A 115,343-nucleotide genomic window follows, 5' to 3' on the forward strand; every position below is an offset into this window, starting at 1 on the left:
AAAAGGTTACTGTTGTTGAGGGGTATTGGTTGGTTAAAAACGGTATGAGTTTGCCAGCGCATCGTGTTCCCTCCCATTAATGGCAATGCCATTAGTATGGACGGTGACAGCGCTTATGCATGGAGAGGGATCACAAAGCGGGGTGCGAAAGCACCCCACAAGAAATTAACTGCGTTGACGCACAGCTTCGAACAGGCAAATACCGGTCGCGACGGAAACATTCAATGAAGAAACGGTTCCAGCCATTGGGATGCTAATCAGCTCATCGCAATGTTCGCGAGTCAGACGACGCATACCTTCCCCTTCAGCGCCCATCACCAGCGCCATTGGGCCGGTCATTTTGCTCTGGAACAAGGTGTGGTCTGCTTCACCCGCGGTACCGACGATCCAAACGTTCGATTCCTGCAATAAACGCATAGTTCGAGCCAGGTTGGTCACACTGATAAGCGGAACATGCTCAGCTGCACCACAGGCCACTTTCTTGGCAGTAGCGTTCAGTTGTGCAGATCGGTCTTTCGGTACGATAACCGCATGTACGCCGGCAGCATCTGCGCTACGCAGGCAAGCACCGAGGTTGTGCGGGTCGGTAACGCCATCCAGAATCAGCAAGAATGGCTGTTCAAGACCTGCAAGCAGGTCCGGAATATCATTTTCCTGATACTGACGACCCGGTTTCACGCGAGCAATAATGCCCTGGTGCACAGCGCCTTCAGATTTTTCATCCAGCCATTGGCGGTTTGCCATTTGAACCGGCACACCCTGGGCTTCCAGCGCATGAATTAAAGGCATCAGACGTTTGTCTTCACGGCCTTTAAGGATAAAGACTTCCCGAAAACGCTGGGGGGCGTTATCAAGTAGCGCCTGGACGGCGTGAATGCCGTAAATCATTTCACTCATTACTGTTACTCATTTCAGGTGCTGATGCACCAGTGTTAATTTGCTCGTAAATGTCGGATGTCGCTTACGCTAATCCGACCTACGAAAAGCAGTTTCAGGGTGGATAAACGAAGAACCATCCACCCTTTCAAGGCTAGCTCGGCTGCTTTTTCGCTGCCCGCTTAGCTTTCGTGGCTGCCGCTATCTTACGAGTTTTGTCCGATGGCGTTTTTGGTTTCTTCACCTTCGGTTCGGCGGTTTTCTCGATTTTTTTGTCGGCTTTCGCTTTCTTCGGCTTCGCAGGGCCTTTCTCTTTACGGAAAGCACTGTCTGACTCGAAGTTTACGCGTTTGCCAGCTTGACGACGTTTCGGTCCGTTGCCGTTAGCGCCTCTTTTCGCTTTGTCTTTCTCAGTTTTACCCGCACCGCGAGGTACGCGAGTACTAGAGAGCAAAGCAAAATCAATCTTGCGCTCGTCCATGTGAACGGCTTCAACACGCACTTCTACACGGTCACCCAGGCGATAAGTCTGACCGCCGGATTCACCAATCAGGCGTTGCCCAACCTGGTCAAAGCGGTAGTAGTCGTTATCAAGAGTAGAAACGTGCACCAGGCCATCGATAAACAGATCCGTCAGACGGACAAAGAAGCCAAAACCGGTGACGCTTGCGATGATGCCAGTAAAGGTATTACCAACCTGATCCTGCATAAAGTCGCATTTCAGCCAGTCGGCAACGTCACGTGTGGCTTCATCGGCACGACGTTCAGCCATAGAACAATGCTGGCCAAGTTGCAGCATCTCTTCCATGTCATAGTGCCAGCCGCCAGACTCGGTGCTGTTACCCTTATGGCCCTGCTCTTTCGCCAGCAGATACTTAATTGCACGGTGTAACAACAAATCCGGATAGCGGCGAATCGGCGAGGTAAAGTGCGCATAAGATTGCAGCGCAAGGCCAAAGTGACCACGGTTTTCTGGATCGTAAACCGCCTGTTTCATGGAGCGCAGCAGCATAGTTTGCAGCATTTCATGATCCGGACGATCGGCAATCGAGTTCAGCAGTTCTGCGTAATCACGCGGTTCAGGCTTCTGCCCGCCCGGTAATTCCAGACCCAGTTCAGCCAGCACAGAACGGAACGAGGTGATCGCTTCGTTGGTTGGACGATCGTGGTCGCGGAACAGTGACGGTTCGTTATGTTTTTCAACAAAGCGAGCGGCTGCAATGTTCGCGAGGATCATGCACTCTTCGATTAGCTTATGCGCATCGTTACGTACAGTTTGCTCAACGCGCTCGATGCGGCGTTCAGCGTTGAAGATAAACTTCGCTTCTTCACTTTCAAACGAGATGCCACCACGCTCGGCGCGAGAAACATCCAGCACTTTATACAGGTTATGCAGCTCTTCGATGTGCTTAACCAGCGGCGCATACTGCTCACGAAGTTCCTGATCGCCCTGCAACATATGCCACACTTTGGTGTAGGTCAGACGCGCATGGGAACTCATTACCGCTTCGTAGAATTTAGAGCCTGTCAGGCGACCCGTTGCAGATATAGTCATTTCGCAGACCATACACAGACGGTCAACCTGTGGATTGAGCGAGCACAGGCCGTTGGACAGCACTTCCGGCAGCATCGGGATAACCTGCGACGGGAAGTAAACTGACGTGCCGCGGTTACGCGCTTCTTTATCCAGTGCGGTTGGCGGGCGAACGTAATAACTTACGTCAGCAATCGCAACCCACAAGCGCCAGCCGCCGCCACGTTTTTTCTCACAGAATACGGCGTCATCGAAGTCACGCGCATCTTCACCATCAATGGTCATGAGTGGCAGATCACGCAAATCTACGCGGCCAACTTTGGCCTCTTCTGGCACTTGCTCCTTCAGGGAAGCAACCTGGGCTTCAACTTCTGGTGGCCAGATATAAGGGATTTCGTGGGTGCGCAGCGCCATATCGACGGCCATGCCGGTACCCATGTTGTCGCCAAGAAGCTCAACAATTTTACCAACCGCTTTGGTGCGGCGAGTTGGACGTTGGGTGAGTTCAACCACTACCACAAAGCCCATACGTGCACCCATTACCCCTTCTGGTGGGATAAGGATATCGAAGCTCAGACGGCTGTCGTCTGGCACCACGAAACTGATACCCGCATCGGTAAAGTAGCGGCCAACAATTTGCCCGGTTCTTGGCTCCAGCACACGCACAATACGCGCTTCGCGACGGCCTTTACGGTCAGCACCCAGCGGTTGCGCCAGTACGATGTCGCCATGCATACACATTTTCATCTGTTCAGATGAAAGGTAGAGATCGTCTTTACGACCTTCTACGCGCAGGAAGCCAAAGCCATCGCGATGACCAATAACTTTGCCTTTGAGCAAATCAAGACGTTCTGGAAGGGCATAGCACTGGCGACGGGTAAAGACCAACTGTCCATCGCGTTCCATGGCTCGCAAACGGCGACGCAGCGCTTCAAGTTGTTCTTCACCAGTAATATTTAGTTCTTCAGCCAGTTCGTCACGATTGGCTGGTTTTTCACGTTTGGAGAGATGAGCGAGAATAAACTCCCGGCTTGGGATCGGGTTTTCGTATTTTTCGGCTTCTCGTTCCTGAAAAGGATCTTTTGACATTGCGGTTCCTCCGTTGTCATTTGCTGAGGAAATCGTGATTTATTCCACCAGCAATAATTTGTAGAGCGGTTGGTTTTGGTCCACCAAATCGGCCAGCGTGTGCTTATCCAGCTCTGTTAGAAAGCTTTGCACCGCCTGAGCCAGTGCCTGTTTGAGGCGACATGCGGGGGTAATATGACAAAACTCACTGCTACAGTTCACCAAAGATAGCGGTTCCAGCTCGCGCACCACATCACCCACACGAATTGTTTGCGCAGGCTTGCCGAGGCGAATACCACCGTTTTTGCCGCGCACTGCCGTCACATAGCCAGCGCGACTGAGTTGATTGATGATTTTCACCATGTGGTTACGTGATACTCCGTACACTTCTGTTACCTCAGAAATGCTCGTCATTTTGCCTTCTGGCAAAGACGCCATATAAATCAAAGCACGTAAACCGTAATCAGTAAAACTCGTTAACTGCACATCAACCTCTAGGGTGGGAGGGGAAACGCTTAATAGCTGTAAATACTATACCCTAAATAATTCGGGTTGCAGCCAGGCGGCCAGCTCAAGAATCCCCGAGAGCTTACTTAAGTAAGTGACTGGGGTGAGTGAGTGCAGCCAACGCCGCTGCAACATGAAGTATGACGGGTATAGATTGATGATAAACCAGCCATAAGGTTGCCAGCTAATTTATTTAATAGGGGAAGGTAGATAAAACGGCAGGATAAAACAGTTGGGGTGCGCTAAGCACACCCCATCACATCATTATGCGTCGAACGGATCACGCAGAATCATGGTTTCAGAACGGTCTGGACCGGTAGAAATAATGTCTACTGGTACTTCAGTCAGTTCTTCAATGCGCTTGATGTAGTCCAGCGCTGCTTGCGGCAAACCACTACGCTCTTTCACGCCGAAGGTCGTTTCGGACCAGCCAGGCATGGTTTCGTAGATTGGCTCGATACCTTCCCAATCGTCAGCAGCCATTGGAGTGGTAGTCACTTCACGGCCATCTGGCAGACGGTAGCCTACGCACAGTTTAACTTCTTTCAAGCCGTCCAGTACGTCCAGCTTGGTCAGGCAGAAACCTGACAGGGAGTTGATCTGCACTGCACGACGCACAGCAACGATATCCAACCAACCTGTACGACGACGACGACCAGTAGTCGCACCGAACTCGTTACCTTGTTTGCACAGGAACTCGCCGATATCATCAAACAGTTCAGTTGGGAACGGACCTGCGCCAACGCGAGTAGAGTACGCTTTGATAATACCCAGAACGTAATCAACATAACGTGGACCAATGCCGGAACCTGTTGCCACGCCACCCGCGGTGGTGTTGGAAGAGGTCACGTACGGATAGGTACCGTGGTCGATGTCCAGCAGTGTGCCTTGAGCACCTTCGAACATGATGAAGTCGCCGCGCTTACGTGCCTGATCCAACAGATCGGAGACATCAACTACCATGCTGGTCAGAATGTCAGCAACAGCCATGACATCGTCCAGAACTTTCTGGTAATCAACCGCTTCAACTTTATAGAAGTTAACCAGTTGGAAGTTGTGGTATTCCAGAACTTCTTTCAGTTTGTCGGCAAAGGTAGCTTTGTCGAACAGGTCGCCAACGCGCAGGCCACGACGGGCCACTTTGTCTTCATACGCAGGACCGATGCCACGACCGGTAGTACCGATAGCTTTAGCACCGCGCGCTTTCTCACGAGCCACATCCAGCGCTACGTGATAATCAAGGATCAGCGGACATGCTTCAGATAACAGCAGGCGCTCACGTACCGGAATCCCACGGTCTTCCAGCTCTTTCATCTCTTTCATCAGTGCAGCAGGAGACAGCACAACGCCATTACCGATGATGCTGGTAACGTTATCACGCAGAATACCTGATGGAATAAGATGAAGAACGGTTTTTTCACCGTTGATTACGAGAGTATGGCCTGCGTTGTGACCGCCCTGGTAGCGCACAACATATTTAGCCCGTTCAGTCAGAAGATCTACGATCTTTCCTTTACCTTCGTCACCCCATTGGGTGCCCAGTACGACGACGTTGTTACCCATTTTTCAAAATCACCGTTTGCTTAAAAAAGGATTCTACCATCGGTTTCCCCGATGATCAGCCCTTTTAGTATACAAAATGGTAATCAGCCACCTCAACGTGGCTTAACCACCGCTTCGACTCAACATGTAGTAGACAACGACACCTGCAACCACTAGTCCGCCGCCAAAACGACGCAGCGTGTTATCGGGTAATTGGATTAAAGCGGCTATCATACGACGCCACATACGCGGATAAAGCATTGGTCCGAGTCCTTCGAGCACTAATACCAGTGCTAATGCCATCCAGATTGTCGAATTCATAATTTCCTCTAACACCCATAAAAAAAGAGCCGGTCAGACCGGCTCTTGATAGATAACTTGCGAATATTAACGTGAACTGTTCGCTGGTGTTTTCATGTAGCGGAAGAAATCGCTATCCGGGCTTAACACCATAACGTCCTGACCAGAATTGAAGCTCGCCTCGTAAGCACGCAGGCTACGAATGAAGGCATAGAAATCTGGATCCTGGCTGAATGCGTCAGCAAACAGTTTGGCAGCTTCTGCATCACCTTCACCACGGCTGATTCGGCCCATACGCTCGGCTTCTGCCAGAGTACGAGTCACTTCGTAGTCGGCGGTAGCGCGCAGCTTCTCAGCTTCTTCCTGACCTTGTGAACGGTGGCGACGAGCAACCGCTTCACGCTCTGCGCGCATACGGTTGTAGATAGCCTCAGACACTTCAGCTGGCAGGTTGATCTGCTTGATACGCACATCGACCACTTCAATACCCAGCGCTGCCATACTGTTCGGGTTAACCACTGGCACTTTACCTTTGGTTTCCGCCGTTACACGCGCAGCTGCTGAGGCAATCGCATCATCCGCAGCAGGTGTTGACACTTCATCGTCAGTACCTGCAGAACCTGAGTTCAGCGCATCACGCACGTCCAGAGTCAAACGACCGCGAGAATCGGTCACGATGTCTTTCACATCAAGACGACCAATTTCAGAACGCAGACGGTCACTGAACTTACGTTTTAACAGCACTTCAGCTTGAGAAACGTCACCACCACCGGTTGCCAGGTAGTAGCGGCTGAAATCACTGATACGCCATTTGATATAGGAATCAACGATCAGGTCTTTCTTCTCTTTGGTTACAAAGCGATCGGCTTGGTTATCCATAGTCTGAATACGTGCATCAAGGGTTTTAACCGACTCGATAAACGGTACTTTGAAATGCAGACCTGGCTCGTAGACCACCGGCTTGTTTTCGTCATCACGCAACACTTTACCGAAGCGTAACGTAATTCCGCGCTCACCTTCCTGTACCACGAAGACCGAGGTAAACAGCACTACCAGCACGATGATAATTAAAGCAATGACTGACTTACGCATCGTTATTCACTCCCTACGCGCTGGTTATCAGTGCGCTGTGCGTCGGCACGGCGCTGATCCATGATATCGCCCCGGCTTGACGAGGACGGTGTGCTGGCGCTGCCGCTGCTTGAGCTGGATGCAGGTGGCAGACGCAACAAGCTGTTCGCACCACTAGTATCGCTCTTCGCCGCAGGCTGTGAACCACCTTTAAGCATCTGATCCAGAGGAAGAACCATCAGGTTACCGCCTTTGTCGTTAACCAGAACTTTACGGGTATGGCTAAGCACTTTTTCCATGGTTTCGATATACAGACGCTCACGGGTAATTTCCGGCGCAGCCTTGTATTCCGGCAACAATCTGGCAAAGCGAGCAACCTCACCCTGAGCTTCTAACACAGTCTGTGTTTTATAAGCGCGAGCTTCTTCGAGAATACGCTGCGCCTGACCGTTAGCACGCGGCTGAACTTCGTTGGTATACGCTTCTGCTTCACGGATGTATTGCTGTTCGTTTTCACGCGCAGAAATCGCATCATCAAATGCAGCCTTCACCTCTTCCGGCGGACGAGCAGCCTGGAAGTTGACGTCCAGCAGGGTAATACCCATGTTGTACGGGCGAATGGTTTCTTCCAGTTCGCGCTGAGTATCGTTACGAATAATGGTACGACCCTCAGTGAGGATCTTATCCATGGTGTATTTACCAATAACACCACGCAATGCACTGTCGGTTGCCTGACGCAGGCTATCGTCTGCGCTGGTTACGCTAAACAGATAACGACGCGGATCGGTAACACGGTACTGGACGTTCATCTCGACGCGAACGACGTTCTCATCGGAAGTCAGCATCACACCTGAAGCAGCCAATTCACGTACTGCCTCAACGTTTACCGCTCTGACACTATCAATGAATGTCGGTTTCCAGTTCAGACCCGGCTCAACCAAATGGCTGAATTGACCAAAACGAGTTACAACACCACGTTCAGCTTCTTTAATGGTGTAGAACCCAGTCGCTGCCCAAATAACAACAGCCACGGCGGCAACGATGCCAACCATGCGGCCACCAATATGAGGACGTGGAAGTTGCGAAGAACCACCACCAGAACCGGAACCGCCGCCTTTACCGCCGCCCAGACCACCAAGTTTCTTACTTAATTTTCGGAAGATATCATCCAGATCAGGTGGCCCCTGATCCCGCCCTCCTTTGTTACCCCCAGAGTCGCCGCCAGGTTTGCTGCTTCCCCACGGGTCGCGGTCCTGTCCGTTATTACCGGGCTGATTCCACGCCATGTTTATGCTCCATATTTGTTGTGCGGTGATATCCCCCGAAGGGGAAAAAGTCTTCAGGACATTCCCTTGACTGGCTAGACAATATAGTCAGCGAGTGCCGGTTCTTGTTTACAGAGGCGACGCCAGTCAACAATAGGCATACGAATTTGTAAGCCAACACTGCCGTCTTCCTCCATCCACTCTTTTTCTATTGCCTGAAGCTGATAAAACCGGCTCCGAAGTCGTCCAGCCTGGGGGGGTAAGCACAACGTATGCTGTGCAATTTCACCAGATAAACGCTCTGTCAAAGCCTGGAAAAGCAGTGGAATACCGTCTCCGGTCTGGGCAGAAAGCCAGACCCGAATCGGCATATTTTCATCATCTCTGTCGATACGTGGAACGAAATTATCCAACATATCTATCTTATTCATCACCAGGAGCGTTGGAATTTCATCAGCCTCAATCTCTTCGAGAACGGTATCTACCGCGGCAATGTTTTCCTCAATCCTCAGGTCGCTTGCATCAATAACATGTAATAACAGTGTCGCCTGACGAGTTTCCTGCAAGGTTGCCTTAAACGCCGCCACTAAATCATGTGGCAGGTGACGAATAAAACCTACTGTATCGGCCAGTATGGTTTCACCAACATCCGTAACGTTAATACGACGTAATGTTGGATCAAGTGTGGCAAACAACTTATCTGCAGCATAAACGCCAGCTGCAGTTATCTGATTAAACAGGGTAGATTTGCCGGCGTTGGTGTAGCCCACCAGAGATACGGTTGGGATATCAGCCTTGGCACGCGATCTTCGCCCTTGCTCACGCTGTTTTTCGACTCGTTCTAAGCGTCCAAGGATCTGCATAATCCGATTGCGTAGTAAACGGCGGTCGGTTTCAAGCTGAGTTTCCCCAGGGCCTCGAGAACCAATCCCCCCTCCCTGACGCTCAAGGTGGGTCCAGCCGCGCACAAGGCGAGTTGCCATGTGACGTAACTGAGCCAGTTCAACCTGCAACTTACCTTCATGGGTACGCGCACGTTGAGCAAAAATATCTAAAATCAGGCCGGTTCTGTCGACGACACGACATTCACACAGCGCTTCGAGGTTACGCTCCTGAGCTGGAGACAACGCATGATCAAATAAAACGACCGATGCCCCAGTGGCTTTCACTGCATCGGCAATTTCAATTGCCTTACCTTCACCAACAAAATACTTCGGGTGAGGAGCTTTACGGCTACCAGTAACCACCTGCAATGCTTCGACACCGGCTGAAGAGACCAGAGATTCAAATTCCTCTAGATCTTCCATGTCTTTGTCTTGCGAAAAATAGATGTGTACTAGTACCGCATGCTCACCGGCATCATAACGGTCAAACAAGCGTATAACCTCTCAAAAAGACCAGCGGGGAACCCATCATCCCTGGTTCCCCGTCTTGGAAAAACAACGTTATGCCTTATTCAGCTTCTTCGTTGTCTTGTTGTGGCGCAGAACCTTGCGCGCTGCCGCCATGGTGGTAGCTGCCAGAACCGCTAGTACCGGTGTTATTGCTGTGATGAGATACCGGACGTGACGGAACAACAGTTGAAATCGCGTGCTTATAGACCATCTGGCTGACCGTGTTTTTCAACAGGATCACAAACTGATCAAAAGACTCAATCTGCCCTTGCAGCTTAATACCATTCACCAAATAAATAGAAACTGGAACACGTTCGCGACGCAGTGCGTTCAAGAACGGATCTTGTAATGATTGCCCCTTAGCCATTCTATCTTTTCCTTATATGCTTGTTGTTTGTAACTCAAGAACCCTGAGGCTCTGAAAAACTGCGTAAGATACTGCGCACCATAACGATTCAATTGTACACATTCATTGGTGCTTCGCACTAACAACCTGTACTACATCGTTATAAGATTGAGACGGATTCTCACTGTCTAGCCAGTGAACACCTTCCCAACCTCTTAACCAGGTCATTTGGCGCTTAGCCAATTGTCTCGTCGCGCAAATACCACGATAAACCATTTCATCATGCGGAATTTCACCTGCCAGATAAGACCACATCTGCCGGTAACCCACACAACGAATGGAAGGCATGTCCGTATGCAAATCACCACGGGCAAAAAGAGCCCGTACTTCAGCTTCAAATCCAGAAGCTAACATCTGATGAAAACGCTGCTCAATTCGTTGATGGAGCAGTTCACGGCTCGCCGGGGCGATGGCGAACTGATGCACCTGGTAAGGCAGAGCTTCTCCTGACGTTTTCGTCAGTTCCGTTAAAGTTTTACCCGAAATGAAAAAAACTTCCAGTGCGCGGGAAAGCCTTTGTGGATCATTTGGATGAATACGTGCAGCGGCGACAGGATCAACCTGTGCTAACTCACGATGCAACGCCTCCCATCCTTGCTCTGCAGCCTGTTTTTCTATCCGATCCCGAACTTCCGGATCGGCAGATGGCAACGGTGACAAACCTTCTAACAATGCCTTGAAGTAGAGCATCGTTCCCCCAACTAACAAGGGGATACGCCCGGCTGCGGTAATGTCTGCCATTTCAGCCAACGCATCGCGCCGGAAATCTGCGGCTGAATAAGCCTGTGCCGGGTCGAGAATGTCGAGTAACCGATGCGGAGCCTGAGCCAGTTCTTCGGCAGTAGGCTTCGCTGTACCAATATCCATTCCTTGATAGATAAGGGCCGAATCGACGCTTATCAACTCTACCGGCAACGTTTTACGCAAATTAATGGCCAACGCTGTCTTACCTGAGGCCGTCGGCCCCATCAAAAAAATTGCCTGTGGCAGGTTTTGCTTAACTTCAGTCATGTTTCAGGGCGTTCATCGCCAATTGTAAATCAACAGGTTGTAACAAACCGCCAGGTGGTGATTTCACCAGCTGCGGACAAAGGCGCTCTACATCAGCCAGCAAGGCAATTGCCTGTGCCAGATTCCATTGTTCATGAAAGCCGTCCATTTGACGAGCAAACCATTGAGCAATCTGTGTTGCGTTAACCTCTGTCTGTTGCGCCAGGTATCCTGGCAGTTCGTGAATCAAGATTTGTAAATTTTGTTTACGTAAAGGTAAAGGTACGGTGCGAATTGTTATCTGACGCGACTCTGCGACAAATTCGATGCCCATTTCCAATAAAAGCGACTGATATTTAACCAGAACGTCTTGTTCTTCTTTCGTCACTTTCAGGCGTACAGGGATCAGCAATGGTTGTGCCCGCGCACCTTCACTACCCGGTACTAACTGCGCCATTTTCAACCAGCGTTCAGCCACGGTTAATGAAAGCAGCATAATTTTGCCGTCGCGTTCCAGTAATGCCATGTCCGGTGCAAGCACCGTCAGTACACGGCCAAAACTTTGTGCGTGGGCGTCTAACGCTTCGTCGGTTTCAGGTTCAGCGGCACGATTTTTTGGCGCTGGGGAAGCTTGCGTATTCAGAAGCTCGCGATACAGCGCCCCTTCTTTCTTCTGGAAACCCGGTGCCGCATGAGGCCATAAAGGTGTGTTTTTGCTGGCACTCCCGCCGCTATATTCACCACCATTTGGCGAAGAACTGCGAGGCGATGATTCGCGAACAACAGAAGAAGTGGGTGCAGGTGTTGAAAACTGGTTACGTCCAGATGCAACGCGGTTTTCCGGCTGCCAACTCTGTTGCGGTTCTTCGGCTGTCTCTTCCAGTGGCAAACGGTTTTCTGTCTGCTGTTGCAGCACGCTCAATACACCCTGGTAGATAAAATCATGCACCAGGCGAGACTGATGGAACCGCACTTCGTGTTTGGCAGGATGCACATTCACATCCACCTGATGCGGATCAATCTCCAGATAGAGTACAAATGCAGGCTGCTGATCGGCTCCGAGCTTATCTTCACACGCCTGGCGAATGGCGTGATTTATCAAGCGGTCACGCATCATGCGGCCATTGACATAACAATATTGAATCTCTGCCAGCGCGGAAGTCGTGCCCGTTGGCTCCGCCACCCAGCCACGTAATGCCAGGTCGCCATGTTGCCATTCAATCGCCAGCGCTTGTTCGAGGAACGGCGTGCCGCAAATCGAACCCAGGCGACGTTCACGCGGTGCACCTTCTGCTACCGCACGATACTGGCGAATCACTTTGCCGTTATGCGTCAGGTTTATCGACACGTCAAAACGCGCCAGCGCAATACGCCTGACAATCTCATCAATATGGTTGAATTCGGTTTTTTCAGTGCGCATGAATTTGCGCCGGGCAGGTGTGTTGTAAAACAGATCCAACACTTCAAGCGTGGTTCCGACTGGATGCGCTGCAGGCTTCACCGTCACATCTTGTTCACGGCCTTCGGCATAGGCCTGCCACGCCTCACTTTGATCGGCAGTACGTGACGTTAACGTCAGACGGGCAACCGAGCTGATACTGGCTAACGCTTCGCCACGAAAACCAAGGCTGATAATCGCCTCAAGGTCATCAAGTGAAGCAATTTTACTGGTGGCATGGCGAGCCAACGCAAGCGCCAGCTCGTCTTTTTTGATACCGCAGCCGTTGTCACGAATACGAATAAGCCTGGCGCCACCGCGTTCGATATCAATATCAATACGAGTAGCGCCAGCATCCAGACTGTTCTCAACCAGCTCCTTCACCACCGATGCGGGGCGCTCTACCACTTCGCCAGCAGCAATCTGGTTGGCAAGTTGCGGCGGCAGAACCTGAATCGGCATGAAATTTCCTTATTGAGTAATCGCGACCTGATCGAGACCCGCACCTTGCGAACGTGCGGTTTGCCCCGGGCCAGGTGCTGATTGTAACGGATGCGTCTGGAAATAGTCCCTCAACCCTTGATAAATGGCCTGGGCAATTTTTTGCTGATAATCATCGCTATCAAGCAGGCGCTCTTCCGAGTTGTTACTGATAAACCCGGTTTCCACTAGCACAGAAGGGATATCTGGTGAGCGCAATACGCCAAGGCTTGCATGCTCAGGGCGACGCTTGTGTAACGCGCCGACACGTTGCATTTGAGCCAGCACTTTTGTCGCCACATCATACCCGACACGCTGGGAATGGCCGAACTGCAAATCCAGTACCGCCTGGCTCAGATACGGGTCAGCCTGGCTATTGGCCAGTACATCGCCCGCACCACCCAGCAACTCGGATTGCTTCTCGTGCTGTTCGAGCCAGCCCGCCATTTCGCTATTTGCACGGCGGTTTGACAGCACCCAGACGGATGCCCCGGTCGCATCGCGGTTAGGCGCAGCATCAGCATGAATGGAAACCAGAATATTGGCGTTCTGTTTACGCGCGACATCCGAGCGGCCCATCACCGAAATGAAATAGTCGCCATCGCGGGTCAGCACGCCTTTAAACATCGGGTCGTCATTGAGCAAGGAACGCAGTTTACGGGCAATAGAAATAGTGACGTTTTTCTCTTTCGTCCCACCCGGACCAATCGCACCCGGGTCTTGTCCACCATGCCCAGCATCAATCGCCACAACCACGGTATCGGATTGAGTTGTGGTGCGTTGAGTTCGCGCAGGATGCATCGCCGTATTCGAACTGATTGCGCCAGTAACGGTTTGCGGGTTAAACGGATTTTTTGCCGGTTCTGACGGTCGGGTAACTACCGGGGCTTCCACGCGTTTGGCAACAACCGGTGGTGGAGGTGGCGGTGGTGGCACATCGGCGTTAATGGTAAACACAACTGTGTAATTCGCACCATTTTGCTGTTTCACAGCGCGAGTTTTGCCAGGCTCAGTGAGATCAACCACCAGGCGTAAGGAATCGCTATCTTTCGGTTGCCCTGAACGAATGCTTTTCACCAGGTTATTTCCACTGAACAACAGAGGTAAACCGCGAATCACACCGGTTTGTTTGATATCCAGAGCAACGCTTTTCTTATCATCCTGAGAAAAGGCATACTCAGGATCACCAATAAAACTAAAGGTGATCCGCGCCTGAGAATCGCCGTTCGATACCTGAATATCCGCTAAACTCGCGGCACCAGACTGTGCCGTAAGCAACAGTAAGCACGCCGCCATCAACCAACTTTTCACGCGAAAGATCATCCCATCATCCTTGTTATTTGGCAAACCGCGCCAGTAACGACTCACCAGATGAGGAAACTGCTTTCAGGCACGCCTCGCGCCCTTCGGCCTGGTAACTTAGGTGGATTTCGACATCCGGTTCTGGAAGCACACCCTGACCTTTTTGCGGCCATTCCACCAGACTGATGGCGTCATTGGTGAAATAGTCACGAATTCCCATAAATTCGAGTTCTTCTGGATCGGCAAGACGATAGAGATCGAAGTGATACACCATCAAATCGCCGAGTTCATACGGTTCAACCAACGTATAAGTTGGGCTTTTAACATTGCCTTTATGGCCCAACGCTTGCACAAAACCACGGCTGAATGTCGTCTTGCCCGCACCCAGGTCACCATACAGATGAATCACTGTGGCACCAATACAGGCTTTTGCCAGACGCGCACCCAATTCTAAGGTCGCAGTTTCATCAGGTAATGCGATAACTCGATTAATCATTTTCTTTGCTATTCAAATCCGGGTTAACAAAAGGGTACATCGTCGAGAATAAGTCGCTTGCTAACATGCCACGTGTACCGAAGCGCTGAGCCAGCACATCAGCAGCAGCGCCATGTACAACACATCCGGCACATGCCGCATCATACGGGGTTAACTTCTGTGCCAGCAATGCTCCGATGATCCCGGATAGCACATCCCCCATACCGCCACTTCCCATCCCGGCATTTCCCACATCAATGAGTGAGCATTCGCCGTTTTGGCTGGCAACAACCGTACCGGCACCTTTTAAGACCACAATTCCGCCATAACGTTTTACAAGACGGTCTGCGGAAAGTAAGCGGTCACTCTCAACTTGTGATACGGCGCAATTTAACAGCCGTGCAGCTTCACCAGGATGCGGCGTAATCACGCGATTCTGACGTTTATCGGGATTGATTGCCAGAAGGTTAAGCGCATCTGCATCCCACAGCATCGGTTTACGGCTGTTCTCTACTTTTTCCAGGGCTTTTTTGCCCCATTCTTGCTGCCCTAATCCTGGGCCGATAACAATCACATCCGCCCATTCCAGACATTCATCAAGTGAATTTGACGTGAGCTCCTGAACCATCAGTTCAGGTCGGGCGGTAATAAGCGGTGCAATGTTTTCTGAACGAGTCAAAACCTTGACCAACCCCGCTCCAGCGCGTAGCGCAGCCTCGCCAGTCATGCGAATGGCACCCGCAGTCCCATGGTTGCCACCTATAATCACCAAACGCCCGTTCGTACCTTTGTGTGAGGTAGGCTTGCGTGGCGGCAACCAGCCAGCTAACTGCGCACTGTCCACGCGAGTTATCGGCGCAGTCTGCCCATTCAGCCAGGCTTCAAGACCTAAAGCATGAAAATGCAGTTTGCCCACGACATCGCGAGCTTTTCCGGTCAGAAGACCGGGTTTAAGGGCGATAAAGGTGATGGTGTGGGAAGCGTTGATCACCGCGCCAGGCGTTGCACCGGTTTCTGCAAGCAAGCCGGAAGGGATATCCAGCGCGACGACAGGTGCCGCATGCTGATTGCACTTTTCTATCAGCTGCGCGGCAACATCTCGGGGAGCACTGTTAAGTCCGGTGCCAAATACGCCGTCAATCACAAGATCGATATCGTCTGCCCAGACATGTTCTGGCGCATGAATCACACCTGCTGCATCCAGCCAGGCATCACGTGCGTAAGCGGCTTCTTCAGGCAAAGGCTTGTCGCTTTCAATCGCCAGTAAAGTGATGCGAATACCGGCAGCCTGCGCAAGCCGCGCGACGACATAACCATCGCCGCCGTTGTTGCCATGCCCACATACAACAAGCCAGTGTTGGGTTAGTGGATAGAGTTCGCGGGCAAGATTAAATGCTGCAGCCCCTGCCCGCTGCATCAATTCGTATAGCGTTAACCCTAAGTAATCCGCAGCCTGTTTCTCTGCGGTGCGCAGCCAGTCTGCGGACCAGACTGAGTGTGGTATACTTTTGGCGGTTATTTTTAGGCTCAGGTCCGTCATGTCACAGCCCCTCGATCTCAATCAATTAGCGCAAAATATCAAGCAGTGGGGTATCGAACTCGGTTTCCAACAAGTTGGCATAACCGATACCGATCTCTCTGCCAGCGAGCCTGCGCTCCAAATGTGGCTGGATAAACAATATCATGGCGAGATGGATTGGATGGCCCGTCATGGAATGATGCGTGCCCGACCACACGAATTGCTGCCGGGCACTTTGCGCGTGATCAGCGTGCGGATGAACTATCTCCCCGCAAATGCGGCTTTTGCTTCCACGCTCAAAAACCCCAAAATTGGTTACATCAGCCGCTACGCCCTTGGCCGTGACTACCACAAACTGCTACGTAATCGGCTCAAAAAGCTGGGCGAAATAATCCAGTCCCATTGTTCCACGCTGAATTTTAGACCTTTTGTGGATTCAGCGCCGATTCTTGAACGCCCATTGGCTGAAAAAGCCGGGCTTGGCTGGACAGGTAAGCACTCACTAATCCTCAACCAGGAAGCAGGTTCGTTCTTTTTCCTGGGCGAACTGTTAGTCGATATTCCGCTGCCAATTGATAAACCCATTGAGGAAAAGTGTGGGCGGTGTGTGGCCTGCATGACCATCTGCCCGACTGGCGCGATTGTAGAACCCTACACTGTTGACGCCCGCCGTTGTATTTCTTATCTCACTATCGAGCTTGAAGGCGCTATTCCGGAAGAGTTCAGGCCGCTTATCGGCAACCGAATCTACGGTTGCGACGACTGCCAGCTGATTTGCCCGTGGAACCGTTTCTCACAATTAACCACAGAAGACGACTTTAGCCCGCGCACCAAGTTGCATGCGCCGGAGCTGGCTGAGTTGTTCACCTGGAGTGAAGAATATTTCCTGCGCGTGACAGAAGGTTCGGCGATTCGTCGAATTGGCCATTTACGTTGGCTGCGAAATATTGCGGTGGCATTGGGAAATGCACCGTGGGATGAGGCGATTCTGGAAACGTTGCAACAACGGAAAGGTGAGCACCCACTTCTTGATGAGCACATTGATTGGGCGATTGCGCAACAATTAATCAAGCGAAGCGAGGACGCTACAGAAGTCCAGCTCCCGCAGAAACAGCGCCTGGTCCGTGTGATTGAAAAGGGGTTAAAACGTGATGCGTGACATGTCCACAGGATGTGAATAAAAATTTGAACGCCTTGTCCTGCAAACGAAAAAAAAACTGCAAGCGATCCGCTCAACATTCTCAAATATTAAAAAAATGATATTAATCAAATGGTTAAAATATTCTTATAAAATTTAAGAAATAATTAGCGATCTAAGTGAATAGACGAAGGCTGTGGATAAGTCTGTTTACAAGAATTTATCGCGAACGTAAAAACCACCACCGACGCTGGTTAGCGTTGTGGATAATTTGTACTGGATATTAGAATTTGGAGCGGGAAACGAGACTCGAACTCGCGACCCCGACCTTGGCAAGGTCGTGCTCTACCAACTGAGCTATTCCCGCTTGGGTGGTGCGTGGCTTATAAAAGCCAATCAAATTTTGGAGCGGGAAACGAGACTCGAACTCGCGACCCCGACCTTGGCAAGGTCGTGCTCTACCAACTGAGCTATTCCCGCATATTCTTCGTCTTTCAAGCTGCTGCTTAAAAGTCATCGAATTTGGTGGTACTGCTGTAATCAAATTTGGAGCGGGAAACGAGACTCGAACTCGCGACCCCGACCTTGGCAAGGTCGTGCTCTACCAACTGAGCTATTCCCGCTCTGTGTAACGCTGCAAATTCTGCATCGGTACGGGAGGCGCATTATACGAGAAATCGTTTTAGTCGCAAGCCTTCAAACGATTTTTTTTGCGTTTTTTGTTTGAATGCTGATTAATTCGACAAAATGATTATTTTCCCAGCGAATATCAGGCGAATCGTTCGATCCTGCCTTTTTTCGGGTTAGTGAAAAAAAACAGGACCGAGGCTAACAACTTCTTATAACTTGATAAAGTTCTCGCGGTAGAACGCAAGTTCCGCCACTGACTCACGGATATCATCCATCGCCTGATGGGTACCCTGCTTTTTGAAATCAGCCAAAATTTCAGGTTTCCAACGGCGTGCCAGCTCTTTCAGTGTGCTGACATCCAGATAACGATAATGGAAGTACTCCTCAAGCTCAGGCATGTACTTAAACAGGAAACGACGATCCTGGCCTATGCTGTTACCACAGATTGGAGAACTATTTGCGGGAACCCACTCCTTCAGGAACTCAAGTGTCGCCAGTTCAGCTGCACGGTCATCCATGGTGCTTGCTTTCACGCGCTCTACCAGCCCGCTGCCAGTATGGGTACGCACATTCCAGTCATCCATCAGCGCCAATTGTTCGTCAGACTGATGAACCGCAATCGTTGGCCCTTCGGCGAGGATATTCAAATTGGCATCGGTAACCAGAGTGGCAATTTCAATTATGCGATCCCGCTCGGGGTCCAGGCCGGTCATTTCTAAATCAATCCAAATCAGATTGTTTTCATTTCCACTCATGCTATTTTCCACCCTTCTTGTGCGTCGCCCACCCTTGTCGATGGGTTAACTCGTATAAAATAGTGTGTATCATAGAGGTTTTGCCCACCACGGGCGACCAGGAGCCAGTAAGATTGAGCAAAAATAAACTCTCCAAAGGACAGCAACGCCGGGTTTCAGCAAACCACCAGCGTCGGCTTAAACAGACTGTGGAGAAAGCCGATCCTGACGACTCTCAGTTTGGCGAACCGCGCGATGGTCGCGTAATCAGCCGTTTCGGCCAACATGCCGATGTTGAATCACCAGGTGGTGACATTCACCGCTGCAATATTCGCCGCACCATCCGTTCGCTGGTAACCGGCGACAATGTGGTCTGGCGCCCAGCCAAAGAAGCTGCGGCTGGCGTAACCATAAAAGGCATTGTTGATGCGGTGCACGAGCGCACAACTGTCCTGACACGCCCTGATTTCTATGACGGCGTAAAACCCATTGCCGCCAACATCGACCAAATCATTGTGGTTTCCGCCATTCTGCCCGAGCTGTCATTGAACATTATTGACCGTTATCTGGTGGCGTGCGAAACCCTCGAAGTAGAACCGTTGCTGGTGTTGAACAAAACCGACCTGCTCGACGAAGCTGGCCTGAAGTTCGTGAATGAGCAAATGGATATCTATCGCAAGATTGGTTATCGCGTGTTGATGGTTTCCAGCCATAAAGTAGAAGGCCTGAAAGAGCTTGAAGAAGCCCTGATTGGCCGCGTCAGTATTTTTGCCGGGCAATCCGGTGTGGGTAAATCGAGTCTGCTCAATAACCTGCTCGGGTTCAAAGAAGTCCAGATTCTGGTGAATGACGTTTCTGACAACTCAGGCTTAGGTCAGCACACCACCACGGCATCGCGCCTATACCATTTCCCGGGCGGCGGTGATGTTATCGACTCCCCAGGCGTGCGTGAGTTTGGTTTGTGGCACTTAGAGCCGGATCAAGTCACTCATGGGTTTACTGAATTCCACGACTATTTAGGTCGTTGCAAATACCGTGACTGTAGCCACACCAACGATCCAGGCTGCGCGCTGCGCGAAGCTGTTGAGCGTGGGGAAATCGCCGAAACGCGTTTCGAAAATTACCATCGCATACTGGAAAGTATGTCCGAGGTAAAATCGCGTAAAACCTTTTCCGATACTGACCGCTGACAATTAAGCTGGGCATCGCTAAAATCGCGCTCCTTTTTGTGTATGCCCGCTAAATATGGGTACTTAGCCAGGAGGCTATCTTGTTAGACAACTTTAAACTTTCGCTCCAGTACATCCTGCCTAAACTATGGCTGACTCGCCTGGCAGGTTGGGGTGCAAGCAAACGAGCTGGCTGGTTGACCAAACTGGTTATCGACCTGTTCGTTAAATACTACAAAGTCGACATGAAGGAAGCTCAGAAGCCGGATACCGCCAGCTATCGCACCTTCAATGAATTCTTCGTGCGCCCATTGCGTGACGATGTTCGTCCAATCAATACCGACCCAAATGTACTGGTGATGCCAGCAGACGGTGTTGTGAGCCAGTTAGGTCCTATCGAAGAAGATAAAATCCTGCAGGCAAAAGGCCACAACTACAGCCTGGAAGCTCTGCTTGCCGGTAACTATTTGATGGCTGATTTGTTCCGTAACGGCAGCTTCGTTACCACTTATCTGTCACCACGTGATTACCACCGTGTTCACATGCCGTGTAACGGTATTTTGCGTGAAATGATTTACGTACCGGGTGACCTGTTCTCCGTAAACCATTTAACCGCGCAAAACGTGCCAAACCTGTTTGCACGTAACGAACGTGTTATCTGTCTGTTCGATACCGAGTTTGGCCCAATGGCGCAAATCCTGGTGGGTGCCACAATTGTAGGCAGCATCGAAACCGTTTGGGCAGGTACTATCACGCCACCGCGTGAAGGTGTAATCAAACGCTGGACATGGCCTGCCGGGGACAACGAAGGCTCTGTGGCGCTGCTGAAAGGCCAGGAAATGGGTCGCTTCAAACTCGGTTCCACAGTCATTAACTTGTTTGCACCAGGTAAAGTGAACCTGGCTGAACAGCTACAAAGCCTGTCTGCGACCAAAATTGGTGAGCCGCTGGCAATCTCTACCGAGCCGGTTATCGAACCGGAAGTGCCAGTGAGTGAGATTTCTGAAATGGAAGTTGCTGCCGATCAGGAAAGCAAACCAGACGTTTAACTCTCCTACCCCAGCCCTCTGCACATCGCTACGAGGGCTGGTTCACTTAAAGGTACTGACGTGCGCCTGATAATCACAATTCTGATGGCCTGGTGCCTTAGTCTACCGACGTATGCCGCCACAGCCCCCGACGCCAAACAAATCTCCCAGGAACTAGAACAAGCTAAGTCTGCAAAAGACAAACCTGGTAGCCCTGAAACCGTGGAAGCACTTCAGGCCGCGCTCAACGCGCTTGATGAACGCAAAGTCTCGCTGGAACGAGCCACGCAATACCAGCAAGTTATCGATAACTTCCCCAAACTCTCTGACACCTTGCGTCGGCAGATCAATAATCTGCGCGATGAACCGCCAAAAGTGCCAGAGACCATGAGCACCGATGCGTTAAATCAGGAAATCCTGCAAGTTAGCAGCCAATTACTGGATAAAAGCCGCCTTGCACAGCAAGAGCAGGAACGCACTAGAGAAATCACCGATTCGCTCAGCCAACTGCCTCAACAGCAAACCGATGCGCGCCGCCAGTTAAACGAGGTGGAACGTCGGATGGGTACCCCGCCTGCCACCAGCACACCGCTAGCGCAGGCACAAAATCTCTCTTTACAGGCTGAATCATCACGCCTGAAAGCCCTGGTCGATGAACTGGAGCTGGCACAGTTGTCAGCCAGTAACCGCCAGGAACTTGCTCGCCTGCGCGCTGAGCTTGCCCAGAAACAGAGCGAACACCTGGATGCCTATCTCCAGGCATTACGTAATCAGTTGAATAACCAGCGCCAGCGAGAAGCTGAAAAGGCCCTGGAAAGCACAGAATTGCTGGCTGAAAGTAGCGCCAACCTGCCATCAGGTATCGTTGACCAGTTTAAAAATAACCGTGAATTATCCCAGGCGTTGAATCAACAGGCTCAGCGTATGGATTTAGTGGCCTCTCAGCAACGCCAGGCCTCAAGCCAGACCTTGCAAGTGCGTCAGGCACTCAACACACTGCGCGAACAGTCACAATGGCTTGGCGTGTCGAATGTGTTGGGTGAAGCCTTACGCGCTCAGGTAGCTCGTTTACCTGAAATGCCAAAGCCTCAGCAACTGGATACCGAACTTGGCCAGCTGCGTGTACAGCGTCTGCATTATGAAGACCTGATGAACAAGCAGCAGCAATTACGCCAGATTCGTCAGAACGATGGCAAGGAGCTTACCAGTGAGCAAAACCGTATTCTGGAAGCGCAATTGCGCACCCAGCGCGAACTGCTCAATTCCTTGCTGCAAGGTGGCGATAACCTGATTCTTGAGCTCACTAAACTGAAAGTGGCGAATAGCCAACTGGAAGATGCGTTAAAAGAGGTCAACGAAGCAACACACCGTTACCTGTTCTGGACCTCAGATGTCAGCCCGATGGGCATCACCTGGCCGGTGGAGATTGTGCAGGATTTGCGTCGTCTGGTATCGATGGACACCTTCAGCCAGCTTGGCAGTGCCACCATCATGATGCTAACCAGCAAGGAAACACTGCTGCCACTGTTCGCTGCATTGATACTGGTGGGCTTTAGTGTCAGCTCCCGCCGCCATTTCTCTGCTTTCCTTGAGCGCTCTAGTGCGAAGGTCGGTAAGGTCACTCAGGATCACTTCAGCCTAACCTTGCGTACCGTGTTCTGGTCGATTCTGGTGGCTCTACCTTTACCCGTTCTTTGGGCAACGCTAGGCTACGGGCTGCAAGCCGCCTGGCCGTACCCGCTCGCAGTCGCTATCGGTGATGGGGTTACCGCCACGGTGCCATTGCTGTGGGCCGTTATGATTTGTGCCACGTTTGCTCGCCCGAATGGTTTGTTCATCGTGCATTTTGGCTGGCCTCAGCCACGCGTCGCCCGCGCCATGCGCTATTACCTGATGAGTATCGGCTTAATCGTGCCGCTGATTATGGCATTGATTATGTTTGATAATCTCAACGATCGAGAGTTCTCCGGCTCACTCGGCAGACTGTGCTTTATGTTGATTTGCGGTGCAATGGCACTGGTCACCCTGAGTCTGAAACGAGCGGGCATTCCGCTGTATCTGGATAAACAAGGTAATAGCGAAAACATCGCTAACACCATTTTGTGGAACCTGCTGCTTGCCGCCCCGTTGCTCGCCATTCTGGCAGCGGCTGTGGGTTACCTGGCAACTGCACAGGCCTTGCTGGCAAGACTTGAAACGTCTGTGGCTATCTGGTTCTTACTGCTCGTGGTGTACCATATCTTCCGCCGTTGGATGCTGATTCAGCGCCGCCGTCTGGCCTTTGACCGCGCTAAACATCGCCGTGCTGAAATCCTGGCCCAACGTGCGCGTGGTGAAGAAGAAGCCGCACATAGCCACAGCAATGAAGGCTCATCAGAAACCATCGAAGAACCTGAAATCGATCTGGATACCATCAGCGTGCAGTCACTGCGTCTGGTGCGTTCGATTTTGATGCTGATTGCGCTTTTGTCGGTCATTGTGTTGTGGTCAGAAATCCACTCTGCATTTGGCTTCCTTGAGAACATCACCTTGTGGGATGTGACCTCAACGGTACAAGGCGTGGAAAGCATCGAGCCGATAACCCTGGGTTCAGTGTTAATTGCCATTCTGGTGCTGATTATCACCATGCAACTGGTACGTAACCTCCCTGCACTACTCGAACTTGCGCTCTTACAGCACCTGGATTTGGCGCCAGGTACGGGTTACGCCATTACCACCGTAACTAAATATCTGCTGCTGCTTGTCGGCACCCTGGTCGGTTTCTCAATGATTGGCATTGAGTGGTCGAAATTGCAGTGGCTGGTTGCGGCCCTCGGTGTTGGTCTGGGTTTTGGTTTGCAGGAAATTTTCGCCAACTTTATCTCTGGCCTGATAATCCTGTTCGAGAAGCCGATTCGTATTGGCGACACCGTGACAATCCGCGATCTCACCGGCAGCGTCACCAAGATCAACACCCGTGCTACCACCATCAGCGACTGGGACCGTAAAGAGATAATCGTGCCAAATAAAGCGTTTATCACCGAGCAGTTTATCAACTGGTCGTTATCGGATTCAGTCACGCGTGTGGTGCTCACAGTTCCGGCCCCGTCTGATGCAAACAGCGAGGAAGTCACGAAGGTGTTGTTGCAGGCAGCCGAGCGCTGCTCGCTGGTGATTGATAACCCGGCACCAGAAGCCTTCCTGGTCGATTTACAGGCGGGTATTCAAATCTTTGAGTTGCGAATTTATGCCGCTGAGATGAACCACCGTATGCCGCTGCGCCACGAAATTCATCAGCTCATTCTGCAAGGTTTCCGTGAACACGGTATCGAGCTGCCATTCCCACCATTCCAGATGCGTCTGGATAGTCTGGGCGGGCAACGTAGTGCTAAGACGGTGACTTCTTCGGGGAAAGCGGGACGTACGCCGGGGAGTTTGTAACGAAGAGTCGGATGTCGCTTACGCTAATCCGACCTACGAAAATCAATCTGCAGTTGTAGGGTGGATAAGCGCAAGCGTTATCCACCGTTTTTTTAAGCCCTATCTACCGGGAACGCCAGCACATCAGCCAGACTTTCAGCCTTTAGCGCTAACATAATCAAACGATCCACACCTAGCGCAACACCTGAACAATCTGGCAATCCTGCCTTGAGTGCTTCCAGCAAATTCACATCAATCGGCTGCTGTGGCAAACCGCGAGCAACACGTTTGCGATTATCCTGCTCGAAACGCTGCTGCTGCTCACGCGCATCGGTCAATTCGTGGAAACCATTCGCCAGCTCAATACCTCGGAAGTAAACCTCGAAACGCTCCGCAACGCGGTGATCCTCGGTGCTGATCTGCGCAAGGGCTGCCTGGCTTGCCGGGAAGTGATAAACAAACGTCGGTTTGTCTTTACCAATATGTGGCTCAACACCCATGCTGAACAGCAGCTGCAGCAAGGTATCGCGGTCTTCTTCTTGATCGGCAATGTTGCTTAAATCGAGTTTTTTCGCCACTTCGCGCAACTGCGTTTTATCCGCAGAAAGTGGGTCAATTTCCAGATGGCGCTGGAAAGCCTGCTGATATGAGAGAGACTCCGCGGCATCAGTTTCCAGAACCTGTTGCAGTAAATCATCAACTTCATTCATCAGACGATACATATCGTAGCAAGGGCGGTACCACTCCAGCATAGTGAACTCTGGATTATGGTGGCGACCCATCTCTTCATTACGGAAGCTACGGCACAGCTGGAATACCGGGCCGATGCCCGCCGCCAGCAGGCGTTTCATGTGATATTCCGGGCTGGTCATCAGGTACAAATTCACGCCCTGAGCGTGGCCTGGGCCCACAAAACGGGTTTCAAACGGGAACAGATTAATGTCCGTTACCGTAGCCTGACTCATGCACGGTGTTTCCACCTCCAGTACACCGCGGTCGGCAAAAAAACGCCGAATGACTGCCATGATCGCAGCGCGTTTTAACAGGTTGGGGATGGATGCGCTCGGCTGCCAGGTGGCCGTTTCGCTCATGGTGGAGTCTCCGTATTCAAACAAGGCCGAGAAGTCTACCCGCATCGCATAAGGGAGACAAATTTTGCGCAGTAAATTTTCACCATCATTTATACCCGAGAAACTTCGAGATGCAGGTAGGCGGTAAACGAGCAAATCCCGATGAGCTTACTGAAGTAAGTGATTCGGGTGAGTGAGTGTAGCCAACACCCCTGCATTTTGAAGGGCGACGGGTATACGCGGCAAGGGCGCTGATAATGTGAATTTCGTGACGTAACTCATCACTACTACTAATTAATTGCTGAACTGAACAGCAAAAAAATCGAACACGTCAAATTTCCTTAAAAAGCCTGCGGCTATAATCCGCTACCTACAAAGGAGCAGGGAAAACCCTTTCGCTATAGCTGCCGCCGTATCGGTGAACTACCTTTGGTTAAATTAGCTATGCGAAATAACTAAAATCTGGAGGAATGTCGTGCAAACCTTTCAAGCCGATCTTGCCATAATAGGCGCTGGCGGAGCGGGCTTACGAGCAGCCATCGCGGCGGCACAAGCCAATCCACAAGCCAAAATCGCTCTGATCTCCAAAGTCTACCCAATGCGTAGCCACACCGTGGCCGCCGAAGGGGGTTCTGCTGCCGTTACGCAGGATCACGACAGTTACGAATACCATTTCAACGACACCGTTTCCGGTGGCGACTGGTTGTGCGAGCAGGACGTAGTCGACTACTTCGTGCATAACTGCCCAACCGAAATGACACAGCTTGAGCAATGGGGTTGCCCATGGAGCCGCCGTCCGGACGGTTCAGTGAACGTTCGCCGTTTTGGTGGCATGAAGATTGAGCGCACCTGGTTTGCCGCGGATAAAACCGGCTTCCATATGCTCCACACCCTGTTCCAGACCTCATTACAGTTCCCGCAAATCCAGCGTTTTGACGAGCACTTCGTGCTCGATATCCTGGTTGATGATGGTGCTGCTCGTGGCCTGGTCGCCATGAATATGATGGAAGGCACGCTGGTACAAATCCGCGCAAACGCCGTTGTTATGGCAACCGGTGGTGCTGGTCGTGTTTATCGCTATAACACTAACGGCGGCATCGTGACCGGCGATGGTATGGGCATGGCATTGAGCCACGGCGTACCGTTGCGTGATATGGAATTTGTGCAATATCACCCAACCGGCCTGCCGGGTTCCGGCATTCTGATGACGGAAGGCTGCCGTGGTGAAGGCGGTATTCTGGTCAACAAAGATGGCTATCGTTATCTGCAAGATTACGGAATGGGGCCTGAAACTCCTCTGGGCGAGCCGCGTAACAAATATATGGAACTCGGTCCGCGCGACAAAGTTTCTCAGGCCTTCTGGCACGAATGGCGCGCAGGCCGTACCGTTCCTACGCCACGTGGCGATGTGGTTTATCTCGACCTGCGTCACCTGGGCGAGAAAAAACTTCTCGAACGTCTGCCGTTTATCTGCGAACTGGCAAAAGCGTATGTTGGCGTCGACCCGGTTAAAGAGCCGATTCCTGTTCGCCCTACCGCGCACTACACCATGGGTGGTATCGAAACCGACAGTCAGTGCGAATCACGCATTAAAGGCCTATTCGCAGTCGGCGAATGTTCGTCTGTTGGTCTGCATGGTGCGAACCGTTTAGGTTCGAACTCTCTGGCAGAATTGGTGGTGTTTGGTCGCCTGGCAGGTGAAGGTGCGATGCGTCGTGCTAACGAAGCACAGCCCGCCAATGATGCTGCATTGAATGCACAAGCGGCTGATGTCGAAACTCGCCTGAAGAAACTGGTGAATCAGGAAGGCACTGAAAACTGGTCGAAGATCCGCGATGAAATGGGTCTGTCCATGGAAGAAGGTTGCGGTATTTATCGCACACCAGAACTGATGCAGAAAACGAAAGACAAGCTGGCTGAGCTGCAGGAGCGCTTCAAACGTGTGCGCATTACTGACACATCCAGCGTGTTCAATACTGATTTGCTCTACACCATCGAGCTGGGCCACGGCCTGAACGTTGCCGAATGTATGGCGCACTCAGCGATGGCTCGTAAAGAGTCTCGCGGCGCGCACCAGCGTCTGGACGAAGGTTGCACCGAGCGTGATGACGTGAACTTCCTGAAGCACACTCTCGCTTTCCGTGACGCGAATGGAACTACGCGTCTGGAATACAGCGATGTGAAAATCACCACCCTGCCACCGGCAAAACGCGTCTACGGTGCGGAATCAGAAGCGGCCGATAAGAAGAAGGAGGCGTCTAATGGCTGATGCGATGAAGACCCTGAAGATTGAAGTGGTGCGCTACAACCCGGAAACGGATAACGAGCCACACAGTGCAATCTATGACGTGCCTTATGATGAGCAAACCTCGCTGCTGGATGCGCTGGGTTATATCAAAGACAACCTGGCACCTGATCTCAGCTATCGCTGGTCATGCCGTATGGCTATCTGCGGCTCTTGCGGCATGATGGTCAACCGCGTGCCTAAACTGGCTTGTAAAACCTTCCTGCGCGAATACACCAAAGGCATGAAGGTTGAAGCGCTGGCAAACTTCCCTATTGAGCGCGATTTGGTGGTCGATATGACCCACTTTATCGAAAGCCTGGAAGCGATTAAGCCGTACATTATCGGCAACTCGCGTACTCCAGACCAGGGGCCAAATACCCAGACTCCAGCCCAAATGGCGAAATACCATCAGTTCTCGGGCTGCATCAACTGTGGCCTGTGTTATTCCGCATGCCCGCAGTTTGGTTTAAACCCAGAGTTTATTGGCCCGGCTGCAATCACGCTTGCTCACCGTTACAACCTGGATAACCGCGACCATGGCAAGAAAGAGCGTATGGCGCAGTTAAACGGCCAGAATGGCGTCTGGAGCTGTACTTTCGTGGGCTACTGCTCCGAAGTGTGCCCGAAACACGTCGATCCCGCAGCTGCCATCCAGCAGGGTAAAGTCGAAAGTTCGAAAGACTTTTTGATTGCTACCCTGAAACCACGCTAAGGAGTGCAAAATGACTACGAAACGTAAGCCATATGTGCGGACGATGACCCCAACCTGGTGGAAAAAACTGGGTTTCTATCGTTTTTATATGATTCGTGAAGGAACCGCTGTGCCTACCGTCTGGTTCAGCATCTTGTTGCTGTGCGGCCTTTTCTCTTTGAAAAGTGGCCCGGAAAGCTGGGCAGGGTTTGTCAGTTTCCTCCAGAACCCTATCGTGGTTATCCTCAACCTGATCACGTTAGCGGCTGCGTTGTTGCATACGAAAACCTGGTTTGAACTGGCACCAAAGGCCGCCAATATCATCATCAAAGATGACAAAATGGGGCCGGAGCCAGTGATTAAAGGGTTGTGGGCGGTGACAGTTGTCGCCACGGTCGTCATTCTGTTTATTGCACTGTTCTGGTAAGGGGGACGTCATGATTAATCCAAATCCAAAACGCTCCGACGAGCCGGTATTCTGGGGTCTGTTTGGCGCAGGCGGCATGTGGGGCGCCATCATCGCGCCAGTTATCGTGCTGCTGATAGGCATCATGCTGCCGCTGGGGCTTTTCCCGGGCGATGCATTAGGCTATGACCGTGTGCTGACATTCTCACAAAGCCTGATTGGTCGCCTGTTCATCTTCCTGATGATTGTGCTGCCGCTGTGGTGTGGTTTGCACCGTATCCACCACGCCATGCATGACCTGAAAATTCATGTGCCATCTGGCAAGTGGGTGTTCTACGGTCTTGCAGCCATTCTGACTGTTGTGACTTTTATTGGTGTCATCACTCTCTAAAGTTAAACATTCCAGTGACAAGGCCTGCCATGTGCAGGCCTTTTTCTTTGTATCTTCCCGCCTGACACATAAACATATTCGCTAAGAAACTCATGAGGACTGATGATAAATTGAGTCGTTCAGGGCATGCTGTCGTGTCACTTTATGGAAGCTATTCAATGATGAAAAAAACACTTTGCTGTGTGCTAATGCTCACGGCCTCCTGCTCAACGCTTGCTGCCACGAAAGCTTTGACCGAACAACAGATTGCTCAGACAGTCAATCAGACCATTGAGCCCCTGCTCAAAGAGCAGAATATACCCGGCATGGCCGTCGCCGTTATTTATCAGGGAAAACCCTATTACTTCACGTACGGTCAGGCTGATATCGCCAAAAATTTACCGGTCACGAAAGAGACATTGTTTGAACTCGGCTCTGTCAGTAAGACCTTTACCGGTGTTCTGGGCGGCGACAGCGTAGCCCGTGGGGAAATAAAACTAAGCGACCCGGCAACGAAGTACTGGCCTGCACTCACCGGTAAGCAATGGAAAGACATTAACCTACTGCAACTTGCCACCTATACCGCAGGGGGCTTACCGCTACAGGTTCCTGATGAAGTCACAAACCAGGCTTCCTTACTCCACTTTTACCAGAACTGGCAGCCACAATGGGCTCCGGGATCCACTCGTCTCTATGCTAATGCCAGCATCGGCCTCTTCGGCGCGTTGGCGGTGAAGCCATCAGGAATGAGCTTTGAAGAGGCAATGTCCAGACGCGTATTCCAGCCGTTAAACCTTGTGCATACATGGATAAAAGTGCCCGCATCTGAGGAGCACAACTACGCATGGGGCTACCGTAACGATAAGGCAGTGCACGTTTCACCGGGCATGCTGGATGCAGAAGCCTATGGCGTGAAAACAACGATTGAAGATATGGCTAGTTGGGTACAGGCAAACATCAAGCCTGAACAGGTAGGCTCTGCAACATTACGTAAGGGAATTGAGCTCGCACAATCACGCTACTGGCGAATTGGCAGCATGTACCAGGGCTTAGGTTGGGAGATGCACAACTGGCCGGTTGATGCCAAAACCGTGGTAAATGGCAGCGATAATAAAGTAGCGCTATCCCCTCAAACGGCGACAGCCATCGAACCGCCTGCGCCTGTTGTTAAGGCATCCTGGGTTCACAAAACAGGCTCAACCGGGGGCTTTGGGACTTATGTAGCGTTTATTCCCGAGCAACAACTTGGCATCGTGATGATGGCAAATAAAAGCTACCCCAATCCTGAGCGGGTTAAAGCCGGGTACAAAATCCTCGCAGCATTACAGTAATGCATACCGGCCTGCTCAGCAGGCCTTTTTATTTCTGCCCGCATACCGCTTTTTTGCTGCTGCCTTCTACACTTAGCTAAAACAGCAGAAGGAATTAGCTATGCGCATCTGGCCGATTATCACCACTCTTGCAGTTGCGTTTCTCGTTGTTGCCTGTAGCTCTCCAACCCCTCCACCAGGAACCACGGTGGTCAATAATTTTGAAGCAAAACGCTATCTCGGCAAGTGGTATGAAATTGCCCGTCTTGACCACAAATTTGAAAGCGGGCTAGAGCAAGTGACTGCTACATATAGCACCATGGATGACGGTGGAATTCGTGTGATAAACAGAGGATTTAATCCCGACAGGCAGATGTGGCAGCAAAGTGTCGGCAAAGCTTACTTCACTGGAAACCCAAGTCGCGCAGCACTAAAAGTCTCATTCTTTGGGCCGTTTTACGGTGGGTATAATGTGATAGCCATTGATAAAGATTACCGGCACGCACTGGTATGCGGGCCGGATAAAGACTATCTGTGGATATTATCACGCACCCCGACAATCAGCAGTGAAGTGAAGCAACAGATGCTTAATATCGCGACACAACAGGGCTTCCCGGTCGAGAAGTTACTGTGGATTAAACAACCCACCAATTAATGAGTGCTAATTTTCAGGCCAATAATCCCGACGACAATCAAAGCCAGGCTCGCAATGCGGGCCAGGTTTGCTGATTCGCCTAACAGCAAGATACCTGTGGTGGCAGCACCTACGGCACCAATTCCTGTCCAGACGGCGTAAGCCGTACCGGTCGGCAACGTTTTCATTGACCAGGACAGCAGCGCGATGCTGACAACCATGGCAACTACGGTGATAACGCTTGGCCACAGGCGGGTGAAACCATGGGTATATTTCAGGCCCACAGCCCACACAACTTCTAATAAACCGGCGATAACAAGAATAAACCAGGCCATATACAGCTCCATTATTGGGGCCGTCCCCGGAAATCAAGAAGCTCGAATGGGTCGTCCCATAAGGCTGGTGAGGGCACTATTTTATCGATCGCCCGCAGACAAAAAAGTCCAACAGGACTTTCTTATCATAAAAACCAGTAAAGTTTTGTTTCCACATCTGGCGGGAGTTTTGACATTAAGCCGAGAAATGAACGCAATTTAACCCGTAAATCCACAATTCATTTCAGGTGCTTTTTTCATAATATAATGTTTTATTTGGCATTCAGAAAAGGCTGTAATAGTGAGTCACGCGAACGGTAATTATGCATAAGATATTGTTAATTGACCGCTGCCATTATACCCGGCAGGGATTCAAATATTGGCTTAGTCAAAACCCTGCTTTTTCTATTTCTGAAACTGATAATTTACTTGTAGCTCGCGAGAAAATAATACAATGGCGACCTAATCTTGTTATTGCCGATTTCACCAGTTTCGCCAGCTCTCTACATAATATCCAACAGCTCTCATCTATTTATTCTGCCTGTGGTACATCAATTCGATTAATGTTACTTAACAGTATCCGTCACGAAAAGATCGAAGAGTACTGTCTGGCTCAGGGCTCACGCTCGCTACATAGTAAATCCGTTCCACTAGCGGAGCTTTACGACACTATTCAGAAGCAACTTAGTGCCCGCCCACCTTTTCATCCGGTACGGCAGTATGCATCTCCTCTTCTTACATTGCGTGAGGAGCGTATATTAAAGTTGTGGACCGATGAGGCCAATAATGATTTTATCGCCAGAATAATGGGGATTAGTACCAAGACGGTTTATACCTATAAGCGGAATATCCGTATGAAGTTAGGGATTAATAATCGCTATTCATTGTTTATAGAGCAACAACATTAACGAAAGGAATTACGGTACGGCAATGATACCGTACCGTCGGTGATACTTTAATTCTGCGCTTTTGTTGCAGCACCTGAAATGGCCTGGCCGCCATCCTGAATATCTTCACCCACGCCTTTGGTGGTATTACACGCGGTAAGTAACGACGAAAGCACTATGAGAGAAAAGAACGCTGCAATAGTTTTCTTAATCATGACCGTTTCCTTTTTTGACCATATTGTTTGTGTATAGCAGTTAAAGCATAGACAAAAATTGGCAAGCTGAAGGAAAAAGCGGATTTTTAGGAGTGTTGGTAATTACTTGTTTGCTGCACGTTCGATGGAGCCGCCAAGGTGCTTGAGATCTTCACCAAAGCCGCGGGTGGTATTACAACCGGCGAGAAACGAGGTTAACAACGTGATGAAAAGTAAATGCTTAATCAAACGGTTCATCTTCCCTGCCTTTTGTAAGTGGCGACGAAGTGCTAAACCCCGTCGCCAATCTTCACGTATTACTTAACGCGAGAAACGTATTCGCCAGAGCGGGTGTCAACTTTGATCACTTCGCCAGTCTGAACGAACAAAGGTACTTTAACCACAGCACCAGTAGACAGTTTTGCAGGCTTACCGCCGGTACCAGCAGTATCACCTTTCAGACCTGGATCGGTTTCAACGATTTCCAGCTCTACAAAGTTTGGTGGTTGTACGGCGATTGGACGGCCGTTCCACAGGGTGACGATACATTCGGCCTGATCCAGCATCCACTTAGCATTTTCGCCAATGGCTTTTTCATCAGCTGCAAGCTGCTCGAAAGTTTCGTTGTTCATGAAGTGGTAGAACTCACCGTCGTTGTACAGGTAAGTCAGGTTCATATCGATAACGTCTGCGCCTTCAGCGGAGTCGGTAGATTTGAAAGTTTTTTCTACGCGGGTGCCAGTCAACAGGCGGCGCATTTTAACGCGAGCAAAGGCTTGGCCTTTACCTGGTTTCACGAACTCACTGGATTCAACCGCGTAAGGTTCGCCTTCAAACATGATTTTAAGACCGGCACGAAAATCGTTGCTAGAATAAGTCGCCATAAGGCCCTCTGAAATTGTTAATTGGTAGCTTAGCCAAAAAATGGCACACATTGTAACCCTAAATCCCCCTCGCAGAGAAGATTGGTTAACGCAACTTGGCGATGTTATAACCGATCCTGACGAACTGCTGCATATTTTAGAGCTGAACGCTGACAAAGAGTTGTTAGCGGGACGTGATGCACGCCGACTTTTTGCCTTGCGCGTGCCGCGAGCTTTTGTCGCTCGCATGGAAAAAGGCAATCCGAACGACCCACTATTACGCCAGGTGTTAACTTCGAAAGAAGAGTTTATTGCCGCTCCCGGCTTTAGCACTGATCCGCTCGAAGAGCAGCACAGCGTGGTTCCGGGGCTGCTGCATAAATACAGTAACCGGGCGCTGTTGTTGGTTAAAGGTGGCTGTGCGGTCAACTGCCGCTACTGTTTCCGCCGCCATTTCCCCTACTCCGACAACCAGGGGAACAAGCGTAACTGGCAGGCCGCCATTTCATATATCAGCGATCACCCTGAACTCGATGAGATCATTTTTTCTGGCGGCGATCCGCTTATGGCAAAAGATCATGAACTGGATTGGTTGATCAGCGAACTGGAAGCAATCCCGCATATTAAACGGCTACGTATCCACAGCCGTTTGCCGATTGTCATCCCGGCACGAATTACCGAAACGCTAGTAGCACGTCTTGCGCGCTCACGGTTGCAGGTGATTCTGGTAAACCATATCAACCATGCCAATGAGATTGATGAAGAGTTCAGAGCGGCTATGGTGGGCTTACGCCAGGCAGGCGTCACATTGCTTAACCAAAGTGTCCTGCTGCGCGATGTGAACGATAACGCACAGACGCTCGCAAACCTGAGTAATGCACTGTTCGATGCGGGCGTAATACCCTATTACCTGCATGTGCTCGATAAAGTGCAAGGTGCGGCGCATTTCATGGTGAGTGATGATGAAGCCAGAATGATTATGCGTGAGTTGCTGACGTTGATTTCCGGCTATATGGTGCCGAAGCTTGCGCGTGAGATTGGCGGTGAGCCGAGTAAAACACCATTGGATTTGCAGTTACGGCAAAGTTAATTCAGAAATGAATTTTGTAGGTCGGGTAAGCGCAACACCACACGACCTACAAAATTAAACTTAGATCAGTTCGGACACTTATAAACCTGACCAGTCATTTTGCTGGCAGTCGGAGCAAAGCTCGACAACAAGTTTTGCGTCGGGCTGCTCACGCCATACAGCACGTTACCACCCATCGCCGCTGCGTTATTACGCAGAGCATTAGCCGCGCCGCGCATAGAACCACCTTCATCACCATGTTGGCCTGACAACCAGTTACTTTGCTCGCCGGTTGCGGTGCCAATCAGCTGGCATTCAGTGCCTGGCTTCTCTTCAACGAAACGAACGCTCTGGCCATTAGTGCTTAAATCATTGCTGGTGCTACATCCTGCCAGCAGCAGCGCTGCCACAGCTATTCCTGCTGAAACTTTAATGCGCATGTTCTTCCCCGTTATCAATGCCGTCTTGAATAGTAGCGGGCAGTCATCGCCCGGTGAGATCTTATACCAGAGTGCGACCAAAAAGAAAAAACCCTCAGACATTTCTGCCTGAGGGTTTTCTTAACACGGTGTTACTTCACACCAGGTGTTGGGGCAATTACATCATGCCGCCCATGCCACCCATACCACCCATACCTGCGCCGCCCATGTCTGGACCGTCAGATTTTGGCATATCGGTAATCATGCACTCAGTGGTGATCATCAGGCCAGCCACAGAAGCTGCGTACTGCAGAGCAGAACGAGTTACTTTGGTTGGATCCAGGATACCCATGTCGATCATGTTGCCGTATTCTTCAGTTGCTGCGTTGTAACCGTAGTTACCGTCGCCCGCTTTCACGTTGTTAGCAACAACAGATGGCTCTTCGCCGCAGTTCAGAACGATCTGACGCAGTGGGGATTCCATTGCGCGCAGCGCAACTTTGATACCCACGTTCTGGTCTTCGTTCTGGCCACGCAGTTCAGACAGTTTAGAAGCTACGCGAATCAGCGCAACACCACCACCGGCAACCACACCTTCTTCAACCGCAGCACGGGTAGCGTGCAGGGCATCTTCAACGCGTGCTTTCTTCTCTTTCATTTCAACTTCGGTAGCAGCACCGACTTTGATTACTGCAACGCCGCCAGCCAGTTTAGCTACGCGCTCTTGCAGTTTTTCACGGTCGTAATCAGAAGTTGCTTCTTCGATTTGCTTACGAATCTGAGTCACACGACCCTGGATTGCGTCTTCTTCACCATTACCATCGATGATAGTCGTGGTGTCTTTGTTGATAACGATACGTTTAGCAGTACCCAGATCTTCCAGAGTCGCTTTTTCCAGCTCCATACCGATCTCTTCAGAGATTACGGTACCGCCAGTCAGAGTTGCGATATCTTGCAGCATTGCTTTACGACGGTCGCCAAAGCCAGGTGCTTTAACAGCAGCAACTTTCACGATGCCACGCATGGTGTTAACCACCAGGGTCGCCAGCGCTTCGCCTTCAACATCTTCAGCAATGATCAGCAGTGGTTTGCCTGCTTTCGCAACGGCTTCCAGTACTGGCAGCATTTCACGGATGTTGGAGATTTTTTTGTCAGCCAGCAGGATGAATGGGCTTTCCAGTTCGATAGAACCCGTTTCAGGCTTGTTGATGAAGTACGGAGACAGGTAGCCACGGTCAAACTGCATACCTTCTACAACGTCCAACTCGTCTTGCAGGCCAGTGCCTTCTTCAACGGTGATAACGCCTTCTTTGCCTACTTTCTCCATTGCTTCAGCAATCAGAGTACCAACAGTTTCGTCGGAGTTAGCAGAGATAGTACCAACCTGAGCGATTGCTTTAGAGTCAGAGCAAGGAACAGACAGTGCTTTCAGCTCTTCAACAGCGGCGATAACAGCTTTATCGATACCGCGTTTCAGGTCCATTGGGTTCATGCCCGCAGCAACAGCTTTCAGGCCTTCAGTGATGATGGACTGAGCCAGCACGGTTGCAGTGGTAGTACCGTCGCCCGCAGCGTCGTTCGCTTTAGAGGCAACTTCTTTAACCATCTGCGCACCCATGTTTTCGAACTTGTCTTCCAGTTCGATTTCACGCGCTACAGAAACACCATCTTTAGTGATAGTCGGTGCACCGAAAGATTTATCCAGAACAACGTTACGGCCTTTAGGACCGAGGGTAACTTTCACTGCATCTGCCAGTACGTTAACGCCACGCAGCATTTTCACACGAGCGTCATTACCGAATTTTACGTCTTTAGCTGCCATTCTTAACTTTCCTTAAATTCGTTTATGTTCGTTCAGTTATTGCGCGTATTACGCTTCAACAATTGCCAGGATGTCGCTTTCTGCCATGATCAACACTTCTTCATTGTCGATCTTCTCAGATTTCACGCCGTAGCCATCGTTGAAAATTACGATATCGCCGACTTTAACGTCCAGCGGTTGTACGTTACCGTTTTCCAGGATGCGGCCTTTACCGACAGCGATGATTTCGCCACGAGTTGATTTGCCTGCTGCGCTGCCAGTCAGAACGATGCCGCCCGCAGATTTAGATTCAACTTCTTTACGCTTGACGATAACGCGGTCATGTAATGGACGAATGCTCATGTGATAGCTCTCCTTTGAGAAAGTCATTATCAATTGTTTAGGTAACGCCGGCCCAAAATGGGTTATCGGCTGGTGACCTGAGAGATGGGGATGAGCCTTCCCCCCTTCAAGGGGGAAAACAAAAAAATTTTCGATTTTTAACGATTATGACGATCGTCGTTATCGCGATCATCTAGCTGTTTGGGAGCATCATCTTTACGTTGATACTCGCCGTCGAACGTTGAACCACCGCCGGTGCCCGCGCTAAAACCACCACCTGGTGTACGTGAGAAACGTAGATGTGGCATCAGTTTCAGCGTCAGATGCTTCTGTACTGGTGGCAGTAACAGCAGCAAGCCCAGGAAGTCGGTGAAGAAGCCTGGCAACAACAACAGCAAGCCTGCGATGATGAGCGAAACGCTTTTAATCATCTCAACCGCCGGGCTTTCACCCGCTGCCATTTTCTGCTGCATCAGCATGAAGTTTTTAAAACCCTGGTTGCGAACCAGCGACATACCAATTACTGAAGTGAATATCACCAGCACGAGCGTCAGGAAGACACCCATGACGTGGGCGACCTGAATAAACAATGAAATCTCTATGTATACATAGAGAAAGACGGCAATTAACGGTATCCAGCGCACCGTACACTCCTGTAGTTGGAAAAGCCCGTAGTAAAACCTGAGCAATTGTAGCAAGCGCCATCAAGCACTTGCGAAAATAGGTTAGCAAATATGCACAGTCAAAGAGATGGCGACGCCATAGTCAAAAATCAATCTAAGCGCCCTATTATTTTTTTGGAAGTTTTCAACAATTGATCAACATCACATATTAATAATTGTTATGTGAGCAGACCTTTTAATAAGTGATCCAGATTACTGCTTTTCGCTATCATCAGCATATCATCACGGCACGCAGACCGAATATGGACATAATCGTCGGTCTATTCATCGCACAACCGTAGATCCTGTGTGTGCAATGATCAATCAATGGCAGCTTTAATTAAGAAGGTTCACATGTTAAATAACATTCGTATCGAAGAAGATTTGTTGGGTACCAGGGAAGTGCCAGCGGATGCCTATTATGGTGTTCATACTCTGAGAGCGATTGAAAACTTCTACATAAGCAACAGCAAAATCAGTGATATACCTGAATTTGTGCGCGGCATGGTCATGGTTAAGAAAGCAGCGGCAATGGCGAACAAGGAGTTGCAAACCATTCCGAAAAGCATCGCAAACACCATTATCCAGGCCTGTGATGAAGTGCTGAATAACGGCAAGTGCATGGACCAATTCCCGGTGGACGTTTACCAGGGCGGTGCCGGTACTTCCGTCAACATGAATACCAACGAAGTGCTCGCCAACATTGGGCTTGAGCTGATGGGCCACCAGAAAGGTGAGTACCAGTTCCTGAACCCGAACGACCACGTAAACAAATGCCAATCCACCAATGATGCCTACCCGACAGGTTTCCGAATCGCGGTGTACGCTTCTATTGTGAAACTGATTGATGCTATCAACCAGTTAGGCGATGGCTTCCAACGCAAAGCGGTTGAGTTCGAGAATGTCCTGAAAATGGGTCGTACTCAGCTACAAGACGCCGTACCAATGACGCTGGGCCAGGAATTCCACGCATTCAACGTGTTGTTGAATGAAGAAACCCGCAACTTGCTGCGTACCGCAGAACTGCTGCTGGAAGTGAACCTCGGTGCGACCGCCATCGGTACTCGCCTGAACACCCCTGATGGTTATCAACAATTGGCGGTCCAGAAACTGGCTGAAGTCAGCAACCTGCCATGCGTACCAGCTGAAGACCTGATTGAAGCGACTTCCGACTGCGGCGCATACGTCATGGTTCACAGCTCGCTCAAACGCCTGGCGGTGAAAATGTCGAAGATCTGTAACGACCTTCGCCTGCTCTCTTCCGGCCCACGTTCTGGCCTGAACGAAATCAACCTGCCAGAATTGCAGGCTGGTTCTTCCATCATGCCTGCCAAAGTAAACCCGGTAATTCCAGAAGTCGTGAACCAGGTCTGCTTCAAAGTGATTGGCAACGACATCACCGTAACCATGGCTTCCGAAGCCGGTCAGCTGCAGCTGAACGTAATGGAACCTGTCATTGGCCAGGCGATGTTCGAGTCCATTCATATCCTGACCAATGCTTGCTACAACCTGCTGGAAAAATGCATCAACGGCATCACTGCTAATAAAGAAGTGTGTGAAAGCTACGTCTACAACTCAATTGGTATCGTGACTTATCTGAACCCATTCATTGGCCACCACAATGGTGACATCGTTGGGAAGATTTGTGCCGAAACCGGTAAGAGCGTGCGTGAAGTCGTTCTGGAGCGCGGCCTGTTAACCGAAGCCGAGTTGGATGATATTTTCTCTATCAACAACCTGATGCACCCGGTTTATAAAGCGAAGCGTTATACCGATGAAAGCGAACAGTAACCTTTCCGGTCCTTAACAAAAGGCACGTCCATTGGACGTGCCTTTTTCATTTGTATCACCAACAAAAACACAACAAATAATTATCAATTAATCAAACACAAGGACGGAAATCATGTTTGGAGCAGAACTCGTTATCGTGCTTTTAGCGATATATCTTGGGGCCAGACTCGGCGGCATAGGCATTGGCTTTGCTGGCGGTTTTGGTGTGCTGGTTTTAACACTTGTTTTTCAGGTAAAACCGGGCTCTATCCCATTTGATGTAATCGAAATCATCATGGCAGTTATTGCCGCGATTGCCGCCATGCAGGTAGCAGGCGGAATGGACTATCTGGTCAGCCTTGCAGAAAAACTGCTGCGTCGCCATCCGAAATACATCACCTTCCTCGCTCCGCTCGTGACATGGTTTATGACTATTCTTGCGGGAACGGGTCATACTGCATTTTCCACGCTTCCGGTCATTACAGAAGTTGCCAAAGAACAAGGCATTCGCCCATCGCGCCCATTGTCTATCGCCGTTGTGGCCTCACAAATTGCGATTACTGCCTCGCCAATTTCTGCGGCTGTAGTGTTCTTCTCCGGCATTCTTGAGCCAATGGGCATCAGCTACCTGACTCTACTGAGCATCTGTATTCCGGTTACGCTGGTAGCCGTTATGCTGACAGCGATTGTGTGTAACTTCCTGGGCAGTGAACTGAAAGATGACCCGGTTTATCAGGAACGTCTGGCTAAAGGCGAAGTAAAACTGCGTGGGGCCAGCGTGTTTGAATTAAAACCTCATGCAAAACGCTCGGTGCTACTGTTCCTTATCGGTATCGTTGCCGTCATGCTGTACGCCACCGCCATCAGCGACACCGTTGGCCTGATTCAAAACCCTATCCTGCCGCGTAACGAAGCGATTGTGGTGTTCATGCTGACCATCGCTACGCTTATCTCCTTCACCTGTAAAATCGATACTGGCGAAATCCTCAATGCCAGCACATTCAAATCGGGCATGAGTGCTTGTATCTGCGTACTGGGTGTAGCCTGGTTGGGTGATACCTTCGTTAAAAACCATATCCAGGATATTCAGGCCGTTGCGGGTGACTTACTGCAAAGCTATCCGTGGTTGCTGGCTGTAGTGCTGTTCTTCGCAGCCACTTTGCTTTACTCCCAGGCGGCAACCACCAAAGCTCTGATGCCAGCGGCATTAATGCTTGGTGTTAGCCCACTGACCGCCATCGCCTCTTTCGCCGCTGTTTCAGCGCTGTTCGTGCTGCCAACTTACCCAACCTTACTGGCTGCGGTAGAGATGGATGACACTGGCTCAACGCGTATTGGTAAATACGTGTTTAACCACGCGTTCTTAATTCCTGGTGTTATCGCTATTACGCTGTGCGTGATCCTCGGCTTCATTGTCGGCGGCATGGTTCTGTAAATCTTTTAAAACACGGGTCGCACTGCGGCCCGTTTAACGCCCCCACTCACTCCCACATGCTATAGTCAACCGCGAATCCACCAGATACGAGGTTAGCTATGCCGACTACCCAGGCTGTTGTCATCCTTTGTACTGCCCCAGATGAAGCCACCGCTCAGGAACTTGCCGCCCTCGTGCTGGCGGAGAAACTGGCGGCCTGCGTCACCTTATTGCCCGGTGCGACATCGCTCTATTACTGGGAAGGGAAAATGGAACAGGAGTATGAGGTGCAGATGCTGCTCAAAAGCGACATTGAGCATCAGGAAGCGCTGCTGGCTTGCCTGAAATCGCATCACCCATATCAAACCCCTGAATTACTGGTTCTGCCAGTTACCCACGGAGATAGTGAATACCTCTCATGGCTCTACGCATCTTTGCGCTAATTTTTGCGCTATTCAGCTCACACGCTTTTGCAGGTCTTTTCGACAACCAAAGCAAATCTCAGTTTGTGCCGGTCGACCAGGCTTTTGCATTCGATTTTCAGCAATCTGACCACCAGCTCAACCTGAACTGGCAGATAAAACCCGGCTACTACCTTTATCGCCAGCAGATAAAACTCAACCCTGCGCAAGCCGAACTTGCGCCGCTGGAGTTGCCAGAAGGCACCTGGCATGAAGACGAGTTTTACGGCAAGACTGAGATCTATACCCAGCAGCTTAATCTACCGATAACGATTGAGAAGGCGACCAAAGGGGCAACTGTTAGCGTGACGTATCAGGGCTGCGCCGAAGCGGGCTTCTGTTACCCACCTGAGACGCGCGTGGTGCCGCTGAGTGAAGTTCTCCCAGCAGCAAATTCATCAGCGCCCGTGGCTGTTGCGCCAAAACCACCAGCTGACGCTACAGATACTAAAACCACGCAACTGCCATTCTCTGCACTTTGGGCATTCTTAATCGGTATCGGTATCGCCTTCACGCCTTGCGTGCTGCCGATGTACCCATTGATTTCCGGCATTGTGCTCGGCGGTAAACAGCGTTTATCCACTGCTCGTGCCCTGCTGCTGACCTTTGTCTATGTGCAAGGAATGGCGCTGACCTATACCGCGCTGGGCCTTGTGGTTGCGGCGGCGGGACTGCAATTCCAGGCAGCCCTCCAGCACCCTTACGTGCTTATCGGCCTGTCAGCGCTTTTTGTACTGCTCGCGGCTTCTATGTTTGGGCTATTCACCCTGCAACTGCCATCATCGTTGCAAACGCGCCTTACATTGATGAGTAATCGCCAGCAAGGCGGTTCCGCGGGTGGTGTGTTTGCGATGGGCGCATTAGCCGGGCTAATTTGCTCGCCTTGTACTACCGCACCGCTGAGCGCCATTCTGCTGTACATCGCCCAGAGCGGGAACATGTGGCTCGGAGGCGGCACGTTGTATCTCTACGCGTTAGGCATGGGCCTCCCGTTGATGCTCATCACCGTATTCGGCAACCGTCTGCTTCCCAAAAGTGGCCCGTGGATGGAAACCGTCAAAATCGCATTTGGTTTTGTGATCCTTGCACTGCCGGTTTTCCTGTTGGAACGCATACTGGGAGATAGTTGGGGTATTCGGTTATGGGGTTTGCTCGGCGTGGCGTTCTTCGGCTGGGCATTTATTACCAGCCTGCAAGCAACTAAATCATGGATGCGCGTGGTGCAGATAATCCTGCTCGGCGCGGCACTGGTTTGTGCTCGCCCTCTGCAAGACTGGGCATTCGGTAATACAGTAACCGCCAGCCAGGCACATCTCAATTTCACCAAAATTGCTAACGTTGAGCAGCTCGATGCCGCACTTGCCAGTGCAAAAGGCAAACCCGTAATGCTCGATTTGTACGCCGACTGGTGTGTGGCTTGCAAAGAGTTTGAGAAATACACCTTTAGCGATACGCAGGTACAGCAACAGTTGGGAAATACCGTTTTACTCCAGGCTGATGTTACCGCCAACAACGCGCAAGATGTGGCGTTGTTAAAGCATCTCCAGGTTTTAGGGCTACCAACGATTTTATTCTTTGATACACAAGGGCACGAGTTGCCAGAAGCACGTGTGACCGGTTTTATGAATGCTGACACCTTCCGTACGCATTTGCAGAAACTGACGCCGTAAACAACACTCATTGTGGGAAGTACACTAAATAATTCAGCTTGCATCGAGGCAGCTTGAAGTATGACGGGTACAACGGAGGAGATAACCGTGCAACGCGAAACAGTACTAGAGCACGCCTTACACGTACTTGAACGTGAAGGAATTGCCAGCACCACCCTGGATATGGTCGCCGCTGAGGCAGACTATCCGGTTACAGAGATCAGCAATTTCTGGCCAAACAGTGAGGCATTACTCTATGACGCCCTGCGTTATTTGAGTCAGCAAATTGATGTCTGGCGCCGTCAGCTCGCGCTTAATGAAGAGATGTCACTCGAGCAAAAACTGTTAAAGCGCTACGAAGCGTTGACCGAATGCGTCAACAACCATCGCTACCCAGGATGCCTGTTTATCGCTGCCTGCACTTTTTACCCGGATGCATCGCACCCGATTCACCAACTGGCCGATCAGCAGAAAAAAGCCGCCTGGGAATTCACTCATGAAATGCTAATGCAGCTGGAAGTGGATGACCCAACGATGGTGGCGCATCAAATGGAACTGGTGCTGGAAGGCTGCCTGAGCCGTTTGTTGGTGAAACGCAGCCAGGCTGATATCGAAACTGCCCGTCGACTGGCCGAAGATATTCTGCGATTTGCCCAGTGCCGACAAGGTGGCGCATTGACCTGATGAATTGTTTTCTCGCCATTTTGCATGAAAAGAAAGCACTTAAACGCATTTAGCCTCTTTTTTATGACAAAGCCGTTGACGCCTGGCGGCCTTTACGGTTTAATGCGCCCCGTTGCCCGGATAGCTCAGTCGGTAGAGCAGGGGATTGAAAATCCCCGTGTCCTTGGTTCGATTCCGAGTCCGGGCACCACATTTAGAAGAACCCGCCTATGGCGGGTTTTTTGCTTTTCGAGATTCGGACTCTTCATCGAACTGCGTTCGATTACTCGTCACCTCCGTGTGACTCGCCCTGCGGGCCAGCGCAAGCGCTGTTCAAAAACGTTCCCGACGTTTTTGTCCGAGTCCGGGCACCACTATTTAAAGAAACCAGCCTATGGCGGTTTTTTTGCTATTGGGGATTCGGACTCTTCATCGAACTGCGTTCAATAATTCTATTGCTCGTCGCTTCCCTGCGACTCGCCCTGATATAACAATTACCAGAAGTACTTCACACCCGCGCTGGCAGAAAAGGCCTGGTCATTCGCCGTGCTACTCTGCGTCCCGGCAAAAAGCTGCACGCTATCCAAAAGAACGTAATCAATATCTAAGCCGTAATCGAAACTGTTTCGGTCAAACTCTGGCGAGTTAAGCGAAATCTCCTGCCCGCTCATATTGGTCGTCAGTCTCATATCGCTGATATCGCGCGCCACAATCTTGCTGGCCTGCGCCCATGCTGACAAATGCAGTTCATTGCTCACCATATAATTAAAGCGAGAGCCCAGCGCCACGCTGCTCTGGCGCCCTTTCATGCCGCTAACACTCACACCCTGTGGGTTTTCTTCATCGATACTATCGGTATGAGAACGATCGTATTCAACGCCGAGATAAGGCGTGATATCGGCTTCATGCGGTAAATGAAATGCGTAGCCTGATTCAAAGTAGAGGCTCGCGCTGCTCATGTCCGTATTCGACTTCTGGCTACTTTGCGTGCCATGGCCGATAACCGGACGCTTAATGTCAGCATCGCCACGCTGGTAACTTGCCAGACCGTTCAGATAGAACGCTCCATCGTTGAACTGCCCATAAGCGCCAATACCATTCTGGCTCCCATCAAGACTCCCACCGTTTCTATCCAGCCTGGCAGTGATATTATTTTTATTAACGAAACCACCCAGCAGCAAGGCATTGCTCACACGACCATCCATCCCCACAGAGGTGTTATTAGTGGTGCTGCTCACCTGATTCCATCCATCAGGCTGATACTGGTTTTTCATATAATCATAAGAAGTCCACACGCCAGGGGTAACTTTACCCATGCCATACATGGCACTTAAGCGATTCACGACAGTTTGCGTAAGGCGATTTTGCTCCGCCAGCAATACGGAAGGCAGCTCGGAATAAATAACGCCAGAATGGCTATCCACAATGCGCTGAACACCATCTCCTGAACGAGTAGATTGTAAGCCCGCGGAATAATCCAATAATTGCTGCTCGTCTACCGTCAGTACTTCACCGTTATGCTGCTTTAATGCAATGTCATTAGCAGCAGCAAAAATGCTGTCTACCGCTTTGGCCCCTGCCATTGACAGAGAATCGCCGTTACTGACGGCATTTTGTGCAGAGACTTGTTCCACATCGAGATTGACGTGGTCAGGCGTGTAATTAACATGATTAATCTTCAGGAACTTGCTGCCCTTGACCTGGCTAAATTGCCCCTGAATATTTTGCGCATGCAGAATGTCGTACGTTCCGTTAACCACGTAATTCTGATTAACCACGTTGACCGTGCCATCCAGCGCCGCGTTACCGCTAATATCAAGCTGATTATCAATGTAGGCATTAAGTATGCCGCTATGGCTCTGTGAATAATTGCCTTTCACTTTCAGTGAGCCGTTAGATAAATCTATCGTCCCACTGTTATAAGTCGAACTCACTGAACCAGAACCGGTTAACGTACCGCCGGGAGAAATATTCACCGATCCACGATCAATACTGCCACTAACCCACAGTGTGCCCTGATTTACCGTCGTATCGCCGCTATAGCTGTCATCACCCGCCAGTTCCAGAATGCCGTTACCGTTTTTAACCAGACCAGCATCTCCTGATATATCGTTACTGAAGATGTAATGCGAATCGGGTACTTGAGCATTAAAATCGCCAAAGAGAGAAGAAAACAGCATTGGGCCATCTTCTGCACGCAGCGCATTTAACTCACCCCAACCATAGGTCGCGTTATAAGGTGCTCCCTGTGGTGAACCATCTGACAGATAGTTTGCGGTCGTTAATATTGTTTGCTTTACCTGCTTTGCGGTCATCCAGGGATATTTGTGCCATACATTTGCCGCCGCTGCCGTAACTTGAGGTGCAGCACCTGAAGTACCGTAGAAATTGACATAACCGTTGTTATTCTCGCTGAGCAGTGGCCCAATAACATAATCGCCAGCAAGACACCAGGCTGCTGCCCTTCCGCATGCATTACTGCCTTTAATTACGCCGTTTTCATCATATCCGCTATAGAGCTGCTTATTACTATCAATACCCACTACCGTGATTAACCCATTTTCTATTGAGCTATCAATCAACGGGGTGAAATTTTCTGAGGATGGATTATTAAGGAGATCATTGCCGGCAGAGAAAACGATTAAGCCATTACTATTTACCAGATATTTTAATACCGCGGTAATAGGTGAATTCGCATCATAAGAATTATAACTCCCCCATGAAGCATTAAATAAATTGACTCCGTAATGCTCATGCAGATCCATAATGGCAGCAAGTTGATCATCAATCATTGAATGGCCAAGAGGGTCATCGGTCGTTTTCGCTTCATAAAGCTGAACGTTCTGGCTACCCACATAGGTCCCACCACTCCCCGTACTGGCAAGGATTTGAGAAACATAGCTCCCATGTCCCGAAGTATCCATATCAGCCAGTGCCAGCGATGCCGTAATATCCTCGGGAGTAAATGCGCCTGAGCCAAGGTTCTTCCCCTGCCCGACATAATGCAAAATAATAGCAACCTTACCGGTAATATTATTGAGATTTTTATTAATGCCTGAGTCCAACACCCCAACTTTGACTTTATTATTATTTGTTCCTGGAGTTTGCACATCGGGTTTTATAGCTGGAGTATTTATTGTTTGAGGAGAGCCCGAGCCGCTACCACCGCCGCCTCCACCACATGCCGTTAACAAAAGAGGTATAAATAGCGCGATTTTTCTTAACTTTAATATATTCATTGTCCCAGCGATGTCTATTTTTGGATATTTATTATGAACTTTATGAGGGTAATAAACATTACTGAATAGTTGTGTGAAAATCAAACATATTATTAAATGACAACTCACTCAATAATTAATATAAATGGATAAATTGAATGCTCATATTTTTAGGGAAAATAAAGCAAAATAAGATGAAGAAGGGATTATGCAAATACATTAAAGGGAACATCGCAAAATTCGATGTTCCACAAAGATGCATGGTTTTAAAATAGTGGCCCAGTCCAAAAGACACAATCTTACTTTTGGGTAGCTTTACGTTAAACCCGCTACAAAACCAACGTCATAAATCGGCTATTTGGGTCGAGTTGATAATCAGCAAACGGCTCACAATCGACAAAGCCATGCTTAAGATAAAGCTGATGGCAAGCAGCAAAGCCCGGCTGACTTCCGGTTTCTAAACTCAGACGCTGGAATCCACGGTCACGCGCAACTTGCAAAATGTGCAGCAAAAACTGGTTTGCCACACCACGGCGTAAAAAGTCCGTCGCGGTACGCATTGATTTCAACTCACCATGCCCATCATCGAGCATTTTCAATGCACCAATTCCGGCTAATTGCTCCCCTTCCCACGCAGACCAAAATGTCACTGCCGGGTCGCGGAGTTTTTGCACATCCAGCGCGTGGCTGCTTTCGGGTGGTGACTGTTCCAGCATGCCGGAAATATGATAGGCCACTAATGTCTGCACCGCCGGATGCGAAAGATCGTCAATTTTGATTGTGAACATGCGAGGTTTCCAAATGTTGGGTAGAGAGCAAGTAACATATTTGCAACATCAAAACGAACAATCGCCTGTTCGTCCAATAACGATTACTTATAGTTCTCACTTCTTCATCTGCTGTAACTGAATCTGATCGGCATATTTGGCTTGTTCTGCCAGCGCTGGAAACTGTGCCGGAAGATAAAAACTCTCCGGTACTCTAAGCCCACGCATGTCGCTGCCGGTGTGGATTTGCAATTCTCCAAGCTGACTTATCGTCACCCCGGCAACTGCCGCAGGCATCACTAAGCGGTAAGGCTTCGCCTTTTCAAATGGGACTGGAGTCGGGTAACGGTTCTCGCTGAGATCATAGTTACGGTTGAGCACCAAAAATTTATCCGGCACCCGGCGCTTGCTGTTCCACCAGTCGCCGTCCACTTCGCGGAATTTTCTTTCTGATTCTGTGTTGCTGACCGCGCCAAGTTGTACCAATGCCTTGTGCAACGCCTTGTCTATCGCATGATCGTAAGACTCAATTGACCTGGCGTGTCCGTGCAAAATCACGTTTATCGCCAGCCGCGCGCCCAATAAATTGGAATAGAGATCTTCGGGTGAAAAAGCAGAGATCTCCTCGGAAAATCCCGGAACCGACTGGAATCCATACCACTGGGCAATCTCATGCCATTGCGCTAACTGAAACGCGAGATGCCCCGCAAGCCAGGCGGCAATCGTATAGCGTTCAACCATGGACGCGGGTGGATTGAACGCATGAAGCTGAATGCGTCGGACCCCCAATTCTTCGCTATAGAACAGCCGCCAGTCCTGGCCAAGCCGCGAGTAGATCTGCGTGAAAAGATAGAAGGTGTTATCAGCAGTATCACGTACATGGGCGATATCAATAAAACCCCCACGGCGAGTGTAAATGAGGCCACTTTTCTCCTCACTCAAACCAACAATATTTTTGACCGCTCCCAACGCGCTATCGTTATAACGATGATGCCCGAGGGAGGTAAGCGTCAGAATATTACCAATCTGGTAGACCGGAATGGGTACACCAACGGCTCTAACTTGCAGGTCATATCCAAAGGCACAGCAAGGCCGTAAAGACTCAGGAGCCGTGAGCTCTTGTGTTATCGGCCATACTCGCCTCGCCTTCTCAATGGGCAAGATATCTGCTGATTTCGCTGATGCGCCAAAACTCAGGGATGCCACACCGAGCAGCAGAGAAAAAATCCAGCGCTGCATTAAAATGCCTCCGCAACTTGAAAGTAAAACCCGGCACTCTCTTTGCCAAACCCCAGGTCGAGGCGAATATTCATATCAGGCTTAACCTCGAAGCGGTACCCCGCGCCGACCGTAGGTAACAGCGGGTTGTCTGAAAGATTATGTGGGCTATCACCCAATGCGCCCGTGCCAACCCACAGCACATAACCGTGTCGCCAGTTAAGTTTTTTACGGTATTCCAGTTGTGTGCTGACCACGTCTTTATCGCGATAACGCCCCTGGTAATAGCCACGCATCCGATTATCGTCCCCGGCCTGCGACAAGCGATCCCATGGCACATCGCCACGTGCAAAACGGCCCCAAAGATCGAACGCCAACACATCCTGATTGTTTAGCGGAAGGTAATAATTATATTGCAGCTGCAAAACGGTGAAGTGGTTATCCGAGCCAAGGGCAGGATCAAAAATACTGTATTCGGCACTAAAGAACTGCCCACGTTGCGGCCGGGTTATCACATCCCGAGAATCGTAGTTGATAGTCGCCGTGATCCCTGAACTTAGCGAATTTCCATTTACGTTGTAGCGGGAGAAGTTATCACCGGGATGTTGATCATCAATATTTTCAGCGTCATACGTTGAAAAATCCCAACCCAAACCGGCATACAGATCATCAACCACCTGGCGCATGATCTGCGGTTGAAGGCTAATCGATTGTTGCGTGTATTTCTGCTCATCACCCTGCGCCGCATCGTACCCGATACCCCAAAAACCGGTCGGGATCTTCGCAAGCGATCCATCAATAAACAGCCGCCATTCATCCCCCGCAAAGAAAGTGTAATTCCTCATGCCAAGCCCTAACGCACCGCTAGTACTCACAAAACCGGTAAACGACACCGACGAGTTTTGCGTGACATGATCGTTGGGATCAACTCGGTACACTCCTGCGATGGCAGTCCCCAGACCAAGTTTCAACTCAGGGGTATAAAACGGCCCCGGCAACACGCTCCAGTCAATGCCTTTACTGGGGTCATACTGATTATCAGCCCCCAGCTTTCCCAGAAAACCGTCAATCTCCTCGCGCGTCATGGCAACCGCGTCCGTCGGTATATTCATCAGGCTTAATAAGCCCAAAAATAGCGCGCCACGTTTCTTCATTAGAATCGATATTCGCCTGCGATGAAGAAGCTATTACGCTCGTTAAAACCAATCTCCGTCAGCACGTTAAAGTTTTGCGTAAGTTCATATTGCGCACCAATCAACGTGTTCCATGGCGAAGTGAGATGCTGTTTAACGTCAAAGCGTCCATCGTCATCTTTATTTACTGAATTGATAAGCGGCTGAAGTTCGGCAGGCATATGCAAGTCAGATAGATTGCCTTTGAACTCCTGCTGGACGTCCTGATACATCGCCCCGACCCACACGCTTAAATGCGATGGCCCGGAAATTTGCGGCATATCGAAACGATACCCAACACGTGGCGATACGGTCAGGGCTGAGATTTTGCCATCCAGAATATCGAAATTGGTACGCGTGTAGTTGGTGTCCACCAGCGTAAACCAGTTTTTATACCCACCCGCAAGCGTAATGCCGGTGCCATAAGTAACGCCTTCAAAATCGAGAGTGAAATCGATGTTCTGTAAATCACCGCTCTGATTGAGGCTGTGCACCGACGAGGCAATAATCCGGTCAATGCCGGTATAACGCGACGGATCGGCATCCACCGATACGTTCGAAACCGACGAGCCTTTGGTGTAACCCATCAGCCCATAAATATTTAAAAACGGGAACACCCACATATCGAGGCGCAGGTTTTCAGTTTTACTGCGCTCGCGCGTATGGCCGACATCAATGGCAAACATATCGCTGGGAATGGGGTGCGCGCCAAGCTTCAACCCTGAGAAAGTAATGCTATCAACGTCGACATTCTGGCGAATATTCATATAGCTGAGATTCACACCAAACGGCAGCGGAATAGAATATCCGCGCGCACGCGCTTCATCTCCCCAGATGGGAAACGTGCTGCTGTCTGTCGCAGTGTCCGTCGTCGCACCAAACGCCGCACCGGATAAAAACAGTAGCGGCAGCGCAATTACTCGGCACTGCTGCACACTCTTTTGGATTTTCTTCATGGCGTTCTCTTTGATATTTGCATGGTCAGTCAGGCGGCAAATTCCCTCTATAGCCCCGCCCCCACATTGAAATAAACGGCTTGTTCGCTGTCGCTAAAGGCGACATCAATCCCGGTGTGCAATCCAAACTTGCGCGCAATCAGGTAGCGAAACCCACCGCCATACGCCACTTCGGTTTTATTAAACAGATCGTCGGCCTCTTTGCTGGCGCTTCCTGCCCCCACAAAACCCTGCAACACCCAGCGCGGCGTCATTTGCCATTCAAGCTGGGTTTGCGCAGTGCTGACATAATCTCCCTGATAGCGATACTGCGAGATGCCTCGCAATTTGATATAGGGCCGTGCCATCGGTGGCAAATGCCGGTCATGGTTTGAAAGTGACTGATAATTCCCGGCCAGCACCAGCGTGAAATCGGTGCCAAGCGGTTGGAAATATTTGCCGTCGAGCGTCAACATGTCGTAGCGGTAATCACCACCGAGGAAGCTGCTATAAAACTGGTATTCCGCCGTGGCTGACAGCCCGTTGTGCGGGTAGAAAAAGTTATCGGTGGTGTCATATTCCATGACCAACCCAAGCGCTGAAGAAGCGCTCTCCTCACCCAAAACACGCTGCAATGCGCGGCTAATAACCGGGTTATCCGCAGAGATTTTGGTATCTGCGTAAAACTGTGAAGCGCCGATAAAGAATGGCGTATCAGCTACTCGGAACTGCAATTTTTGCATACCGCCGTAGCCTTTGGTTTGCGTACTGATGCCCTTTCCTCGAGAGAATCCTGCAACGTCACCTGAATAAATATCAAGATTTACATCGGCATAACCGAGTGCGACCAAATAACGGATGCTGTCATTGTTCCAGGTATGGCGATGACCACCGCCAACAAACCAGGTGCCATTTTGCGTCGCGCCCCCACCGAAAGCCGTGACTGCAGGCGGGATAGTTTTTCCACCGGGATGGTTTTTCCCGGCTTCACTGTCCGGCGTATCATGCAAGAAAAGGCCAAACAATCCGCCGCCGTAACCTACCGCAGGCTCGGTTATCACCACCGGGACCGGCAAAAAGCCGTAACGGTTGTCACTAAGGTATTCGCTCATATCCAGCATACCGTCCACCTCATCAATCAGCCCGCTGGCACTGGCGACCAATGGCTGTGACAAGCCCACGCCAAGAAGCAGTGCTAACGAATAGCCAGACCTTTTCACGAAGGCTTCTCAGGCTGGGTGGCAGGCGCAGCAAACCAGTTATCACGCGCCACCATCACCGCACCTTCCGGCTGGTTAACAAAATTCGGCGACATAATCTGCACGTTGAATTCGTTAAACACATCCTGAATATGGCTGTGCAATTCGCTCTTCACGCCAGCCAATGATTCACCCACGCGTAATTTGACCTGTAATTCGTATGCGATGTACCAGTCCATCAAATTGAGCTGGCGAACCAGCGGTGGTGTACTGGGATCAATGCCTTGTGTACGTTTAGCAGCCAGCTCCAGCATGGCGTGAACCTGCCGCCAGGGCGTGTCGTAACCGATAGTGACACTGGTTGTCAGATTGACGCCAGAACCTGGATTCTGAGCGCTGAGGTTAGTGATTTTCCCACTCACGACCACCGCATTCGGCACCGTGACGATGTAGTTTTCACGTGTGAGGATTTTGGTTGCCAGCATACCGACTTCATTCACCAGCCCTTCGTTATCGCCAATACGAATGACATCGCCTTTGCGCAGCGCACGGGAATAGGTCAGCACCAGGCCACTCATGGCGTGGTTCATCACCCCTGCCGAGCCGAGCGTTAGCATCAAACCGAAGAACACACTGATGCCTTTAAAAGCTAGCGAGTTCGCACCTGGCAAGAACGGGTAAGCGGCTGAAAGTGCGAACAGCCAAACCATCACGGAAATGAGTTTGCGTGTGGCTCCGACCGTTTCCGGATGCAAACCAGGCACCGTCAATTTGCCGCTTTCAACACGTGCTAAGAGTATTTTCAGTAACTTGAGGATAAATGCGGTTAGTAAAAAGATAATCAAAACAATTAATAAACCGGGGAAGGCCGAAACTATCGATAAGGCAATTTTCTGAATAACACCAATCGACCAGTCACCTAACGATTCCCCCCAGACTCGCGTCCACGGGTAAAGCAGGAAGATCCAACTCAACCAGACATAAAATGCGGCGATTCCCAATAAAATCATAAGCAAACCGTAAAGATAGCCTTCCACGGCCCCCACTAACTCGCGCCATTTAGCCGGGATTAAGCCCTTTCTCTGACTGACTCTCCCTTCAAAGTAGCGTTTGACTCTTTTCCAAGACTTGAATGCGCCGTAGAACAGCACACCTAAAGCGAATGTGGCCGCCACGGTTTTTACCGTCGCGATGGCAAGATAGGAGGAAGAATATTGATCTTTGAGTGACGTTCTTTGTTCATCAAGACGCACTAATACACGTTGAGCAGCCTGGTCGAGTGTTAAGTCATCGCCCTCATCCAGATCGCCTTCGGTCAGTAACATCAACACCTTGCCATTAATCGTGAATAGCCGCCCCTGCTGGTTATAGCGTTTTACCGGAGTGATTTGCACCGGCTGGCTGATGTCGTCTTCATGTAACGAACGTAAAGTCTGGCGGATACGCAATACGCGTTCCTCAGGAGTGGTCAGGCCAAACTTTGCCTGCAACATGACAATCGGTTGATGAAAGATATAAACCGTGCGTGCTTTATCTTGCTCGGAAGGTAGTTGCCGTGGTTCAGCCGCTTGCAGCGCGCAAGAGGCGTACAGAGTTGTCCATGCCAAAAAAATCAGCAGCGCCCTAATCATATTCATCACCCGGAAAGGAAAGAATTTTGTTTTATTATTCAATCACACGAGATTAATCGCACTCGTCTAATATCTGCTTTGAGCATAGACCAGCATTAAGCATATTCAAGATAAATGGAGAGATGTTAACGAGTTACCAGATGTGGACTTCAATTGGTGGTATCACTTATGCATGCACGGTATTATTAAATGGATTAGTTAAATTTATTAAAGGAGCTGTACCTGTGGACATTAATCACAGCACTGGCGAAAACGTCATTACCAGTACCAAAGGCTACATGTGGTTTTTGTCACTAAATATCATTTTCTGCGCCTGGTTATTCTTACGCGATACCCACCACAATGGTCTGGAATCCCTCCCATTAGTATTACAAATTCTCTGTGGTTGTATCATGTCACTTTCATTAATAAACCTGATTGTGACCGTTAATATAAAGAAGAACATTAACGAGGGTTTTTATCACAAAATCCTTCCCGCCATTGTGCTGGTTTTGGGATTGTTGTGGGCGGTATTATTCTTCAACTTTACGCTCTACTACCAAAGCCCGCTCATCACATTAATGATGACCATCATGGTGTTATTACCCGCCACGATAACGTTCTTCATCTCTGGCCGACTGCTATTTCTCTTTTCTACACCGCTGGTGCTTTCACTGCTGTATGTTGAAGTTTTCTTAAAACATAACTTCAGCCTGCCACAATTTATCGGTGCCATCATCATGCTGCTGGTTATCTACTCCGCGCGCTACATTTTGCTCGAGTGGTATCAGCGTGTGCAGCGCAGTGAATATGAAAAAAATATCCTGATCAAAAAACTGGTACAGCAGGCGCACTATGACGCTTTAACCGGGCTATTTAACCGCCTGAGCCTGACTCGCTTCTTTGAAGAATGCGTAAGCTCACTTTCCGGGAATAAAAAAAAGCTGTTCATGATTGTTATGGATATTGATTTTTTCAAGCAATACAACGATGTATACGGCCATGTTGCAGGCGATAAATGCCTGATAAAAGTCTCACAATGCATTGAGAAATCACTAAGAAAAGAGAGCGATAGTGCGTTTCGTTTCGGAGGTGAAGAGTTTGTTGTACTGACGGTGTGTGATGATATTTCTCAGGTCAAAGCGATAAGCCACAGGATTCAGCAAAATATTGCTCATGCCCACATTCTTCATAAGGGTTCAGACGTCTCTTCAGTGCTCACCATCAGCCAGGGTATTGCACAATGGCAAGAGGGAATGGCACTGGAAGCACTAGTAGAACAGGCAGATCAGCAGCTTTATAAAGCTAAGAAAAATGGCAGAAACCGCGTTTGCTTTTAAATGTTAATAATCACAAGAAAAAATCAAATTTAATCATGTGATATATCTTAACTTTGCTAATTATAATCCACCGGGAAAAGGGAAACCCTCCCGGTCATTTCTTTTAATCCCCTCACAAATCTCATTCAACTTTAGGCTCTGACGTTTAATATTAAACTAATTTGTTAAGAATCCCTTTAGTCCCAAATGGTACTGTATATATCTTCATTTATTAAGTATCAATCAGTTAGATAACCCTTCTTGTTTTTCAATTTAATAATAGTTGCAACACTCTTAATTATGAATTTTTCATGGTAATTCATAATGTAATAGCAAGTTTCAACCCTTGACTATACTCATTCAGTCCCCTAAATGAACGGAGTCCCAAAGATGCTTAACAACGTCCCTTTCAAAAGGACAATGATTGCCAGCATGCTTACTTTGATGTCTGGCGCAGTGTCCTCTGTTAATGCCGCTCCTGCTACCGCCTCGCCCGAAAATGCACCGAAACAAGACACATCAAAACCCAACATCGTGGTTATTTTCGGTGATGATATTGGTTACTGGAATATCAGTTCCTATAACCAGGGAATGATGGGTTATAAAACACCGAACATCGACAGCATTGCTAATGAAGGTGCCAAATTCACCTCCTATTATGCAGAGCAAAGCTCCACAGCAGGGCGTTCTTCGTTCATTACCGGGCAAATGCCATTCCGTACCGGGATGAGTAAAGTCGGTATGCCTGGCGCGCCACAGGGTCTGAGCAAAGATGACCCGACCATTGCCAACATCCTTAAACAACTCGGTTATGCCACCGGTCAGTTTGGTAAAAACCACCTTGGTGACCGCGATGAATTCCTGCCAACTGCACATGGTTTCGATGAATTCCTCGGTAATCTCTACCACCTGAATGCTGAAGAAGAACCCGAAAACCCGGACTACCCGAAAGATCCTGAATTCCGTAAAGAATTTGGCCCACGCGGCGTCATTAAGAGCACCGCCGACGGCAAAATTGAAGATACCGGCCCTCTTACCGTCAAGCGTATGGGCACAGTCGATGAAGAGACTCTCGCAGCCAACAACGACTTTATGGAGCGCCAGACCAAAGCCGGTAAGCCATTCTTTACCTGGTTTAACACCACGCGCATGCACAACAAAACACACCTGAAAGATGCCAGTATCGGCGTAACGGGTCTTGGGACGTATGCAGACGGCATGGTTGAGCATGACAAGATGGTCGGCGAGGTACTGCAGAAGATTAAAGATCTCGGTATCGAAGACAACACCATCATTCTCTACACCACCGATAACGGCCCGATGACGGCAACCTGGCCTGACGCAGGTATCACGCCATTCCGTGGCGAGAAAAATACCGGTTGGGAAGGCGGCTTCCGTGTACCGGCAATGATCAAATGGCCGGGGCATATCAAACCGGGCACCTTGATTAACGATATCTTCGGCAGTAATGACTGGTTCCCAACACTGGTCGCGGCGGCTGGCGTCCCGGATATCAAAGAGCAACTACTGCAAGGCTACAAAACACCGTCAATCACCTACAAAGTCCACCTTGACGGCTATAACCAACTCGACTTCCTACAAGGCAAAGGCGAAGACCCTCGCAAAGAGTTCTTCTACTGGAGCGATGACGGCGACTTGCTGGCCATTCGTTACGGCCGCTGGAAAGCACACTTCATGATTCAGGAACACACCGGGCTTGATCTGTGGCGTTATCCGTTCACGAAACTACGTGCGCCAATGATCTTCGACCTGGAAGTGGATCCGTTAGAAAAAGCTTCTGACGGTATGGGTTATCAGAGCTGGTTCTATGACCGCATGTTCCTGATGGGCGGCGCTCAGAAATACGTGAAAGAGATGCTGGCGACCTTTAAAGACTACCCACCGCGCCAGAAACCGGGTTCCTTCACGGTTTCCGATGCAGCGGCGATGATTGAACAAGGCTCCAACGCGAATAATTAAATCAGTCAACCGGGTGGGAAACTGCCCGGTTTTTTTAGGGGATAGCCATGAAATACAGCACTACATTGCCGGTTAAAGCATTACCGTCTGCTGAAAAATACGATGGCAAAGGCCCTGAATACAAACGCCGATTTCACGTCATGGCGAAACCGAGCGGCTCCACCTGCAACCTCGACTGCACCTACTGTTTTTACCTGAGTAAAGAAGATCTGCTGCATCAAGACCGCCACACTGGCATGAGCGACGAAGTACTGGAAAACTTCATTCGCCAGTACATTGACGGGCAAGATGGCGAACAAGTGGTTTTCTCCTGGCAAGGTGGCGAACCCACGTTGATGGGTCTCGAGTTTTTTGAAAAAGTCGTCAAATTCCAGAAGCAGTATCAAAAGCCCGGCCAGCGCGTCGAAAACGACCTCCAAACCAATGGCGTGCTGATTAATGACAAATGGGCTGAATTCCTCAAAGAACACCGTTTTCTGGTTGGCCTGTCGATCGACGGCCCACGAGAATTGCACGACCGCTATCGCGTCACGCGCAGCGGCAAACCGACTTTCGACAAAGTGATGAAAGGCGTTGAAGCGCTCAAAAAATACAAAGTCCCTTTCAATGCACTCGTCACTGTAAACCGCACCAATGCTCGTTTCCCGCTAGAAGTTTACCGCTTTGTCACCCGCGAACTGGGTGCTACCTACGTGCAGTTCAATCCGTGCGTTGAACCTGTTGATTTCAAAGTCACCGCGCCGCAGTTCTGGCGCGATGAAACCATCCCGATTACAGGCACGCGTCGTGCAAAACCAGGCGACCTGGACTCCATCGTTACGGACTGGTCCGTTGACCCTGAAGACTGGGGCACCTTCCTGAAAACGGTATTTGAAGAGTGGGTAAACAACGATTTAGGTCGCGTGCAGGTCAACCTGTTCGAAACCGCCGTCGCCCAAACCATGGGCATGCCCGCGCAAATTTGTACCGCTTCTGAATTTTGCGGCAAAGGTCTGGCAATCGAAAAAAATGGCGATATCTATTCCTGCGACCACTACGTTTATCCCGAATACCAGATAGGCAATATCGAAAACACCAAACTCGCCCATCTGGCCTTTTCCGAGCGGCAGAAAGCCTTTGGCATGGGTAAAAAAGAGACCCTGCCGGAATACTGTAAGCAGTGCCCGTACCTGAAATTGTGCTGGGGCGAGTGCCCGAAAAATCGACTTGTCCGCACGCCGGACGGCGAGCAAGGGCTGAACTATCTTTGCCCCGGAATCAAAGCTTTCTTCAATTACGCCGAGCCGATTCTTGTTGGGCTTGCCACTCTTTTGAAACGCGACTTTGCAGGATTACGCAAATGACTAACAGAGAGAAACTGCTTGAGCTTGAGCAGCGCATGAACGAACAAGTTCTTGGGCAAGAATCGCTGGTACGCATGTTGATTGTCGCCCTGCTGTGTGACGGGCACGTGCTGCTCGAAGGCTTGCCGGGACTTGCAAAAACACGTGCGGTGCGTGAACTCGCTAATCACGTTGAAGGCGAATTCCGCCGCATTCAGTTCACGCCGGATTTGCTGCCGTCGGACATCACCGGCAGCGAGATTTACCAGCAAAATGCCACCCGTGAAGAAGACCAGTTCCGTTTTCGCCCAGGCCCGGTGTTTGGCAACATCATTCTTGCCGATGAGATAAACCGTGCTTCAGCACGCGTGCAGTCAGCACTGCTTGAAGCGATGGAAGAGCGCCATGTCACCGTGGCCGGGAAAACCTGGCCGCTACCGGGCATTTTCATGGTGCTGGCGACGCAAAACCCGGTCGACCAGGAAGGCACCTGGCCTTTACCAGAAGCCCAGCTTGACCGCTTCCTGATGAAAGTCCTGGTGGATTACCCATCCAAAGCGAACGAACAAAAAGTGATGCAACTGGTGCGCACAGAGCAACAGCAAAAATACCTCGCAACGTCTGCCCAACAGCCTGTAACCCCCCCAGAAACGCTAATGTTATCGCAAGCCGATATCGCCACCTGCTGGCAGGAAATCTCTGCGGTTTACGTCGCCCCAACTATTGAAAACTACATCGTGAACCTGGTGGATATGACCCGTCATCCACAAGGTGTTAGCGATACTCTCGCCAGTTATATTACTTTTGGCGTCAGCCCGCGCGGCACACTGGCACTTGACCGTTGCGGTCGGGCGCTGGCCTGGCTTGAAGGCCGTGACGCAGTATTGCCGGAAGATATTCAACATGTCGCACCTGCGGTGTTGCGCCACCGTCTGATGCTCAGCTACCAGGCCAACGCCGATAACTGCTCGCCAGATGATGTGATTCGGATGTTGCTTGATGCAGTGGTAGCGTGATGGACAGCGCATTGCAGGTGGACAGAAAAACCCTGATGGCACTGGCAGGCGAAGCGCGGCTGCTATCAAACCCGCCGGGGCAAATCCCACCGGGGGCGCTTGCAGGTGAACGCGTATCACGCCAACAGGGGCGTGGGCTTAATTTTGACAGCCTCAGGCGCTATCAACCCGGCGATGATGTGCGGTTGATCGACTGGCAAGCTACAGCGCGCCTGCGATCGCCATGGATCAGGCTTTACAACGAAGAGCGCGAGCGCCCGGTTTTCTTGATAGTCGACCAACGCCTGGATATGTTTTTTGCCACTCGTGGGCAAACCAAATCCGTCACCGCCGCCAAAATTGCTGGCCTGCTGGCATGGCGCAGTTGGCATGATGGCGATCGTCTGGGTAGCGCGATTTTCAGCGATACCCAATACAGCCTGCAAAAATGCCGCTCTCCGAAGAGCAATCTCCCTGCCGTACTTGATGATGTGCTGCAATACAACCAACAGTTACCCGAACGCTATCCCGATGAAATGCCTGCCTCTGTCACGTTGACTCACGTACTACAACACGCAATTCAGCTGATCCCCAGCGGATCGTGGGTGGCTGTCATCAGCGATTTCCACGATCTGGATGCGCCGAGTGAGGCATTACTTGCAGCCCTGAGACGACGCTGCGAGATAAGCGCCTTTGTGATCCTCGACGATCTCCATCTTAAACTGCCCGCGCAAGGTGATTTGGCCGCCAGTTATCAGGGGCGTGAAGCTGCATTCTCCCTTTCACCCAGCTTAAAAGATGAGATTGCGCAGAGCATAACTTCCCGACTTTCCGGCCTGCAAAACCGGCTCACACGACTTGGGATCCGCGTAAATCAGATAGTGGTCGCGCAGGATCTTCTCAAGCAGCTACAAAAGGGAGTCTGAATGCTGGAGAAAGGATTTAGCGTGCCGGAGCTGTTAAACCCGGCGCTTCCAAAAAGTTTCTCCTGGTTCCCGCTGCCGCCAGGCTGGTTTGTTCTCGGCGGCGTATTGCTTATCGCGCTGATGATATTTGGGTTATTTCGCCTCGCACGCTGGCGGCGCAATGTGTGGCGTCGTGAAGCGCTGGCGGCATTACAACAACCCCACAGCGCCGATAGCTGGCTGGAACTGATCAAACGCATTCTGCTGATGCACCAGCCGCGCAGCCAAATTAGCCACACGCTTTCCCCAGAACAACTCTTGCAACAGGTGGAAATCGACGCCGATTTGCGCCAGCAACTGAGCGCCAAATATTGCCAGCCGGATAACCAACTCGACGCAAGCCAGGTTGCACGCCTGCAAACTCAATTGAAAAACTGGCTGGAGAAACTGCCGTATGTCTGAGTTTCTGAGCCGCATAGATTTCGCCTGGCCGTGGGCCTGGTTATTGATTTTCTTGCCATTGATTGGTCGCTATTTTTTGCCACAAGACCGCGAAGTGAAAGAGCACGTTCGCGTGCCGTTTCTGCCAGAACTAATTGATGAACTAAAGCTCAATAGCCAGCCGGTGCGCAGCAGCAAATTTGCAGGCTTGATGTTCTGGCTGGTGTGGCTTTTGTTGCTCGCCGCCCTATCGCGCCCGGAATACCTGACGCCACCACAGCATATTCAAAAACCGATGCGCGATGTGGTGCTAATTCTTGATGTCTCCGGTTCGATGGGCAAAAACGACGTGCAGGGCGGGATCACACGTTTACAGGCGGTTCAGGAATCGGTGCGTAAATTCGTCGCGGCGCGTAAAACTGACCGCATCGGGCTGGTGATTTTTGCCAGTTCGGCCTGGCCGTTTGCGCCAGTCAGCGAAGATAAACAGGCGCTACAAACCCGTATCAACCAATTGGCTCCCGGCATGATTGGTCAGCAAACCGCGATTGGTGACGCATTAGGCGTGGGTGTGAAACTGCTCGACAGCACCACCAACAAAGACGCCAGCAAACTGGCTATTTTGCTCACCGATGGCAACGACACCGCCTCGCAATTAGCCCCACCGCTTGCCGCGCAACTGGCCGCAACACATCATGTTCAGGTGCATACCATTGCTTTTGGCGACCTCAACAGCACCGGCGATGACAAAGTCGACCTCCCGCTAATGCAGGAAATTGCACGCATTACCGGAGGCAAATCCTGGACTGCCGCAGGCTCCGGCGCGGCGCTCGATAGCGTCTGGAAGGAAATCGACGCCATCACGCCGGTGCAGGTGAAATCCATCGGCTGGTCGTGGCATATTCCGCTGTTTCAGTGGCCGCTAATGCTCGCGCTGGTATTGCTGATTTTGCTCGCTATCGGTCGTTTTGTTCGGGGGAAAACAGCATGAGTGATTTCCATTTTGTTTATCCCTGGCGGCTACTCGGCCTGCTGATTTGCGCTCTGTTGTGGTTTATCAGCACCGGGCAGCGCAGCGCCTGGCACAAGATTATGGACAAGCCTTTCGCTAAGGCGCTGATTATCGGGCGGCAGAAACGAATCACTCAGGTTTTACCATGGCTGTGCGCACTAGGCGTTATCGGGCTGGCAGGCCCAACATGGCAACGCGAATTGCCTGCGGCTTTAACGCAGCAAAGCAATATGATGGTGGTTCTGCAACAAGACCCGGCAATGTACGCGCAGGATCTCGCACCCAGCCGCCACCAGCGTATGCAAAGCAAAATCATGGATTTAATGAACCGCTCTACCGGCACGCATTTCGGCCTGGTGGTGTACAACAGCCATGCATATTTAACGACCCCGCTCACTTCAGACCCATCGTTTTACGCGCTGTTTTTGCATGCCCAAAGCCCGAATTTACTGCCAGAAGGTGAAGGATCGGGACTGAAGCAGGCCATCGCCCTTGCGCTGAAAAGCATGCCAGCCACACCGAATATGCCGCGCAATATTTTGCTGGTCGCCGACACCGTTTCAGCGCAGGACGCGGCCTGGCTCGCACAACTTAAAGCGCCGATTCAAATCTGGGTTCCAGGCACCGCTCGCGGCGGCGAACTACCGGAAAGCTACGCCCAGCGCGGCATTGATACCCGACTTAACGTCGAACGTTTTAGTCAGATTCGCGACGGAGGTATTCCCGTAACGCTTGTGACCAGTGACGACAGCGATTTATCCGTCATCACCAGTCATATCCAGCAATCGGTCAGTGCGCAGAATAATGCACGCGGTGATTTGCACTGGAAAAATAGCGGCTATCTGCTGGTTATCCCGATGCTGATTTTGTTGTTGCTTGGGCGGCGTCAGTTGATTTGCTGGCTCATTGTATTGGTGCCACTGCTCTATCTGCCACAAAGCCAGGCCGCATGGCAGGATGCGTGGATTAGCCCGGATATGCAGGGGCAGGTAGCTTTCAAAAATGGTGATTACAAAAAAGCGGCTGAACGCTTCCAGGACCCACTCTGGCAAGGCATTGCTTACTACCGGGCGGAGGATTTTGTCGCCGCCACTTCAGCATTTCACCAGGCACCACAAACCGCTGAAACCCTGTTATGGACGGGTAATAGCTATGCCCAGCAAAAGCAGTGGCAACAGGCAATCAACAGCTATGACCGCGCGTTAAGCCTGCGACCAGACTGGAAAATGGCGCAACAAAACCGAGCTGCAATCGCCAAAATCATTATGGAATTGCGGCAAAAAGAGCGCGATCGCCAGGCGGCCCAAGGCAAAGAGCAAGACTACAAACCCGATGAGATTAAGCATGATTTGAAGAAAGATCAGGGCGTGAATCAAAAGGATATTCAACCGGTTGAAAGCAGCAGCCCGCAGGTTAACCAATGGTTTGAAAACCTCGAAGTTTCCCCGTCCGGCCTGCTGGAAAATCTCTACCGCGCCAATACGGAGGAGACATCATGAGAGCCTTGTTGATTCTGCTTTTGCTGGCGGTACTTCCAGCCCGTGCAGCAATGGACATCACACGTGAACTCGAGATGCCGCAACATGTTGTGCCGGGACAGCCGGTACGTATCGCTATTACTTTCTGGACAGATAGCTGGTTTAACCCGCCGCCTGAGTGGCCTGATTTTAAAATCGAAAACGGCTCGTTAATGAGCACACCGCTACCAAACCAGCTGTTAAGCCGCCAGAAAAATGGCATCAGTTGGAGCGGGATTCGCCTGGAAAAACAGGTCACGGCATGGGATCAAGGCGTGCTGCGTCTGCCTGCGGTAGAAATTACGCTGACATCACCAAACCAGCCGCCGGTAACGGTGCAATTGCCAGAGTTGAAAAAAGAGGTGGTCTGGCCGAAAGGCGTTGAGCAGCCAGACCGTTTCTTACCTGCCAGCAACTTAACGTTAAGCCAAAAAATCACTCAGTATCACGCCAGTAAAGACACGACTCTGCACGCCGGAGATGTCGTAGAACGCATTGTCACAGTGAAAGCTAACGGGATTGTGGCGACGCAAATCCCGCAATTGCTGTACGCCATTCCAGGTACAGAAACGCAGCGCCTGACGCCTGTAAACACGATGCTGAAATCTGGGCGCGGCGAAATCGAAGGCGCACAGCGTGAAGAGACATTGCGTTATCTACCCTCACAGGCAGGAACCATCACGCTACCTCCCATTAAATTGCGTTGGTGGGATACCGCCAATCAGCAATGGCAAGTCGCGCAACTACCCGGTTCAACGATGCCAGTCGCACAAGCACGCGCGGCGGGTAGCGAATCGGCACTACGCGGCACGACAGGCCAGGATAAATGGCAAACCGTGCTGGTTATCAGCGCCATTGCCTTCCTTTTGCTACTCATCTGGTTTACGCGACGCCTGCTCATGCGCTGCCTGAAATACCTGCATCATGCCTGGCGACGCTTCTGGAGCCCGGTTCAACTGCCCGAACTGACTCCCACCAAAAGGGGTGAACGATGAAAAATAAATTATTACTCAGCGCTCTGATCTTCAGCGCTATTGGCACAGCTCAGGCTGCCGACCCGCTCTCTGCCTGGAACGATACCGCCGCGAAACAAGCGATTGAGCAATGGGTGCAAAACGCAACCAACAAAGATCGCTCGACCTTTATTCCGCCGGAGAAACGCTACGTTGTGTTTGATAACGACGGTACTTTGTGGCCTGAAGCACCTCTGACCTTCCAGCTACAGTTTGCAATTGATGAAGTGAAACGCCTTGCTCCACAGCATCCTGAATGGAAGAGCGACCCGATTGTAAGTGCTGTGCTGAACAACGATTTGCAAAGCGTTGCCGCCGCAGGTGAAAAAGGACTGATGCAACTGCTCGAGATAACGCACAGCAATATCACCACGGATGAATTCGACCAACGCGTCAGTAACTGGGTAGCCAGTCATCGTGATAACCGTTTTGGCTGCCATTACGACCAGATGGGCTACCAACCGATGCGTCAGTTGCTCGACTACCTGCGCGACAATGGTTTTAAAACGTGGATTATTTCCGGCGGCGGCATCGATTTTATGCGTGTCGTGGCGCAGAGGATGTACGGCATCCCGCCAGAACAAGTGGTGGGATCATTCTCACTGAGTGAGTTTTCGCTAACGGACAACGGCACGCAACTGCGTAAAACCATGAAAGGCGCGTTTAACGACGACGCTGCCGCCAAGCCGGTCGCCATTCATCTATTTATGGGCCAACGCCCGGTTGCAGCATTTGGTAACAGTGACGGCGATTTGGCGATGATGCAGTACACCGCAGCAAACCCGGACTACAAAACTTTCGGCTTACTGGTCCACCATACGGATGCAAAACGTGAATATGCGTACGACAGTCATCCACCAGCCAGCGGAAAACTGGTTGAAGGGTTAACGGTGGCGAAGGAAAAAGGTTGGACGGTAGTGGATATGAAGCAGGACTGGAGAACGGTGTTTGACCCGAAATCCTGTGTTCCGGAATCGCCAAAACAGTAAATCATAGGGTGGATAAGCATGAACGCCATCCACCTTAAAATGAAGTCTTCTTATTCTGCGAACAACTGTTCGATGGACTTAGTGGGGTAGAAAAGCGAATTCGCATTGTCGCCTACCAATGCAGTAAATCCGAGTTTGAGATAAAACTGCATCGCCCCCGCGTTAATGGCATCCACAAACATTCCGTGAATCCCCACCGCCTGTGATGCAAGCCAGGTCGTTTTCATCGCGTGCGTGACAAGCGTTGTGCCCCACTCTTGCCCATGAAGATTTTTATGAACCGCCAGGCGCCCTAACGTGACGCTGGGAACATTGGCATAAGGGACTTGCCGCTTCTGGGTATTCGACGGAAGTGTCGCCTTTTCAAAGCAGCTGCCCGACAACGTATAGTAGCCGAACACTTTCGATTTCTGCTCTTTAGCAACAAGCAAGTAGCCGCGTAAGATACGGCCACTATGCTGACGTGCAAGATGATTGGTTAGAAAAGTATTCAACGATTCTTCACCGCAATCGAAGCCGGAAAAATCGTATTCAGCATCCTGCGAAAAAATCTCAATCATCATGTCAGCCACGCATTACTCCATATTTTGTAAGCGTTTAGCGGCACTTTTAAGCCTGGCGTTCGGTGCAGGCGGATTGCTGAGAGCCTCCATCACCAAATCCCACGATTCTTCATTAAGAACCAGACGGCGATGTTGCTCAATGACTTGTGCAGCACGTTCAGAAGCGCTGGCTACCATAAACTGAGTGATAGTCTGGTTGGACATTGCCGCAGCTTCTTCGATTAAGCTCTTGTCGTCGTCAGTTAATCTGAGATCGATGCGCTGTTTTTTTAATGCTGACATAGTGCACTCCATAACTGCTCGCGTTGGCATCGGAAATTATGTACGGTATTTTTCCGTACGCTTACTATAGAGTGGAATGAGTAAATTTTCAACAAGTGATCCGGTGGGGAACCGTATCGGACAGAAACGAAAAAACCCGCCGAAGCGGGTTTTTAAATTCTTTAGAGCTTAGTTAACGCTAACCTTACAGGCTAGTTACGTTACCAGCTGCTGGGCCTTTAGCGCCGTTCTCGATGGTGAAGGAAACTTTCTGGCCTTCATCAAGAGATTTGTAACCGTCGTTCTGGATTGCAGAGAAGTGAACGAACAGGTCTTTAGAACCGTCGTCTGGAGTGATGAAGCCGAAACCTTTATCAGCGTTGAACCATTTTACCAGACCAGTCATTTTGTTAGACATGTGTATTACCTTTTGAATTGAGTGTGCCTTACGGCGATTTGGTATGCTTTACAGATTTTATGAAGCGGTAGAGGAGCACACGACAAAGGGTATCCAGGGATGACTCTTGAAGGACTGCTTTACTAGGTTGCTTTAAAGGTCTGTACGTCAAACCGATGGGGCGTATTAACTCATGCTTAGGCGATGAATGACAAGGATTATTTTAGCCGTCCACAGCTCTATAGCTAAATTACGTCTCATTTACCGTTTCGTTTAGGGGGTGCGAATGGCATCCTTTCGCCCCCATCTACAGCTACCTTAACCAGTTGTTAGTAATCAATTTTAGCTACGCGACGCAATGCTTCTGGCGTCACTTCTGGCAGGCAAAAAAACTCCATATATGCAGGAATCATCTCAAACAACATATCTGTTCCAGGTTGTATCTGGCAGTCTCTTTTCATGGCTGCCTGCAAAAATGGCGTGATTTCGCTCTTCATTACCACCTCTCCCACGAAGGTTCCGGGCGTTATCGAGCTAACATCCACCGGTAATTCGTCACCGGCATTCATACCCAACGGCGTTGCGTTAACGACAATGGAAAACTCTTTCGGGTTGCGCAACCCGGTAAGCACCTTAAGAGACGGATAATGGCTACGTAGCCGTTTTGCCAGCTCTTCGCAACTTTCAGCCCGGCTATCAAACAGCGCCAACGTATCAACCCCGGCAGCCGCCAGAGACGCTGCAATAGCGGAACCCACGCCACCGCTACCCACGACTAATGCACGAGCTCCACCCACCTGAATACCTTTGCGCAACACGCCACGCACGAAACCGTCGCCATCAAACATATCGCCACGCAATGAGCCGTCCGCCTCAAGGCGAATGGCATTACACGCCCCGGCAATTTGCGCCGTTGGGCTCATAGTGTGAACTAGCTCACAAGTCGAAACTTTATGCGGCATCGTCACCAACGCGCCAATAATATTGGTCATGCGAAAGAGAGAAGGAATCAACTGCACATAGTCTTCTGCTTTCACCCCCATCGGTACCACTTTGATATCTATGCCTTGCTCTTCAAACCAGGGGTTATAAATCATCGGTGCTTTGAAAGTGGTTGTCGGGTAGCCCAGGTGGGCGATTAAACGCGTATTGCCACTGATATCCATAATTAGTCCGCCAGCTCAATACGTTTGATATCGCCAAGAATAAAGACGTAAGCGAATACGCCCAGCAACGCGGCACCGCCGATGTACACCAGCGCGTAGAAGAAGTTACCGGTCGCCGCAACGATAAAACCAACAATCAGTGGCGTGATAATAGAGGCCAGGTTTGAGCAGAAGTTAAATAACCCGCCGGTTAAGCCCGCTAAATTTTTCGGGGCCATATCAGATATCAGCGTCCAGCCGAGTCCCACCATGCCTTGCCCAAAGAACGCTACCGACATCACCGTAATCACCAGCGCATCGGTTGGCATCCAGTTAGCCGAAATAATCAGACTGGCCATCAACAACCCAGAAATGATTGGCAATTTACGGGCGATATTCACCGAACCGGTACGTTTGAGGATTTGGTCGGAGACCCAGCCACCAAACATCACACCCACTGCGGCGGCAAGGAACGGCAAAATGGCGAAGAAGCCCACTTTCAGCCATGGCATATGGCGTTCGGTAGCAAGGTAGGTTGGGAACCAGGTCAGGAAGAACACCAGCGTCGTGTTCCCGGCAAACTGGCCAATGCCCGCACCGAGGATTTGGCGGCATTTAATAAGCCTTGCGACATTCGCCCAGCTAAAGTTCATCTTCGGTTCAGGCTCGGCCTCTTTGAGATCGTGACCGATGTATTCAAGCTCAAGACTGTTGGCAGTTTTGGACTCGTGCGGTTCGTGATAAAAGCGCCACCACACCAGCACAAACAAAATGCCCACGACGCCAACGGTGATAAACAACGCGCGCCAGCCGAAGGTTTCCATAATAAAGAACAGCAACGGCGCAAACGCAGCAAGGCCAATGTATTCCCCAACGGTATAAACCGCCGTAGCGCGTGCACGTTCATGCTGCGGGAACCATTTCCCCACCACGCGACTGTTCACCGGGAAGCATGGTGCTTCACTAATCCCTAAACCTAAGCGGCATAGCAGCAGCGTTTTCAGGCCAACGGTTAAACCGTGGAACAGGGTAAATGCCGACCAGAAAAACAGCGCCAGCGCATAGGTGACTTTATTGCCAAAGCGGTCAAGGAAGATGCCGCCTGGGATTTGCATTGCCGCGTAAGTCCAGGCAAACGCCGAGAACACAATCCCCATCGTTGCTGCACCGATGCCAAGATCGGCACTCAGTTGCGGTGCTGCAATACCAAGCACGGTACGGTCGAGATAGTTAATCATGGTTCCGATAGCCAGAAGGGTCAGGATAACCATTCGGGTACGGGTTCTTTTTACAACACCAGTTTTCTGGGCAGCGATGTCGCCCTGGCCATAACTCGCCATGGTTTTTACCTCGGTTATTTGTAGGGTACAGGTGTCTTATTGAACCTTAAGGTTCATTTATTGTTGTAAATCCTATTAACGCATTTGCATGGCGGCCAACCGCACGGCGGCGTTGGTTGCACCGTATTGTTGATAATCCCCTCGCCGTTCAACTAATTCAAAGAAGAAACGGTCCGGGCGGAAAGGTGGCGTATAAGCATGCAAAAACTCATGCTGGCGCGCATCTTGTTCATAAAGAATATCCAGGCGATCAAGACCTTGCAGCAATGGGTTATTTGCCCCGTAACGCGCCAGCAAATCGTCATAATAGTTTGCCGGAATCGGCAGCAATTTCAGCCCTTGTGATTGCAGTCCTTCTACCGTCGCGAGCAAATCATCACAGGAAAACGCGGCGTGTTGCAGGCCCGTGCCCTGATAACTGGCAACCGAACGGGCAATTTGCGTATCAAGGCTGTGCGACATATTCAGCGGCAAGCGGATCGAGTGACAAGGGCTGTGCATCACCTGGCTTCTGACCAGACCATACGGATCTGGCACGCTCAGTTCGTTATCCAGTTCAAAGCCGAATACCGCGCGGAAAAACATAATCCAGTTATCACGGCTGCCTTCTACCAGCCCTAACGCCAGATGATCAATCCCAAGTAAAGTGCCCTGGTTGGTGGTTTCTGAAAGGTTAAAATCGGTTTGATAAATATCGCTTTCACCCTGCTCTGGTGCCTCTATCAGATAAATCAGGCTACCGTCAGGCGCACACACTGCCGCCAGCGCACGTTCATCTGGCCCATGCTTTTCATGCCAGATCGGGTAACCGTAATCCTGCGCCCGTTGCACTACATTTGCCGCCCCTTTCACGCGCCACGCCATCGCGCACAGCGAAACACCGTGGCGACGATGAAACTCATCGGCCCAGCTATGCGACTGATGGTTGAGAATCACATTCACTCCACCGTTGCGCCACAGTGAAACATCCTTAGAACGGTGCTCACCAGCTTGTGCAAAACCCAGTGGTTGCAGTGCTTCGCCCAATGCCTGTGCATCTTTTGCATCGGTGGCAAATTCTAAAAACTCGATACCCTGGTAACTGGCCTGGGTTGCGCTATGGAATAGTTGCGCATCAATTTGCGGATTAGCATTCCAGGTCTGCTCTTCCAGCCAAAGCAGCGAGCGATAACCATCTTTGGCGGTTGGTGCATTTGGCGTAGCGCGGAAACTGTCGTTGAAAATCTCCAGCGACCATGGGCCACGGTAGCCCTTTTCCGTCAGCAAGCGGGTAAATTCCACTACCGGTAATTCACCCTGGCCTGGGAAGCAGCGGAAATGGCGGCTCCATTCGAGCACATCCATTTTCATCAGCGGCGCGTCGGCCAGTTGCAGGAAGGTAATTTTATCGACCGGAATATCGTCGAGATTAATCAACTGATCGCCAAGGGAAAGCACATGGAAGCTGTCGAGTACCAGCCCCAGCGCCGGGCTGTTGACCTGTTTTACACGCTCCCACGCCTGGCGATAACGGTTCACATGGGTGCCCCACGCCAGCGCTTCATAACCGACGGTGATTTCATTCTTCTTCGCTAATTCAGCCAGATGCGCGAGGTCACTGACCTGCAAATCAAGATTCGGCGAACAATCGGGTGCCACGTTGCTACACAGCAGCATGGTGTTGCACCCCAGCTCGTGCATCAGGGCAAACTTACGCCGCGCACGTTCCAGATTGCTGGCAAACTGCGGGCGCGACGCGCCTTCGAAATCGCGGAACGGCTGAAACAATGTAATAGTCAGCCCGAGATCGGCCGCCATTTTTCGCACATCGGCAGGCGAGCCTGGGTAATAAAGAAGATCATTTTCAAAGATTTCTACACCGTCAAAACCAGCAGCCGAAATTGCGGCCAGTTTTTCAGGCAACGTGCCAGAGATAGATACGGTTGCAATTGAACGCTGCATGATGGCTCCTGGTCTGTCGGGATAAGTCGGTTAATGTTGTATCATTTGGTTCATATTGCAAATTTATAGTTAATTTATTGTTACCCCAGATCACACCTCAGAAAGTTAAAAAAAATAGCGGGCGATTACCGAACAAAACAAAGTGGGGTTACACTTTTCAATCTCTCACTGGCAATCAAAAGGCAGACACAACATGTCAGATAATAACTATCAGCCGCCAAAAGTTTGGACTTGGCAAAAAGGCGAAGGCGGCACCTTTGCTAACATCAACCGTCCGATAGCGGGCCCAACTCACGAACGCACGCTACCAATCGGCAAGCATCCATTGCAGCTTTATTCACTTGGCACACCGAACGGGCAGAAGGTGACTATTCTGCTTGAGGAGCTGCTGGCTCTGGGTGTAAGCGAAGCTGAATACGATGCGCATCTGATTCGTATCGGTGAAGGGGATCAATTCTCCAGCGGCTTTGTAGACGTGAACCCGAATTCAAAAATCCCGGCACTCATGGACCATTCGGTAACACCACCGATTCGCGTGTTTGAATCCGGCGCAATCTTGCTCTACCTGGCGGAGAAATTCGGCCATTTCCTGCCTAAAGATCTCGCCGCACGCACTGAAACCTTGAACTGGCTGTTCTGGTTACAGGGTTCAGCGCCATATCTGGGCGGTGGCTTCGGTCATTTCTATAATTACGCACCAATGAAAATTGAGTACGCAATTAACCGCTTTGCTATGGAAACTAAGCGCCAGTTAGACGTGCTCGACAGGCAGCTGGCGACACATCGTTTTATTTCAGGTGATGATTATACGATTGCAGATATCGCCATTTGGCCGTGGTACGGCAGCCTGGCAAAAGGCGGGCTGTATAGCGCGGCTGAATTCCTCGACCTCGCTTCGTACAAAAACTTCGTACGCTGGGCCGATGAAGTAGCAAGCCGCCCGGCGGTTAAGCGTGGGCGCATTGTTAACCGCACCTTCGGTGAGCCGTCTGAGCAGTTGCATGAACGCCACGATGCGTCGGACTTTGAATTACGTACCGAAGATAAGCTGGCGAAGTAGACACAGTTGTACTCAACCACGCCCTGCAAGTTTTCAGTATGCAGGGCGTAAAAATTTAAAATTAAACAAACTATGGGTGGTTTAAGCCTAACCGTTGCAGGTAAGTTGCCGTCTGAATTATTCAGTGAGCAAACTGCAAGGAAATATCGTGTTAAAAAAATTCGTACTCGTATTCACTTTCGTTATTGCCGGATGTGCCAATCCAGGTGATGAGACGGTTGACGCCCTAAATACCCTCGAATTCCATCCCGGCACGATGTCTCCAGCTATTAATAGCAGTCCGGAAGAATTGCAAACTTTGCATACTTCTAATAAGGAGGTGATTACCCGTCTCACCACAGAAATAAAAGCGGCACGGGTCGATAACCTCAGAAGTGTAGATGTTTTTGATAATCGCTATGGTATTGATGATGTTTTCCAGGCGCTGACTCGGCTCGAACAATTTGATGAGCTGAATAACACTTATCTAAAAGATCAAAACAAAGATGGGTTAGTGCAGATTGGCAAAGCCTTAAAACCAATAAAAGAGAAAACATCCTGAGCCAACTAAAATTGGTGGATGTCGCTTACGCTAGTCCACCTACCAACGACTTACCGTAGCTCGGATAAGCGATGCTCCATCCGACTCTCGTTCACTCAATAATCAGTAAAGTTGCTTCTCAATCAGCATTTGCTGTAACTGCTTTTTTTGTTCCGTGGATAATACCTGGCTGACATTAAACAGGTACTTTGCTCGCTGGTAGCGCACCTTACTCTGAATATCACCGATGGCATTAAGTTGTTTCTTCGCTGCGCTATCATCCCAGACGCCAGAATGGAACATATCAACAATCGCATCTTGTGTTAAAGCATCGGTATTAATTTTGGCGATCTCTTTTTGCGTATCTTCACGCAATGCTTTTACCTTCTGCGTTTGCTCTGGTGAGAAATTTAATTGCTTCGCCAATGAATCCTGCGGCAGCGTTTCTGTAGCAGAAGATGCAACAGCCATTCCTGAAAAAGCCAGTGCCGTAATCAATGTGGCAATTTTAAATACTTTCTTCATCCTATACCCTTAAACATAGTGTGTATTAATAGCATCTGAACGCCCACATTATTAACGCAGTAACAACATCATTAGAAATCATTAGTTATTTATTTTTAAACAAACCAATTAATTGTATTTAAAAGTTTATTATTATAATAAAGATTATACGTCACATGGAGTATCTAATGCTTATCACACAAATTATAACTTTGTTCTTATTCGTATTTTTGCAATGGATTATTGTCAAACGTACCGGACTGAAACCCTGGGTTTCACTTTTATTACTACTTCCGCTAATCAATTTGTTCGTATATTTCTATATCGCAACTGCACGCTGGCCAAATGAAAAAAACCAAAAATGTCCAGATTGAATCAAGTGAAAAACTACATCGCAAAGAAAAACAGAACCGTCAAGGTTGGCTGGCAGGGTTATTTTCATTACTGTACACTATATTTGCGGTGATATTTAATGAATACAGTAATTATGTTGAATTGAAATACCTACAAACTCCTGTTGAGTTTTTAGTTATTGCACTACTCACCTATCTTATTTTTATCAAGAGCAATATTGGCGCAGTGCTTATGGTTATTTATTTCGCCACACACAAGATAATACTATTACTTTCTGGGCTTTATTTCTCAGTAAGTAACATCATTATCGATGTTGTTTTGTTTTACTGCTATCTTACTGCGGCCCGCGAAATTAATTTCCCATACAAAACCTAATAAAAAGCCACACTATGTTGCCATAGTGTGGCTGCTGAGCACTAACTATTTGATTATTACTTACATAGCCTACATCCTTATTGGCTATAAACAGCATAGAACCATTTTCCTCAGTACTCAATTATCTTTTTATTTAAAAATAAATGCTGCATTATGGATAAAAAAATACCCGCCGGACAGGCGGGCACATTGTATTGTGCGCAATAAAGCACACAAACAACATTAAAAAATATCTAATCACTCGGGATTGATAATATCAATGAGACTTGATGCATCAACAAAATAATTTTAATGCGCGATTTGTTATCGGGCAATTGTCTTCGCATATAAAAATAAATTGATCAGAAGTTGAAATTAACCGCAGCGTAGCCCCCATCGGCTAAGATGTTATCGCTATGACCATCTTTTCCCTGCATACCCACATAGCGATATCCACCTTCAACTGACAGCGTTGGGTTAACTTTCCAGCGAATGCCTGCGTTCGCTTCCCCATACTGGTCAACCCCACTGGAGAGTGAATCAGGCGAATAATATGCATCACCAAACAGACTAAAATGATCACCAAGTGGAAGTTGCGCGCCACCGCCAACGGCTACGGCATAACCTTCATCACCATCACTCGGATTGAGGTACAGTGTTTTCCCACCCAATGTCACCAAAACAGACCCAAGCGGTATATTCCAGCCCATTCCCAGACTGGCAATATCACCATCATTATCGTTGTGCGCCCAATTACCATTGAAGGTAAAACCCGGTTCGTTTGCACCAAAACTCATTCCAAGATTAGTCCAGTCGGCACCAGCCTCACCGTGAAATGCCACCGCATTGGCATTCGTTACTGCAAAGGTGTTGAATACGATTAACGCAATAAGAGTCTTTTTCATCATAATCCTTGAAATCACTGCAGAGAGATAACTCTATGGTTTTGATATTTCAGGGACGGATGGTATTCAGACTCCCAGGGAGAGGGAATTTGATTTTTGTTTAATTTTAAATAAAAGAAGATTGGGCGAAAATTATTTCGCCAGTACTTTTAGTTATTAGCCAGAATGTAAACCTGCCTCAGAATTTCTCCGGCAAGTTGATCACCGCCAGTAAATACCCACCACGCTTAATATTGATGTACCCGCCGTTTTTTAGCGCAAACATTACATTCAAAATACTGCTGCGCGATAAGTGAGTTCTTTCCTGAATGTAATCAAGAATGGAAGTTCTCAACCGCGAATCTTCAGGCAGGCGGTTCATTTCAATAAGATGGCCTCGAATGATGGAATAGGTGCGTTGCTGCACCACCACAGAATCGCGATAGAAAAGATGGGTAGTATAATAAGCGAGTATCACCGCAATATCTTTCCACATCCCTTCCTGAGTAATGATTTCATGAGCAAGGCTGGCATCAAGACGCAGCATGGTGCATTCAGTTTCTACACGCAAAATATGGCTGCGTAATGGCTGGATGCTTTCTGCAATACCAAACAGATTCTGGCCAGAGACCGTAGCGATAACCAGGCCATCAGCCGCCCGCAAGACAGAGATCTCGCCTTGCTTGAAGATATAAAATTGCGGGATCTCTTTATATTCCCAGTTTATCCGTTTACGGGGAATCACCTCCATCGGTGTTCCGTGGGGTTCGAGGATGGCAATCAGACGCTGGATAGCGGATTCCGGGCGGGTTGGAGGAGAGATAGTCATTATTTTTCCTGAAATTGCTCACTGTATGCACAGGTTCCTTGAAGTATATACCACGCCAACGATCTGGCTGGGTGCGCTACATTGCGGTGTTTGGCTTATAGATACAACCGTGTTTATTAAAACTAAAACAATATTCAGCAACATTCTTACAACTATTTCCATGATGCAAAGAATTGTAATTTCCAGGTTTTCCTCTTGCACACTATTATGGCTTTGTGCAATTGAATATTTATCCTCTATTTATTTTTAAACAAAATAAAAGTGGAGCGATACTCACCTTATCTTTAGTGTCTCCAGACATTTTCTCACGGGGGGCACCCATCTATGTTTCTCGATTACTTTGCCTTAGGCGCACTTATTTTCGTGGCACTGACGCTCTTTTATGGCGTTATTGTTGTACACGACATCCCCTATGAAATAGCAGTACATCGTAATCATCCCCATCAAGATGCTATTCATGCAGCAGGATGGGTAAGCCTATTTACTTTGCATGTTTTATGGCCGTTCCTGTGGATCTGGGCGATGTTATATCGTGAAGACAGAGGCTGGGGGTTTGCCGTCAAAAATAATGAAATGGAAATGCTACGTGAAAGGTTACTCCGGCTGGAGTCCTTGCATGAGAAAAACCAAAGCAAGTCATCAGTAACCGACTAATTGAGCAGGATTCATTGTGGATTTATTACTCATTCTTACATATACCGCCATTTGCTTCGGTATATTTAAATTCTTTAAAATTCCGTTAAATAAATGGAGTGTGCCTACCGCTGTGTTGGGTGGCATTATTCTTATTGGCTCGTTGTTATTATTAATGAATTATAACCATCCATACACCGAACGAGCCCAGATGGTTACCGTTACGTTACCCATCATCCCCGAAGTGCAAGGCGTCGTGGTAGAAGTGACCGCCAATGCCAATCAAAAGATGAAAAAAGGGGATTTCCTATTTCGGGTTGACCCCACTGCCTATGAAGCCAAAGTCGAAGCAATAAAAGGTGAGATAGAAAGCGCTCAGCAAAATGTAGAGATGCTCAAAGCACGCCTTGCTTCCGAAAACGCCGATATCGCACAGGCAAAAGCAGAGCGCGATTTAGCCTTGAAAGATGCCGACCGTTACCGCAACGGCAGCCGGGACAAACTGAAAAGCCCGTTTACCGACCAAGAAGTGGTTCGCGCACAGCAGACGTATCTGGCCGCGCAAGCACAGTGGCGCTCTTCCCTCTCAAAGAGAGATCAAACAGCGGCACAGCTTGATGCCATGATAAACGGTGAAAACGCCACGGTTTACCGGCTGAAAGCAAACCTCAAAGAAGCAGAGTACTTCCTTGCAAAAACCGTGATTCGCGCGCCGAGCGATGGCTACGCGACACAGCTTTTGCTGAAACCCGGTATGTTCGTGCGTCCGTTGCCGCTGCGCCCGGTGATGGTGTTCGTTCCGGATCAAAAAACCAGTGTTTATGCCGTATTCCGCCAAAACTCCGCCCTACGCTTAGTCGCAGGCGACCAGGCCGAAGTGGTATTTAATGGCCTGCCCGGCAGTGTCGTGCAAGGCACTGTAAAGCAAATCCTCCCCGCGATCGCTAACAGCAGCTATCAGGCGCAAGGCCATCTACAAGGCTTGAGCCTTGACCCGAAACTCGACGGTATTTATGCAGAAATTGAGCTAAAAAATGTTGCCGATGTTCAAAGGCTACCCGCTGGAACCATGGGCCAGGTCGCAGTGTATTCCGGTTATTTCGAGCACGTTTCCATTATTCGCAAAATCCTGCTGCGCATGACCAGTTGGATGCACTATCTCTATATTGATCATTAATTTAAGGTAAGAAAGGGAGCCACCCATGCAGAAAACAAAAATGTTTATTCTCTTCGCCATCGTTATTCTGACGTGGGGAACAACCTGGCTTGCCATGAAGTTTGCATTGGTCAGCATGCCGCCGATATTTGCCACCGGGCTGCGCTTTTTAAGTGCAGCACCCCTGCTGCTATGGCTGCTGCATATTACGCGCTCATCATTGTTATTTCCGCCTGGGCACCGGTTTTTCCAGTTCTGTGTGTTCCTATTTTGTTTCTGCCTGCCCTTCACGCTGGTGATTTACGGCGAACAGTACGTTAACGCCAGCACTGCCGCGATAATCTTCGCCGGAATGCCCGTCGCCGTGCTTCTGATTTCTATTGTGGTACTCAATGCCCCTACCAGCCTGTTGCAGCTAATTGGCGCAATGCTGGCTATGCTTTCCCTGTTTTGTCTTTTGCAGGAAGAGTCCAGAAACAGTCTCAGTAATAACTGGAAAGGCGCATTTGCTGTCGTAGCGGCCGTCACCATGCATGCTTTTATGTATGTGCAATGCAAGAAGCGCAGTTGCCAGGTTTCGCTTTTCACATTTAACGCCCTGCCTTGCCTGGCTGCTGGTTTACTGCTCACATTGACTGGCGCGGTAGTGGAAAGGCCGGAAATTGAAAACATCACCTGGTTGTCTTTTTCTTCGATTCTTTACCTGGGCGTCGTGGCTAGCGTATTCGGGATCTTGTGTTATTTCTCGCTGCAAAAACGCATTTCGACTTTTAACACCTCTTTGGTATTTATCTGCTTTCCCGTTATCGCGGTCATCCTGGAATGTGTGGTGATGGGCAGCGTATTTTCTCAAACATCGTGGATTCTGCTCGCGGGAATGTTATGCGGCGTGTTGCTGTCCGTCATTCCAGTAGAGAGAGAAAAAATGGCTACAACAGCAAAACGTTTGTGTAATTAGCACGATTTTTTCATCGCCATATTTACAAGTAATTAATAGCTGTTAAGAATGTATATTATTTGCTCATAACTGTGGTCAATGTCAGAAGAGATACTCAGGCAGCAGATTCAGAACCTTAAAAAACACAATGCCCGACTCAAAAGAATTGCACACGACTCTCGCAATAAGCTCAGTGCAGCACTGGACGGGACAGGCTTATGTTTATGGCAGCTCGATGTGCCAAGCGGAAAGTTGGTTATTTTCAACCGTCGTTGGGGTTCCATGCTGGGCTTTCAGCCCAAAGAACTTAGCGCTCATTTTGATGTGTGGCGTGAGCACCTGCATCCTGAAGATAAAGAGATGGTGCTGTCCGCGTTTTATAACCACCTCGAAGGTAAAGCGCCATTTTATGAAGCACTGCATCGCATGCAGGCGAAAAATGGCACCATCACATGGGTGCTGGATCGGGGCCGAGTGACCCAATGGAGTGATGATGGGAAACCGCTGAAAGTGACCGGCACCCACATTGATATGACCAAAGAAAAGCAGTACGAGCAGCAACTGGCAAAACTCGCCAATCACGACCCCCTCACAGGCCTTGCCAACCGCCACGCGCTACAGGCGCAGTTTGATCTGTTAAAAAAACTTGGCCCACTTTCGATAGCATTTATCGATCTCGATGACTTCAAAAACGTTAACGATACGCTGGGCCACCGCAGCGGTGATGAAGTGCTGTTGCAACTCAGTCAGCGCCTGCACGAATCCTGCCCGCCAGAGGTCACCATTGGCCGCATTGGGGGAGATGAATTTATCCTGTTATTGCCCTGGTCGCTGGAGCATTCCGAGGTAAACCACATCGCCAGGTGCTGCCTGGATGCCGCCATCACCCCGTTCGAATTAGGTAATGGCGCCGCTAAAGTAGGAGCATCTATTGGGGTGAATGAATCCTGGGCGGATGACACTTTTAATAATGCAGTCATTCGTGCCGATGAGTCGATGTACTTAATTAAACGCACCGGCAAAAATGGCATCGCCTTGGGTGCCAGGATTATTATTCAGTCTTAAACCAAGTATTTGCGGAACCAATCAATGGTTCTCGTCCATGCAAGATCTGCCGCGGCTTTGTCGTAACGCGGTGTCGAATCGTTGTGGAACCCGTGATTCACGCCGGGGTAGATGTAACCTTGGTAGACTTTATTATTGGCTTTCAGAGCCGCTTCATAAGCGGACCATCCCTCATTTATGCGCGAATCGAGCTCGCCATAATGCAGCAATAAAGGTGCTTTGATACGCGGTACATCCTCAATTTTTGGCTGGCGACCATAGAACGGTACGGCGGCTGCTAATTCCGGGTAAGCGACCGCTGCGGCATTGGCCACTCCTCCTCCGTAACAAAAACCGGTGATACCCACTTTTCCCGTGACCGCATCGTGATGCATCAAAAACTCTATCGCGGCAAAGAAATCATTCATCAGTTTGGTCGGGTCGACCTGGGATTGTAGCTCGCGGCCTTTTTCATCATTGCCAGGATAGCCGCCAACCGAACTTAATCCATCAGGAGCTAATGCAATAAAACCCGCTTTGGCAACGCGCCGCGCCACATCTTCGATGTAGGGATTAAGCCCACGGTTTTCATGCACCACGACCACCCCCGGTACTTTGCCCACGGCTTTTGACGGGCGCACCATGTAGGCCCGCACTTTGCCGTGGCCCTGCGGACTTGGGTATTCGATATATTCAGCGACAATATCTGGGTCGGTAAACTCCACTTGCGTCGCAAAGGCATAATTTGGGGTCAGCAATGTACCGAGTGCCACAGCCGAAAGGCCACCAACAACAAATTTCCCCGCCAGATCGAGAAACTCGCGTTTGCTGATTTTGCCATGTACATAAAAATCGAAGTATTCGAGTAATTCAGGAGGGAAATCTTTTGCGGTAAGTCTGGTCATTTGCAGGCCCTTTATCGGTAAAAGATAGATAAATAATGGCCTGCATTTAATGATTTTGCCTGGTTCTAATTTAAACGGGATTTCACCACGTTAACCCGCCAAATCCCGAAGCACACCAGCACAAGCGCCAGCGCATAACGCCACTCAAGAATGCTCTCTTGCAGGAAGATTGCCGACAATACCGCACCGGATACCGGGATCAGGAAGTTAAATGGTGCAATCATTCCCACACGGTTATGTTTGAGCAGCAGGCTCCACAGTGCAAACGCCACGGATGATAACAACGCCAGGTAACCCAGAATGGCCACCGACTCCCAACCATGAAACGCAAGCGTACCGCCGCAGGCATAGCCGCCAGCCGTGAGCACAAGGCCACCAATAGCCAGTTGCCAGCCGGTCATAATCGTCGCATCCATAGTTTGCGAAATACGCTTACCGTACAACGACGCGGCAGAAAGAATAAACGCCGCCAGCACCACGAAACCATCGCCCATCAGGCTGAAGCTAAAGTCCATCAACTGGCTGTTGAAGTTCACCACCATCACACCGGCAAAACCGAGCACGCAACCCACGACTTTGTTGATGCTGAGTTTGTCGTTTTGGTAGATAAAATGCGCCAGTAACACGCTAAAGAAAGTACCGGTGGCATTCATAATTGAGCCTTTAACACCGGTGGTGTACGCAAGGCCAATATAGAAGAAAATGTATTGAATTGCGGTTTGCGTGACGCCCAATACGGCCAACTGGGAATACTGCTGGCGCGACAAACGAGCAATCGGCTTACCCTGTAAAAACGCAAATGCCAGCAACAACAAACCAGCAATTACAAAGCGGTATCCGGCAAAGACAATTTTGCCAGGCAGGTCGTCCGTCGCTATCTGAAATATTTCATAGCCGTTTTTAATTGCCGGGTAAGCACTACCCCATAACAGGCAACAAAAAGCGGCCCCCATCCATGCGATTTTCTTATTAGTAAACCGTGAAACGTTATTACTCACGCCTCTTCCCTTAACCAAAATTAAACTGTCGTTTCAGAATCGACCATTATCCTTCAATAAAGAAAAATAGCGATAGCGCCATCCACACTTTGCGCGGTGGATGGCACGACGTTTAATTTAAGGCTTAGGAAGATGCGAAGGACGCGCTTTCGGATGCACGGCAAAGTGCCCTTCTGGCGCATTATCGACTTTCACATGAACCAGATCCGGAGCGTGACTTTTAATGGTTTTATCGCGGAACAGATAGACGTTAAACGGCAGAATAAACACCAGTACAAAGCAGACAATCAGCAGACCGCCATACACATCGTGGGCGTGGGCACCGGGAAGCGAACTTGGCGGAATAAATGACACAATAAACGCCAGCACCGACACCACCAACCCTGAACAGGCGATAGCCAGTTTCACTGGTTTCCCACCCGGAACCTGGAAGGCACGTTTTCTGTCACGCTGCTTACGCACCAGTTGGATATACCCCAGGAACAACATCAGATAACTGCACAGATAGATAACTACGGTGAGTGACAGAGCCACGAGGAATGACATATTGCTACCGCCGCCAGTATTGGTCAGGACAATCAGCGCAATGGAAGTGATGATCAACTGAGAGATCACCAGCGCTACAGGTACGCCGTTTTTATTAACTTTGGCAAAACGCGCAGGCAGCAGACCTTGTCGTGCTGTCACTAACATGCCGCGAGAAGGGCCGACAATCCACGAAGCAATCTCTGCTAACACACCCAACATCAGCAATGCCGCAATGACACGCACCGCCCATTCAAAACCTGGGCCGTAATAACCAATCAACGTACTAAATGCCTGCATCACCCCAGCGGAGAGGTTGATTTCATCATGCGGAATAACCGCCGCGACCGACAGACCGCCAATCGAGCTAAGTACAATAGCGGCAATCACCAACAGAATCATCGCCAGTGGGTAATCACGCGCCGGGTTGGTCATCTCATTGACGTGAGTCGCTGAAGCTTCAACGCCCATATAACTGAGCACAAACGCCACAAACACCACTAATGTGCCAATTTGTGAAAAATCAGGGAAGAAAGTCGCAGCCGACATTTCAATTGCCAGCGGCTGGCCGTTATAAAGCCAGGCCACAGCCAGCCCCACCAACACGATTGCCGGGAATAAAATCCCAAAGAAGAAACCCGCTTTAGCAATGCGCGCTGTGTAGCGTGTACCTTTAAATTGTGTAAGCGCCAGGCCCCATAAAATAATCAGGGCGGCGATGGTTTTTACTAGCGGATCGGTATTTAACGCAGGCCAGTTAAGGATGTATGAGAGCGCGCCAAGCACAAAATAGAGCATCGGAATAAAACCGATGGCGATTTGCAAATAACTAAAGCAAATCGCCGCAAACCCCCAGCGTTCACCAAGTGTATTGGAAACCCAGGCAAATAAACCGCCCTCCTCCCAGCCTTCAACGGTTGCCATTTCAGCAGCGCACAAACCAACGGGAATAAACCAGAAAACCCCGCCCATCAGCAGGAAGAAAATCAGGCTAAAACCGGAAGTGGCAAACGTTGGATATTCATAAACCGCCATCACCATTGAGGCAGTAATCGCGAAAAAGCCAAGCAAAGTCAGTGACCTTGCTGGGGAATTTGTCGTTGTGGTGGACATAAGTCTCTCCGCATCCGCAAGCTGATGCCTGCGGATGTTTTTGGTTGATAGATAAGAAAGTGTCTTATGCGTGGTTGAAGCCACCCGCTTCTTCGGCAGTCAGCGAATGCGTAACCGGATTTTTCTCCAACGCCTGAAGAGTGCGTTTCAGATCGGCAATCAGTAATTCAGCCAGGTCGGTACTCATTCCGTGACGAACCAGGATGCGTTGCACCACTAAGTCTTCACGATGTGTTGGCATGGAATAAGCCGGCACCTGCCAGCCACGGCTACGTAAGCGGTCAGCAAGGTCATACAGAGTGTATCCATCATTCTGATGGTCGGCTTTCAGCGCCCAGGTCAGCGCCGGGATACCGTTCAGGTGGTTGCCGTCAAAAATAATCTCGAATGGACCAATCGCGGCAATTTCTCGAGCCAGATACTGCGCAGTCTCGTAACAGGCCATGTGAATTTTGCGATAGCCTTCGCGGCCCAGGCGCAAGAAGTTGTAATACTGCGCGACAATTTGCCCACCAGGACGCGAGAAGTTCAGCGCAAAGGTCGGCATATTGCCGCCGAGGTAGTTAACGTTAAAGATAAGCTCCTCTGGCAGGTCCTGCTTTTCACGCCATACCACCCAACCGGCACCAAGTGGTGCAAGACCAAATTTGTGGCCAGATGCGTTAATGGATTTCACACGCGGTAGACGGAAGTCCCAATCGATTTCCGGTGCGCAGAACGGAGCAAGGAAACCACCGCTTGCGGCATCCACGTGTATTGGAATATCCAGCCCGGTTTTCTCGAACAGGTCATCGAGCGCATCGTGAATTTCTTTCACTGGTTCGTACTGGCAGGTGAAGGTAATACCCAATGTCGGCACCACACCGATGGTGTTCTCATCGACATATTTCAGTGCTTCTTCAGCCGTCATCATCAGGCGATTACCTTCAAGTGGCACTTCGCGCAGCTCAACATCAAAGTAGCGGGCGAATTTGTGCCAGCAGATTTGTACCGGGCCACACACCATGTTTGGTTTATCAGTAGATTTCCCGGCCAGTTCACGGCGTTTGCGCCAGCGCCATTTCAGCGCCAGGCCGCCAAGCATCGCGGCTTCAGAAGAACCGATGGTTGAGCAACCGAGCGTATCGGTGGCTGCTGGAGAATGCCAAAGGTCGGCGAGCATATTCACGCAGCGCTGTTCCAGTTCAGCGGTTTGCGGGTACTCGTCCTTATCAATCATGTTCTTATCGATGGAGAGATCCATTAACTGGCGAATCTCATCATCCACCCAGGTCTGGCAGAAGGTCGCCAGATTCTGGCGTGAATTGCCATCAAGCATCAGTTCGTCATGAATGGCATGAAAAACATTACGTGGATTGCTTTCTTGAACCGGGAATTCGTTTTTTGGCAGTGAAGTGGATAATTCTACAGATGCATAAACATCGTCATTTTCATTTTCAGCGGGTTGAATGAGCATAGTCATAATTAATCCTTTTTCGTATCAGATAAATTTATTATTCAGTTACTTTAGGGCTGGAGTTATTTCACCCAGTTTGGCATGCGGTGTTTTTTGACATTGCTTGAATATTTTCGGCACCGCTACGGTTTCGACCTCATGCCAGTGAACATAATCGCCACCTTTAAAATCGGTATTTCTATTGACTACCCAAAAGGCGATTGGCGTCATGGATTTCGGATTCATATCCATAAACTCCTGACAAGTCATATTTTGTGGCGTCGTTTCTTGCTCCGCAAAAGCAGAATTAATAGAAGTAGAAAGAGCCGCAGCAGCAATAATTATCGAGATACTTACTTTAATATTCATAAATTATTCCAGTAGTTATTTTGAATCTTTTGACGCCAGTCGTTTAGGTTGTGCCAGCGCCAATTTCTTACGCAAAGAGATAAAACTCCCGGCGCTGAAGATCATCTCCAGGCCAATAAAAGCAGTGGTGAATAGATAAGACTGCTCAGGGTTCATGCCCAGCCATATGGCGGCAATCAGCAGGTCAAAAATACCGATAAAAATGTTCCAGACAGCCCCGGAACGCCCGCGCATGGTGAAGCCAGAAACGATGCGTGAAACGCCACCGATAATGAACAGACAACAAAATATTATCGATAGAGAATTCATCCCAACCATGGGATTGGCGACGAAGCTGTAACCCAACAACAACCAGGCTAGAGCGAAAATCGCACTGACAAATTTTGATTTCCAGTGCTGTTGGCGAAAGACAACCAGGCAGTAAAGAGTATAAAAGCCGCAAATCATAAACATCATGCCAATGATATAACTGAGATACAGTCCTGACATAAATGGATAGATAAGACAGCAAGCGCCACATATAAGCAGCAGCACCGCCATGACCAGAGCATGTTTTTTATAATAAAGACGAGAAGCTTCGCTCAGCGCCTTCATTCTATATTGGTTAAAGATGAACATATTATCTCCGCCGTAATTTCAATGGTTGAAATGGTAGTCCCCACCTGGCTGCGGAGTAAATAAGAGTGAAGAGTCATTGTTATACGCTGAGTCTGACATCTGTCTGCGTCTTCTGACATATGTCAGACTCAGCTTGCATTATTCATTCGGCGCTCTGATTTTCATTGTGACACTTATTTTTTATTCTGGTGGCGTTTGGTGATGAACACCTATTTTATTAAGGAGAAGATAATGAAAAAATTAATTCTGGCAGGTCTGTTGGCAACCATGATGAGTTCTACACCTGTATTAGCAGCAGCGACTGCAACCCCAACACAGACCGCTGCGGCAACCGCACAAATCCAAAAAGAAGCGGCTGATGTAATGCAAGTTGCGGTTCAGGGTGCCAATGCAATGCGTGATATTCAGTTTGCACGCCTGGCGCTATTCCACGGTGAACCCGCCAGCGCGAAGAAATTGACCGACGACGCAGCAACTTTGCTCAAAGATGACAGCGCTGACTGGAAGAAATTTGTCAAAACCGATGCCAAAGCGAAAATGATCGACGATCAATACGTGATCATTAACGCAACCGTAGCGCTGTCTGAAGACTATATTGCGACTCCAGCAAAAGAGACCGCCATCAAATCTGCTAATGAAAAACTGGCAAAAGGTGACCAGAAAGGTGCGATGGATACCTTACGTCTGGCTGGTATTGGCGTGATGGAAAATCAGTATCTGATGCCACTTAACCAGACCCGTAAAGCGGTTGCTCAGGCCAAAAAACTGCTGGCAGACGGTAAATACTACGAGGCGAATTTGGTACTGAAAGGTGCTGAAGACGGTATCGTGGTTGATAGCGAAATGTTCGCTGCCAGCAACTAATCTGCGTTTGTATTGAGAGTGCACGCGGGGAATGGTCGGGCGATAACTGCCCGACCATTCAATCTCAGTGGCTCATCAAGCTCTCTATCTCCACCTCGATTTCCCTCATAACTGTCGCAATTTCCTCTAACGCCTCCCGTCGCTCCTCAAGGGGTAGCGAATCATGGCGACGTGACTCAAAGGGTTCACAAAGTTTCTGCAAAGCAGTGATTTCCAGTATTTGCGCTGAGCCATGCAGACGATGTAGCGCATGCAAAAACATCTGCGGTTCATCTTCTTCTATTGAACGCACAGCAGCCTGCAAATCATTTGCCGAAGCTTCGCGGAAGGTATCCAGAATTTCATTCATCAACTTCCGATCCCCCCCAGTATTCGCGGTCAAAATACTGAGTTTCAAATGCCGGGTAACGCAAGGCATTGAACGGCCAATATCAAGTTTGCTGAGCTCATGGGTCAGCGTTTGAATCGATACCGGCTTAAACAGGCACTGATTCATCCCACTTTCCAGGCACTGTTCGCGTGACTGAGGCAAGGCACTTGCAGTAAGCCCCCAGATTTGCAGCCGCTGATTTTGACGACGTAACGACGCAGCCAGTTCAAGGCCATCTTTTTTTGGCATATTCACGTCAGTTATCAACAAGTCGTACTGCTTGCTGAGGATTTTGGCTTCTGCCTCCTCACCATCACAAGCTTCATCAACATTGAAACCAATGGTATTTAACTGCCGTTTGAGTAGCAGGCGATTAGTTGGGTTATCGTCTGCAATCAGAATCGACAAGCGCGGCAATGGCGACAGTGCCGCAGGTGTATCGCGCGTTGGCGTTAGCGATTGTTGAGCAGTTTCAACCGCAAGCGTGATCGTAAAAGTGGTACCCAGCGACTGGCGGCTGTTCATTTCAAGCGTACCTCCCATCAGCGTGACCAATTCTTTACAGATAACCAATCCCAAACCGGAACCCGTCTGTTCGCGTCCCTGACGTGCCTGAACGTAGCGGTGAAATAACGTTTCCTGCTCTTCCGGGCTAATCCCGCAACCGGTATCACTTACCGTAATCACTAACGTGCCGTGTTTATCCATTTCGGGGATCAGGCGAGCAGACACCTGAATATGCCCTTGTTCAGTAAACTTCAGCGCATTACCGACCAAATTGGTGAGGATTTGCCGCAAAGCCTGCGGATCGACCAGCACCCGATCATCGGCTGCCAAATGGCTAACGCAGCGCAGCGTAATACCCTTTTGCCGTGCCAGCGCATCAAACGAGTGACATTGCAGGTCGATAAGCTGAGTTAAATCAGTCCACTGTGGGGCAATTTGATATTTACCTGACTCAATTTTATCGACATCAAGGATCTTACCAATCAACCCCAGCAGCGATTGTGCCGTCGCCCCGGCAAGCGCTATCGCCTCTTTGCGTTGGCTGGAGCTGAGATCCGAACTCGACAGCAATTCTAAGAAACCCACAATAGAACTGACGGGCGTGCGTAACTCATGGCTCATACTCGCAAGGAAACGACTTTTCGCTTTAGTGGCCTGAATCGCTTTATCTTTTTCAGCCTCCAGTTCGTGAGATAGTGCCTCTTTAAGATGCAGCTGCTCTTCGAGTTGGCGCTGTGATTGCTTTCTTTTACGCACTTCACGCGAAAGCGATAGCCCCCATCCCAGGCTGATGGCGATAAGCATCAGCGCGAAGAGAACCAACTGATAGAACTGTTTGCTGTAAAGGCTCCAGGTATCAATCTGCACGCTGGAAATCTTCGACCACTTCTCCGTCATTTGCAGAATTTCGCGCGGAGGAATGGCTTGCAGCGCTTTGCCTAAAATAGACTTCAGTTCAGGCTCATCGCGCGCCATCGCAAAACTAAGAGCCGCGCTGGGCATACCTGGCAGCCGGGTATAGTGCATATTTTGCGGATAATAATGGTCAATCATGTAACGAGCGGAAAGCTCGGTGGTTATCGCCGCATCAACCTCCCCCTCCTCGACCATTTTCATCGCCACTTTGACATTATCCGTTTCAATCCACGTCGCCTGTGGGAAACGAAGCTTGAGGTCGTGCGTCAAAATATGCCCCGCTGCCACGGCGATATGCCGGGGTTTTGCCAGCATTACGTTGGCATTTTCTCGGTGTGCGGTAACCAGTACGAAAGAGACATTCATCAACGGATCGCTAAACGAGATAAATTTCTGTGGCTGATTACTGAGGGTGGCGGCTGGGATCATATCCCACTGACCCGGCACCATTTTTTCAGCCATTTCTCTATTGGAATTAACGATAACTGGCTGAAACTCAAGGCCGGTTTGCAGTTGGACGATATTGAGCAAATCCGCCATGATGCCGCGCAGCTCGCCGTCATGATCGATAAGCGTAAACGGCGGGTAGTTTGGATTCACCAACACGCGGATTTTAGGGTGCTTTTTAAGCCAACTCTTTTCCTCGCTGCTGAACGGTATCGGGGTATTCAGGTAAGAAAGGTTGCCGCGATTTAGCCAGTTCTGCATGACCCGCATATGGGTTTCATTGCTAATTGCGCTAATAAAACTTTCCAGGACGTTTCGCAACAGCGGCTGATTCTGGCGGGTGACAAAATAGTTATATTGCTCCTGCTTGTTAAAGTAGTGCGTGATAACCAGCGATTGTGAGAAATATTTCGAGATGCAATTACCGGTGGTGACATTATTACCAATAAAATATTGGTTAAGACCTGACATCACGGACGACAGCGCCTGATAGTCGCTATCGTAAAAGGTGATTTTTGCGTTAGGAAAAGCCACCTTAATCACATCGAGAAATGAACAATCACGCACGCAAGCAAGGGTGACTTTTTTATTTGTTGCCAGCGGCAGTAAGGTGTTTTTGAGGGAGGTGACCAGTGTTGGCCAGGTCTTGATCAACGCTGAGGTTCGCAGCAAGTCGCTCCCCACTTCCTCGCGCTGAGATAACTGAGTGAGCAGAGTATCCACTTCGTTCCGGGAGAGCGCTGCCAGGGCTTCTTTTTCGCTATCGTACTGTTTGATAGCGACTTTAACATTCAGGTTTTTTTGTAATAGCGCGAGATAATCAGCATTAACACCCTGATAATGTTCGCCACCACTTTCATAATCTATCGGGGAAACTTCCGGCAGCCAGGTGCCGACTGTCAGATTATTATTCCGTGCCAGCCAGCGCGACTCATCGGCACTTAAACGAATATCCAGTGCCGATGGTTGATAATTACTTTTCAGCTCAATTAACTGAGAAGCACCGTAGGCTGAAAAAATGTTCAAGAAAAACATTGCTGCCAGATAAACATATAATAGAAACCGCATATTATTACCCTATTTTATTTCTTTGCGCATAATCATAAAGTTCCATTAATGAGGAACAATCTAACTTTTCCATTAAGCGACTTTTATAGGTGCTGACGGTTTTATTACTGATATTCATTTTGCTGGCAATGGTCGTGTAATCAATACCATTGAGAATATAACGTAATACTTTCATTTCCTGGGTAGATAACGTATCCAGCTTGTCCTGTTCTGTCCTCGCGGCACCGCTGAAGCGCTCGAGTGAGAATGGGAAATAGCTGTAGCCATTTTTTGCAGCCTCGATAGCCGCGAGGATATTATTCATGCCCTCTTTTTTGCTAACAAAGCCGTTAGCACCGCATTCAGCACTGCGTTTACCGTAGAACAATTCATTCTTAGCAGAGATGATAATAATGATGCCCACGTAGTGCCGTTTACGTAGCTGTTCCAGCACTTCAATGCCGCTGATGCAGGGAATATCAACATCGATAATTAACAGTTCAGGCTTGAGTTTCTCGACGGTTTGTACCGCATACTCACCACTGTCGAGCTCAGTGGTGACCGTGATACCGTTGGTATCGAGCAAATTTCGAATGGCTATGCGCGCCAAAGGGTGATCGTCAACGATTATCGCGTTCATTGCGTTATAAAATCCTGGTGTAGAAAAGAATAGCGAGGCCGGTAATATTATTACGTTTAGAGGTGAATCTGAGTTAGATTAAATTATAACTTGCCCGACCAAGTGTTCTAAAATATTTACACCATGAGTAAAAAACCAACAGAAAATCAATTTTATTGATTTAATCTACCTTTTTAATAAATAGGTTAATCCTAATTCATACCCTAAAAAATTCGTTTTGCAGGAAGGCGGCAACGCAGTGAATCCTCAGGAATTTACTCAAGTAAGTGACTGGGGTGAGCGAGGAAAGCCAACGCACATGCAATTTGAAGTATGACGGGTATAGATGATGTCGATCATATTTTTGATTACATGCGTAGGAATAGGATTTCAATTATTCAGGCAAGGTCTTAAATAAAAGTGTTAATTATTTCAATATTATCCCCCCATCCTTTCCCATTGGGAGAGGATGGGGGCGGTACTTAAAGATTAGTTACGGCTGTCCATTACACCGTGAGCTCTTTAGCCCGCTTTCACAGAAAATGGGAAGGGTGTTTTAGGCATTCGCCAGCTGTTTCGCCTTCTCTTCTTCTTCGCGCTGTTGCTGCTCGGTTTCCAGCATCTTTTTCTCGTAAACCTTGAAGAATGGATAGTAGATAGCCAGTGAAATAAAGAAGCAGACGAACACCAGCCCACAGGCGACCAGATTCCAGTTTGAGGTGATCAATGCCCCTAACGGAGCAGGGATGGTGAATGGTGGTTTCACCATCATGCGCGGAATAATTCCGGTGATGGTAAACAGATACACCACTATGGTGTTTGCCATCGGCGCAAGAATAAAGGGAACAGCCAGAATCGGGTTCATCACTATTGGCGCGCCGAAAATCATCGGTTCGTTGATGTTAAACAGCCCCGGAATAAAGGAGAGTTTCCCCAACGATTTCAGATAAGCAGCTTTAGAACGAATAAACAGCACAACTAGCGCAAGCGTCGAGCCAGTGCCGCCCATCTGCGCATACCACTGGAAGAACTGCTCGGTGAAAATATTTGGCAGCTCGTAAGCACTGGTTCCCGCCTGGAACATCTCCATATTCTGCACAATCGCCTGATCCCAAAGTGGGCGAATCAGTGGCCCCATTACCGCATGGCCATGAATACCGAATACCCAGAACAGATCGATAAAGAACTGCGTAACAATGCCGCCAAACAGATTCGTACCGGTCATAAACCCTTTGAGCGGCATGATGATGTAACTGATGATGGCGTTAATATCGATATTCAAAAAGTGACGCGGGATCCAGAAGATCAACACTACCGCGAGTGTCGGAAATAGCGCTGAAAACGAACTAGCCACCACTGGCGGCACGCCCTCTGGCATTTTGATTTCAATATTTCTGACTTTAATAAAACGGTAAATCTCGATAGCAATCAATGATGAAATAATCGCGCCAAACAGCCCCTGAGAACTTAGCGACGTAATGGGAATATAACGCCCGGAGACCGCGTCTCCGGCAACGGTAATGCCTTCTTTGATATTGACGGGCACAATCATCAGCAAGGTCGCCAGCATCGCCAACAGCCCGCTGGTAATATCGTTGAGCTTGTAACTTTTACCGAGGAACGAACCGATAGTAAAAGCAGCATACAGCGACATTAATCCCACAGTAAAACGGAACGGCACATCGAGCATATCGCGATACGGCGCGATGAAATCCATATAACCTTTAATCGGGATGTTGAGCAAAATAACGAAGAATGACCCGACAATAGTCAGCGGTAAAATTGAGATAAGACCATTACGGATTGCCTGCATATGCCGCTGGTTGCCAATCGCATTTGCCACCGGCAGCATTTTTTCAGCCAGTCGTTCAAAGTAAGACATTATTTCGCCCCCTCGAATCCGTTGTTTTCAATCACAGCCTTGAACCACAGGCCTGATTTTTTAAGCGAACGCTGCTGAGTCTCTAAATCCAGACGATAAAAACCGTAGCGATTTTTATATGCGTTTTGCCATGACCAACAGTCGATAAACGTCCACATGTGATAACCCAGGCAATTGCTGCCATCAGCCATAGCCTGATGCAAATAACTCAGATGCTCTTTGAGAAATTCAATCCGGTAATCATCTTGTACCTGACCATTCACCATGAATTGTTCTTCGTCAGAAATACCTATCCCGTTTTCCGAGACAAACCATGGCAAATTGCCGTAACGGTCTTTAACCACCATCGCGATGTCATAAAGTGCCGCAGGATAAATCTCAATACCACGCGAGGTATTCATCCTGCGCCCCGGCATAATATATTCTTCAAAAAACCGTTCTGGCATAAAACCATGCGGTTCTTCAAGCAGGGTTTCACGCGCTTTAACACGGCGCGGGCGATAATAATTTATCCCCAGTAAATCGATACGCGTGTTGGCAATAAGCTCACAATCACCAGGCTGAATGACCGGCAATTGATCGTATTCTTTCAAAATGGCAATCAATTCATCCGGGTAGCGCCCAAGCAAAATCGGCTCGTTAATACTGCGGGTATAAAACAGATCGGCCATTTCTGCGGCGTGTAAGTCCTCCGGCGCATCGCTGCGTGGATAAACCGGAATAACATCCATAATGATGCCAATCTGCCCGGCAATATTGAGCTCGCGCCAGGTGGCAACCGCTTTGCAATGCGCCAAAACAATATGATGGAGTACTTGCGCAGCACGGCGGAAACTGGTCACGTAAGGATAATGGCGAGGATGCAAATAGCCCGCTTCAGCAGGAATTAATGGTTCGTTAAAGGTGAACCAGTAGCGCACCCGGTCGCCAAAAAGCTCGTAACAAATCCGTGCGTAGCGGGCAAACGCATCCACAACCTCACGGTTTTCAAAGCCGCCTTTTTCCTGAAGTGCCATTGGCATATCAAAGTGATAAAGGTTAATAAACGGCTCGATGCCCTGAGCATTGAGCTCATCAATCACTGCGTTATAAAAATCGACTGCCTGAGGATTAATTTCCCCGTCACCATCAGGGATAAGGCGTGACCAGGAAATTGAGGTACGAAAGGAATTCAGACCAATATCTTTGGCGCGTTGAATGTCTTCCCGATAGTTCTGGTAAAAAGTTGAGGTATCGTCAGCCGTTACGCCACCGAAGAAGCGTTCGTTAAAATTATGTGAGGCGTAATCCCAAATATTTTCGCCTTTGCCATCTCCGGCCTGATGCCCTTCGGATTGTGTTGCGCTGGTTGCTGTACCCCACCAGAAATTCTCAGGAAAACGATATTTCATGACCCATCCTTATTGTGGATTTTTTAATAAAGACAGGGCCTGATCCAGCACCTTATCGCCCTGCATTGAGCCGTACAGCATCATATCAATCGCCGCCACTGGCACGCCGTGTGGCGCGGCTGCGCTGGATATACTCTGTAGCTGGAATTTCACCTGTGGCCCAAGCAAAATGACATCAGCATCCGTGATGATTTGGTCAAAATCAGACACCGGCACCGCCGTAATTTCTACTTCAATATTTCGGCTGGTTGCGGACTGTTTCATTCTTTCCACTAACATACTGGTGGACATTCCAGCAGCGCAGCATAAAAAGATCTTTTTCATCACATCTCCCTGGTGTAATAAGCACGATTACCCGCAGCATGCGGCAAAATATATTCTGAGGAGTGTGGGAAAAAGCAGCAAGTGAGGCGCAACACAGAATTGGTTTTATTGTCTGGTACTTTTGCGGGGTTTAATGACACAAGGCATAAATTAGTGATTACAAACAGAAGGATAGCACTGTTACTTTTCATAAAATCATTGAAATTTAATATCTAAATTTGCGACATAATAAGAAAAACTTCTACGTTTAGATATATTTCAAAACCAGTGTAAATGCTGCTTTTAAAGCATATTGTTTTCATCAGCAGCCTCACACCGGAATATTAAGATCTTTATTTGGCAAATCCACCATCAATAAAGACTTCATCCACCATTGCACTTCCCAACCGCATTGCGGAACAAATACGTGGCATACCGAGTGAAACGCCCTGGTGTGTTTGGGTAGTTGCAAAACTCACGGGCTGATGCTCACTGTCACAATCGTCGCCAAGCCACGCCAGAGCTTCTTTGCTTTCCATCATTCCAGTTGTCGAAGGAAACATCAGCCACTCATAGTAGTAATGGCGCGTGCGGGCTGAAGCATTCACATCGCTGGCGAGTTGGCTGATTGCCAGCGCGCGAGCTTGCTCAATTAATTCTGTGGCCTGCGATAAACGGCCAAAGCGCAGCGCGTCACCAAACGCGCCCCAGTACAGCTCCTGCAACGCGACATAGCAGCGACCAGCGGGAGAAAAGGTAAAATAATGCCCAGCCTGCCAGCGTGCAAAAACTTGCTCGCAATGTACGAAGCCCAAGTGAGTGAGGTCGGTGCCCTGTAATTGTGTTTCCAGATTACTGACACGCTGCGCCAGTTGCTGCTGAACCTGAATGAGCTGCTTGCGGGCTTCTGAGGTGTCATTGGTCACCCGTGCCGAAGTTAACGCCATGGCACAGATGCTTTCATATACTTTCTCAATTGCGAGGTGCTTCTTCGCCACCCGCTGGCAAAGATGCCCAAGCATCGCCAGCATCACTTCCGGCTTTTCAAGCAGAGCCTCATCCACTGCCCACTTCTGCAACTGGCTCTGGCCGATAAACTCCCCGGTCAGCCTCTGGTAATACGCTTTGCTTTGCTGAGAACGCCACGGTTCACGAGAGATACTGCTGTTTCTGGCAAAATCGACGACAAATTTCTCTGCAACACACTCCAAAGCGCGAGTTTGAGTTCCTGGTAATACACTGCTCATTGCTGTTCTACCGTAAAAAGCGTCTGAATATCATCCCGCAACAGGCGGGTGTCCTCATGGATGTAACGTGTGATTCTTACGCACTGCTGAAGCTGTTGGCGCAAAGCGGTCACCGCTTCTTCATTTTGCTGGCGCACCACCAGGCTTTGTTGCAGGTTAAGACGTATCGCTTCCAGTGCCTGGGAAAAATCAACAAAGAACGCCGCCATTCCTTCAGTCACAGACATTTCAATTTGCGCGGCCATATTCTGATTAAGCTGCAACAGGAAATCGCTGACGTGTTGACACAGTTTGCGTTGTACATCAGCTAAAGAAATGACGTAGCGACTTTGCATCACGGTATATCCTTCCCAGCCCCAATCCTCGCTATTAAGCCAGCGCGCAACCGTTCCGCGCATCCCGGCCTGGCGTCGCAGTTGGGAGACAGGAATATCCTGCTCTTCAATGAGTTCATTAAATGCCTGATTAGCATTGAAGTTTAATAAGCCAACATGAAATACCGGCAGACTGATATTGGTTCTAAATCCTGCTTGCGCTAACCCTTGTGCAACGCGAGCCTCTATCGGTTTTAGGGTGTTACGCAGCGTATCTGCCAGTTCAACTTCCAGATAACTAAAAAGATGGGTTAACTCTTCAGTCATCTTTTCCTGCGCGGCGGTCAGGATGATTTCGCATGAAGCGCGGATCCTGTGCAGCGCAATCTGTGCCGATTCTTCATCGTCAAAACTGAGCGTTTCATTGCGCGCATCAAAGTCATTACCGCGCTGAGTCCCAAACGACAAAGCCTGCCGCTGGAGCTTTTCAGGTACTTTTCCATGCTGAAAATAGTTCTGAATATTGTCATTAATCTGCTGTTCATAACGGCGAATAAAATCACTCATCGCTTCAACAGCCAGCTTAGTATTGCTCTGCGCAACGACGTTTGCGGCTTTCTGACTGGAAGCAGCAAGACTCATGTCATCTTCAAGGGCTGCGATATTCTGCTGCAGTTGCTGGCTGGCAATATGCAGGCCCTGGCAGCGGAAATTCAGGTAATCCTCCGCACCCTGCGTGTAATTCAGTAATTTCTGGCAGGCAGAACGCAGTGCGTACATTGAAGCATTGGCATGTGCCGCATGAAGCACCGTGTGAATTGGCTCAGCAAACTGCGAGTCCTCCCACAACAGCTCAGCCGCCTGGCGCAAAGCACCCGCATCGGCCAAATCCTCACTTTGCCAGCGGCGGCCCAGTGCAATATCAGCAAAATCCTGCACCCAACGCTGCTCATTCGGGTCCGGTAACTTGCCGTGCAATGCCAATTCATGGCGCGCACGATTAGCCAGATATCCCCACATCGATGACACAGGGAAGACATGGTGAGGCTCAATCGTTCCTTTCATGAGCGTGCCAGAAATTAACGCTTTAACCTGTTCTGCATCGTCACCATTTCTGTCTTTTTGGTCGAATTTATTCACCAGCGCATAGAGCGGGACAGATGACCCGGTGCCCAATATCGCTTTACGTACATCTTCGTCGGAAACGGATTTTAATTGGGTGTAATCCAATACCGCCAACACAGCAGAAGCCTGCGACAGCTGCTCCTGAAGCATTTTTTGTAGATGCGGCTGCCCGGCTTCGTTTGGCCCCGGAGTATCCAGTAATGTCAGTTGCCCATAGGCTTTATCCATTCCTGCTAAATGGACAAACTCCACTTCAATAACAGGAACATGCTCAATTGCGGCATAGGCCTTAAATGGAAAAGCTACATCCAGTGCTTTCGATAAACGCACTAAATCATTAAGGCTTTTCAGGCAATGGAAAATAGGTTGGGCACCAAGATAATGCTTAGCGAAAGATTCCCCTTGGGAAATACGGGTTAATAATCCCGTCATATCCCGATCAATTTCCAGGTGCTTTGACAGCGTTTCACGATCGGTTTGTTGCAAACGAATTTGCAATGTATTCATAAGCTGTTCGATGGGTTGAACATAGGGAAAATGCAGCACGGGTTCACGCTGGCCCGGGGTGTGACGAATGAGTGTCGGTAATGCTGTCATAGGGCGATTACGGTTAGGTAATACCTCAGTCCCAATAATGGCATTAATGGTGGTCGATTTTCCCGCTTTTACTGTTCCGACAATCGCTAATACCATTTCATGCTGAGTTATTTTGCGTAACTCATTTTGCAGCATAGCCTGCTGCGCCTGGATGCTGCGTGGGCTAAATTTTGCAGGGACGGCCCCTCCAGCTTGGGACTGCCCAAAATAATTAACGTCATGCTGTGTAGTAAAAGAAACTGTTTTTAGTGTATTCAGATTTTGCAGGGCGAGTTGTAATAACCGCTCTGCTTCCTGACTTAACTCAAATATTGCTTGTGTGTGCATAAAAAATCCTTACTTAAATCAAATTATCCGGATTTTTAAAAACCTTTATATTTTTTGTGCCTATTCAGTACCGGAAATTATAATTACGCGCGGAAATCATTTATTCGACAATATTATAATCAGGCTTATTTTTTCATAGCGTGAGTTTCTGGTTAAATAACCAGAAAGAAAGACCATAGCGTATTTTTATAAACTTATTCTGTATTTTCATCGCGAATTTGGCAATTGATTAACGTTTTAAAATAGCATTTTCTTATTACGATATTCTGGCTGGCGCAAGGCATAGCGGCAATCGTCCCCACAAAAGTAGGGTTTTAATGTATAATCACGCCACTTTTGGCGGGAAACCGCAATTTTTAAATCTTATTTTTGAGGATATGACGATGACACTCCCTCATTGCCCTAAATGCAATTCCGAGTACACCTACGAAGACAACGGTATGTTTATCTGCCCAGAATGTGCACATGAATGGAATGATGCCGAACCTGCTGCAGACAACGATCAACTGGTTGTTAAAGATGCCAACGGCAACCTGTTAGTTGACGGTGATAACGTCACTGTAATTAAAGATCTGAAGGTTAAAGGCAGCTCTTCAATGTTGAAGATTGGTACTAAAGTTAAAGGTATCCGTCTGGTTGAAGGCGACCATAACATCGATTGTAAAATTGATGGTTTTGGGCAAATGAAGTTGAAGTCTGAGTTCGTTAAGAAGAACTAGGTTCGTTCCCCCTGCCCCTGAGGGGCGGTTCCTGCAAAGCCAGAGAAGGTTCCGTTCACTAAACGTTCAGTGTTCCCTGTACTTACCGAAACGGTGAACGTGCCAAGGAGAGGGCGTTCTCTCCTTGGCACGTTCACCGTTCACAGATTCATGTGGGATCGCATAACGTACAGGTGAACGGAAACTCACCGAACCAGGCATAAGATACCCCTTTCCCCGCCTGGCTTGCCCAGACTCCCCCAACTAAACTTATTCTGCACTCCGCATTATGAGGAACGAACAATGTCTATCGGACCCTACATCTTTTTTGACGGCACCTGCGAAGAAGCAATAGCGTTCTACAAACAAGCCGTCGGTGCTGAGTTACTGTTTAAAATGACTTTTGGCGAAATGCCAAAAGACGAGAATCAGTCGGCTGAAGGATGCAGCAGCGGTTTTAACTGGCCGGACGATAAAATCATGCATGCCAATGTGCGCATTGGCGGTGGCGAAGTGATGATGAGCGACGGCAATATGTGTGCCGATAAAGTGAAACACACGGGCTATGCGCTGAGCCTTACCACCACAGATGTCGCAGAAGGCCAACGCTGGTTTGATAATCTCAGTGCAGGTGGCGATGTCACCATGCCGTGGGGGGAAACGTTCTGGGCAAAAGGTTTCGGCATGCTTACCGATAAATACGGTATTCCGTGGATGGTGAATGTCGAAAAACCGATGTAACCAAGCTCTGGGAAACTACCGTCAGCTCCATAACAGACGGTAGTTTCCCATTCCTTAACGTGCAATCGCCCAGTTAATGGGGATTGCACCCTCGCCGCGTAGATAATCCTGCAAAGGCTGCGGCCTATATGATTCGCTTAGCCATTCACCATTGATTGCCGACTGTTGAAGTAGCGTTGTGCCACAACTAAGACGCTCAATCACCGACTGGTGGACCATCGTTGATGAGGTAACCGGCGGCGGAAGTTGTCGGGGCATAATGCGCAAATAACGCGTAGGTGGATACCAGTCACAATGCAGCGGCCCAAGTGGGTCAGCCACTACTTCACTGGGTGCCAGATTTACGCCCAAATCGTCGAGAGCATCATGCATCCAAAGGTACGCGCCGTTCGACAAGCTGCGGTCTTCGTCCGTGCCAATATAGCCCCCACCAACATCATGATGAATACCGGGAAACATCACCTGCAAAATACGATCGCGGTTATCCCACAGCACCGGCGCTAAATCGAGACGCTGCTCATCAATGGCGATGGCCTGAAGCCCATATTTAACCCGTGAATGCAGCTCTGTATTGTTAAAACGAAAAACGTTGTAACGCTTGTCATTGAAATACTTAGGAATCCCCATCTGCCCAACGGTTTCCCACACGGCAACCGCTTCTATGGAGAGCGGGCGCGAAATGCAGGTTGGGTCCACACTGTCACAGAAAAATCCCGGCAACTCACGCACCACACTTCCCAAAAGACTGGGGCTCATATCCGGAGCATGAGCAAGATATTGCGCCCATACGGATGAAGCAAAACGCCACGCTTCATCTTTATTGCGAGCGCTTAAATTCAGCTTTTCACGATTTAATAAACCACGGTCGATAATCATCTGAGCCAGCACTCGCGCGGTATAAGCACCGTGGCTAAATCCAACCAGATAGATACGATCGCCCATCTGCCAGTGCCGACTTATAAAGGTATACCCGCGAATGATCGGCACGATCAATTCGGCGCCAAATGCGCCGCCGAGGCGTTTCACCAGACCATTATGCGGATCGCCCATCCCATAAATGTACTTGGCAACTTGAACGATCCCGCCACTGCTATTGGTAAGGATCTTTTCTTGCTCATTGGCTAACAACAAACTCTGCTTATCAACATTCCCTTTCAGATCAACAAACAATTGATAAACGTTACTCGCTGCGGCTTCGTCATCCGCTTGATTTTCTACACCGGGAGCGGTCCATGTGCCATCGGCACAAAAAATAATGTTTTTGCTCATCGCTGCTTTCCCAACACCAAAGGGTACCTGTAAGCAAAGACAAAAACGAAGCGTGAAACAATACGACAAATAGTTGATTAGCCTGATGACTTCCAGGCTGGAACTCACTCTTCATCATACCGAAACTTATCCTTAACAAAATCGTCACATTTCATCGGCACCATGAGGCAACTTTTTAAGGAGCCTGAATGATGCAAACAATTATTCGCGTCAACAAATTGAGCAAAACCTTCAACCAGCATCAGGCATTAAATGCTGTTGATTTGGAAGTTAATGAAGGTGAGATGGTCGCTCTGCTGGGACCGTCTGGTTCAGGCAAATCCACCCTTTTACGCCACCTGAGCGGGCTGATTACTTCTGATAAATCAGCTGATTGTCATGTTGAGCTGCTTGGCCGCACCGTGCAAAAAGCGGGCCGACTGGCAAGCGACATCCGGCAGAGTCGTGCTCACACCGGCTACATCTTCCAGCAGTTCAACCTGGTGAACCGCCTGACGGTGCTCGAAAACGTGCTGATTGGCGCACTCGGTGCCACGCCGCTCTGGCGCACCTGTTTCAACTGGTTTTCCCGTGAACAAAAGCAGCGTGCGTTGCAGGCGCTAACCCGCGTCGGCATGGCGCAAATGGCGTATCAACGCGTCTCCACCCTGTCCGGTGGGCAACAACAGCGCGTGGCGATTGCCCGTGCGCTGATGCAACAAGCAAAAGTGATTCTCGCCGATGAGCCTATTGCCTCACTCGACCCGGAATCAGCACGCATTGTGATGGAAACGCTGCACGACATTAACCGCCTGGACGGCATCACCGTTGTGGTGACGCTGCATCAGGTGGACTACGCCCTGCGCTATTGCGAACGCATTGTCGCTCTGCGCCAGGGTCATGTGTTTTACGACGGAAGTAGCTCTGAGTTCGACAACGAACGTCTGGGCAATCTTTACCGCAGCATGAATCGCGTTGACGCGGTTGCTGCTTAACAACTTTGTTATCTCTTTCAAGGAACAGTCAGCCATGAGCTACAAAAAAGTTGCCGCCCTCGCCTTTACCAGCCTGCTAAGCGTCAGCACTCTGTTCAGCACCGCTCATGCGGATGAACAAGAAAAGTCCCTGAACTTCGGCATCATCTCGACTGAATCACAACAAAACCTGAAACCGCAGTGGGACCCGTTCCTGAAGGATATGGAGAAGAAACTTGGCGTGAAAGTGAATGCTTTCTTCGCACCAGATTACGCCGGGATTATCCAGGGGATGCGCTTTAACAAGGTGGATATCGCCTGGTACGGCAACCTTTCGGCCATGGAAGCAGTAGACCGCGCTAACGGCCAGGTGTTTGCTCAGACGGTAGCGGCAGATGGCAGCCCGGGTTACTGGAGCGTGCTTATCGTTAACAAAGACAGCCCAATCAACAATCTGCAAGACATGCTGGCAAAACGCAAAGAACTGACGTTCGGCAACGGTGACCCTAACTCAACATCCGGTTATTTAGTCCCTGGGTACTACGTTTTCGCTAAGAACAATGCCGCGCCAAACGAATTCAAACGTTCTGTGAACGCCAACCACGAGACCAACGCGCTGGCGGTGGCCAACAAGCAAGTGGATGTGGCGACCAACAACACTGAAAACCTCGATCGTTTGAAGCAAACCGCGCCCGAGAAATTCAAAGATCTGAAAGTCATCTGGAAATCCCCGTTGATCCCAGGCGATCCGATCGTGTGGCGTAAAAACCTCTCCGAAGCCACCAAAGACAAAATCTATGACTTCTTCATGACTTACGGCAAAACGCCGGAAGAAGCCGCAGTGCTCAAAGGCCTGACCTGGGCGCCGTTCCGCCCATCCAGCGACCTGCAACTGGTGCCGATTCGCCAGCTCGCTCTGTTCAAACAGATGCAAGGCGTGAAGGACAATAAAGGGTTAGCCGAGCCTGAGAAAGCGACCAAAGTCACTGCGTTGCAAAACCAGCTGAGTGATTTGGATCGCCTCACCGCCGCGCTGTCTGCGATGAGCAACGTGAATAAAGCGGTTCAGTAAAAACAACCCTAACCCTCTCCTTCTGGGAGAGGGTTAAAGCCCCAAACACGGAGCACCCCATGCAACAAACCATTCAAGTCGCCACACCCAAACGTAGCTGGTTCTCGCTACTGGCCTGGGCGATTTTGTTAGCGGTACTCGTTGCCTCCTGGCAAGGCGCGGAAATGGCTCCGCTCACGCTGTTCCGCGATGCGGGCAACATGGCGACCTTCGCCGCTGACTTCTTCCCACCTGATTTCAGCCAATGGCAGCAATATCTGGGCGAAATGGGCGTCACGCTGCAAATCGCCGTCTGGGGCACAGCACTATCCATCGTGCTTTCCATCCCTTGCGGCCTGATGTGCGCCGACAACCTGGTGCCATGGTGGGTTTACCAGCCAATGCGCCGCCTGATGGACGCCTGCCGCGCCATCAACGAAATGGTCTTTGCGATGTTGTTCGTGGTCGCCGTCGGCCTTGGCCCGTTCGCTGGCGTATTAGCGTTGTTCATCCACACCACCGGCGTGCTTTCCAAACTGCTTTCCGAAGCGGTGGAAGCCATCGAACCCGGCCCGGTAGAAGGGATTCGCGCCACCGGTGCCAACAAACTTGAAGAGATTATCTACGGCGTGCTGCCGCAGGTGATGCCGCTGCTTATCTCCTACTCGCTGTATCGCTTTGAGTCGAACGTGCGTTCGGCAACGGTGGTTGGCATGGTAGGTGCAGGCGGGATTGGCGTAACGCTTTGGGAAGCAATTCGTGGATTCCAGTTCCAGCAAACCTGCGCGCTGATGGTCATCATCATCGTCACGGTAAGTCTACTGGACTTTATGTCGCAACGGTTACGTAAGCATTTCATTTAACGAGGCTTTGTTGAAAATGCACTTATCCAGACATCCGACCAGTTACCCGACGCGTTACCAGGAAATTGCCGCCCTGCTTGAAGTAGAGCTGCGTAACCACTACCGCTGTGGCGACTATCTGCCAGCCGAAAGCCAACTGGCCGCACGCTACGAAGTGAATCGCCACACGTTGCGTCGCGCCATCGATCAACTCGTCGAAAAAGGCTGGGTGCAGCGCCGCCAGGGAATTGGCGTGTTAGTGCTGATGCGCCCATTCGATTACCCGTTAAATTCTCAAGCACGCTTTAGCCAGAACCTGCTCGATCAGGGAAGCCACCCCACCAGCGAGCGCTTACTCGCGGTACTGCGCCCGGCTTCAAGCCATGTTGCTGATGCGCTGGGTGTAACCGAGGGCGATGACATTATTCACCTGCGCACACTAAGACGCGTTAACGGTATCGCGGTGTGCCTTATCGACCACTACTTTGCCGACCTCGCCTGGTGGCCCGTGATGCAACAGTTTAATAGCGGTTCGCTGCACGACGTGATTCAGGACCAGCTCGGTATCAACCTCAAACGCACCCAAACACGTATCAGCGCGCGCCGCGCTCAGGCCAAAGAAAGCCGCCTGTTGGAGATCCCAAATCTGGCTCCGCTGCTATGTGTTCGCACTCTCAACCACCGTGAAGGTCACGCAATGCCTGCGGAATACTCCGTCAGCCTGACGCGTGCCGACATGATTGAATTCACCATGGAGCACTAAATGGACGCAACGCATTTTGATACCGCACAGCGCCAGCAGTGGATGGCCGTGCTCGCTCACAGCCTGCCTCAAGAACTGGCAGCACTTTGGGCAGAACAAAAACTCAATCCCGAATATCAGGTAATACGTCAGCCGGAAACAGGCCTGGTACAAATTCAGGCGCGAATGGGCGCCACCGGGCAACGTTTTTTTGCCGGTGACACCACGCTGACCCGTGCGGTCGTGCAACTCGCCAACGGGACTTACGGTTACAGCTACATATCAGGGCGCGATAAAGCCCACGCCGAACGCTGTGCCGTGATCGACGCGCTGATGCAGGAACAAGTTCAGTTCCGGACATTGCAAGAAACCTTAATTGCTCCACTGGCCGCCAACCGTGAACAACGTCTGGCCGCCCGTCGTACCCAAATTAACAGCAGCCGAGTCGACTTCTTCACTCTGGTTCGCGGAGATAACGCATGACCCTGATGACCGCTTTTAACCTGCCTGTGCAGGATGCACAACAGAGCTTCCGTCGCCTGCTCAAAGCGATGAGCGAGCCGGGCGTTATCGTGGCGCTCCATTCACTGCAACATGGCTGGAAACCACTGAACATTGCTTCCACCAGCGTACTGCTGACCCTTGCCGATAACGACACACCGGTGTGGATTAGTGACGCTCTGAGCAACGACGTGACATTGCAAAACGTCCGTTTTCATACCAACACGCCAATTTCGCAGGCACCTGAACACGCACAATTCGCCGTTGCCGACAGCACTATAACCGCCGGGCAGCTTAACGCGCTGGCACAAGGAACCGACGTGGCCCCCGACACCAGCGCGACACTGATTTTACAGGTGCCGAGCCTGAGTGGTGGACGCATGTTGCGCTTAACCGGCGCGGGCATCCGCGAAGAACGCATGATTGCCCCGCAACTGCCAGACTGCGTGATCCACGAGTTAACCGAGCGCCCGCACCCGTTCCCGCTGGGCATCGACCTGATCCTGACCTGCGGTGACCGCCTGCTGGCGATCCCTCGCACCACTCATGTGGAGGTGTGCTGATGTACGTCGCCGTCAAAGGGGGCGAAAAGGCAATTGCCGCCGCCCACGAACTTCAGGAACACAATCGCCGTGGCGATCAGAATCTGAGTGAGCTGAGCGTCGCGCAAATCGAGCAGCAGCTTGGCCTGGCGGTCGACCGCGTGATGACCGAAGGTGGCATTGCCGACCGTGAACTGGCGGCACTCGCCATCAAGCAGGCCAGCGGAGATATGGTTGAAGCCATCTTCCTGCTGCGCGCCTATCGCACCACGCTACCGCGTCTGGCGGTGAGCGAACCGCTGAACACCGCTGAAATGCGTATCGAACGCCGCATTTCAGCCGTCTACAAAGACGTACCCGGCGGGCAGTTACTCGGCCCGACTTACGATTACACCCATCGCCTGCTGGATTTCACCTTGCAGGCAAACGGCGAAGCGCCGCAGTTGAAAACCGCTGACGAGCATGCCGAACCCACGCCGCACGTGTTCAGCCTGCTGGCAAAACAGGGGCTGGCAAAAGCGGAAGAAGATAACGGCGAAAAACCTGACGACATCACCCGCCAGCCGCCGGTTTACCCATGCTCGCGTTCATCACGCCTGCAACAGCTGGTGCGCGGCGATGAAGGCTATTTACTGGCCCTCGCCTACTCCACGCAACGCGGTTACGGGCGCAACCACCCGTTCGCCGCAGAAATTCGTAGTGGCTACGTGGATATCGAAATCGTGCCGGAAGAGCTGGGTTTTGCGGTGAACGTCGGTGAACTGCTGCTAACCGAGTGTGAAATGGTGAACGGCTTTGTCGCCCCCGCGGATGAAGACCCGCACTTTACCCGTGGTTACGGGCTGGTGTTCGGCATGAGCGAACGCAAAGCGATGGCGATGGCGCTGGTTGACCGCGCGCTGCAAGCCCCGGACTACGACGAAACAGTAACAGGCCCGGCCCAGGACGAAGAGTTCGTACTGGCCCACGCTGATAACGTTGAAGCAGCCGGGTTTGTCTCGCACCTGAAACTGCCGCACTACGTCGATTTCCAGGCCGAACTGGAACTGCTTAAACGTCTGCAAAAGGAACGTCATCGTGACTAAGGCACTCTCGGGCTACAACTTTGCTTATCTGGATGAACAAACCAAGCGCACCCTGCGCCGCGCGATTCTGAAAGCGGTAGCAATCCCAGGTTATCAGGTGCCGTTTGGCGGGCGTGAAATGCCGATGCCTTATGGCTGGGGGACAGGCGGCATCCAGATCACCGCAAGCGTGATTGGCGAAAACGACGTGCTGAAAGTCATCGACCAGGGGGCGGACGACACCACTAACGCGGTGTCGATTCGCAACTTCTTCAAGCGCGTAACCAATGTGGCGACCACCGAATCCACCGCCGATGCAACGCTGATTCAGACGCGCCACCGCATCCCGGAAACGCCGCTCACCGAAGATCAGATCCTGATTTACCAGGTGCCGATCCCTGAGCCGCTGCGTTTTATCGAACCACGCGAAACCGAAACCCGCACCATGCACGCGCTGGAAGAGTACGGCGTGATGCAGGTGAAACTGTACGAAGACATCGCCCGTTTCGGCCACATCGCCACCACTTACGCCTATCCGGTGAAAGTGAACGAACGCTACGTGATGGACCCGTCGCCAATCCCGAAATTCGATAACCCGAAAATGGACATGATGCCTGCGCTGCAACTGTTCGGTGCCGGGCGTGAAAAACGCATTTACGCGGTGCCCCCGTATACCCGCGTCGAAAGCCTCGATTTTGACGACCATCCGTTTACCGTCCAGGAGTGGGAAGAACCGTGCGCGATTTGCGGCTCGCACCACAGTTACCTCGACGAAGTGGTGCTCGACGATGCGGGCAGCCGCATGTTCGTCTGCTCCGATACCGATTTCTGCCGCCAGAACAGCGAGGCCGCAAGCAAATGACTCAACCGTTACTTTCCGTCAATAACCTGACGCACCTTTATGCCCCCGGCAAAGGCTTCAGCGACGTGTCATTCGAGCTTTATCCTGGCGAAGTGCTGGGGATTGTCGGCGAATCTGGCTCTGGCAAAACCACGCTGCTGAAATCCATTTCTGCCCGCCTCGCGCCGCAAAACGGTGAAGTGGTGTATCTCGACTCGTCGCTGTACGACATGAGCGAAGGCGAGCGCCGCCGCCTGCTGCGCACCGAATGGGGCGTGGTGCACCAACACGCGATGGACGGCCTGCGCCGCCACGTTTCGGCGGGTGGCAACATCGGCGAACGTTTAATGGCAACCGGTGCGCGTCACTACGGTGACATTCGTGCTACCGCCGAGCGCTGGCTGGAAGAAGTGGAAATCCCGGCCTCGCGCATCGACGACCTGCCAACCACGTTTTCCGGCGGCATGCAGCAGCGCCTGCAAATCGCCCGCAACCTGGTGACGCACCCGAAACTGGTGTTTATGGATGAACCGACCGGCGGGCTGGATGTGTCCGTGCAGGCGCGCCTGCTCGATTTGCTGCGCGGCCTGGTGCGTGAGCTAAACCTGGCGGTGATTATCGTCACCCACGATTTGGGCGTGGCGCGTTTGCTGGCTGACCGCCTGCTGGTGATGAAACAGGGTCAAGTGGTGGAGAGCGGCCTGACCGACCGCGTGCTGGATGACCCGCACCACCCGTATACGCAGCTGCTTGTTTCTTCCGTCCTTCAGAATTAGGTGCGCACGATGACCAGATTACGGGTTGAAAACCTGAGCAAAACCTTTGTGTTACACCACCAGCACGGTATCCGTTTGCCGGTACTGGCCAATGCCTCGTTGGAAGTCGAATCCGGCGAATGCGTGGTGCTACACGGCCATTCCGGTAGTGGGAAATCGACACTTTTACGTTCGTTGTACGCCAACTACTTGCCCGATGAAGGGCATATCTGGGTCAAACATAACGATGAATGGCTCGATATCGTCCAGGCTCCGGCGCGTGACGTGCTGGCGGTGCGCCGCCAGACCATCGGCTGGGTCAGCCAGTTTTTGCGCGTTATCCCACGTATTTCAGCACTTGAAGTGGTGATGCAACCGCTACTGGATTTGGGCGTGTCGCGTGACGTTTGTGAAGACAAAGCGTCAATGTTACTGACTCGCCTGAATGTCCCGGAACGCCTGTGGAACCTGGCTCCATCAACGTTTTCCGGTGGCGAGCAACAGCGCGTAAACATCGCCCGTGGCTTTATCGTCGATTACCCAATTCTGCTGCTTGATGAACCAACCGCCTCGCTGGATGCGAAAAACAGTGCCGCCGTGGTGGATTTAATTCTGGAAGCCAAAGCACGTGGAGCGGCAGTCGTCGGCATCTTCCACGACGAAGCCGTGCGCAATCAGGTAGCGGACAGACTGCATTCCATGGCAACCATCGAGGCAAAAAATGATCATTAATAACGTCAAACTGGTGCTGGAAAATGAAGTGGTGAGTGGCTCACTGGAAGTCGCCGATGGGGTGATTCGTAATTTTGCCGATAGCCAAAGTCAGCTGCCGCAAGCGCACGATGGCGCAGGTGGTTGGTTGCTGCCGGGGCTTATCGAGCTGCATACCGACAACCTCGACAAATTCTTCACCCCACGCCCGAAAGTCGACTGGCCAGCCCATTCCGCGATGAGCAGCCACGATGCATTAATGGTAGCAAGCGGCATCACCACGGTGCTGGACGCCGTAGCGCTGGGCGACGTGCGCGACGGCGGCGACCGCCTGGAAAACCTCGAGAAGATGATCAATGCGGTGATGGACAGTCAGGCGCGTGGCGTTAACCGCGCCGAGCACCGCCTGCACCTGCGCTGCGAACTGCCGCACCACACCACGCTGCCACTATTCCAGCAGCTAATCGAACGCAGCGGCGTGTCGCTGGTGTCATTAATGGACCACTCACCAGGCCAGCGCCAGTTCGCAAACCTGGTGAAGTATCGTGAATATTACCAGGGAAAATATTCGCTCAGCGATGCGGAGATGAACAGCTACGAGGCGGACCAACTTGCGCTTGCTGAGCGCTGGTCACAGCCCAATCGCCTGGCGATTGCCGCTGAATGCAGCGCGCGCAATATCGCGCTCGCCAGTCATGATGACGCGACTGCGGCGCACGTGGTGGAATCCCACGAGTTGGGCAGCGTAATCGCTGAATTCCCGACTACGCTTGAAGCCGCGCAAGCCTCACGCCAGCATGGTTTAAGCGTGCTGATGGGCGCGCCAAACATTGTGCGAGGCGGCTCGCATTCCGGCAATGTGGCGGCGCATGAACTCGCACAAGTCGGCCTGCTGGATATTCTCTCGTCCGACTATTACCCGGCGAGTTTGCTGGACGCTGCGTTCCGCGTCGCCCAGGATGAGTCGAACAGCTTCACCCTGCCACAAGCGGTGGCACTGGTGACACGCAACCCAGCCAAAGCATTGAATCTCGATGACCGCGGCGTTCTCGCAGAAGGCAAACGTGCCGATATGGTGCTTGCGCATCTTCACGACGACCATGTCCACGTCGGCCATGTCTGGCGTCAGGGAATACGGGTGTTCTGATGAGCAAAATAGTCTGGTTGATGGGGCCGTCAGGCTCCGGGAAAGACAGCCTGCTGACGGCACTGCGCCAGCAGGAGAATAATCAACTACTGGTAGCGCACCGCTACATTACCCGCGCCGCTGACGCCGGGTGCGAAAACCATATTGCCTTGAGTGAAAAGGAGTTCGCTCAGCGCCAGCAACAGGGGCTATTCGCGCTGTGCTGGCAGGCGCATCAACAAAGTTACGGCGTGGGAATCGAGCTGGATATCTGGCTCGATTCCGGGTTCGACGTGGTGGTGAACGGCTCGCGCCAGCATCTGGCGCAGGCGCGCGCGCGTTACGCCGAAGCGCTAGTGCCGATTTGCCTGCATGTTTCGACGGACGTTTTGCGCAAGCGCCTCGAACAACGCGGGCGTGAAACTGCGCAGCAGATCGAACAACGCCTGCAACGTGCGGCCTTTTATGCCCCGGATTTGGACGACTGTTTAATACTTAACAACGATGGCAGTCTGGCGGAGTCTGTCTTATCGTTTATGCGTCTGGTGAATGGCCAGCGCAATGCCAATATCGTCCATTTTCGTCCCAAGGAACCGCGCCATGTTTGAACTTCGCCCCGCCACTCTTGCCGATATTGATACTGTTTACGCTCTGATCTGCGAATTAAAACAGGCAGAATTTAACCGCCAGGCGTTTAACGTCGGGTTTGCGGCAAATCTTGAAGATCACAATTTATGCTACCAACTTGCACTACTTAACGGCGAGGTTGTCGGCATGATCAGTCTGCATATGCAGTTTCATCTGCATCATGTGAATTGGGTCGGTGAAATTCAGGAACTGGTGGTGATGCCCGCTGCTCGCGGCCACGGTGTGGGTAGCAAACTGTTAGCCTGGGCTGAAGAGCAGGCGCGGATTGCCGGAGCGGAACTCACTGAGCTTTCCACCAGCGCCAAACGCCTCGACGCCCACCGTTTCTACCAGCGCGAAGGGTATCAAAATACCCATTTCCGCTTTACTAAACCGGTGGAGATAAATCGTGACTCTGACGCTAACCCTTAGCGGAACGGGGGGCGCACAACTCGTCCCCGCCTTTGGCTGTTTTTGCGCGGCCTGCGAGCGCGCTCGCACTAATCCGCAATTTCGCCGCAAGCCGTGCAGCGCGGTGATGAAGTTTAACGACGCAGTGACACTGTTGGACGCAGGCATTCCCGATTTAATGGACAGCTGGCAACCGGGGGAATTTAAGCAGTTTTTACTCACCCATTACCATATGGACCACGTGCAGGGATTATTCCCACTGCGCTGGGGCGTGGGCGAAAAAATCCCGGTGTACGGCCCCGCCGATGAACAAGGCTGCGACGACCTGTTTAAACACCCCGGCATTCTGGATTTCAGCCACCAGCTTGAGCCGTTTGTCTGGTTTACCTTGCAGGCGCTACGCGTGACCCCCCTGCCTCTCAACCATTCAAAACTGACGCTGGGCTATTTTTTTGAAACCCCGCACAGCCGCGTGGCGTGGTTAAGCGATACCGCAGGTCTGCCCGATAAAACGCTGAAGTTTCTGGCGAACAATAAACCGGATGTCATCGTGATTGATTGCAGCCATGAGCCGCGTCCTGAAACACCGAAAAACCATTGCGATTTGAATACCGTTATCGAGCTTAATAAACAGATTGGCTGCCCACGCGTTGTCCTTACGCATATCAGCCACCAGTTTGATTGTTGGCTGATGGAGAATGCGTTGCCGAAAGGGTTCGAGGCGGGGTTTGATGGAATGGTTATTCGGGTGGATTAGGCGATTTAATCTTGCTAATCACTAATAGCCGATGCTGATGAATTTCAGGGTCGGTTCCCCAGGCGTACGGTGACCATTTGCTGACGAATTCGGCTTCACTCGTAATGCGTTGTAATTCGTCATCTTCTTTAGTGCCATCCCAAATCATGACTTCGTATTCAGGGTCGGCAATGGCTTCGGAAATGCGGTATTCCCAAAAACGACGACCATCAGCAGTTTGCTCATTATCAGAAACCACAATCTCATACGATTCCAATAACCAGGCAAATATCCGTTTTGCTAATCCCTGTAACGCATCCTGGTGCTCAGCACTAAATGTGCGCCATACCATGACCTGCGTACAGTGCTGTTTGCCTGGCACCACAAATTTCCCGGTAACAATTTTTACCGCATAGGCGGTGATGTCGTCTTTTAGCAGGCGGCATTGTTTACCGTCGAGCGACATCACCAGACGGTATCCCGCCGGAGGAACGTAGCCGGGTAAGCTAAAAGGTTCAACCCCTTTGGCGAGGAACGCCAGGGTGTGTTCCCGGTTACGATCTGGGGCGTTGAGCTTTCTGTTGAAATCCGCGTCGCTTATCAATCTCGGTGCCATTTGTTGTGAAATCCTTATCCTAAGTATGCTTATTTTTCCCTTTAAAGCCAGCTTAAAAAAACCACGTTTTTCCTGATATTACGGGTACTTGTAGTAACAAATCTTAAGCTTGATAAGAAAACTAACACACTAAATGAATAAAACTTCACCACTTTTTTGTTTGCTTTTAGTTTTCAGAAGACAACTCGCAAAACGCAAATTTAATGTGCTTTTTATCACTCACCGATTTTCAAAATTTACCGAAAATCATCATCCAAACGGCGTTCGTCCTCTTCAAGCTGGCGGCGCTGTTGATCCAACTGACGTTGCTGGTCGTCAAGCTGGCGTCGGCGATCTTCGAGTTGACGGTGACGGTCTTCATACTGGCGGCGATCGTCATCATTTCGACGCTGGCTTTCGTCCCAACGGCGGTCGTCGCTGTCATCACTACGGCTGTCATTCGGTTTGTAGGCATCGTTAATCGCCTGCGAAATAGACCCCACAATGGAGTTATCGAACAGGCCATCCAACGCATCGGCGTGGGCAATGGTTGTCATGGTCAGGGTGCCGAGCAGTAGCACGGTGGAGTATCGATTCATAAGCCCATCTCATGAAAATAGAATTTAGGAACGATAAAAAAAATGCCAGACCCCTGACAGCAGAGAATTCCCAATTTTCGCCTTAATTATATTTATAAGTAATATTTACCTTTAACCCAACCCAGATTTTTCATGCCTTATTTTGGTGCAAAAAAAATCAAAAAAAATAACCACGCCTCACCCTGAGTAATGATTCGAAAATCTCGAGCAATGCGGTTTAACTTAGCCAAAAATCAGCAATTTAGATTGGAATCACACAGTTTAGAAAAAACAATCGCTCGGAAATACCTCACTTTCACAGCCACAAAAAATTCAAAAACATGATCGCCATCGGTTATTTTAAATAAATAATGAAACGTTATTTCAACTTATATGGATAGCGTGTTTTAATCTTTCCAATTCAAACTAACTCATAGGGAACTACAATGTCTTACGATTACATTGTAATAGCGGGTTATTTCTTATTAATGGTAGCTATTAGCCTACTGTTCAAAAAAATGGCCAATAACAGTACCAGCGACTACTTCCGCGGAGGCGGCAAGATGTTGTGGTGGATGGTTGGGGCAACCGCGTTTATGACGCAGTTTTCTGCCTGGACGTTCACCGGTGCGGCTGGCAAAGCCTTTACCGATGGTTTCGCAGTTCTTGCCGTGTTTGTCGGCAACATGTTTGCTTATCTTCTGGCGTGGGCATACTTCGCTCGCCGCTTCCGTCAAATGCGTGTGGACACCCCAACTGAAGCGGTACGTCGCCGTTTTGGCCCAGTCAACGAGCAGTTCTTTACCTGGGTCATTATCCCACTAAGCGTGATTAACGCAGGCGTGTGGTTAAACGGTCTTGGCGTGTTCGCATCCGCCGTCTTTAACGCTGATATCATCACCACTATCTGGATTACCGGCCTTGCAGTTCTGGCTATTTCCATGCTGAGTGGCGCATGGGGTGTGGTAGCGTCCGACTTTATTCAAACGCTGGTTATTGCAGTTATTTCAGTCGCTTGTGCAGTGGTTGCCCTATGGGCAGTCGGTGGCCCGGCGAACATCGTGACTGAGTTCCCATCCGGCTTCTTTACTGGCCCGGATATGAACTACCCGCTGTTGATGGTTGGCACCTTCCTGTTCTTTGTGGTGAAACAGCTGCAAAGTATTAATAACATGCAGGAATCCTACCGCTTCCTGAATGCTAAAGACTCCAAAAATGCCAGCAAAGCTGCTCTCATGGCGCTGCTGATGATGCTGATTGGCGCGGTAATTTGGTTCATTCCACCATGGGCAACTGCGATTTTGTACCCGAATGCCGGGGCGCAATATCCTGAGCTGGGCGCTAAAGCACGTGATGCGGTTTACCTGGTGTTTGCTCGTGAAGCCATGCCGCTGGGTACTGTAGGGCTGCTGATGGCGGGTCTGTTCGCGGCAACCATGTCTTCCATGGATTCTGCATTAAACCGTAACTCCGGTATCTTCGTACGTAGCTTCTACGCAACGATTGTGCGTAAAGGTAAAGCAACAGATAAAGAGCAACTGCGTGCGGGTCAAGTTGCCTGCCTGGTTAACGGCTTGCTGGTTATCTTCATGGCGCAGTTCTTTAACTCTCTCAAGCACCTCAGCCTGTTCGACCTGATGATGCAAGTAGCAACACTGCTGCAATCACCGATTCTGGTTCCATTGTTCTTCGGCATGTTGATTCGCAAAACCCCTTCCTGGGCTCCATGGGCAACCGTCATATTCGGCCTGGGCGTATCCTGGATGGTGGTTGATGTGTTCACGCCGCAGTATGTCATGTCCTGGTTTGGCGTTGAGAAACTGACGGGTCGCGAAGTTAGTGAACTGAAAACAATCATTCCAATCGTTGCGCACCTGGTGCTGACCGGTGGCTTCTTCTGCCTGAGCGCGCTGTTCTATAAGCCGCAAGCAGATACAAATGTCGAAGCGACTAATGCGTTCTTTAAAGATGTCGAAACCGAGTGTGTTGAAGACGACGCGCAGGACATCGTTGACCGCATGCAGCGTAACAAGCTGGGCGACCTGACTATCTACATGGCGATTGGCTTGTCGGCGATGATGCTGATTCCAAATCCAATGTGGGGCCGCTTGTTGTTCCTGGCCTGTGCCGCAGCGGTGTTTACTGTCGGGTATGCGTTAAAACGCAGTGCGAAGATCGATAAAGCAGCTGTGGTTCTCAAGCCAGCAATGCAAAATAATCGATAAAACTATCCACTAAACTCAAAAGCCACCGAATTTCGGTGGCTTTTTTATTTCCCGAACAACTCGAATTGTTAACATAGTTTCGTAACCAACTATTTCTTTTATAATAGTCCACATAAGCAATGCGAAAGAATTGTTCGTTATTTAACCCAACCCCATTTCATCAATTAAGCCAGTCGATTAAAAAAGACCGAACCCTATCATTGATTAAGAAGCATCTCAGCCACGAAAATTTAAAGAAAATAATAACCGAACGGTTATTTATTACCTTACCTTGCAATAATTCAGCCATTTCTGCTGCCATTATTTTTTCGGCACCTCCGCGCACACTTCTACAAAAAACCCGCAAAGAGCACTAAGAATAATCTCAGATACATTCGTAAATATTATGTAATAAGGTGATCTAATACATTCATACTATGTAAATCAGATGTATCATTACCGTTAATGCTACCGAAGCCGCTAACAGAGTGATGCGCTATGTCCAGACAAAGAAACGACAATCCTACCCGTCCACGCCATCATCGTTTCGCCCTGGAACCACGGCAGTTGTTCGATGGCGCAGCCGTCACTGAGGCTGCTCATCATGCGGATAATCCGCTTGATACCCAGCACCACGAAAACGCACCTGACGCCTCCAAAGCGGTCTTTGTCCCACCAGCATCGGTACCTGCACCCGCATCAATAACGGCACCGGCTCCTGCAGATGCGACTGCACCACATGAAGTTTATGTCGTCGATAGTCACGTCCAGAATTGGCAATCGCTGGTCAGCCAATTGCCTGAAGGCAGCCGCGTGCTGGTGCTGGACTCTCAGCACTCCGGGCTTGAGCAGATTAATGAAGCGCTAAAGAACGATAAAAATATCACTGCGATTCATATCATCAGCCATGGTGCCAGCGACGAGATAACACTCGGTAGCGACAAACTTAATGACAAAACGATTGCTCAATATCAGCAGCAATTAGAAACCCTTGGCGAAAAACTCACCACAGATGGCGATATCTTGCTGTATGGCTGTAACGTCACGGCAAAAGACACCATCCTGATTACCCGTATGGCGGACTACACCCATGCGGATATTGCGGCTTCAAATGATGAAACGGGTAGCGCGACAAAAGCGGCTGACTGGACACTTGAATCCCGTACTGGCGTTATCGAAACACGTTCGCTGGAGTTGGCTTACGATGGCGTACTGCAAGCCCCTGAACTCACTACCACGAAACCGGACATGGTGGTTTCTGAGCCAAGCTCACTGCGCCCTGGTGCCGAAACCGGCAGCTTTAGTGGCATAACGATTAATGCCAGTGATGAAAATGTTGCGATCAGCGTGACGTTGACCAACG

General features: G+C 50.1%; 110 protein-coding genes and 4 tRNA genes (2 of these 114 cut by a window edge). 54 read left to right on the forward strand and 60 right to left on the reverse strand.

The window, feature by feature from the left end; genetic code table 11:
• The 15 genes from LVQ77_RS13610 to nnr form a co-directional block, all read right to left on the reverse strand.
• Positions 1-62 carry the start of an isovaleryl-CoA dehydrogenase gene (locus LVQ77_RS13610; RefSeq protein WP_232904674.1) on the reverse strand. 1,573 nt of this gene lie to the left of the window's left edge, so the window shows 62 of its 1,635 coding nt (coding positions 1-62); its start codon is at positions 60-62; the stop codon falls past the left edge of the window.
• A 103-nt stretch (positions 63-165) separates the two neighbouring features.
• On the reverse strand, positions 166-897 hold the full coding sequence (gene rlmB, locus LVQ77_RS13615) for a 23S rRNA (guanosine(2251)-2'-O)-methyltransferase RlmB (RefSeq protein ID WP_154152004.1): 732 nt from the start codon (positions 895-897) through the stop codon (positions 166-168).
• Positions 898-1,030: 133 nt separating this feature from the next.
• Positions 1,031-3,499: a ribonuclease R gene (rnr, locus tag LVQ77_RS13620; protein WP_134186264.1), complete on the reverse strand. Its 2,469-nt coding sequence runs from the start codon at positions 3,497-3,499 to the stop codon at positions 1,031-1,033.
• Between the two features lie 39 nt (positions 3,500-3,538).
• Positions 3,539-3,964, reverse strand: a complete 426-nt coding sequence (gene nsrR, locus LVQ77_RS13625; protein WP_034461180.1) for a nitric oxide-sensing transcriptional repressor NsrR — start codon at positions 3,962-3,964, stop codon at positions 3,539-3,541.
• A 285-nt stretch (positions 3,965-4,249) separates the two neighbouring features.
• Positions 4,250-5,548 (reverse strand): adenylosuccinate synthase, encoded by a 1,299-nt coding sequence (locus LVQ77_RS13630; RefSeq protein WP_034492792.1) that lies wholly within the window; start codon positions 5,546-5,548, stop codon positions 4,250-4,252.
• A gap of 102 nt (positions 5,549-5,650) precedes the next feature.
• Positions 5,651-5,848 carry a DUF2065 domain-containing protein gene (locus LVQ77_RS13635; RefSeq protein ID WP_034461177.1) on the reverse strand — a complete coding sequence of 66 codons (198 nt, stop codon included), beginning with the start codon at positions 5,846-5,848 and terminating at the stop codon, positions 5,651-5,653.
• A 66-nt stretch (positions 5,849-5,914) separates the two neighbouring features.
• Positions 5,915-6,919, reverse strand: coding sequence for a protease modulator HflC (gene hflC, locus LVQ77_RS13640; RefSeq protein WP_034461175.1), 1,005 nt, complete (start codon positions 6,917-6,919; stop codon positions 5,915-5,917).
• Between the two features lie 2 nt (positions 6,920-6,921).
• Positions 6,922-8,184 (reverse strand): FtsH protease activity modulator HflK, encoded by a 1,263-nt coding sequence (hflK, locus tag LVQ77_RS13645; protein WP_134186262.1) that lies wholly within the window; start codon positions 8,182-8,184, stop codon positions 6,922-6,924.
• A 74-nt stretch (positions 8,185-8,258) separates the two neighbouring features.
• A complete protein-coding gene (gene hflX / locus LVQ77_RS13650; RefSeq protein WP_232904675.1) occupies positions 8,259-9,539 on the reverse strand; it encodes a ribosome rescue GTPase HflX in 1,281 nt (426 codons plus the stop codon).
• 76 nt (positions 9,540-9,615) lie between these two features.
• Complete coding sequence (gene hfq / locus LVQ77_RS13655; protein WP_151994108.1) at positions 9,616-9,924, reverse strand: RNA chaperone Hfq; 309 nt, start codon at positions 9,922-9,924, stop codon at positions 9,616-9,618.
• Positions 9,925-10,026: 102 nt separating this feature from the next.
• The gene (miaA, locus tag LVQ77_RS13660) at positions 10,027-10,974 is read right to left on the reverse strand and encodes a tRNA (adenosine(37)-N6)-dimethylallyltransferase MiaA (protein ID WP_154151998.1); all 948 of its coding nucleotides are present in this window, start codon (positions 10,972-10,974) and stop codon (positions 10,027-10,029) included.
• Positions 10,967-12,853, reverse strand: a complete 1,887-nt coding sequence (gene mutL / locus LVQ77_RS13665; protein ID WP_232904676.1) for a DNA mismatch repair endonuclease MutL — start codon at positions 12,851-12,853, stop codon at positions 10,967-10,969. Before mutL ends, miaA begins: the two co-directional genes overlap by 8 nt.
• Before the next feature lie 9 nt (positions 12,854-12,862).
• Complete coding sequence (gene amiB / locus LVQ77_RS13670; RefSeq protein ID WP_232904677.1) at positions 12,863-14,194, reverse strand: N-acetylmuramoyl-L-alanine amidase AmiB; 1,332 nt, start codon at positions 14,192-14,194, stop codon at positions 12,863-12,865.
• A gap of 13 nt (positions 14,195-14,207) precedes the next feature.
• Complete coding sequence (gene tsaE, locus LVQ77_RS13675) at positions 14,208-14,669, reverse strand: tRNA (adenosine(37)-N6)-threonylcarbamoyltransferase complex ATPase subunit type 1 TsaE (RefSeq protein WP_034461161.1); 462 nt, start codon at positions 14,667-14,669, stop codon at positions 14,208-14,210.
• Positions 14,662-16,188 (reverse strand): bifunctional ADP-dependent NAD(P)H-hydrate dehydratase/NAD(P)H-hydrate epimerase, encoded by a 1,527-nt coding sequence (nnr, locus tag LVQ77_RS13680; RefSeq protein ID WP_232904678.1) that lies wholly within the window; start codon positions 16,186-16,188, stop codon positions 14,662-14,664. The genes tsaE and nnr overlap by 8 nt, the downstream gene beginning before the upstream one ends.
• Here nnr and queG point away from each other — a divergent pair.
• Positions 16,187-17,326, forward strand: a complete 1,140-nt coding sequence (gene queG, locus LVQ77_RS13685) for a tRNA epoxyqueuosine(34) reductase QueG (protein WP_232865696.1) — start codon at positions 16,187-16,189, stop codon at positions 17,324-17,326. The two genes, nnr and queG, sit on opposite strands and share 2 nt — an antisense overlap.
• A 270-nt stretch (positions 17,327-17,596) precedes the next feature.
• Here the strand turns inward: queG and LVQ77_RS13690 are convergent.
• The 4 genes from LVQ77_RS13690 to orn all read right to left on the reverse strand — a co-directional run bounded on the left by LVQ77_RS13690 (position 17,597) and on the right by orn (position 18,690).
• A tRNA-Gly gene (locus tag LVQ77_RS13690) sits at positions 17,597-17,672 on the reverse strand.
• Between the two features lie 37 nt (positions 17,673-17,709).
• A tRNA-Gly gene (locus LVQ77_RS13695) sits at positions 17,710-17,785 on the reverse strand.
• A gap of 67 nt (positions 17,786-17,852) precedes the next feature.
• Positions 17,853-17,928, reverse strand: a tRNA-Gly gene (locus LVQ77_RS13700).
• Positions 17,929-18,144: 216 nt separating this feature from the next.
• On the reverse strand, positions 18,145-18,690 hold the full coding sequence (orn, locus tag LVQ77_RS13705) for an oligoribonuclease (RefSeq protein ID WP_034461152.1): 546 nt from the start codon (positions 18,688-18,690) through the stop codon (positions 18,145-18,147).
• Positions 18,691-18,803: 113 nt separating this feature from the next.
• On the opposite strand from orn, the gene rsgA reads away from it, so the two are divergent.
• The 3 genes from rsgA to mscM all read left to right on the forward strand — a co-directional run bounded on the left by rsgA (position 18,804) and on the right by mscM (position 24,286).
• The gene (rsgA, locus tag LVQ77_RS13710; protein ID WP_232865697.1) at positions 18,804-19,859 is read left to right on the forward strand and encodes a small ribosomal subunit biogenesis GTPase RsgA; all 1,056 of its coding nucleotides are present in this window, start codon (positions 18,804-18,806) and stop codon (positions 19,857-19,859) included.
• An 80-nt stretch (positions 19,860-19,939) separates the two neighbouring features.
• Positions 19,940-20,887, forward strand: coding sequence for an archaetidylserine decarboxylase (asd, locus tag LVQ77_RS13715; RefSeq protein WP_034461140.1), 948 nt, complete (start codon positions 19,940-19,942; stop codon positions 20,885-20,887).
• A gap of 60 nt (positions 20,888-20,947) precedes the next feature.
• Positions 20,948-24,286, forward strand: a complete 3,339-nt coding sequence (gene mscM / locus LVQ77_RS13720; RefSeq protein WP_232904679.1) for a miniconductance mechanosensitive channel MscM — start codon at positions 20,948-20,950, stop codon at positions 24,284-24,286.
• Between the two features lie 92 nt (positions 24,287-24,378).
• On the opposite strand, the gene epmA is transcribed toward mscM, so the two are convergent.
• A complete protein-coding gene (gene epmA / locus LVQ77_RS13725; RefSeq protein ID WP_151994117.1) occupies positions 24,379-25,356 on the reverse strand; it encodes an elongation factor P--(R)-beta-lysine ligase in 978 nt (325 codons plus the stop codon).
• 454 nt (positions 25,357-25,810) lie between these two features.
• Here epmA and frdA point away from each other — a divergent pair, with 454 nt between their 5' ends.
• The 6 genes from frdA to LVQ77_RS13755 all read left to right on the forward strand — a co-directional run bounded on the left by frdA (position 25,811) and on the right by LVQ77_RS13755 (position 31,054).
• Entirely contained in the window at positions 25,811-27,604 is a 1,794-nt protein-coding gene (gene frdA / locus LVQ77_RS13730; RefSeq protein WP_232904680.1) for a fumarate reductase (quinol) flavoprotein subunit, read from the forward strand.
• Positions 27,605-27,608: 4 nt separating this feature from the next.
• The gene (locus tag LVQ77_RS13735; protein WP_370645046.1) at positions 27,609-28,334 is read left to right on the forward strand and encodes a succinate dehydrogenase/fumarate reductase iron-sulfur subunit; all 726 of its coding nucleotides are present in this window, start codon (positions 27,609-27,611) and stop codon (positions 28,332-28,334) included.
• A 10-nt stretch (positions 28,335-28,344) separates the two neighbouring features.
• Positions 28,345-28,740, forward strand: coding sequence for a fumarate reductase subunit FrdC (gene frdC / locus LVQ77_RS13740; protein ID WP_034461133.1), 396 nt, complete (start codon positions 28,345-28,347; stop codon positions 28,738-28,740).
• Between the two features lie 10 nt (positions 28,741-28,750).
• Positions 28,751-29,110, forward strand: coding sequence for a fumarate reductase subunit FrdD (gene frdD / locus LVQ77_RS13745; RefSeq protein ID WP_232904682.1), 360 nt, complete (start codon positions 28,751-28,753; stop codon positions 29,108-29,110).
• Between the two features lie 158 nt (positions 29,111-29,268).
• Positions 29,269-30,420 carry a CMY2/MIR/ACT/EC family class C beta-lactamase gene (gene ampC / locus LVQ77_RS13750; protein WP_232904683.1) on the forward strand — a complete coding sequence of 384 codons (1,152 nt, stop codon included), beginning with the start codon at positions 29,269-29,271 and terminating at the stop codon, positions 30,418-30,420.
• Positions 30,421-30,520: 100 nt separating this feature from the next.
• Positions 30,521-31,054: a lipocalin family protein gene (locus LVQ77_RS13755; protein ID WP_232865458.1), complete on the forward strand. Its 534-nt coding sequence runs from the start codon at positions 30,521-30,523 to the stop codon at positions 31,052-31,054.
• On the opposite strand, the gene sugE is transcribed toward LVQ77_RS13755, so the two are convergent.
• Positions 31,051-31,368, reverse strand: coding sequence for a quaternary ammonium compound efflux SMR transporter SugE (gene sugE, locus LVQ77_RS13760; RefSeq protein WP_134186238.1), 318 nt, complete (start codon positions 31,366-31,368; stop codon positions 31,051-31,053). The two genes, LVQ77_RS13755 and sugE, sit on opposite strands and share 4 nt — an antisense overlap.
• A 302-nt stretch (positions 31,369-31,670) precedes the next feature.
• On the opposite strand from sugE, the gene LVQ77_RS13765 reads away from it, so the two are divergent.
• Positions 31,671-32,255 (forward strand): response regulator transcription factor, encoded by a 585-nt coding sequence (locus LVQ77_RS13765; protein WP_151994121.1) that lies wholly within the window; start codon positions 31,671-31,673, stop codon positions 32,253-32,255.
• A gap of 47 nt (positions 32,256-32,302) precedes the next feature.
• Here LVQ77_RS13765 and ecnB read toward each other — a convergent pair whose 3' ends face one another.
• The 3 genes from ecnB to efp form a co-directional block, all read right to left on the reverse strand.
• On the reverse strand, positions 32,303-32,449 hold the full coding sequence (ecnB, locus tag LVQ77_RS13770; protein ID WP_034461127.1) for a lipoprotein toxin entericidin B: 147 nt from the start codon (positions 32,447-32,449) through the stop codon (positions 32,303-32,305).
• 102 nt (positions 32,450-32,551) lie between these two features.
• On the reverse strand, positions 32,552-32,686 hold the full coding sequence (locus LVQ77_RS13775; protein WP_064515608.1) for an entericidin A/B family lipoprotein: 135 nt from the start codon (positions 32,684-32,686) through the stop codon (positions 32,552-32,554).
• 59 nt (positions 32,687-32,745) lie between these two features.
• A complete protein-coding gene (efp, locus tag LVQ77_RS13780) occupies positions 32,746-33,312 on the reverse strand; it encodes an elongation factor P (protein WP_064515606.1) in 567 nt (188 codons plus the stop codon).
• A gap of 40 nt (positions 33,313-33,352) precedes the next feature.
• Here efp and epmB point away from each other — a divergent pair, with 40 nt between their 5' ends.
• The gene (epmB, locus tag LVQ77_RS13785) at positions 33,353-34,381 is read left to right on the forward strand and encodes an EF-P beta-lysylation protein EpmB (RefSeq protein WP_232904684.1); all 1,029 of its coding nucleotides are present in this window, start codon (positions 33,353-33,355) and stop codon (positions 34,379-34,381) included.
• A 65-nt stretch (positions 34,382-34,446) separates the two neighbouring features.
• Here the strand turns inward: epmB and LVQ77_RS13790 are convergent, their stop codons facing one another.
• The 4 genes from LVQ77_RS13790 to LVQ77_RS13805 form a co-directional block, all read right to left on the reverse strand.
• Positions 34,447-34,800 carry a DUF4156 domain-containing protein gene (locus LVQ77_RS13790; RefSeq protein ID WP_151994124.1) on the reverse strand — a complete coding sequence of 118 codons (354 nt, stop codon included), beginning with the start codon at positions 34,798-34,800 and terminating at the stop codon, positions 34,447-34,449.
• Between the two features lie 157 nt (positions 34,801-34,957).
• On the reverse strand, positions 34,958-36,601 hold the full coding sequence (gene groL / locus LVQ77_RS13795; protein WP_151994125.1) for a chaperonin GroEL: 1,644 nt from the start codon (positions 36,599-36,601) through the stop codon (positions 34,958-34,960).
• Positions 36,602-36,649: 48 nt separating this feature from the next.
• Positions 36,650-36,943, reverse strand: a complete 294-nt coding sequence (locus tag LVQ77_RS13800) for a co-chaperone GroES (RefSeq protein WP_034461121.1) — start codon at positions 36,941-36,943, stop codon at positions 36,650-36,652.
• 137 nt (positions 36,944-37,080) lie between these two features.
• Positions 37,081-37,566, reverse strand: coding sequence for an FxsA family protein (locus LVQ77_RS13805; RefSeq protein ID WP_064515596.1), 486 nt, complete (start codon positions 37,564-37,566; stop codon positions 37,081-37,083).
• Between the two features lie 372 nt (positions 37,567-37,938).
• Between LVQ77_RS13805 and aspA the strand changes: the two genes are divergently transcribed.
• The 6 genes from aspA (at position 37,939) to LVQ77_RS13835 (ending at position 43,752) form a co-directional block, all read left to right on the forward strand.
• Complete coding sequence (gene aspA / locus LVQ77_RS13810; RefSeq protein WP_232865455.1) at positions 37,939-39,375, forward strand: aspartate ammonia-lyase; 1,437 nt, start codon at positions 37,939-37,941, stop codon at positions 39,373-39,375.
• Positions 39,376-39,487: 112 nt separating this feature from the next.
• Entirely contained in the window at positions 39,488-40,789 is a 1,302-nt protein-coding gene (locus LVQ77_RS13815) for an anaerobic C4-dicarboxylate transporter (RefSeq protein WP_232865454.1), read from the forward strand.
• Between the two features lie 98 nt (positions 40,790-40,887).
• Positions 40,888-41,211 carry a divalent cation tolerance protein CutA gene (gene cutA / locus LVQ77_RS13820; protein WP_034461116.1) on the forward strand — a complete coding sequence of 108 codons (324 nt, stop codon included), beginning with the start codon at positions 40,888-40,890 and terminating at the stop codon, positions 41,209-41,211.
• Positions 41,187-42,899, forward strand: coding sequence for a protein-disulfide reductase DsbD (locus tag LVQ77_RS13825; protein ID WP_232904685.1), 1,713 nt, complete (start codon positions 41,187-41,189; stop codon positions 42,897-42,899). Before cutA ends, LVQ77_RS13825 begins: the two co-directional genes overlap by 25 nt.
• An 87-nt stretch (positions 42,900-42,986) precedes the next feature.
• The gene (locus LVQ77_RS13830) at positions 42,987-43,562 is read left to right on the forward strand and encodes a transcriptional regulator (RefSeq protein ID WP_151994130.1); all 576 of its coding nucleotides are present in this window, start codon (positions 42,987-42,989) and stop codon (positions 43,560-43,562) included.
• 114 nt (positions 43,563-43,676) lie between these two features.
• A tRNA-Phe gene (locus tag LVQ77_RS13835) sits at positions 43,677-43,752 on the forward strand.
• A 283-nt stretch (positions 43,753-44,035) separates the two neighbouring features.
• Here the strand turns inward: LVQ77_RS13835 and LVQ77_RS13840 are convergent.
• The 7 genes from LVQ77_RS13840 to LVQ77_RS13870 form a co-directional block, all read right to left on the reverse strand.
• The gene (locus LVQ77_RS13840) at positions 44,036-46,780 is read right to left on the reverse strand and encodes a S8 family peptidase (RefSeq protein WP_255666899.1); all 2,745 of its coding nucleotides are present in this window, start codon (positions 46,778-46,780) and stop codon (positions 44,036-44,038) included.
• A 308-nt stretch (positions 46,781-47,088) separates the two neighbouring features.
• Positions 47,089-47,547: a GNAT family N-acetyltransferase gene (locus LVQ77_RS13845; RefSeq protein WP_232904687.1), complete on the reverse strand. Its 459-nt coding sequence runs from the start codon at positions 47,545-47,547 to the stop codon at positions 47,089-47,091.
• A gap of 96 nt (positions 47,548-47,643) precedes the next feature.
• Positions 47,644-48,765, reverse strand: a complete 1,122-nt coding sequence (locus tag LVQ77_RS13850; RefSeq protein ID WP_232904688.1) for a DUF4056 domain-containing protein — start codon at positions 48,763-48,765, stop codon at positions 47,644-47,646.
• Entirely contained in the window at positions 48,765-49,898 is a 1,134-nt protein-coding gene (locus tag LVQ77_RS13855; protein WP_232904689.1) for a BamA/TamA family outer membrane protein, read from the reverse strand. The genes LVQ77_RS13850 and LVQ77_RS13855 overlap by 1 nt, the downstream gene beginning before the upstream one ends.
• On the reverse strand, positions 49,898-50,872 hold the full coding sequence (locus LVQ77_RS13860) for a putative outer membrane beta-barrel protein (protein WP_232904690.1): 975 nt from the start codon (positions 50,870-50,872) through the stop codon (positions 49,898-49,900). Before LVQ77_RS13860 ends, LVQ77_RS13855 begins: the two co-directional genes overlap by 1 nt.
• A gap of 47 nt (positions 50,873-50,919) precedes the next feature.
• Positions 50,920-52,071, reverse strand: coding sequence for a BamA/TamA family outer membrane protein (locus LVQ77_RS13865; protein ID WP_232865447.1), 1,152 nt, complete (start codon positions 52,069-52,071; stop codon positions 50,920-50,922).
• Entirely contained in the window at positions 52,068-53,681 is a 1,614-nt protein-coding gene (locus LVQ77_RS13870; RefSeq protein ID WP_232904691.1) for a mechanosensitive ion channel family protein, read from the reverse strand. The genes LVQ77_RS13865 and LVQ77_RS13870 overlap by 4 nt, the downstream gene beginning before the upstream one ends.
• Before the next feature lie 224 nt (positions 53,682-53,905).
• Between LVQ77_RS13870 and LVQ77_RS13875 the strand changes: the two genes are divergently transcribed.
• The 10 genes from LVQ77_RS13875 (at position 53,906) to LVQ77_RS13920 (ending at position 65,153) form a co-directional block, all read left to right on the forward strand.
• Positions 53,906-55,000, forward strand: a complete 1,095-nt coding sequence (locus tag LVQ77_RS13875) for a GGDEF domain-containing protein (protein ID WP_232904692.1) — start codon at positions 53,906-53,908, stop codon at positions 54,998-55,000.
• Between the two features lie 369 nt (positions 55,001-55,369).
• The gene (locus tag LVQ77_RS13880) at positions 55,370-56,959 is read left to right on the forward strand and encodes an arylsulfatase (RefSeq protein WP_232904693.1); all 1,590 of its coding nucleotides are present in this window, start codon (positions 55,370-55,372) and stop codon (positions 56,957-56,959) included.
• A gap of 47 nt (positions 56,960-57,006) precedes the next feature.
• Entirely contained in the window at positions 57,007-58,302 is a 1,296-nt protein-coding gene (locus LVQ77_RS13885) for an anaerobic sulfatase maturase (RefSeq protein WP_232904694.1), read from the forward strand.
• On the forward strand, positions 58,299-59,297 hold the full coding sequence (locus LVQ77_RS13890) for an AAA family ATPase (RefSeq protein WP_232904695.1): 999 nt from the start codon (positions 58,299-58,301) through the stop codon (positions 59,295-59,297). The genes LVQ77_RS13885 and LVQ77_RS13890 overlap by 4 nt, the downstream gene beginning before the upstream one ends.
• Positions 59,297-60,202: a DUF58 domain-containing protein gene (locus LVQ77_RS13895; protein WP_232865441.1), complete on the forward strand. Its 906-nt coding sequence runs from the start codon at positions 59,297-59,299 to the stop codon at positions 60,200-60,202. The genes LVQ77_RS13890 and LVQ77_RS13895 overlap by 1 nt, the downstream gene beginning before the upstream one ends.
• Positions 60,203-60,643, forward strand: coding sequence for a DUF4381 domain-containing protein (locus tag LVQ77_RS13900; RefSeq protein ID WP_232904696.1), 441 nt, complete (start codon positions 60,203-60,205; stop codon positions 60,641-60,643).
• Positions 60,636-61,613, forward strand: a complete 978-nt coding sequence (locus LVQ77_RS13905) for a VWA domain-containing protein (protein WP_232904697.1) — start codon at positions 60,636-60,638, stop codon at positions 61,611-61,613. The genes LVQ77_RS13900 and LVQ77_RS13905 overlap by 8 nt, the downstream gene beginning before the upstream one ends.
• Positions 61,610-63,133: a vWA domain-containing protein gene (locus LVQ77_RS13910; RefSeq protein ID WP_232904698.1), complete on the forward strand. Its 1,524-nt coding sequence runs from the start codon at positions 61,610-61,612 to the stop codon at positions 63,131-63,133. Before LVQ77_RS13905 ends, LVQ77_RS13910 begins: the two co-directional genes overlap by 4 nt.
• On the forward strand, positions 63,130-64,146 hold the full coding sequence (locus LVQ77_RS13915) for an oxygen tolerance domain protein (RefSeq protein ID WP_232904699.1): 1,017 nt from the start codon (positions 63,130-63,132) through the stop codon (positions 64,144-64,146). Before LVQ77_RS13910 ends, LVQ77_RS13915 begins: the two co-directional genes overlap by 4 nt.
• The gene (locus LVQ77_RS13920) at positions 64,143-65,153 is read left to right on the forward strand and encodes an HAD family hydrolase (protein WP_232904700.1); all 1,011 of its coding nucleotides are present in this window, start codon (positions 64,143-64,145) and stop codon (positions 65,151-65,153) included. Before LVQ77_RS13915 ends, LVQ77_RS13920 begins: the two co-directional genes overlap by 4 nt.
• Before the next feature lie 50 nt (positions 65,154-65,203).
• Here LVQ77_RS13920 and LVQ77_RS13925 read toward each other — a convergent pair whose 3' ends face one another.
• The 6 genes from LVQ77_RS13925 to LVQ77_RS13950 all read right to left on the reverse strand — a co-directional run bounded on the left by LVQ77_RS13925 (position 65,204) and on the right by LVQ77_RS13950 (position 70,800).
• Positions 65,204-65,725, reverse strand: a complete 522-nt coding sequence (locus tag LVQ77_RS13925) for a GNAT family N-acetyltransferase (protein ID WP_232904701.1) — start codon at positions 65,723-65,725, stop codon at positions 65,204-65,206.
• A gap of 3 nt (positions 65,726-65,728) precedes the next feature.
• On the reverse strand, positions 65,729-65,998 hold the full coding sequence (locus LVQ77_RS13930) for a type II toxin-antitoxin system TacA family antitoxin (RefSeq protein ID WP_151994147.1): 270 nt from the start codon (positions 65,996-65,998) through the stop codon (positions 65,729-65,731).
• Between the two features lie 184 nt (positions 65,999-66,182).
• Positions 66,183-66,395, reverse strand: a complete 213-nt coding sequence (gene cspE / locus LVQ77_RS13935) for a transcription antiterminator/RNA stability regulator CspE (protein WP_034461105.1) — start codon at positions 66,393-66,395, stop codon at positions 66,183-66,185.
• A gap of 308 nt (positions 66,396-66,703) precedes the next feature.
• Entirely contained in the window at positions 66,704-67,540 is an 837-nt protein-coding gene (locus tag LVQ77_RS13940) for a shikimate dehydrogenase family protein (RefSeq protein WP_232904702.1), read from the reverse strand.
• Between the two features lie 2 nt (positions 67,541-67,542).
• A complete protein-coding gene (locus tag LVQ77_RS13945; RefSeq protein ID WP_151994149.1) occupies positions 67,543-68,859 on the reverse strand; it encodes an MFS transporter in 1,317 nt (438 codons plus the stop codon).
• A gap of 75 nt (positions 68,860-68,934) precedes the next feature.
• A complete protein-coding gene (locus tag LVQ77_RS13950) occupies positions 68,935-70,800 on the reverse strand; it encodes a bifunctional sugar phosphate isomerase/epimerase/4-hydroxyphenylpyruvate dioxygenase family protein (RefSeq protein WP_232904703.1) in 1,866 nt (621 codons plus the stop codon).
• A 193-nt stretch (positions 70,801-70,993) separates the two neighbouring features.
• On the opposite strand from LVQ77_RS13950, the gene yghU reads away from it, so the two are divergent.
• Positions 70,994-71,860: a glutathione-dependent disulfide-bond oxidoreductase gene (gene yghU / locus LVQ77_RS13955; protein WP_232904704.1), complete on the forward strand. Its 867-nt coding sequence runs from the start codon at positions 70,994-70,996 to the stop codon at positions 71,858-71,860.
• A gap of 148 nt (positions 71,861-72,008) precedes the next feature.
• Entirely contained in the window at positions 72,009-72,401 is a 393-nt protein-coding gene (locus LVQ77_RS13960; RefSeq protein ID WP_232865431.1) for a KPN_03583 family lipoprotein, read from the forward strand.
• Between the two features lie 102 nt (positions 72,402-72,503).
• Here LVQ77_RS13960 and LVQ77_RS13965 read toward each other — a convergent pair whose 3' ends face one another.
• Positions 72,504-72,905, reverse strand: a complete 402-nt coding sequence (locus LVQ77_RS13965; protein WP_232904705.1) for a Spy/CpxP family protein refolding chaperone — start codon at positions 72,903-72,905, stop codon at positions 72,504-72,506.
• A 324-nt stretch (positions 72,906-73,229) separates the two neighbouring features.
• Between LVQ77_RS13965 and LVQ77_RS13970 the strand changes: the two genes are divergently transcribed.
• Positions 73,230-73,613, forward strand: a complete 384-nt coding sequence (locus tag LVQ77_RS13970; RefSeq protein WP_232904706.1) for a hypothetical protein — start codon at positions 73,230-73,232, stop codon at positions 73,611-73,613.
• 341 nt (positions 73,614-73,954) lie between these two features.
• On the opposite strand, the gene LVQ77_RS13975 is transcribed toward LVQ77_RS13970, so the two are convergent.
• Both LVQ77_RS13975 and LVQ77_RS13980 read right to left on the reverse strand, forming a co-directional pair.
• Positions 73,955-74,497: a YfaZ family outer membrane protein gene (locus LVQ77_RS13975; protein WP_232865428.1), complete on the reverse strand. Its 543-nt coding sequence runs from the start codon at positions 74,495-74,497 to the stop codon at positions 73,955-73,957.
• 178 nt (positions 74,498-74,675) lie between these two features.
• Positions 74,676-75,305 carry a helix-turn-helix domain-containing protein gene (locus tag LVQ77_RS13980; RefSeq protein WP_232865427.1) on the reverse strand — a complete coding sequence of 210 codons (630 nt, stop codon included), beginning with the start codon at positions 75,303-75,305 and terminating at the stop codon, positions 74,676-74,678.
• Positions 75,306-75,629: 324 nt separating this feature from the next.
• Here LVQ77_RS13980 and LVQ77_RS13985 point away from each other — a divergent pair, with 324 nt between their 5' ends.
• The 4 genes from LVQ77_RS13985 (at position 75,630) to LVQ77_RS14000 (ending at position 79,096) form a co-directional block, all read left to right on the forward strand.
• Entirely contained in the window at positions 75,630-75,959 is a 330-nt protein-coding gene (locus LVQ77_RS13985) for a DUF3302 domain-containing protein (RefSeq protein ID WP_232865426.1), read from the forward strand.
• 16 nt (positions 75,960-75,975) lie between these two features.
• Positions 75,976-77,115 (forward strand): HlyD family secretion protein, encoded by a 1,140-nt coding sequence (locus LVQ77_RS13990; RefSeq protein ID WP_232865425.1) that lies wholly within the window; start codon positions 75,976-75,978, stop codon positions 77,113-77,115.
• A gap of 25 nt (positions 77,116-77,140) precedes the next feature.
• Positions 77,141-78,052, forward strand: coding sequence for a DMT family transporter (locus LVQ77_RS13995; protein WP_232865424.1), 912 nt, complete (start codon positions 77,141-77,143; stop codon positions 78,050-78,052).
• A 78-nt stretch (positions 78,053-78,130) separates the two neighbouring features.
• Positions 78,131-79,096, forward strand: a complete 966-nt coding sequence (locus LVQ77_RS14000; RefSeq protein ID WP_232904707.1) for a GGDEF domain-containing protein — start codon at positions 78,131-78,133, stop codon at positions 79,094-79,096.
• Here LVQ77_RS14000 and yghX read toward each other — a convergent pair.
• From yghX to LVQ77_RS14030, 6 genes are all read right to left on the reverse strand, one after another.
• Complete coding sequence (gene yghX, locus LVQ77_RS14005) at positions 79,093-79,980, reverse strand: YghX family hydrolase (RefSeq protein ID WP_232904708.1); 888 nt, start codon at positions 79,978-79,980, stop codon at positions 79,093-79,095. The genes LVQ77_RS14000 and yghX overlap by 4 nt on opposite strands.
• A gap of 65 nt (positions 79,981-80,045) precedes the next feature.
• Positions 80,046-80,933: a DMT family transporter gene (locus LVQ77_RS14010; RefSeq protein WP_051880769.1), complete on the reverse strand. Its 888-nt coding sequence runs from the start codon at positions 80,931-80,933 to the stop codon at positions 80,046-80,048.
• Positions 80,934-81,095: 162 nt separating this feature from the next.
• Entirely contained in the window at positions 81,096-82,616 is a 1,521-nt protein-coding gene (gene gadC / locus LVQ77_RS14015) for a glutamate/gamma-aminobutyrate antiporter (RefSeq protein ID WP_232904709.1), read from the reverse strand.
• A gap of 64 nt (positions 82,617-82,680) precedes the next feature.
• Positions 82,681-84,072 carry a glutamate decarboxylase gene (gene gad / locus LVQ77_RS14020; RefSeq protein ID WP_370639854.1) on the reverse strand — a complete coding sequence of 464 codons (1,392 nt, stop codon included), beginning with the start codon at positions 84,070-84,072 and terminating at the stop codon, positions 82,681-82,683.
• Positions 84,073-84,117: 45 nt separating this feature from the next.
• Entirely contained in the window at positions 84,118-84,420 is a 303-nt protein-coding gene (hdeB, locus tag LVQ77_RS14025) for an acid-activated periplasmic chaperone HdeB (RefSeq protein WP_064515517.1), read from the reverse strand.
• A gap of 15 nt (positions 84,421-84,435) precedes the next feature.
• A complete protein-coding gene (locus tag LVQ77_RS14030) occupies positions 84,436-85,038 on the reverse strand; it encodes an HdeD family acid-resistance protein (RefSeq protein WP_232904710.1) in 603 nt (200 codons plus the stop codon).
• A 231-nt stretch (positions 85,039-85,269) separates the two neighbouring features.
• On the opposite strand from LVQ77_RS14030, the gene LVQ77_RS14035 reads away from it, so the two are divergent.
• Positions 85,270-85,902, forward strand: a complete 633-nt coding sequence (locus tag LVQ77_RS14035) for a YfdX family protein (protein ID WP_370645042.1) — start codon at positions 85,270-85,272, stop codon at positions 85,900-85,902.
• 64 nt (positions 85,903-85,966) lie between these two features.
• Here the strand turns inward: LVQ77_RS14035 and LVQ77_RS14040 are convergent, their stop codons facing one another.
• From LVQ77_RS14040 to LVQ77_RS14070, 7 genes are all read right to left on the reverse strand, one after another.
• Positions 85,967-89,209 carry an ATP-binding protein gene (locus LVQ77_RS14040; RefSeq protein WP_232904712.1) on the reverse strand — a complete coding sequence of 1,081 codons (3,243 nt, stop codon included), beginning with the start codon at positions 89,207-89,209 and terminating at the stop codon, positions 85,967-85,969.
• Positions 89,210-89,213: 4 nt separating this feature from the next.
• Positions 89,214-89,828 (reverse strand): acid-sensing system DNA-binding response regulator EvgA, encoded by a 615-nt coding sequence (evgA, locus tag LVQ77_RS14045; RefSeq protein ID WP_232865416.1) that lies wholly within the window; start codon positions 89,826-89,828, stop codon positions 89,214-89,216.
• A gap of 535 nt (positions 89,829-90,363) precedes the next feature.
• Positions 90,364-91,689 (reverse strand): PTS sugar transporter subunit IIC, encoded by a 1,326-nt coding sequence (locus tag LVQ77_RS14050; RefSeq protein ID WP_064515507.1) that lies wholly within the window; start codon positions 91,687-91,689, stop codon positions 90,364-90,366.
• Positions 91,689-93,080 (reverse strand): glycoside hydrolase family 1 protein, encoded by a 1,392-nt coding sequence (locus LVQ77_RS14055; protein WP_232904713.1) that lies wholly within the window; start codon positions 93,078-93,080, stop codon positions 91,689-91,691. The genes LVQ77_RS14050 and LVQ77_RS14055 overlap by 1 nt, the downstream gene beginning before the upstream one ends.
• A gap of 9 nt (positions 93,081-93,089) precedes the next feature.
• Positions 93,090-93,404, reverse strand: a complete 315-nt coding sequence (locus LVQ77_RS14060; RefSeq protein ID WP_232904714.1) for a PTS sugar transporter subunit IIB — start codon at positions 93,402-93,404, stop codon at positions 93,090-93,092.
• A gap of 332 nt (positions 93,405-93,736) precedes the next feature.
• Positions 93,737-94,630 carry a diguanylate cyclase regulator RdcB family protein gene (locus LVQ77_RS14065; RefSeq protein WP_232904715.1) on the reverse strand — a complete coding sequence of 298 codons (894 nt, stop codon included), beginning with the start codon at positions 94,628-94,630 and terminating at the stop codon, positions 93,737-93,739.
• The gene (locus LVQ77_RS14070) at positions 94,627-96,993 is read right to left on the reverse strand and encodes a dynamin family protein (RefSeq protein ID WP_232904716.1); all 2,367 of its coding nucleotides are present in this window, start codon (positions 96,991-96,993) and stop codon (positions 94,627-94,629) included. Before LVQ77_RS14070 ends, LVQ77_RS14065 begins: the two co-directional genes overlap by 4 nt.
• A 383-nt stretch (positions 96,994-97,376) precedes the next feature.
• Here LVQ77_RS14070 and LVQ77_RS14075 point away from each other — a divergent pair, with 383 nt between their 5' ends.
• Both LVQ77_RS14075 and yjdN read left to right on the forward strand, forming a co-directional pair.
• Positions 97,377-97,712, forward strand: a complete 336-nt coding sequence (locus LVQ77_RS14075) for a zinc ribbon domain-containing protein YjdM (RefSeq protein ID WP_034457014.1) — start codon at positions 97,377-97,379, stop codon at positions 97,710-97,712.
• Between the two features lie 282 nt (positions 97,713-97,994).
• Positions 97,995-98,432, forward strand: a complete 438-nt coding sequence (gene yjdN, locus LVQ77_RS14080) for a VOC family metalloprotein YjdN (RefSeq protein ID WP_151994171.1) — start codon at positions 97,995-97,997, stop codon at positions 98,430-98,432.
• Positions 98,433-98,486: 54 nt separating this feature from the next.
• Here yjdN and LVQ77_RS14085 read toward each other — a convergent pair whose 3' ends face one another.
• Positions 98,487-99,701, reverse strand: coding sequence for a phospholipase effector Tle1 domain-containing protein (locus LVQ77_RS14085; protein ID WP_232904717.1), 1,215 nt, complete (start codon positions 99,699-99,701; stop codon positions 98,487-98,489).
• Positions 99,702-99,892: 191 nt separating this feature from the next.
• On the opposite strand from LVQ77_RS14085, the gene phnC reads away from it, so the two are divergent.
• The 14 genes from phnC to phnP are packed head-to-tail and all read left to right on the forward strand — an operon-like array spanning position 99,893 to position 110,624.
• Positions 99,893-100,675, forward strand: a complete 783-nt coding sequence (gene phnC, locus LVQ77_RS14090; protein WP_232904768.1) for a phosphonate ABC transporter ATP-binding protein — start codon at positions 99,893-99,895, stop codon at positions 100,673-100,675.
• 34 nt (positions 100,676-100,709) lie between these two features.
• Positions 100,710-101,726: a phosphonate ABC transporter substrate-binding protein gene (gene phnD / locus LVQ77_RS14095; RefSeq protein ID WP_151994173.1), complete on the forward strand. Its 1,017-nt coding sequence runs from the start codon at positions 100,710-100,712 to the stop codon at positions 101,724-101,726.
• Positions 101,727-101,785: 59 nt separating this feature from the next.
• Entirely contained in the window at positions 101,786-102,568 is a 783-nt protein-coding gene (gene phnE / locus LVQ77_RS14100; protein WP_232865410.1) for a phosphonate ABC transporter, permease protein PhnE, read from the forward strand.
• Between the two features lie 16 nt (positions 102,569-102,584).
• Positions 102,585-103,310, forward strand: coding sequence for a phosphonate metabolism transcriptional regulator PhnF (gene phnF / locus LVQ77_RS14105; RefSeq protein ID WP_232904718.1), 726 nt, complete (start codon positions 102,585-102,587; stop codon positions 103,308-103,310).
• Entirely contained in the window at positions 103,311-103,772 is a 462-nt protein-coding gene (phnG, locus tag LVQ77_RS14110; protein ID WP_151994176.1) for a phosphonate C-P lyase system protein PhnG, read from the forward strand.
• Positions 103,769-104,353: a phosphonate C-P lyase system protein PhnH gene (phnH, locus tag LVQ77_RS14115; RefSeq protein ID WP_232904719.1), complete on the forward strand. Its 585-nt coding sequence runs from the start codon at positions 103,769-103,771 to the stop codon at positions 104,351-104,353. Before phnG ends, phnH begins: the two co-directional genes overlap by 4 nt.
• A complete protein-coding gene (locus LVQ77_RS14120) occupies positions 104,353-105,417 on the forward strand; it encodes a carbon-phosphorus lyase complex subunit (RefSeq protein ID WP_232904720.1) in 1,065 nt (354 codons plus the stop codon). The genes phnH and LVQ77_RS14120 overlap by 1 nt, the downstream gene beginning before the upstream one ends.
• Positions 105,410-106,258 carry an alpha-D-ribose 1-methylphosphonate 5-phosphate C-P-lyase PhnJ gene (locus LVQ77_RS14125; RefSeq protein ID WP_232904721.1) on the forward strand — a complete coding sequence of 283 codons (849 nt, stop codon included), beginning with the start codon at positions 105,410-105,412 and terminating at the stop codon, positions 106,256-106,258. The genes LVQ77_RS14120 and LVQ77_RS14125 overlap by 8 nt, the downstream gene beginning before the upstream one ends.
• Positions 106,255-107,013, forward strand: a complete 759-nt coding sequence (gene phnK / locus LVQ77_RS14130; RefSeq protein ID WP_120064682.1) for a phosphonate C-P lyase system protein PhnK — start codon at positions 106,255-106,257, stop codon at positions 107,011-107,013. Before LVQ77_RS14125 ends, phnK begins: the two co-directional genes overlap by 4 nt.
• 9 nt (positions 107,014-107,022) lie before the next feature.
• Positions 107,023-107,724, forward strand: a complete 702-nt coding sequence (gene phnL, locus LVQ77_RS14135) for a phosphonate C-P lyase system protein PhnL (protein ID WP_151994181.1) — start codon at positions 107,023-107,025, stop codon at positions 107,722-107,724.
• A complete protein-coding gene (gene phnM / locus LVQ77_RS14140) occupies positions 107,714-108,850 on the forward strand; it encodes an alpha-D-ribose 1-methylphosphonate 5-triphosphate diphosphatase (RefSeq protein ID WP_232904722.1) in 1,137 nt (378 codons plus the stop codon). The genes phnL and phnM overlap by 11 nt, the downstream gene beginning before the upstream one ends.
• Positions 108,850-109,437 (forward strand): ribose 1,5-bisphosphokinase, encoded by a 588-nt coding sequence (phnN, locus tag LVQ77_RS14145; protein ID WP_370639851.1) that lies wholly within the window; start codon positions 108,850-108,852, stop codon positions 109,435-109,437. Before phnM ends, phnN begins: the two co-directional genes overlap by 1 nt.
• A complete protein-coding gene (gene phnO, locus LVQ77_RS14150) occupies positions 109,430-109,888 on the forward strand; it encodes an aminoalkylphosphonate N-acetyltransferase (protein WP_232865402.1) in 459 nt (152 codons plus the stop codon). The genes phnN and phnO overlap by 8 nt, the downstream gene beginning before the upstream one ends.
• Positions 109,866-110,624 (forward strand): phosphonate metabolism protein PhnP, encoded by a 759-nt coding sequence (gene phnP, locus LVQ77_RS14155; protein ID WP_232865401.1) that lies wholly within the window; start codon positions 109,866-109,868, stop codon positions 110,622-110,624. Before phnO ends, phnP begins: the two co-directional genes overlap by 23 nt.
• Here the strand turns inward: phnP and LVQ77_RS14160 are convergent.
• Together LVQ77_RS14160 and yjdP are read right to left on the reverse strand one after the other, a co-directional pair.
• A complete protein-coding gene (locus LVQ77_RS14160) occupies positions 110,608-111,219 on the reverse strand; it encodes a hypothetical protein (protein WP_232865400.1) in 612 nt (203 codons plus the stop codon). The two genes, phnP and LVQ77_RS14160, sit on opposite strands and share 17 nt — an antisense overlap.
• 236 nt (positions 111,220-111,455) lie before the next feature.
• Positions 111,456-111,797, reverse strand: coding sequence for a DDRRRQL repeat protein YjdP (yjdP, locus tag LVQ77_RS14165; RefSeq protein WP_232904723.1), 342 nt, complete (start codon positions 111,795-111,797; stop codon positions 111,456-111,458).
• A 425-nt stretch (positions 111,798-112,222) separates the two neighbouring features.
• Here yjdP and LVQ77_RS14170 point away from each other — a divergent pair, with 425 nt between their 5' ends.
• Both LVQ77_RS14170 and LVQ77_RS14175 read left to right on the forward strand, forming a co-directional pair.
• Complete coding sequence (locus LVQ77_RS14170; RefSeq protein ID WP_232904724.1) at positions 112,223-114,001, forward strand: sodium:solute symporter family protein; 1,779 nt, start codon at positions 112,223-112,225, stop codon at positions 113,999-114,001.
• Between the two features lie 477 nt (positions 114,002-114,478).
• A protein-coding gene (locus LVQ77_RS14175; protein WP_232904725.1) for a cadherin-like domain-containing protein crosses the window boundary here: on the forward strand, positions 114,479-115,343 show its start. It continues 11,864 nt past the right edge of the window; only the first 865 of its 12,729 coding nucleotides appear in the window; its start codon is at positions 114,479-114,481; its stop codon lies off the right edge, out of view.

The sequence above is a fragment of the Buttiauxella cochleicola genome, from assembly GCF_021282435.1.
Taxonomy (GTDB): Bacteria; Pseudomonadota; Gammaproteobacteria; order Enterobacterales; family Enterobacteriaceae; genus Buttiauxella; species Buttiauxella massiliensis.

Coding starts and splice junctions, on each gene's coding strand:
- rlmB (WP_154152004.1), bottom strand. CDS start 897: ATGAGTGAAATGATTTACGGCATTCACGCCGTCCAGGCGCTACTTGAT.
- rnr (WP_134186264.1), bottom strand. CDS start 3,499: ATGTCAAAAGATCCTTTTCAGGAACGAGAAGCCGAAAAATACGAAAAC.
- LVQ77_RS13630 (WP_034492792.1), bottom strand. CDS start 5,548: ATGGGTAACAACGTCGTCGTACTGGGCACCCAATGGGGTGACGAAGGT.
- LVQ77_RS13635 (WP_034461177.1), bottom strand. CDS start 5,848: ATGAATTCGACAATCTGGATGGCATTAGCACTGGTATTAGTGCTCGAA.
- hflC (WP_034461175.1), bottom strand. CDS start 6,919: ATGCGTAAGTCAGTCATTGCTTTAATTATCATCGTGCTGGTAGTGCTG.
- hflK (WP_134186262.1), bottom strand. CDS start 8,184: ATGGCGTGGAATCAGCCCGGTAATAACGGACAGGACCGCGACCCGTGG.
- hfq (WP_151994108.1), bottom strand. CDS start 9,924: ATGGCTAAGGGGCAATCATTACAAGATCCGTTCTTGAACGCACTGCGT.
- miaA (WP_154151998.1), bottom strand. CDS start 10,974: ATGACTGAAGTTAAGCAAAACCTGCCACAGGCAATTTTTTTGATGGGG.
- mutL (WP_232904676.1), bottom strand. CDS start 12,853: ATGCCGATTCAGGTTCTGCCGCCGCAACTTGCCAACCAGATTGCTGCT.
- amiB (WP_232904677.1), bottom strand. CDS start 14,194: ATGATCTTTCGCGTGAAAAGTTGGTTGATGGCGGCGTGCTTACTGTTG.
- tsaE (WP_034461161.1), bottom strand. CDS start 14,669: ATGATTAATCGAGTTATCGCATTACCTGATGAAACTGCGACCTTAGAA.
- queG (WP_232865696.1), top strand. CDS start 16,187: ATGTCACAGCCCCTCGATCTCAATCAATTAGCGCAAAATATCAAGCAG.
- nnr (WP_232904678.1), bottom strand. CDS start 16,188: ATGACGGACCTGAGCCTAAAAATAACCGCCAAAAGTATACCACACTCA.
- orn (WP_034461152.1), bottom strand. CDS start 18,690: ATGAGTGGAAATGAAAACAATCTGATTTGGATTGATTTAGAAATGACC.
- epmA (WP_151994117.1), bottom strand. CDS start 25,356: ATGAGCGAAACGGCCACCTGGCAGCCGAGCGCATCCATCCCCAACCTG.
- LVQ77_RS13735 (WP_370645046.1), top strand. CDS start 27,609: ATGAAGACCCTGAAGATTGAAGTGGTGCGCTACAACCCGGAAACGGAT.
- frdC (WP_034461133.1), top strand. CDS start 28,345: ATGACTACGAAACGTAAGCCATATGTGCGGACGATGACCCCAACCTGG.
- frdD (WP_232904682.1), top strand. CDS start 28,751: ATGATTAATCCAAATCCAAAACGCTCCGACGAGCCGGTATTCTGGGGT.
- ampC (WP_232904683.1), top strand. CDS start 29,269: ATGATGAAAAAAACACTTTGCTGTGTGCTAATGCTCACGGCCTCCTGC.
- LVQ77_RS13755 (WP_232865458.1), top strand. CDS start 30,521: ATGCGCATCTGGCCGATTATCACCACTCTTGCAGTTGCGTTTCTCGTT.
- sugE (WP_134186238.1), bottom strand. CDS start 31,368: ATGGCCTGGTTTATTCTTGTTATCGCCGGTTTATTAGAAGTTGTGTGG.
- LVQ77_RS13765 (WP_151994121.1), top strand. CDS start 31,671: ATGCATAAGATATTGTTAATTGACCGCTGCCATTATACCCGGCAGGGA.
- ecnB (WP_034461127.1), bottom strand. CDS start 32,449: ATGATTAAGAAAACTATTGCAGCGTTCTTTTCTCTCATAGTGCTTTCG.
- LVQ77_RS13775 (WP_064515608.1), bottom strand. CDS start 32,686: ATGAACCGTTTGATTAAGCATTTACTTTTCATCACGTTGTTAACCTCG.
- efp (WP_064515606.1), bottom strand. CDS start 33,312: ATGGCGACTTATTCTAGCAACGATTTTCGTGCCGGTCTTAAAATCATG.
- epmB (WP_232904684.1), top strand. CDS start 33,353: ATGGCACACATTGTAACCCTAAATCCCCCTCGCAGAGAAGATTGGTTA.
- LVQ77_RS13790 (WP_151994124.1), bottom strand. CDS start 34,800: ATGCGCATTAAAGTTTCAGCAGGAATAGCTGTGGCAGCGCTGCTGCTG.
- groL (WP_151994125.1), bottom strand. CDS start 36,601: ATGGCAGCTAAAGACGTAAAATTCGGTAATGACGCTCGTGTGAAAATG.
- LVQ77_RS13800 (WP_034461121.1), bottom strand. CDS start 36,943: ATGAGCATTCGTCCATTACATGACCGCGTTATCGTCAAGCGTAAAGAA.
- aspA (WP_232865455.1), top strand. CDS start 37,939: ATGTTAAATAACATTCGTATCGAAGAAGATTTGTTGGGTACCAGGGAA.
- LVQ77_RS13815 (WP_232865454.1), top strand. CDS start 39,488: ATGTTTGGAGCAGAACTCGTTATCGTGCTTTTAGCGATATATCTTGGG.
- cutA (WP_034461116.1), top strand. CDS start 40,888: ATGCCGACTACCCAGGCTGTTGTCATCCTTTGTACTGCCCCAGATGAA.
- LVQ77_RS13825 (WP_232904685.1), top strand. CDS start 41,187: ATGGCTCTACGCATCTTTGCGCTAATTTTTGCGCTATTCAGCTCACAC.
- LVQ77_RS13840 (WP_255666899.1), bottom strand. CDS start 46,780: ATGAATATATTAAAGTTAAGAAAAATCGCGCTATTTATACCTCTTTTG.
- LVQ77_RS13845 (WP_232904687.1), bottom strand. CDS start 47,547: ATGTTCACAATCAAAATTGACGATCTTTCGCATCCGGCGGTGCAGACA.
- LVQ77_RS13850 (WP_232904688.1), bottom strand. CDS start 48,765: ATGCAGCGCTGGATTTTTTCTCTGCTGCTCGGTGTGGCATCCCTGAGT.
- LVQ77_RS13855 (WP_232904689.1), bottom strand. CDS start 49,898: ATGAAGAAACGTGGCGCGCTATTTTTGGGCTTATTAAGCCTGATGAAT.
- LVQ77_RS13860 (WP_232904690.1), bottom strand. CDS start 50,872: ATGAAGAAAATCCAAAAGAGTGTGCAGCAGTGCCGAGTAATTGCGCTG.
- LVQ77_RS13870 (WP_232904691.1), bottom strand. CDS start 53,681: ATGATTAGGGCGCTGCTGATTTTTTTGGCATGGACAACTCTGTACGCC.
- LVQ77_RS13880 (WP_232904693.1), top strand. CDS start 55,370: ATGCTTAACAACGTCCCTTTCAAAAGGACAATGATTGCCAGCATGCTT.
- LVQ77_RS13885 (WP_232904694.1), top strand. CDS start 57,007: ATGAAATACAGCACTACATTGCCGGTTAAAGCATTACCGTCTGCTGAA.
- LVQ77_RS13890 (WP_232904695.1), top strand. CDS start 58,299: ATGACTAACAGAGAGAAACTGCTTGAGCTTGAGCAGCGCATGAACGAA.
- LVQ77_RS13895 (WP_232865441.1), top strand. CDS start 59,297: ATGGACAGCGCATTGCAGGTGGACAGAAAAACCCTGATGGCACTGGCA.
- LVQ77_RS13900 (WP_232904696.1), top strand. CDS start 60,203: ATGCTGGAGAAAGGATTTAGCGTGCCGGAGCTGTTAAACCCGGCGCTT.
- LVQ77_RS13905 (WP_232904697.1), top strand. CDS start 60,636: ATGTCTGAGTTTCTGAGCCGCATAGATTTCGCCTGGCCGTGGGCCTGG.
- LVQ77_RS13910 (WP_232904698.1), top strand. CDS start 61,610: ATGAGTGATTTCCATTTTGTTTATCCCTGGCGGCTACTCGGCCTGCTG.
- LVQ77_RS13915 (WP_232904699.1), top strand. CDS start 63,130: ATGAGAGCCTTGTTGATTCTGCTTTTGCTGGCGGTACTTCCAGCCCGT.
- LVQ77_RS13920 (WP_232904700.1), top strand. CDS start 64,143: ATGAAAAATAAATTATTACTCAGCGCTCTGATCTTCAGCGCTATTGGC.
- LVQ77_RS13930 (WP_151994147.1), bottom strand. CDS start 65,998: ATGTCAGCATTAAAAAAACAGCGCATCGATCTCAGATTAACTGACGAC.
- cspE (WP_034461105.1), bottom strand. CDS start 66,395: ATGTCTAACAAAATGACTGGTCTGGTAAAATGGTTCAACGCTGATAAA.
- LVQ77_RS13940 (WP_232904702.1), bottom strand. CDS start 67,540: ATGGATATCAGTGGCAATACGCGTTTAATCGCCCACCTGGGCTACCCG.
- LVQ77_RS13945 (WP_151994149.1), bottom strand. CDS start 68,859: ATGGCGAGTTATGGCCAGGGCGACATCGCTGCCCAGAAAACTGGTGTT.
- LVQ77_RS13950 (WP_232904703.1), bottom strand. CDS start 70,800: ATGCAGCGTTCAATTGCAACCGTATCTATCTCTGGCACGTTGCCTGAA.
- yghU (WP_232904704.1), top strand. CDS start 70,994: ATGTCAGATAATAACTATCAGCCGCCAAAAGTTTGGACTTGGCAAAAA.
- LVQ77_RS13965 (WP_232904705.1), bottom strand. CDS start 72,905: ATGAAGAAAGTATTTAAAATTGCCACATTGATTACGGCACTGGCTTTT.
- LVQ77_RS13970 (WP_232904706.1), top strand. CDS start 73,230: ATGAAAAAAACCAAAAATGTCCAGATTGAATCAAGTGAAAAACTACAT.
- LVQ77_RS13975 (WP_232865428.1), bottom strand. CDS start 74,497: ATGAAAAAGACTCTTATTGCGTTAATCGTATTCAACACCTTTGCAGTA.
- LVQ77_RS13980 (WP_232865427.1), bottom strand. CDS start 75,305: ATGACTATCTCTCCTCCAACCCGCCCGGAATCCGCTATCCAGCGTCTG.
- LVQ77_RS13985 (WP_232865426.1), top strand. CDS start 75,630: ATGTTTCTCGATTACTTTGCCTTAGGCGCACTTATTTTCGTGGCACTG.
- LVQ77_RS13995 (WP_232865424.1), top strand. CDS start 77,141: ATGCAGAAAACAAAAATGTTTATTCTCTTCGCCATCGTTATTCTGACG.
- LVQ77_RS14000 (WP_232904707.1), top strand. CDS start 78,131: ATGTCAGAAGAGATACTCAGGCAGCAGATTCAGAACCTTAAAAAACAC.
- yghX (WP_232904708.1), bottom strand. CDS start 79,980: ATGACCAGACTTACCGCAAAAGATTTCCCTCCTGAATTACTCGAATAC.
- LVQ77_RS14010 (WP_051880769.1), bottom strand. CDS start 80,933: ATGGGGGCCGCTTTTTGTTGCCTGTTATGGGGTAGTGCTTACCCGGCA.
- gadC (WP_232904709.1), bottom strand. CDS start 82,616: ATGTCCACCACAACGACAAATTCCCCAGCAAGGTCACTGACTTTGCTT.
- gad (WP_370639854.1), bottom strand. CDS start 84,072: ATGCTCATTCAACCCGCTGAAAATGAAAATGACGATGTTTATGCATCT.
- hdeB (WP_064515517.1), bottom strand. CDS start 84,420: ATGAATATTAAAGTAAGTATCTCGATAATTATTGCTGCTGCGGCTCTT.
- LVQ77_RS14030 (WP_232904710.1), bottom strand. CDS start 85,038: ATGTTCATCTTTAACCAATATAGAATGAAGGCGCTGAGCGAAGCTTCT.
- LVQ77_RS14035 (WP_370645042.1), top strand. CDS start 85,270: ATGAAAAAATTAATTCTGGCAGGTCTGTTGGCAACCATGATGAGTTCT.
- LVQ77_RS14040 (WP_232904712.1), bottom strand. CDS start 89,209: ATGCGGTTTCTATTATATGTTTATCTGGCAGCAATGTTTTTCTTGAAC.
- evgA (WP_232865416.1), bottom strand. CDS start 89,828: ATGAACGCGATAATCGTTGACGATCACCCTTTGGCGCGCATAGCCATT.
- LVQ77_RS14050 (WP_064515507.1), bottom strand. CDS start 91,689: ATGTCTTACTTTGAACGACTGGCTGAAAAAATGCTGCCGGTGGCAAAT.
- LVQ77_RS14055 (WP_232904713.1), bottom strand. CDS start 93,080: ATGAAATATCGTTTTCCTGAGAATTTCTGGTGGGGTACAGCAACCAGC.
- LVQ77_RS14060 (WP_232904714.1), bottom strand. CDS start 93,404: ATGAAAAAGATCTTTTTATGCTGCGCTGCTGGAATGTCCACCAGTATG.
- LVQ77_RS14065 (WP_232904715.1), bottom strand. CDS start 94,630: ATGAGCAGTGTATTACCAGGAACTCAAACTCGCGCTTTGGAGTGTGTT.
- LVQ77_RS14070 (WP_232904716.1), bottom strand. CDS start 96,993: ATGCACACACAAGCAATATTTGAGTTAAGTCAGGAAGCAGAGCGGTTA.
- LVQ77_RS14075 (WP_034457014.1), top strand. CDS start 97,377: ATGACACTCCCTCATTGCCCTAAATGCAATTCCGAGTACACCTACGAA.
- yjdN (WP_151994171.1), top strand. CDS start 97,995: ATGTCTATCGGACCCTACATCTTTTTTGACGGCACCTGCGAAGAAGCA.
- LVQ77_RS14085 (WP_232904717.1), bottom strand. CDS start 99,701: ATGAGCAAAAACATTATTTTTTGTGCCGATGGCACATGGACCGCTCCC.
- phnC (WP_232904768.1), top strand. CDS start 99,893: ATGCAAACAATTATTCGCGTCAACAAATTGAGCAAAACCTTCAACCAG.
- phnD (WP_151994173.1), top strand. CDS start 100,710: ATGAGCTACAAAAAAGTTGCCGCCCTCGCCTTTACCAGCCTGCTAAGC.
- phnE (WP_232865410.1), top strand. CDS start 101,786: ATGCAACAAACCATTCAAGTCGCCACACCCAAACGTAGCTGGTTCTCG.
- phnF (WP_232904718.1), top strand. CDS start 102,585: ATGCACTTATCCAGACATCCGACCAGTTACCCGACGCGTTACCAGGAA.
- phnG (WP_151994176.1), top strand. CDS start 103,311: ATGGACGCAACGCATTTTGATACCGCACAGCGCCAGCAGTGGATGGCC.
- phnH (WP_232904719.1), top strand. CDS start 103,769: ATGACCCTGATGACCGCTTTTAACCTGCCTGTGCAGGATGCACAACAG.
- LVQ77_RS14120 (WP_232904720.1), top strand. CDS start 104,353: ATGTACGTCGCCGTCAAAGGGGGCGAAAAGGCAATTGCCGCCGCCCAC.
- phnK (WP_120064682.1), top strand. CDS start 106,255: ATGACTCAACCGTTACTTTCCGTCAATAACCTGACGCACCTTTATGCC.
- phnL (WP_151994181.1), top strand. CDS start 107,023: ATGACCAGATTACGGGTTGAAAACCTGAGCAAAACCTTTGTGTTACAC.
- phnM (WP_232904722.1), top strand. CDS start 107,714: ATGATCATTAATAACGTCAAACTGGTGCTGGAAAATGAAGTGGTGAGT.
- phnN (WP_370639851.1), top strand. CDS start 108,850: ATGAGCAAAATAGTCTGGTTGATGGGGCCGTCAGGCTCCGGGAAAGAC.
- phnO (WP_232865402.1), top strand. CDS start 109,430: ATGTTTGAACTTCGCCCCGCCACTCTTGCCGATATTGATACTGTTTAC.
- LVQ77_RS14160 (WP_232865400.1), bottom strand. CDS start 111,219: ATGGCACCGAGATTGATAAGCGACGCGGATTTCAACAGAAAGCTCAAC.
- yjdP (WP_232904723.1), bottom strand. CDS start 111,797: ATGAATCGATACTCCACCGTGCTACTGCTCGGCACCCTGACCATGACA.
- LVQ77_RS14170 (WP_232904724.1), top strand. CDS start 112,223: ATGTCTTACGATTACATTGTAATAGCGGGTTATTTCTTATTAATGGTA.